We start from the raw sequence: 108,821 nt of genomic DNA, 5'->3' as shown, positions 1-108,821 counted from the left end.
CACACCGTCGCCTCAGTCGGCCCATACCCGTTGTGGACAGCATGCTCGGCCGACCACCGGCCCGTAACCGCACCCGTAACCGCCTCACCGAGAGTGAGCAGCGTGCGCAACGCGGGCAACGGCCGCACCGGCATACTCGCCAGCGCCGCCGGCGTCGTCGCCGCATGAGTAATCCGCAACTCCGCCAGCACCTCGACCAGCGCCTCCCCCGCAAGCGGACCCGCAGGCGCAACCACCAAACAACCACCGGAACCAAACGCCAACCACACCTCCAACAACGACACATCGAAACTGGGTGAGGTCAGCTGCAGCACCCGACTCTCACCCGACGGCCCCCAACGCTCGACCACATCAGCGACGAACGACGCCATACCGGTGTGCGGGACCACGACGCCCTTGGGGCGGCCGGTGGAACCCGACGTGTAGATGACATAAGCGGGGTGATCCGGCCGAAGCGGAGCACTACGGTCAGCATCCGACGGATCATCCGCCGCGCCCTGGCCGGAGCCGTCCCACGTCATCACAGGCGGACCGGCCTCCGGCAGCCGCCCGGACGTGACCTCGTCGGCCAGCACCAGCACCGGACCTGCATCCCCCACCATGTAAGCAATGCGCTCCGCGGGATAGTCCTGGTCGACGGGCAGGTAAGCAGCGCCCGTCTTCCAAGTGGCGACGATGGCAACGATCATGTCCAAAGAACGCGGCAACGCCAGAGCCACCACACGCTCGGGACCCGCACCCCGACGGATCAACTCATGCGCCAACCGGTTCGCCCGACTGTTCAGCTCCGCATACGTCAAAACCGTCCCACCCTGCTCGAGGGCCGGCGCATCCGGAGTCCGCACCACCTGCGCCTCGAACAGATCCGGCAACGTCGCCGGCGCAACCGCACACGCCGTGTCGTTCCAGCCGGTGACCAGCTGGTCCCGCTCGGCGGGAGAGAGGATGTCGAGGTCGCCGATGGGCCGGGCGGCGTCCGCGGCGACGGCGTGCAGCAGCCGCTCCAGGCGGCCGGCCAGGGCCTCGACCGTCGCCCGGTCGAAGAGGTCCGTCGCGAACTCCACCACCCCGCGCATTCCGGCCGGTTGCCCTTGCGCGCCGCGCTCCTCGGTCACCTCGAAGGACAGGTCGAACTTGGCGGACGTGATGGTCGTCGGACACCTGCGCACGGTCACACCAGGCAGGTCGGGCACGGCGTCATCGGTCTGGAACGCCAGCATCACCTGGAAGAGGGGGTGGTAGGCCAGCGAGCGGGTGGGGTTGGCGAGCTCCACGAGCCGTTCGAAGGGGAGGTCCTGGTGGGCGTAGGCCGCCAGGTCCGTCTCCCGTACGCGGTCGAGGAGCTCGGCGAAGGTGGGGTCGCCGGAGGTGTCGGTGCGCAGCACGAGGGTGTTGACGAAGAAGCCGACGAGATCGTCGAGCGCTTCGTCGGTCCGGCCCGCGGTCGGCGAACCGATCGGGATGTCCGTGCCCGCACCGAGCCGGGTCAGCAGGGAGGCGAGCGCGGCCTGGACGACCATGAACACACTCGCCCGGTGCTCCCGCGCCAGACGGGCGATACCGGCATGCAGTTCCGCGTCCCAGGACAGCTCGACCACGTCACCCTGGTGTCCTGCGACGGCGGGCCGCGGCCGGTCGGTGGGCAGCTCCAGGCGGTCCGGAAGCCCCGCCAAGGTCTTCGTCCAGTACGCGATCTGGCCGGACAGGGCGCTGTGCGGATCGTCCTCGTCGCCGAGGATCTGCCGCTGCCACAGCGTGTAGTCGGCGTACTGCACCGGCAGCGGCGTCCACGCCGGCTCCTCGCCCCGGTGCCGGGCCGTGTACGCCGTCGACAGATCACCGATCAGCGGGTCCGTCGACCAGCCGTCGCCGGCGATGTGATGCGCCAGCAACAGCAGCACCCACTCGTCGGGTGCCGTCTGGAACAGCCAGGCCCGCAGTGGCATTTCGGCCGCCAGATCGAACCGGTACCGGGCGGCCTCGGCAAGTGCCTCCGGCAGGCGCGTGGTGTCCGTCTGCACGACCTCGACGACGGGCCGGGCGGCCGCACCCTCCAGCACCCGCTGGTACGGAGTGCCGTCCTCCCGGGGGAAGACGGTCCGCAGGCTCTCGTGGCGCGCCACCATGTCAGTCAGTGCGGCCCGCAGCGCGCCGACGTCCAGGCCACCGGTCAGCCGCAGGGCCACCGGGAGGTTGTAGGCAGCCCGGGTCTCGCCCAGCTGGTCCAGGAACCACATCCGAGCCTGGGCGAACGACAGCGGCACCCGTGCGGGCCGTGCCACCGGCGCCAGCGCCGCCCGCGCACCGGCCGCGCCCGCCAGCCGGCCCGCAAGCTGGGCGACCGTCGGCGCCTCGAACAGGCCCCGGATGTCCAGTTCGACGTCGAACGTGGCCCTGATGCGGCTGGTGAGCCGTGTCGCGAGCAGTGAGTGACCGCCCAGCTCGAAGAAACTGTCGTCGATACCGACCTGCTCCACGCCCAGGATCTCGGCGAAGAGCCCGCAAAGGATCTCCTCGCGGTCGTTGCGGGGCCGGCGCCCGGCGGCCACGGGCGCGGCGTCCGGTGCCGGGAGCGCCCGGCGGTCGACCTTTCCGTTCGGATTGAGCGGGAAGGAGTCCAGCTGGACGAAGGCGGACGGCACCATGTACGGGGGCAGTGCCTGGGCCGCCCGGTCACGCAAGCCGGTCACGTCCAGCCGCTCGCCGTCGCGTACCGGCACCACATAGGCGGTGATCCGCTGGTCTCCGGGGCGGTCCTCACGCACGATGGCGACGGTCTGGGCGACACCGGGATCCCCGCCGAGCACGGACTCGATCTCACCCAGCTCGATGCGGTAGCCGCGTACCTTGACCTGGAAGTCGGTCCGGCCGAGGTACGTCAACTGCCCGTCCGGCCGCCATTTCACCAGGTCCCCGGTGCGGTACATCCGCTCGCCCGGCGCACCGTACGGGTGGGCGACGAACCGCCCCGCGGTCAGGTCCGGGCGGCCCAGGTAGCCGCGCGCCATGCCCCGCCCGGCGATGTACAGCTCCCCCGGTACGCCCACCGGGACCGGCCGCAGCGCGTCGTCCAGGACATGCATCCGCATATTGCCGATCGGCCGTCCGATGGGGGCCGCGCCCTCGCCGGTGACGTCGGCGAGGGTCGACCAGACCGTGGTCTCGGTCGGGCCGTAGAGGTTGGTGACGCTCGTGGCCAGCTCCGTCATCCGCCGGGACAGGGCAGGCGGTACCGCCTCCGCACCGACGAGGATCCGCAGCCCGTGCAGCGCCTCGGGGAACTGGGCCACCAGCCCCTGCCACAGGGAGGGGGTGGCCTGCATGAACGTCGCACCGGAGGAGGCCAGCAGCGCGGCCAGACGCGGGGTGTCGCGCACCTCCTCGGAGGTGGCGAGCTGGACGGACGCCCCGGAGAGCAGCGGAAGGTAGAGGTCCAGTCCTGCGATGTCGAACGCCACCGTGGCGACGGCGAGGAAGCGGTCCGAGGGCTCGGGCGTGAACTTCTTCTGCATCGCGGCAAGGAAGTTGACCAGGTTCGCGCCGGTGATCACCACGCCCTTGGGGCGGCCGGTGGAGCCGGAGGTGAACAGGGCGTACACAGGTGTTGCCGGGGACCAGCCGGCCGGCCGCTCGTCCGCGCCGAGGTCGCGGGCCGGCAGCTCCGCGAGAGCGGCGCCGGTGTCCGCGTCATCGATCGCAAGGAACGGGGCGTCCGTCTCCGGCAGTTGGGACGCGAGAGCCTCGGTGGTGAGCACGCACACGGGGGCGGCGTCGGCGAAGACGGAACCGATCCGGTCGGCGGGGTGCTCCGGGTCGACGGGCAGGTAGGCGGCGCCGGTCTTGACCACCGCCAGCAGGGCGGCGGGCAGGTCGACGGTGCGGGGAAGGGCGACGGCGACATAGCGTTCGGGGGCGGCGCCGTGCCGGATCAGCAGACGCGCCAACGCGTTGGCGCGGGCGTTGAGTTCGGCATAGCTGAGGAGATCGTCCCCGCACCGGACCGCGTCCGCGCCGGGCGTCAGGGCCACCTGCGCCTCGAACTGCTCCCGGAGGCTCGCCGTGGGCACATCGCAGGCGGTCGCGTTCCACTCGGCCGGCACCGGCCGGGGCGCCGCCGTGCCGGCGTCGGGAAGCCCCTCGCCCGGAAGATCCAGACCATGCATCGATGCTTCCGCCATGCCGCCGACTCCTTGCGCCGTCCGTATCGAGGCCATGGGTGTTACGGAAAGAGGGAATGGGCCCCGCGAATTCCTCGCCATTTCTTCGCCGGCAAACACGGGAAAGGAACCCGTGACGTCAGGGGTACGACGTCATGAGTTCCAGTTCACCAGCTGGTCGAAAAGGTAGGAGGCTCAGCTTTCGTCTTGTTATCGCGGCCACTTCGCATCCATGGGCCCACCTGCCAGGGTCCGCTTCCCCCGCCGTACCCCGGTCCCGCCGCCCGCGGCCGCGGGCGGAATAGGCGCCGGCGTCGATAGTCCAGCGATAAAGGCATTTCCTAGCCTCTTCCCCGCCGGGTGGGATGTGCCGGTGCGTCGCGCTCCGCACTCCACCGGCGGCGCAGCAGGTCCCACCGCGCCCACAGCCGAGAGGATCCGACACCCCATGACCGTGCTCGACGAGATCATCGACGGTGTACGCGAAGACCTCGCCACACGGCAACGTCGGGTCACCGAAAGGGAGTTACGCGACCGGGCGGCGGCGGCGCCCGCACCGCTGGACGCCGTGACGGCGCTGGGCTCCACCGGCGTGCAGATCATCGCCGAGGTCAAGCGGGCCAGTCCGTCCAAGGAACCGCTGGCTGCCGTCACCGACCCGGCCGGCCTGGCCCGCGGCCCCGAGGACGTCGCCGCCGTGGCCGCCGTGGCCGCCGTGGCCGCCTGCGGCACGGATGCCGTGCTGGTGGGAGAGGCCCTGGTCACCGCGGACGGGCCGCACGCCGTGCTGGCCGCCCTGCGGGCAGCGGTCGTGCACTGACCACTGCGCGTGGCGGCCGGACCGGGCCGGGGCGGGGCGGCGCGCCGCGGAATCACGGGCGTGCTCCGACGGCACTCGCCGACCGCGCCATCCCGGCTCACCCGGAGGCGGCCAGCTTCGTGGAGACGGTGGCCCAGCGCTCCAGCGCCTCCGCCGCCGCCCCCGAGTCGATCGTCCGGGCACCCCGCTCCATCCCGGCCCCGATCCGCTCCGCCACCGGGCCGTCCGAGGCCTCCAGCGCTGCGAACCCCGCGGCCGTCGACAGCAGCACGGCATCGCGCACCGGACCCCGCACACCCTCGAGGAGCGCCCGCGCCACCGCCGCGTTGTGCGCCGCGTCACCGCCGCGCAACGCCCCGGCCGGCGCGTGGTCGATGCCGACATCGCGCGGGTCGAACGCCTCCTCGCGCACCCGCCCCGCGCGCACCGACCAGACCCTGGAGGTCGTGGTGACCGTCAGCTCGTCCATCCCGTCATCGCCACGGAACACCAGCCCGCGCGCCCCGCGCCGGGCCAGCACCCCGGCCAGCAGCGGCGCCAGCCGGGCATCGGCCACCCCGACCGCCTGCGCTGTCGGACGGGCCGGATTGGTCAGCGGGCCCAGCGCGTTGAAGACCGTCGGAATGCCCAACTCCCGCCGGGTCGTGGCGGCATGGCGGACCGACGGGTGGAACAGCGGCGCGAAACAGAAGGTGATGCCGGCCTCTGTGGCCACCCGGGCGACCTCGTCGACCGGAAGGTCCAGGGCCACCCCGAGCTGTTCGAGGACATCGGCGGAGCCGGCGGCGGACGAGGCGGAGCGGTTGCCGTGTTTGACCACGCGGACGCCGGCCCCCGCCGCGACGATCGCCGACATCGTGGAGATGTTGACGCTGTGCGAACGGTCACCACCGGTACCGACGATGTCCAGCGTCGGTCCGGGCACCTCCAGCGGGACGGCGTGCGCGTACATCGCCCGCACCAGCCCCTCGACCTCGCCGACCGTCTCACCCTTCGCCCGCAGCGCCACCAGCAGCCCGGCCAGCCGCGCGGATGCCGCCCGGCCAAGCATGACCTCGTTCATCGCCCACGCGGTGTCCTCGACCGTCAGATGCTCGCCCGCCAGCAACGCCGTCAGCAGCATCGGCCAGGACCGCTCTTGGTCATCGCCTGTGGTCACCGCTTGTCCCCTCTCTTCAGCACCCGGCCATTTTGTGCCGCACCGTCACACCACGCCCAGACCAATTGCCATGAGTGATTCCAGTCCACTTGGGGGAGCCGGAGAAATGGCCTGGCACGCCTTGATCGATGTGTCCCGGGAATCCGAAGAACCGCTCACCGCCCAGATCGAGGGCACGTTAAGAGAAGAGATATCCACCGGAGTACTGCGTCCCGGTACCCGGCTGCCGTCCAGCAGGCAGCTCGCCGCGGATCTCGCCGTCTCCCGCAGCGTCGTCGTCGAGGCGTACGGCCGGCTCATCGCCGAGGGCTATCTGGAGGCAGTCCGGGGCTCCGGAACACGCGTCGCCGCGCATCTGACGCCCACGCCCGCCCTGCCGACCCTCCTCGACGACGGTCTGGTGCCCCCGGCCCGCTGGGATCTGCGCACCGGCACCGCGCATCTTGCCGGATTCCCGCACCGTGAATGGCTCGCCTCCTACCAGCACGCCGTCCGGTCCGCCGCCCCCGGCACCATGGACTACCCGCCGCTGTCCGGGGCGGCCGCGCTGCGGGAGGAACTGGCGCGCTACCTCGGCAGGGCGCGCGGGGTGCTCACCACCCCGGGGCAGGTCATGGCCGTCTCCGGCTTTGCGCAGGCGCTCGGCCTGCTGTGTGCCGTGCTGGCCGAGCAGGGCATCGACCGGCTCGCCATGGAGGACCCCTGCCACCACCGGCAGCGGCAGTTCGTCCGGGAAGTGGGGCTGCGGCCGGTGCCCGTCCCTGTCGACGCCGAAGGCCTCGACGTCGAGGCGCTGGCCAGGACGGGCGCACGGGCCGTGCTGCTCACCCCCGCCCACCAGTTCCCCACCGGCGCCACCCTCTCCGCGCCCCGCCGGGAGGCGCTGATCCGCTGGGCCCGCGACCAGGACGCCTGGATCATCGAGGACGACTACGACGGCGACCTGTGGCTGGAGCACGGCACCCGCCCGCCGGCGCTGCAACGCCTCGCCCCCGAACGCGTCGTCTACGGCGGCACGGCCAGCAAATCCCTCGCACCCGGCCTTCGCTTCGGCTGGCTCGCGATGCCTGCCCGGCTGCTGGCGCCCGTGGAACGGATGCGGTCCCATCGCGACCTGGGCTCGGATGTGCTCACTCAGCTCGCCTTCGCGGATTTCCTGCGCGCGGGCCACTTCGACCGCCATCTGCGCCGCCAGCGCGCCCGCTACCGCGTCCGCCGCGAAAGCCTGGAGCAGTCCGTACGCCGCTTCCTGCCCGGTGTGCGCACCCTCGGCTCGGCCGTCGGGCTGCACGCCTATCTGCGGCTGCCGCGCCGGACGGACGAGGCCGCGCTCGTCGAGCGGGCGCTGCGCCGCTCGGTGCTGGTGCGCGGCGGCCGGCGCTACCACGCCCGGCCCGAACAGGCCGCCCCGGCCCTGGTGGTGGGCTACACCGCGGTGCCCCGTACCGGCATCGCGGAGGCCCTTCAGGAACTGGGGACGGCCTATGCGGAGCTGTTCGCAGCCGGCCGGGCCGACGGCTGTGCCTGACCTGCCGACGGCTGTGCCTGACCTGTCGGCGGCTGTGCCTGACGTGCCGCGCCGGAACCGGCCGCGGTGATCCGCCGGTCAGCGCACCGCGGCGGCCAGGAAGTTCTCGAAGAGCTGTGGTCCGCCGTCGGTCGTGATGCTTTCCGGGTGGAACTGCACGCTCTCCACCGGCAGGCTGCGGTGCCGCAGCCCCATCACATAGCCGTCGTCCTCGGCCGTCGCGGTCTCCTCCAGCGCATCGGGCAGCGGCCGGGACACGATCAGCGAGTGATATCGGGTCGCCACCAGGCTGTTGCCCAGCCCGCGAAAGATCCCTGCGCCGTCGTGCCGCACCGGGCTGGTCCGCCCGTGCATCAGATGGCCGGCCACCTCCACCCGGCCGCCGAACGCCAACGCGATCGCCTGGTGCCCCAGACACACCCCCAGCAGCGGCACCTCACCGGCGAACCGGTGGACCAGCTCCACATGCCCGGACGCCGCGGGATGCCCGGGGCCCGGCCCCAGCACCACCATGTCCGGGTGCCCGGCTGCCAGTTCGTCCGGTGTACGGGTACCCGAGCGCACCACCTCCGTCGTCATCCCCAGCGTCCGCAGATACTGGTCGATGATGTGCACAAAGCTGTCGTAGGCGTCCACGATCAGTACCTTCATGACAGCTCCTCACCGGTCAGCGCCCAGTGGGCGGCGCCCATCTTCGCCAAGGTCTCGTCCCACTCCGCCTCGGGCACCGACTCCGCGACGATCCCCGCCGAGCTCTGTGTGGAGTACGTCTGCCCGTCGTGCACGATCGTGCGGATGCACAGCGCGAGCGAACTCCATCCGCCCACGTCGATCAGCCCGACCGCGCCCGCGTAGATGCCGCGCGGCTGCTGCTCGATCCCGTCGATGATCTCCATCGCGCGCAGCTTCGGCGCGCCGGTCATGGTTCCCGCGGGGAAGGTCGCACACAGCGAACGCCACACGTCCGCGTCCGGCTCCAGCCGCCCGGCGACCGTCGAGACCATGTGGAAGACGTGCGAATACGCCTCCACCGTCATCAGCTCGTCCGCCACCAGGGAACCCGGCCGGCAGACCCGGCCGATGTCGTTGCGGCACAGATCGACCAGCATCACATGCTCGGCCTGCTCCTTGGTGCTGGCCAGCATCTCCTTGACCCGCCGCGCGTTCTCCTCGTCCGTCGCCGCCTGCCGCGTGGTGCCGGCGATCGGCCGCATCACGATCGTGTCGCCCACGGTACGGAAGAACAGTTCGGGGCTGGCCCCGATGAGGGTGTCACCGGCGCGCGGCGCCAGATACATGTACGGCGACGGATTGCGCGAACGCAGGCGCCGGTAGACCTCCACGGGGGTGAGCGCGGTGTCGACGTCGATCCGGTGACCGATCTGGATCTGGTAGATCTCCCCGACCCGGATGTGCTCCAGACACTGCCGCGCCCAGTCCAGGAAGGTGTCCCGGGCCACGCTGTCGCGCACCGAACGGGGCGCCGGCGCCGCGGGGCACACCTTGGAGCCGTCCGCCGGCTCCCGGGCCGCCGCCGCTGCCAGCGCGGCGACGTCGGGGGCCGCTGCATACGGGTACGGGTAAGGGAAGGCGTCCGAGCGCGCCGTGCGGTGGAGCGGCCGCGCCCCGTCCCGGTCGTACCAGACCGTGTCGCGGATCAGCGTGAACGTCATGTCCGGGCCGCCACGGGAGACCTCCCGGGCCGGCAGCACGTCCATGTGCCAGGCCGCCTCGTACGCCAGCGCCGTCAGAAAGCCGAACGCATAGGCGTCGCGCGGAACCTCACCGCTGACCGCGAACCGCCGCTGGACCCGCCGCATCAGGTCCCAGACCTGCCCGGGGCGCGTGAACCGGCGGCGTGCCACCGCCCCGTCCCCGTCCGTCCCGTCCCCGTCCGCCCCGTCCCCGTCCGGCGTCATCCCCACGGCTTCGGCCGCCGCCAGGATCGCCTCGCGTAACGGGGCCGCGCCCGCACACTCGACATGGCCGGCGAACGCCCGTATCTCCGCGAGCCGGCCGTAGCCGACCACCGCCGTGCCACGGTCCACTGCCGGCCCGGCCGGGCTCTCGAAGAGGAAGACCTCCTGCTGCCCGAGTTCCCCGGCCAGAGCGGTGTACAGGGACAGCGGAGCATGCGGCTCCAGCTCCGTCTCCGTGATCCGCACCCGCACCCGCGGGCCGGGGTCCGCGCCCGCGCCCCCCGGTCCGCGGACCTCGGCGCGTGTCGTCGTTGCCATGGTCTCCGTCCTCGACATCCGGTTCCGCGCCCCGGCCATACCGGCTGCCGGGACGATGCCGCCAACCCAAACACCCGGCCGTGCAGGACGACCAGACCAATTGGCGAGGGCCGGTGCAGTCCACTCCGCCAGTTCTTGACCGCCTTCGGCGGGCGGGGTTGGAATGCACCCCGCATCCCGAACGCCGCCCGCCGCCACACCCGCAGCGGAGCTCCCCTCCCGCGTACGGACTTCCCGCACACGGACTTCCCGCACACGGACTTCCCGCACGCGGGCTTCCCGCGTACGACCATCCCGCCCACGAAGGTTGCGATGCCTCCCTCTTCCCGCGCGCAATCCCGCGCCACCGTCGCTGATTCCGCTGCCGCCCTGCATTCCGCTGCCGCCGACTCCTGGCGCCCGCTGCCCGCCGCGCAGCAGCCCGCCTGGCCCGACCCCGCGGTGCTGCGCGAGGTCACCGGCGACCTCGCCCGGCTGCCCGCTCTCGTTCTCGCCGAGGAGTGCGACCGGCTGCGCGGCCGGATGGCCGCCGTCGCCCGCGGCGAGGCGTTCCTGCTGCACGGCGGCGACTGCGCGGAGACCTTCGCCGGCGCCACCGCCGACGCCGTCAACGCCAAGCTGCGGACCCTGCTCCAGATGGCGGTGGTCCTCACCCACGGCGCCGCCGTGCCCGTCGTCAAGGTCGGCCGGATCGCCGGCCAGTACGCCAAGCCCCGCTCCCGGCCGACCGAGACCCGCGGCGGCCGCACCCTGCCCGCCTACCGCGGCGACGCCGTCAACGGCCCCGGCTTCACGGCCGCCGCACGCACCCCCGACCCGCGGCGCCTGCGCCGCATGTACGACGCCTCCGCAGCCACCTTGAACCTCATCCGGGCGTTCACCACCGGCGGCCACACCAGCCTGACCCGGGCCCACGCCTGGAACCGCGGCTTCGTCACCGACTCACCCGCCGGCCGCCGCTACGTGGCACTCGCCGACGAGATCGAGCGGTCCCTGCGCTTCATGACAGCCTGCGGGGTCAGCGCCCACGAGCTGGACACCGCCGAGTTCTACGCCGGCCACGAGGGCCTGCTGCTCGACTACGAAGCGGCCCTGACCCGCACCGCAGGGCGCGACGACCGCGCCTACGCCGGCAGCGGCCACCTGCTGTGGATCGGGGAGCGCACCCGCGCCCTGGACGGCGCGCACGTCGAGTACTTCTCCCGCATCCACAACCCCATCGCCGTCAAACTCGGCCCGGACGCCACCACGGACGACGCGCTCGGCTACGTCGACAAGCTCAACCCCCACCGCGTTCCGGGCCGGTTGACGTTCGTGGTCAGGATGGGCGCGGACGCCGTCGGCCACCGGCTGCCCGACCTCGTCGAGAAGGTCACCGCCGAGGACCCGGCCGTCGCCTGGGTCTGCGACCCCATGCACGGCAACACCTTCGTCACCCCCGGCGGCCACAAGACCCGCCGCTTCGACGACATCCTCAGTGAGACCGAGACCTTCTTCGCCGTCCATCACGCGCTCGGCACCCACGCCGGCGGGCTGCACATCGAATTCACCGGCGACGACGTGACCGAATGCCTCGGCGGCAGTGACGCCCTCCTCGCCGACGACCTCCACCGCCGCTACGAAACGGCCTGCGACCCCCGGCTCAACCACCGTCAGTCCCTGGAACTCGCCTTCCGTGTCGCCGAGATGCTACGCACCCGGTCCGCTCCGCCGACCCCTTGAAGCGGCCGGCCGCCACCCCCTCCCAGCGGTAGCCGGGAGGGAAGATTTCGCCGGCTCTAACGACGCTGATAGTCCAGCGATAAAGGCTCCTCCTAGCGTCACTTCCACCAGGTGGGATCACTCGGTGATTTCGCGATCCGACAGATGTCCGGTGTGGGGTGCAGACTCGTGAGGGACAGCGCAGGCGGTCAGGCCGGCGGCAGCAGGGCGGAGGATGAGCTTCCCCTACTGCCTCCGGACCTCGCGGCCGGAATCGACCGGCTCGCCGAGGAATCGGCCGTCGACGGTCCGACGATATGGCTCGCGGCACAGGCCAAGGTAGCCGCCGCGGTCACCGGCTTCCAGGAATGGCAGGTCGGTGAGGGCACCTGGCGCGACCTGATCGCCTGGGCCGCCACCGAGCAGGGCCGCGAACAGGCCCGCGCCGCATGGCAGGCCGCCCGCGCCCAGGAGTACGTCGGCGCCGAACGCCTCGCCGCGTACCTGGACCGTGCGCTGCGCCGGCTGACCGCGGCCCCGGACTCCGCGCACCACGTCGAGACCCTGCTCTCCCCGGCCGAACTCGCCCAGCAGCTCGAAGAGTTCGCCGGACCCGTCAGGGAGCTTCCCGGCCTCCGCTGCCACGAGCTCTTCGAGGAACGGGTGCGCCGCCACCCCGACGCGATCGCCGCCGTCCAGGGGGACCGCAGCTGGACCTACGAGGAGCTCAACCGCCGCGCCAACATCCTCGCCAGGTCCCTGCACCGGCGCGGCCTGCGCGCCGAGGACGTCGTGGCCGTGGTCTGCGAACGCAACCTGGAGTGGCTCGCCGCCGTCCTCGCCGTCTTCAAGGCGGGCGGCTGCTACCTGCCGCTGGAGCCCCGGTTCCCGGCCGGGCGGATCGCCACCGTCCTGGCCCGGAGCGAGGCGCGCTGGGTGCTCGCCGAACGCGGCATCCCCCACCTGGAGGAAGCGCTCGCCGGACGCGAGGACACCCGCGCCGCCTTCATCGACGAGGTGCTGGCACAGGGCGGACCGGACCACGACCTCGGACTGCCGGTCGCCGCCGACCAGCTCGCCTACATCTACTTCACCTCCGGCTCCACCGGCGAGCCCAAGGGCGCCATGTGCGAGCACAACGGCTTCCTCAACCACCTGCTGGCCAAGATCGAGGATCTGGGCATCGAGGAGGGACATGTTGTCGCACAGACCGCTCCCCAGTGCTTCGACATCTCCCTGTGGCAGCTGGTGTCCGCACTGCTCGTCGGCGGCCGCACCCACATCGTCGGACAAGAGGCGGTCCTCGATGTCCGCCGTTTCATCGACACCCTCGCCGCCGGCGGCGTTCAGGTGGCCCAGCTCGTCCCCTCCTACCTGGAGGTGGTGCTCTCCACCCTGGAGGAGGAGCCCCGTGCGCTGCCCCGGCTGCGCTGTGTCTCCGTCACCGGCGAGGCGCTGAAGAAGGAGCTGGTCCAGCGCTGGTTCGCGGCCTTCCCCGATGTGCTGCTGGTCAACGCCTACGGCCTCACCGAGACCTCCGACGACACCAATCACGAGGTCATGGACCGCGTGCCCGACGCCCGTTCGGTCCCGCTGGGCAAGGCCGTGCGCAATGTGCGGGTGTACGTGGTCGACGAGCGGCTGTCCCCGGTACCGCTGGGCGTACCCGGCGAGATCGTCTTCTCCGGCGTCTGCGTCGGCCGCGGCTACATCAACGACGAGGCCCGCACCAAGGCGGCCTTCGGGCACGACCCGCACCGGCCCGGGGAGCGGCTGTACCGCTCCGGTGACTTCGGCCGCTGGCTGCCCGGCGGCACCCTGGAGTTCCTCGGCCGCCGCGACGCCCAGGTCAAGATCAACGGCTTCCGTATCGAGATCGGCGAGATCGAGAACCAGCTGCTCCAGATACCCGGCGTCCGCGACGGGGCGGTCGTCGTCACCGGAAGCCCCGAACGGCGCGCCCTCGTCGGCTACTTCACCGCCACCGGACCGCTGCCCACCGAAGAGGTGCGCCGGGCGCTGGCCGCCGCGCTGCCCGGCTACATGGTCCCCCAGCACCTCCACCACCGCGCCGAACTGCCCCTCACCGACAACGGCAAGACCGACCGCAAGGCGCTGGCCCGCATGGCGGAGGACGCGGTGCAGCAGGCCGGCGCGGACGCCTCCGGCGCACCGGAGACCGCCACCGAACGCCGCGTCGCGGCACTCTGGTCCAAACTGCTCAACGTCCCGCCGGCACGCATCGGCCGCGACTCGCGCTTCGCCGAACTCGGCGGTACGTCCCTGACCGCGATCCGCCTCGCCGTCGCCCTGGACCGGGTGGTGACGGTCAAGGACCTCGCCGACACCCCGACCGTCGCCGAGGTCGCCGCCCTGGTCGACCGAAAGGCCGGCGAGGCGTCCGGTACCGAGGAGGCAGCCCCCTCGCCGGCCGCGGACCGCACCGCCGACGGCCCCCGGCCCGTCCGGTCCGACGGCGGCCTGGCGGTGCTGACGGTGTCCCCCGGCGCCGGCGCCACCTGGGCCGAGCGGCACCGGCCCGCCGTACACGCCGCCGTCGCCGAACACGGTGCCGTCCTGCTGCGCGGCCTCGGCGTCACCACACCGGCCGATGTGGCCGCCGTCGCCACGGCCCTTGGCGTCGAAGCGATGACCGAACGAGAGCGGTTCGCCCCCCGCGCGGACCACGGCGACGGCGTGTACGGATCCTCGGAGTGGCCCGCCGACGAACCGATGTGCATGCACCACGAACTGAGCTACGCCACCGAGGTCCCCGGCCTGCTCCTCTTCGGCTGCCTCACCGCACCCGAGAGCGGCGGCCGGACAGGGGTGGCCGACTCCCAGGCGGTACTGCGTGCGCTCCCCGCCGGCCTGGTCGACCGCTTCACCCGCGACGGCTGGCTGCTCACCCGTATGTACCACGACATCGGCGTCTCCTGGGCGGAGGCGTTCGGCACCGAGGACCGTGCGCAGGTCGACGCGTACTGTGCCGCCGCCGGCCTGGAACACACCTGGCTGCCGGACGGCCGGCTGCGCACCCGGCAGCGCCGCGCCGCGGTCGTCCACCACCCGCGGACCGGTGCCCCGGTGTGGTTCAACCAGGCGGCGTTCCTCAACGAGCGGACGCTCGACCCGGTCATTCGCGACTACCTCGTCGACGTGTACGGCCCGGAGGGCCTGCCGTTCAACACCGCCTATGGCGACGGCACGCCCCTCGACACCGGGACCGTCGAGACACTCAACGCGGCCTACCGCGACGCCACCGTGAGCGAACCCTGGCAGGACGGCGATGTCCTGCTGGTCGACAACCTCCGCATGGCCCACAGCCGCGACCCCTACCAGGGGGCTCGCGAGGTCGTGGTGGTCCTCGGCAACCCGGTCCGGGTCGACGGCCATGTCCTTTCCTGACCCCTCACACGTGGAGTCCTTGATGTCCCCTCCCGCCACGGCGCCAAGCTTCGCCGTGATCTCCGGCGGTCAGGTGCACCGCGCCCTCGAAGGCCGGCACCGCGAGGTCGTCGGGATCGTCGAATCCGCCTACCGCACCCACGGCGCCGGCGACACCGTCAACCCGCCCTCCTACTTCCTGCGCTTCCCCGACCGCCCCTCGTCCCGGATCATCGCGCTCCCGGCGTCGGTCGGCGGCGACGCCCGGGTCGACGGGATCAAGTGGATCTCCAGCTTCCCCGAGAACGTCGCCGCGGGCATTCCACGCGCCTCCGCCGTCCTCATCCTCAACGATCACGACACCGGCTACCCGCTGGCATGCCTGGAGAGCTCCATCATCAGCGCCACCCGCACGGCCGCCTCGGCCGCGCTGGCCGCCGACCGGCTCAGCCAGGGACGCGAACGCCCGCGGCGGATCGGCTTCTTCGGCGTCGGCCTGATCGCCCGATACATCCACGACTACCTGGTGGCCACCGGCTGGACCTTCGACGAGGCCGGGATCCACGACCTGTCCGCCGAGCACGCCGGCGGCTTCGCCGACTACCTCGAGGGCGCCACCGGCGACGGCACCACCGTCACCGTGCACGAGCGCGCCGAGGACCTGGTCCGCGGCAGTGATCTGCTGGTCTTCGCCACCACCGCGGGCACCCCCCACGTCAGCGACCCCGCCTGGTTCGCCCACCACCCGCTCGTTCTGCACGTCTCGCTGCGCGATCTGTCCCCCGAGGTGGTCCTCTCGTCGGCCAACGTCGTCGACGACGTGGAGCACTGCCTGAAGGCCAACACCTCGCTGCACCTGGCCGAACAGCAGGTGGGAAACCGGGACTTCGTCGACGGCACGCTCGACGACGTCCTCACCGGCCGCCTCACCCCGGCCACCGACCGGCCGGTGATCTTCTCCCCGTTCGGGCTCGGCGTGCTCGACCTCGCGGTCGGCAAACACGTCTACGACACCGTCCGCGCTGCCGGGGAACTACCCATCGTCGAGGACTTCTTCCATGAGTTGCGCCGCTACGGCTGACGGGCCCGCGCCCTTGGAACACGTGCCCATGCGGGAGGTGCTGTGCCGGTAATTTCGGCTCCGCAGGAATTCAACGAGGACGATCTCTACGTGGATCTGCGCTCCTCCCTCGGTCTGCCCCTCTACCTCAAATGCGAGGGGTTCAATTTCTCCGGCTCCATCAAGCAGAAGGCCGCCCTCGAAATGATCGAGGCGGCCGAGAAGGAGGGCCGGCTCACCGAGGGGTCCGTGATCGTGGAGTCGTCCTCCGGCAACCTCGGGGTCGCGCTCAGCACGATCGCGGCGAGCAAGGGCTACCGCTTCGTGTGCGTCACCGACGCCCGCTGCAACGTGGCTACCAGACAGCTGATGGAGGCGCTCGGTGCCGAGGTGCACACGGTCGGCGAACCCGATCCGGAAGGCGGCTTCCTCGCCACCCGGCTCGCCTACGTCCGCGCACTGTGCGACAGCGATGAGCACTACGTCTGGCTCAACCAGTACGTCAACGAGGACAACTGGCGGGCGCACCACCGGCTGACCGCCCCGCACATCGCCGAGCGGTTCCCCGCACTCGATGTGCTCTTCGTCGGCGCCGGTACCACCGGAACGCTGATGGGCTGCGCCCGCTGGTACCGGGAACACCGCCCCGCCGTCCGCATCGTCGCCGTCGACAGCATCGGCTCGGTCACCTTCGGTGGCCCCGCCGCGGCCCGGATGATCCCGGGCCTGGGTGCCGGTGTGCGACCGCCGTTGCTCGACGAGTCCCTCGTGGACGATGTCGTGCAGGTCTCGGAGGCCGAGACCGTCCGCGCCTGCCACCGCATGGTCGGCCAGGGGTTCCTGTTCGGCGGCTCCACCGGGACCGTCGTCGCGGGCGCCGCCCGCTGGCTGACCGAACACGCCGCCGGCCGCGACGACATCACCGCCGTCGCCATCTCACCCGATCTGGGCGAGCGCTACCTCGACACGGTCTACCGGGCCGAGTGGGTGCGTCGTGTCTACGGCCCGACGGCGCTCGACATGGATGAGGCGGCGCTCGCCGGGCCGGCCTGACCCGACCCCGTCCGCCCCACGCACCACGCACCACGCACCACCGAGAACACTGGAGAGACACACCATGACCAACCCGTTCGAGAACCCCGAGGGCCGCTACCTGGTCCTGATCAACGACGAGGACCAGTACTCCCTGTGGCCCGCATTCGCCGAGGTGCCGGCCGGCTGGAGGATCGGCCGGCAGGAGGCGAGCCACGAGGAGAGCCTCGCCTACATCGAGGAGCACTGGACCGACATGCGTCCGCGCAGTGTCGCCGAGGCGATGGGCTGATCAGGATGACGGTGACAGCAAAGACCGGCGTGCGGCCGCAGACAGTGACGGTCGACGCCGAGGACGCGCAGCTGACCGAACGCATCGCCGGGCGCCTCGTCGAGCCGGCCGGTGCCCTGATCGACAGCCCGGACTGGCTGGCGCGGGCCCGGCGGGCCTGGCCCGAACTCCCCGCCGGCCTGACCCGCGGCCTGCGCGAGTTCCGCAGGGACTCCGGCCGCACGGGCACGCTGCTGGTCCGGGGGCTTCCCCTGGGCCAGGTGCCGCCCACTCCGGCCGAGCCCGGCTCCGTACAGCGCGAGGCCACCGTCACCGCGGCGGTTCTGGCCATGATCGCCTCCGGGCTGGGCGACCCCGTCGCCTACCGCCCGGAGAAGACCGGCGCGATCGTCCAGAACGTCGTGCCCGTACCCGGACAGGAGGACTACCAGAGCAACGCGGGCTCCGTGCTGCTGACCTTCCACACCGAGAACGCCTTCCACCCCCACCGTCCCGACTTCGTGATGCTGCTCTGCCTGCGGGCCGATCACGAGCGGGTGGCGGGGCTGCGCACCGCGTGCATCCGCGAGGTGCTGCCGCTGATCACCGACGAGTCCCGGCAGGCCCTGTTCTCCCGGGAGTTCGTCACCGCACCGCCGCCGTCGTTCGGCATGTCCGGCGCCGGCACCGCACCGCACGCGGTGCTCACGGGAGCCCCGCAGGACCCGGACATCTGCGTCGACCTGGCGGCCACCGAACCGCAGACACAGCGTGCCAAGGTGGCGATGCACGAGCTGCAGGAGCTTTTCGACCGCACCGCGCAGAGTGCGTGGCTGGTCCCGGGCGAACTGGCCATCGTGGACAACCGCGTGACCGTCCATGGCCGGACACCCTTCCGGCCACGCTACGACGGCCAGGACCGCTGGCTGCAGCGGACGTTCGCCGTCACCGACCTGCGCCGCTCCCGGGGCATGCGGGACACCGACGGCTACGTGCTCGACTAGCGTCCGGCACACTTCGAAGCGGTGGGCGCGGCCGTCCGAGACGACCGCGCCCACCGCATGTGTGCCGGGGTACCGGCCCGGGACGGCGAAACGGATCAGCCGCAGCAGCTGGACTCCATCGGAGCCACCAGTAACGTGGTCAGGTCCTGGCTGAGTTCGTCCATCCCGCACAGGGCGGCCTGATCGATCACGGAGATCAGCGCGAGCCGCTCCACCGCGAACCAGTCGGCCGCCGGAGCCGTCAGTTTGTCCAGGACCGCGGGGTCCAGCGTCAGCTGCCACATCGAGCCGGTGCGCTGCCCCGTGTGGTGGCCCCGCTCCCGCCACCGGGCGTGCTCGGCGATCGTCAGCCAGCTGCGGAACGCTCTGCCGAGCGCCTCGCGTTGTTCCAAGGCGTTGCCCTCCCGCTGGGCGACCTCCCGCGCGTACAGCCGCGAGAGAGTACGAAAGCGGTAGCGCAGCTGCCCCGTGACGTCGGAGCCCATGGTGTGCAGCAGCTGGGCGTCGACCAGCTGCTCCATCAGGCTCTCCGCGGTGTCGATGTCCGCGTCCAGCAGGGCCGCGCCGACCCAGCCCGCGAAGTCCGGCGTCTCCAGCAGGGCCAGCCGCTGGTAGAGCTCCGCGGCGTTCGCGGGCAGGGCGCGGTAGCTCCGCTCGAAGCTGGAGCGGATCCGCGAGTCGCCTGTGCTGAGTTCGTCCAGCCGCTGCTGCTCGTTGGCGAGCCGGGAGACCAGATGGCCCACCGACCAGTGCGGTTTGGCCGCCAGCTTGGCCGCCGCGATCCGGACCGTCAGCGGCAGCCGGTCGCACAGCTCGACGAGCCGGTCGGCGTCCGCCTTGGCGAACCGGACCCGCTTCTCCCCGATGATCCGCTCCAGCAGACCGGTGGCCTCCTGCCGGGTCAGCTCATCGAGGTCGACGCGGAGTGCGCCGTGCCGGACCACCAGCTGCTCCAACTGGCAGCGGCTGGTGACGACTACGCAGCAGCGCGGACTGCCCGGGATCAGCGCGCGGATCTGGTCGAAGGTGAGGACGTCATCCAGCACGATCAGCACCTTCCGGTCGACCAGCAGACTGCGGTACAGCGCGATCCGTTCGTGCACGGCGACCGGGACGTCCGCCTCCGGGACACCCAGGGACCGCAGGAACCAGCCGAGCACGGCTTCGGGAGAGGTGGGCAGCCGGCTCTCGTCGTGCCCCGTCATGTCGGCGTAGAGCAGTCCGTCGGGGAAGCGGTCGGCGACGCTGTGCGACCAGTGCAGGGCCAGGCCGGTCTTGCCCACCCCCGCGCTGCCGGTGATCAGCGCCGCCGGGAGCGACCGCTCTCCACCCTCGTGATCGACGAGTCCGTCCAACAGGGCCAGTTGACCCAGACGTCCGCTGAACGCCGGGACATTTGCCGGGAGTTCGAGCGGAATCTGGCGCTCCTCCGGGGTGACCTTTACGGCCGTCACCGGCGGGGCGAGCGACGGGTCGTCCCGGAGGATCGCGTCGTGCAACTGCCGCAGTTCCGGCCCCGGTTCCAGCCCGAGGTCCTCGATGAAGCGTGCCCGGCCCTCCCGGAACGTCTCCATCGCCTCGGCCCGGCGGCCGACGCGGTACTGGGCGAGCATCAGCGCGCCGCGCGACCGCTCCCGCAGCGGATGGTCACGTACGACCGTGACCAGGTCCGGGATCAGTTCCCGGTGGTGGCCGTGGTCCAGCTTGACCGCGACATAAGCGTCGTAGGTGGCGAGCCGGAGTTCCTCCAGACGCGCCGTCTCGTCCTCGACGAGCACCCCGGCGACGCCCGCAAGGGCCGGCCCCCGCCACAGGGCCAGCGCCTGTTCGTAGGCGTGTGCCGCGTCCGCGACACGGTCTTCCTCGAGGGCTTCCTGCGCCGTGGCGGTGAGCTGGTCAAACTCCACCGAGTCCACGTAGTGGTTCTCCAGGGCGAGCAGGTAGCCGGGGTGCGCGGTGACGATGACATCGGCGTCACAGCCCTCGGCTTTGAAGCGCTTGCGTAATGCGGCGATACAGATTGCCACTTGGGTGCGTGCGGTGGCGGGCGGACGTCCGTTCCACACCGTCTCCATTAGCGTGTCAACGGACACAATTCTCCCGGGATTCAACAGGAGAAGCGCCAGGATTGTCCGCTGCCGAGCGCCACCGATGGCTATCCGGCGGCCACCCATCGTCACCGCGAGTGCACCCAGGATTTTGAACTCTAGCCGTTCCCCCATGGCTCCCCCAGAAGTTTGTCAGGCCACGCACTCACGAACGTGTGTACGCCTCGATCATGTTACTCAACTTCCTCATGTGGTGATTGTTAACCACTGAGGATGCGGAGAGTGATCGCTTCCGCTTCCTTCCCGGGAATGACATTCACTTCTTGAAGACATCGAAAAGGCGTCGGCACTACGGACCACCGGCAACACAAGTGCGCCGCATGCAGGAAGTTTTGGACGGCCGACCGGCCGCGGGAGACCTCGGCTACGCAGCCACACGACGGCGCGCATTCGCCTCGGCTTCACCCGGGAAGCGCTACAGGCCGTCAGCGCGACCGAATTCCGGGCCGTAGAGGGGGAATTCCTGTGCGCCGGCCTCAGCGAGTTCCACGAAAAGCCGGTTGCGGACATGACAAATTCACAGGAGAAGGGGTCCCTGAATCCGCTCGACCCGGCAGCGCCATCCTAGAGAAACCGCTTATCGTCTTCTTATTGGCTTTCTTGGCCGATCAGTCCCCGGCCCGCACAAGACCGGTCTCATACGCGAAGACCACCGCCTGTGTACGGTCCCGCAACCCCAGCTTCACCAGGATGCGGCTGACGTGGGTCTTGACCGTCTGCTCGGCGATGACCAGACGCTCGGCCAGCTCGGAGTTCGACAGACCCTGCGCGATCAGGCAGAGCACCTCGGTCTCTCGTCCGGTGAGCTCCGCCACCCGGCCGCGCCGCATCGTGCGCGGCGACCCTCCCCTGGCGAACTCCTCGATCAGCCGCTTGGTGACGGTGGGAGCGAGCAGCGCACCTCCCATGGCCACCGTGCGCACCGCTTCGGCGAGCTGCTGCGCCGAGGAGTCCTTCAGCAGAAATCCGCTCGCGCCGGCGCGCAACGCCTCGTACACGTACTCGTCCTCATCAAACGTCGTCAGCATGACGATCTTGACGTCCGGGGAGCTCCGCGTTATTCGATGGGTTGCCTCAAGACCGTCGAGCACCGGCATCCTTATGTCCATCAGGGCCACCTCCGGGCACAGCGCGGCGATACGGTCGATCGCCTCCTGGCCGTTCACCGCCTCGCCGATCACCTCGATGCCCGGCTGGGCGTTCAGCAGGATGGCGAAGCTCTCCCGGATCAGTTTCTGGTCATCCGCGATCAGCACCCGGATCGTCATACGCCCTCACTCCTGCTCACTGGTGGGCAGGGAAGCCATGACCTCGAACCAGCCGTCTTCACGTGGCCCGATCCGCACGGAGCCGCCGAGCATGGACGTTCTCTCCCAGATGCCCAGCACGCCGTGCCCTGTCCCCTTTTGACATATCGCCCCTGCCGCGGCCGGACTGTTGGCCACACGTATCCCGATACCGCTGGAACCGTAGGACAGCTCCAGTTCGGCCCGGCACCCCGGCGAGTGCCGCAGCGCATTGCTCAGCGCCTCCTGGCTGATCCGGAACGCCGACAGCTCCACCCGGTGCGGCACCGGCCGCGCCTCGCCGGAGATCACGGTGTCGATGCGCAGCCCCGCCGCCCGGACATTGGCCACCAGCTCATCGATGTTCTCCAGCGTCGGCTGCGGTGCGTAACGGGCCTGCGGACTCTCGTCCGGTGTCCGCAGCATCCCCAGGATGTGCCGGAGTTCGGTGAGCGCGCCCACCGCGTTCTCCCGGATGCTCGCGAAGCTGTCGGCCAGCTCCGGCGGGGCCTCGGCCACCCGGTACGGCGCCGCCTCCGCCTGCGCCGCGACGACGGACATGTGATGGGCGACGACATCATGCAGCTCACGGGCGATGCGGGTGCGCTCCTCCAGCAGCGTCCGCCGGGCCCGTTCGGACTCCGTCAGGGCCTCCTGTTTCCGCAGCTCGCGGCGCGCCTGGCTGCGCCCCCGCACGGCCGCGACGGCCGCCAGTCCGCACGCCGAGAGCAGTGCCAGCGGCACCAGATCGCCGAAGTACGACGGCGGCGACAGGACAACGGCCAGCACCCCGCCGAGCAGCATCGTCAGCAGCCACTGTGCAAGAGACACCCTGGTCCGCACCCGGCAGGCGACCAGCAGCGTGACCCCCAGGTGCGCCATCAGCCCCGGCTCCGTCCACGGCCACGGCACCTCGGCCCGCGCCGCCGAGTCCACGACGGACACGCCGATCGCGTACGGCAGCGACGCCGCAAGGGACAGCCACCAGGCAGCCACCGGTCGGAACAGCGCGACCACCAGTGGCAGCGCCTGCGCACCGGCGACGGGCGCGGCGGCCCACCACGGCAGGCCCAGCCGGTCCGCGACGATGATCGCGCCGGCCGTGGCCAGGTCCGCCGCGACAAGCGCGGTGAACACGAGCGGCAGATGCCGCAGGACCCGGTGCTTCGCGCCCTGGAAGGGGGGTGCGGTCCGGCGGGAGGCATCGCACAACTCGCGCCCCGTCGACGTGAGAACGGCCCCGAGACGCCGCCCACGCGAGTGCGCTCCCGGCGCTGTCGGTACGTTCGGGTATTCCGCTGTCACCCGCCCCATGGTACCGACGGCCACGGACACCGCGGCGGCCACCGGCGCGACCGGCCCCGGGCACTCCGCCGCGATACCCAACACGTGGTAAAGGACCCGATAGTTCCCCGATAAACCTACCTTCTAGTCTTTTCCCCGCCCTGGGTGAAGCCGTCCGTCCCTCCACGATCCAGACGGACGGCTGGGCCGTAGGAGGCACCCTGCGAAACCTGCAGGCATATGTTTTTCAATTCGTGGACCAATGCGGGAAGTTCCCCACCTCTCACGCATTGAATCCGCCGAGCACAGGTAGGTGGAGGCGCATGGCGCTTACTCAGGAAGAACCTTCCAGACCCACCCTGCACATCGAAGGGCAGCGAGATCTGCGGATCCTCACCGAGACCGCGGACTGGCTGCGCTCGTTCCTCACCCGTTCCCATCCGGAACTCGGCCGTAGAGGCGCGGTCTGTCCTTTCATGGAGCAGTCACTGAAACTGGGGCGCACCGCGCTCAGTTCGGTCGATGTGAGCAGCACCCGCAGCGAACGGCGGCTCACCAACACGGTGCGCTCCGCCCTGCGGCGCCTCGGTAACGGCGACGCCGCCGACGATGTGTACAACGCCTTCGTCATGGTGCCGGTGGGCGCGGACCCCGAAATCCGTCATGAGCTTGTCCGCGCGGTCCAGCAGGAAGTGAAGGCCGAAGCGGTCGCCGCCGGAAAGATGGTGGGGGAGTTCTTCCCCGGCCATCCGATGCCCGGAATCCACAGCGACACATTCCGCCCGCTGGTCAGCCCCCACCCGATGCTCGCCGTCCGCATGATGGTGATCACCGACATCCTCTTTCTGACCTTCCCCGAGATACCCGCGGCGGACCGGCTCTCCTACCTGAAGGTCTGGCACGGCCTGTTCGGCGAGCAGACCGTCGCGCCCTGGGCGGACCTGTACGAGAAGGCGGTAGCCGTGGCCGAGAGGGAACTCCTGTGAGCGAGGGCACCCTTGTGGACGGGGCCGGCCCGGAAGGCAGCCGGGGCGCCGAACCGGATATCGACCGGGAACGGCAGCGCCTCACCGGCCTCTTCGACATCGCACCCAGCCGGGTGCTGTACGCCGTGTGCACCCTCGGTGTGGCCGACGGCATTCCCCCTGAAGGCATCACCACCGACGAGCTCGCCGCGCGCCTGGGTACGGACCCCGACCTGTTGAGCCGCCTGATCCTGGCCGCCGAAACGCTCGGCGTGTTCCGGGTGGAGGCGACCGGGACGGTGCACCTCACCGCGGCCGGCTCCCTGCTGCGGGCCGACGCACCGAACAGCCTGCACGCCGAATTCTCCGACAACGCCCTGTTCACCGCCTGGGGCCCGTTCGCCGAGACGGTCCGCACAGGCAGGCCGAGCTACGAACTCGCCACCGGCACCCAGATCTTCGACGGCATGAGCGACGACCCCGGGGCCCTGGCGACCTTCCACGAGCACATGCGGATGCGGGCCCGCCGGCTCTACCGCCCGCTGCTGCCCTTCCTGTTGCAGCGGTGCGCCCGCCGGGTGCTGGACGTGGGCGGCGGCACCGGAGGCCTGGCCACGCTCCTGCTGGACGCCGACGACACCGTCGAGGTCGCCGTTATGGACCTCCCGGAGGTGATCGCCCTGGTGCCCCCCGAGACATCCCGCCACTACGGTGACCGCTTCTCCCTCGTGGGCGGCGACGTACGACACGGCGTCCCGGAGGGCTACCGCACCCACCTCCTGGGCAGTGTGCTGCACGACTGGCCCGACGAACGGGCGGCCGCGATCCTGAGCCGCTGCGCCGGAGCACTCGACGCCGACGGGGAAATCGTCCTTCTGGAAAGGGTGCTGGCCGACACCGGCCCGGACTCACGCCGGATGGGCGACATCTGGATGATGGCCATGGCCGGCGGCCGGGAACGCACCCGTGCGCAGTGGGCCGGGCTGGCCCACACCGCGGGTCTCGCCCTGCGTCACATTCACGACGCCGAAGGCGAGTTGTCGGCCATCGTTCTCGGGCGCGGGACCTGAGAACCACCACGGCGACCGATCGGCGAACGGGCAGGGTCATGACCGGCTCCTTCCGAAGGACGGAGCGGTATGTCACACCACGGTCCGCCCTTCGCCGCATGTCATACCTCAGAGCTACCCGCGAAGATGGCTCCTGAGCGTGACGCCCTTCCCGGCCGCGAAATCTAGGTTCGAGTCAGCCGTACTCAGCAGAGTCAGGCATGGAACGAGCAGGACTCGTGGAGAGGAACGGCACAGTGCGAGCTGCCAGGTGGAGGAGAATCGGGCTGACGGTGGCCCTCGCCGCGGCCATCGTGGGGTCGGTCACCGCCGGCACCGCATCACCCGTCCCCGGTACTCCCGCCCCGCCCCACCTGCCCCCGGTCCAGGCGCAGACACTGGACGAGCGGTACGCGGCGAACCGCGACTACATCGCGGCTGCCGAGCGCGCCGCCCACCGCCTGGGAGACTCCTACAGGGAAGGTCACCTGCATCAACTGCGCGCAGCCGGGCGTCAGTTGCTCTCCTTCGATGCCCAGGGCGACGGGCAGGCCGTCGAAGTGCTCGGCGACCTTGCCACCGCCGACCGGATCGTCGTGCTCGTCCCGGGCTCGGACACCACCCTCGACACCTTCGACCACCTCGGCTCGCGGCACGCCTCCCTCAGCGGCGGCGCCCACGCCCTCCACGACGAGATGCGGCGGCTCTCCCGCTCCTCCGTCGCCGTGGTCGCCTGGTACGGCTACCAGGCCCCCCGCACCATGAGCCGGGATGTCGCCACCACCGCCCGCGCCGAGGAGGGCGGCCGCCGCCTGATCGCCCTGCTCGGAGGGCTGCGGACCGCCAACGCCCATGCTCCCGTCACCTTCCTGTGCCACTCCTACGGCTCGGTGGTGTGCGGCAGCGCCCTCAGAGGTATGGACACCCGGACGTCCGCCGGGCTCGCCGGCGTCGCCGTCTTCGGCAGCCCCGGCACCGGCCTGCGCTCCGCCGCCGACCTGCCCGTCCGCGTCCCCGTGTGGGCGGGCCGAGGTACCCAGGACTGGATCGCGCGGGCACCGCATGTCAGCCTGAGCGTCTTCGGCACAACCCTCGGCTTCGGCACCGACCCGACCTCCCCGTCCTTCGGCGCCCGCCCCTTCGCCACCGGGAACAGCGGCCACAGCGGCTATCTGGAGCCCGGCAGCCTGCCGCTGCGCAATCTCGCCCTGATCTGCCTTGGCCGCGGCTCGGCGGTGTCCGGTGGCTGAGCTGCGACTGCGCCCCGCCGAGGAATCCCGGCAGGCCCACGTCATCGATCAGGTCGAGCCCCACCCGCGCCCGGCCGGCCGGCTGCACCGAGCCGTGCTCCGCATCGATGCGGCGACCCCGCCGGAGCGCGACCGGGCGATCGACGTCTTACGGGTCCTGTCCATCCTCGGCGTCGTCCTCGGGCACTGGCTGGTCACCGCGATCGTGCTGCACACCGACAGCCACCTGCTCGGCGCCAGCCCACTCCACGACGTGCCCGCCCTCACCCCGCTGACGTGGGTGCTGCAGTCGCTGGCGGTGTTCTTCTTCGTCGGCGGACGGGTCGCAGCCCAGGGATACGCCACCGCCCGCCTGCGCAAAATCCGTTACCGGCCCTGGCTCGCCCGGCGCATCCGCAGGCTGCTGCGCCCCACGGTGCCGCTGCTCTCCCTGTGGGCGCTGGTCCTGGCGGGCATGGCGGCCGCGGGCACCGCCCACGAGACGATCTACACCCTGCTCAACCTCGTCATCTCGCCACTGTGGTTCCTGTTGGTCTTCGGCGCGCTGACCGCCGCAACCCCGCTGGTGTACCGCCACGGCGCCAGGATCGCCGTCGGGGCCGGTGCGGTGGTGGCTCTCCTGGACATCGCGCACTTCGCGAGCGGCGGCGCGGCCTGGGCCGAGCAACTCCGCGACGTCAACACCCTCGCCGGCTGGCTGGTCCCGTACTGCCTGGGCGCCGCCTGGTCCGCCGGCGCGTTCACCCGCCGCCGGTCCGCCGTCGCACTGCTCGCCGGCGGCACCCTGGCCACCGCCGGGCTGGTCCTGTGGGCCGGCTATCCCGCCGCCATGGTCGGCGTACCGGGCTCGGAGCTGTCCAACCTCAACCCGGTCTCCCTCGCCGCCGTCACCTTCGGTCTGGCGCAGTGTGGCGGCGCCCTGCTGCTGTGCCGCCTGCTGCGACGGGCGGTGGCGGCACCGCGCCCCGCCCCCGGGGCACCGGCGGACGCTCAACTGCGGGCGCGCCCCGGCCAGTTCCTGTGGTCGGCGGTGACGTCGCTGAACTCCTCGGCGATGACGGTGTTCCTCTGGCACCAAACCGCCATGCTCGCCGTGACCACCCTCACCCTGGGGCTCGGCGAACCGCTCTTCGGTCTGCACACCAGCCCCGGCACCCCGGCGTGGGCGGCTGTCCGTTGCGCCTGGATGCTGGTCTTCGCCGTCGCACTCCTCGCGCTGTGCGCGGCCTTCCGGCAGGTGGAACGGGATGCTTCGCGCACCCGCGCACCGCAAAACGGCACGGGAGCGTGAACGGACGCCCGAGAAGTGTGATCACCTTTGTCCGTAACGAATATGACAGCCCGTCCGACAGGCCGGGCCCGCCTGCTGGAGGAATGAATGGATTCCATAACCACCGACCACATCCGCACGCTCTACCAGAAGTACGAGGACGATCTGCGGGCGGTACGCGACGCCCGGCGCCAGTTCCTCCGCGACCGCGGCAAGTCGATGAAGGCGCAGCTCGACGACTACGAGGCCGAAATCACCTACCTGCTGCTGCGTGATCTGCGTCCCGAGGTGGTGGTGGAGGTCGGCACCTTCTACGGCTGGTCCACGATGTGGATCCTCAGCGCCTTGCGGGACAACGGAACGGGCCACCTCTACTCGTTCGACATCGTCGACAACGTCGTGCGCAACGTTCCGGCCGAACTCTCCCAGGACCGCTGGACGTTCACCAAGGGCGATGTCCGCGAGCACCTCGGCAAGGTCCCCGCCGAGGTGGACTACCTCTTCATCGACGCCGACCACGGCGCCCGGTTCGCCCACTGGTACATCGACAACCTCTTCCCGGCCGTCCCCGCGGGCACGCCCACCAGCGTCCACGACGTCTTCCACGGCCGGCGCCCCAAGCCGTTCAGCGAGGGCTCGGTCATCGTCAAGTGGCTGGCCGAGAAGAACATCGAGTTCTTCACGGCATCCACCGCCAAGGCGCCCGAGGTCACGCGGCTACTCGCAGACGTCAAGAAGGAGCTGGGTCTCGACGAGCCGGTCCGAAACAGCGACCACAACCCGATGATCTACTTCACCCTGCCGTAGCAGCGGGCGGGCGGCCCCCACCGGGCCGCCCCTGCCACCCCCTTGACAGACGCCGGTCGCCGCGGCGGGACGAGACTCCCGCTGCGGCGACCGGCGTCTGTCCGCACGGGGGCTCGCACGGCGTCCGTGGTCAGGACACGATGTCTCCGCGCCGCAGACCGGAGCCGGCCGGCACCTCCGCCGGATCACCGCCCACGCTCACGGCCTTGTTCTCCCCGTCCACGAAGACGACCCGCGGCTCCAGCTTGCGGGCGGCCTCGTCCTCGACCGATGCGTAGGAAATGATGATCACGAGGTCACCGGGGCTGATCAGCCGGGCCGCGGCACCGTTGATGCCGATGATCCCGGAGCCCCGCGGCCCCTCGATGACATACGTGGACAACCGCGCGCCATTGTCGATGTCGACGATATCCACCTGCTCCCCGGGGAGCAGGTCGGCGGCCTCCATCAGATCGGCGCTCACCGTCAGCGAACCCACATAGTGCAAATCCGCCTGGGTGACGGTCGCCCGATGGATCTTCGACTTCATCATGGTCCGGTACACGTGCTTCCTCATTTCTGCGCTGGATGGTGCGAATGACGGTGCAAAGCTCCCGGTGCCGGGCACCGGGAGCTGAGAAGGAAAGGGGGAAGAGCGGCGGGGCCGTACCGGCTCACAGCATGGCGGCGAGCCGGTCGCTCATGTCCCGCACCACTTCCCGCTCATGCGGCACGAGAAAGAAATGGCCGCCCGAAAAGGAGCGCGTTTCACACCCGGCGGTGGTGAGGTTCGACCAGGCCCGCACATCGTCCGGCGACGGACCGGGGTCGTCGGTAGCGAAATAGGCGGTGACGGGAATGTCCACGGCCGGCGCCTTGGGGCCGGCCGCATACACCGCCAGCAGCTGGTAGTCCGCACGGATCGGCGGCAGGACCAGGTCCCGCAGCTCGGGCTCCTGCAGCAGCTCCGCCCCGGGGCCGCCGAGACCGGCCACCCTCGCCAGCAGTTCGTCGTCGGCCAGCTCACCGTCGCCCATCCGTCGCAGCCGGTCGGGCGCGGCCCGGCCGGAGACGAAGAGCGCCCGCGGGGTGGGGGCGCCGCGCGCGGCGAGCAGCGCGGCGACCTCATGGGCCACCGAGGCCCCCATGCTGTGCCCGAAGAACACCGTCGGCACATCCATCACCGGCACCAGCGCATCGGCCAGCTGCCCGGCGAGCTCCGCCATCGAGTCGTGGCACGGCTCGGCTATGCGCTCCTCACGGCCGGGATAGCACACCGCGCTCATCTCCCAGTCGTCCGGCGCCCACTGGTGCCAGTTGCGGAAGAAACTTGCCGTGCCCCCCGCGTGCGGAAAGCAGATCAGCCGAATCCGGGGCGCGGCCACCGGCCGGTGCGTACGCAGCCAGGGAGTGCCTGACGACAAGGCAGAGGAAAGAGCCATGCGCGCACGGTAACGACCGCCCCTATCGGCGCCCTATCGCCTACCCAACCCGCGTGACCCGGCGCCGTGACCTCCGGTGCCCGGGGCCGCGCACCCGGATACGACGCCGTCACATGCCCGGCAAGGCTCCCGGCTATCACGTCGGCAGCGGCCATGAAACATCGATAACGAAAGAAAACCCGGCCCGGCTAGCTTCCAGCGGTCCGCCGCCTGAAGGGGTGCGGTCGGCACGATCCAGCTCGCGTCTTCGACCAGCTGGTTCCGGTTCTTCGACGCAGGAGTTTTCACCGTGATCAAGTCAGTTGTCATTGTCGGCGGCGGCACCGCGGGCTGGATGAGCGCCTCCTATCTGAAGGCGGCGTTCGGGGACCGTCTGGACGTAACCCTGGTGGAATCCGACCGGGTTGCCACGATCGGCGTCGGAGAGGCGACGTTCAGCACCGTCAGGCATTTCTTCGACTACCTCGGCCTGGACGAGTCGGAATGGCTCCCGGAGTGCTCGGGTTCCTACAAACTGGGAATTCGGTTCGAGAATTGGCGCAAGCCCGGCCACCACTTCTACCACCCGTTCGAGCGGCTGCGGACCGCCGACGGCTTCACCCTCGCCGACTGGTGGCTGCGCGAGGGCGACCGCAGCGAGCCCTTCGACCGCTCCTGCTTCGTCACCCCCGCGCTGTGCGAGGCCCAGCGCTCCCCACGGATGCTCGACGGCTCGCTCTTCGCCGGTGAACTCGACGGCTCGCTGGGCCGCTCGACGCTGGAGGAGCAGCGCGACCAGTTCCCCTACGCCTACCACTTCGACGCCGCGCTGCTGGCGAAGTTCCTGACCAAGTACGGGACCGACCGCGGTATCCGGCATGTCGTCGACGATGTGCTCGACGTCTCGCGCGACCAGCGCGGCTGGATCAGCCATGTCACCACCCGCGAGCACGGGGACCTGTCCGGCGACCTCTTCATCGACTGCACCGGCTTCCGCGGCTTGCTGATCAACCAGACCCTGGAAGAGCCCTTCGAGTCCTTCCAGGACGTCCTGCCCAACAACCGCGCGGTCGCCCTGCGCGTCCCGAAGCCCGACCAGGCCACGACCGGTATGCGGCCCTACACCACCGCCACCGCGATGGACGCCGGCTGGATCTGGACCATTCCGCTGTTCGGCCGCAACGGCAACGGCTACGTGTACTCCGACGAGCACTGCACGCCCGAGGAGGCCGAGCGCACCCTCCGTGCGTTCGCCGCCCCCGGCCAGGACGACCTGGAAGCCAATCACATCCGCATGCGCATCGGCCGCAACCGCCGTTCCTGGGTCAACAACTGTGTTGCCATCGGCCTGTCCAGTGCCTTCGTCGAGCCGCTGGAGTCCACCGGGATCTTCTTCATCCAGCACGGCATCGAGCAGCTGGTGAAGAACTTCCCGGACGCGCACTGGGACCAGTCCCTGATCGACGACTACAACAACCGGGTCGCCCACGTCCTGGACGGCGTCAAGGAGTTCCTGGTCCTGCACTACCGGGGGGCGCAGCGCGACGACACCCCGTACTGGAAGGAGGCCAAGGTCCGCGCCATCCCGGACGGCCTCGCCGAGCGCCTGGAGCTCGCCTCCTCCCGCCTGCTCGACGAGCACACCATCTACCCCGCCTACCACGGCTTCGAGCAGTACTCGTGGATCACGATGCTGCTGGGCCTGGGCCATGAGCCGGCCCGGCCGCGCCCCGCGCTCGCGCACATCGACCCGGCCGGCGCACGCGCCGAGTTCGCGACCCTCAAGGCCGACACCCAGCGCCTGATCGACAACCTCCCCAGCTGCTACGAGTACCTCGCGTCTCTCAACGCGCGCCGTTGACCCAGCAGTTCACCCTCCGCCGACGCCTGTCACCGCCGTACCGGTCACAGGCGTCGGCGCACTCCCCCGCTCCACCGCACACCCCACGTCAACGGCGCGGGGTCACCCCGCCGCACCCCTCCTGAAGGGCGACCGAGCATGGCCAGCCGCCTGTCCGCATCCTGCGCCGCAGTACCCACCGCTTCGCACCCCCTCCCGTGGCAGACCCGGGACACCGCCGGGACACCGGTGCCGCCCGACGGCTTCCGCTCGCTGATGAGCGCCTTCCCGGCGGGCGTCGCGGTGGTCACCACCTATGGTTCCGACGGCGAGCCGCGCGGCCTGACCTGCACCTCCCTGGCCAGTGTCACGGCCGAGCCACCGATCCTCTCGGTCTGCCTGACCACCCGCGGCGAGACCCTCCAAGCCCTGTGCGACCGCGGCGCGTTCGCGGTGAACCTGCTGCACGACCGCGCACGGCACACCGCCGAAGTGTTCGCGAAACCGGTCGCCGACCGGTTCGCCCACACGGAGTGGCAGCCCTCGTCCGAGGCCGGTATGCCGTGGCTGACCGACGACGCCTTCGCGACGGCCGAGTGCGAGGTGACACACCTGACGGAGGTCGGCGACCACACGCTGGTCCTGGGCCTGGTGACCGGCGTCGTCCGCAGGGCGGGGACACCGCTGCTGTACGGGGCGCACCGGTTCGCCGCCTGGCCCGGCGGCGAGCTGCCCGGACCGCACCACAGCACCGCGCTGTCCACCGTCGCCGCGGGCGCCCCGGACACATCGCGCTGACCACGGTGGTTCACCACGGCGCAGGGCGGTTCAACTATTTCCTCGGCAATGTGCGCGCCTTCGTACGATCCGGGTTCTTTCCCCCTCCACCGCACGGGCGGCAGGGGCCGGCGGCCGCACCGGACCGGGCCGATCAGCAGGGAGCTGCCTGATGACTTCACTGACCATGGCAACCGGAGTCCTCGAGCCGCTGCCGCCGCACTCGTTACTGGTGTTCCTGCTTCAGGTAGGCGCTCTGCTCGGCCTGGCGCTGGCGCTGGGCCGGCTGGCCCAGCGCCTCGGCCTGCCGACCGTCGTGGGGGAGCTGGCCTCGGGTGTCCTGCTCGGCCCCTCCTTCCTGGCCCACGCCGCGCCGGGCCTGGCCGGATGGCTCTTTCCGCCGGATGCACTGCAGATGCATCTGCTGGACGCCGTGGGACAGCTCGGCGTCCTGTTGCTGGTCGGCTTCACGGGTATGCACCTGGACCTGAAACTGGCCCGAAGGCACGGCGGCACGGCCGCGGCTGTCGGCGCCGCCGCCCTCCTGCTGCCGCTGACGCTCGGCGTGTGGCTGGGCCATGCGATGTCCGGCCGGCTCAAGCCCCCGACCGTCGACACCACGGTCTTCGCCTGGTTCATAGGTGTCGCCATGTGCGTCAGCTCGATCCCGATCATCGGCCGGGTGCTCGTCGACATGAAGCTGATGCACCGTACCGTCGGCCAGATGATCCTGGTCGTCGCCACCATCGACGACGCGGTCGGGTGGCTCCTGGTGTCTGTCGTGACGGCCATGGCCACCACCGGCGTCGGATCCCATGAAATCGCCACCCTCCTGTGGCATCTGGCCGTCCTCCTCCTCGTCCTGTGTACCGTCGGTCGCTGGACGGTGCGGCGGGTGATGCACTGGGCCGGCCGCTCCGGATCCCGCGGGGCCACCATCGCCGTGACCGTCATCCTGCTCGTGCTGTCCGCCGCGGGCGCCCAGGCCCTGGGCTTCGAGGCGTTGTTCGGCGCCTTCCTGTGCGGCATCCTCATCGGCGTCTGCGGCTCGGAGGACCAGACACGGCAGCTGGAGCCGCTCAACGCCACGGTGCTGTCCTTCTTGTCACCACTGTTCTTCGCCCTCGCCGGACTCCGGATCGACCTGACGTCACTGGCCGACACCACGATCGCGCTGTGGGGTCTGGCCGCACTCGGCATCGCCGTGGCCGGGAAATTCCTCGGCGCCTTCGTCGGCAGCACCGTCGGACGGCTCAGCCGCTGGGAGGCCCTGGCGCTCGGTGCCGGCATCAACGCACGGGGGGTCGTCCAGATTGTGATCGCGGTCATCGGGCTCCGCCTCGGACTGCTCACCCCGGCGATGTACAGCATCATCGTGCTGATCGCCATCCTCACCCCGCTCATGGCACCGCCCATCCTCCGGTTTGCCATGAAGCGGGTCGAGCAGACGGCCGAGGAGAAGCTGCGCGCAACTCCTGCCCTCCACAGCCTCAGCGAGACCGAGGTACCCGCCAACGTGCCCGAGCACGCGGTCGCCGACGGCGCCGGCGGAACCAGAAGCCACCGTCCGGCCGAACGGTCCTGAGCCGCGAAATACGGCATCCCTGCCCGGTGAGCCTTGTCCGACTCGAATGTGGACAAGGCTCCTGGTCATGCCAGAGGGCAAGGCCCCACGCACCGAGGTGCGCGACTTCACCGCACGGACCGGCGCCACCGCGCGCACCGGCTTCGCCGACGACTGCACCCGATCAAGCCGTCAGGCCGTATTCCTGCCGGCCGGGTGTGGAGTGGAGCCGCTCTTCCCGGGTTCCGGCACGTACTGTTGATCTTCGTTCCGAGGCGGTAGCCGCTGGGGCGATGTAGGCCTGGGGCACAGCCCGTCCACCTCGCGGCGCGGGAATGTTTCCGTCTACGTCAATGACTGAAGACCCTCCCGCGCCCGGGGCCTCACGGTCTCGTGCAACCGCCGCTCGGTTGCCGCGTAGCGCTCCGCCGCACCGAGTGGAAGCACGGCGAGCCCGTTGCCCCGTTAGACCCGGCATACGGTGAAGGCCCCACTGGTGTGGATCAGTGGGGCCTTCACCGTGCGGGCCGGTCAGCCGGGGAACGCGCGTCTGCAGCAGGCGAGTACGGGAGCTGAGGGATACCGGGCTGGTAACCCGTCAGTTCGAGACCTGGATCGCGGCACCGAGTCACAGGGTCCGGTTTCCCCGCCGACGCCCCGAGCTCCCCGGCGTCGCCGTGGCGGCAGAGGTCAGCCCGGCGTGACCGGCAGGACGTCAGGCGACAGTGCCGCCGCTCGCGCCGTTTCGCTCGTCATACGCTTGCGATGGTGGCGGCGGCACAAGACCTCATAGCCGACGATCTCCGCGGTCACGCCCACGTCCCCCACCACGACCTGCTCGCCATCGACAACCATCTCGCCATCCACCGTGCGGGCGTTGTGGGTGGCCCGGGCACCGCACCAGCACATCGCCTCGACCTGCAGCGTCTCCACCCGGTCCGCCAATTCGATCAGCCGCTGGGAGCCAGGGAAGAGCTTGGTGCGGAAGTCGGTGGTGATACCGAAGGCGAACACGTCGAGGTCCAGGTCGTCCACGATCCGGGCCAGCTGGTCGATCTGCTCCGGAAGGAGGAACTGGGCCTCGTCCACGACGACGTAGTCGACCTTGCCACCCCGCGATATGCACTCCACCACGAACGCGTAGAGATCCAGTGCCGGCGTCGCCTCCACCGCCTCGGTGACCAGGCCCAGACGCGAGGACAGCTTGCCCTCGCCGGCCCGGTCGTCCCGCGTGAAAATCACGCTCTGCAGACCACGAGCCGACCGGTTGTGGACAATTTGGAGCGCCAGAGTGCTCTTTCCGCAGTCCATCGTTCCGGAGAAGAACGCCAGCTCGGGCATGGGAAGTCGCGGGCCTTTCGGGCTCGTTGGGAGGGGACGGACAGGCCGTGCGGCCAGGGACCGGACGGGTCAGGTACGGACTTCCAGGAGCGGCACCAACTGCTCCATCGGGGTCATCGAGCCGTGCAGCCCGACCATCGCCGACTCACCCCGCTCGCGTTCGGACGCGATGACCGCCATGTCGGCGTGCGCGACCGCCAGCACATCGCCGATCCGGCCGCGCACCCGGTCATCGACCCGCGGGCCGAACCACCCGGCGGCGATGGCCTCTTCACGGCTCGCGACCCACATCTGCTCGCCGACCACCTCGCGCCAGATGGCGAGCACATCGCCGGCCGCGCCCGGATGCGCGTACACATGCCGGGCCCGGCCCTCTCCGCCCAGCAGGCGTACGCCGGCGCTCAATTCCCAGTCCTCGTCGAAGTCGATCCGGGACTCGGGGCCGAAGGGGATGTCGATCATGCCGTGGTCGGCGGTGATGTAGAGCGCGGAGCGCGGCGGGAGCTGCTCGGCCAGCCGCTGCGCAAGCCGGTCGACGTACATCAACTGGCCGCGCCAGGCGTCGGAGTCGACGCCGTAGCGGTGCCCCTTGCCGTCGACCTCGGAGTAATACGTGTAGACCAGCGAGCGGTCGCCGGCCGCGAGCTGCTCGGCGGCGAGGTCCATCCGCTCCTCGCCGGAGAGCCGGCCGTGGAAGGTGCCGCCGCTGAGCGCCACCTTGGTGAGCGGGGTGTGCTCGAAGTCCGGCGCGGAGACCTGGCAGGTGTGGATGCCCGCGGCGTCGGCCAGCTGGAAGACGGTCGGGTGGGGCTGCCAGACGTACGGGTCGGTCCACGGCTGCCAGCGCAGCTGGTTCATCAGCGCGCCGGTGGCCGGGTCCTCGCAGGTGTATCCGGCGAGGCCGTGCGCGCCCGGTGGCAGGCCGGTGCCGACCGAGGCGAGGGACGTGGCGGTGGTGGCGGGGAAGCCGGCGGTGAGCGGGCGGCCGGTGCCGTTGAACGAGGTGTCCAGGAGGGAGGCGAGGAACGGTGCCTCCTCCGGGTGGGCGCGCAGCAGTTCCCAGCCGAGGCCGTCGATGAGGAAGACGCAGGCCCGGTCGGCGGGGGCCAGTTCCATCGAGGTGGCGAGCTCCCCCATCCCCTGTCCGGCGACGATGGTGGGCAGCAGGTCGGCGAGCGAGCCGCTGCCGTACTGCGGTACCGGGGCGGTGAGCGGGTCGAGGGGGGCCGGCTCGGGCCAGGCGGGGGCGGTGTACACCATCAGCGGGAACTGGTGGTGGCCGCGGTGGCCTCGGAGAGCGCCTGGGCGAAGGTGAGCGTCTCGCGGACCGAGTCCGGCCCGTCGCCCGCCTCGCTGACCCGCAGCGACAGGTCGTCGGCGGTGGAGGAACCCGTATAGCCGTGGTCCGCCTCGCAGTTGGGGTCGCCGCAGGCGGCGGGCTCCAGGTCCAGGCGGGCGACGGCGCCCCAGCCGATGGTGAGGACGACCTCGCGGGGCAGCTGGCCGGGGGTGTACGACTCGGGGTTGGCGACCACACGGCTGAGAACCACCGACGAGATCCGGCCGAGCTTGACGGACTCGGTGGAGGTGGTGGCGTACGGCGACGGACTGGTGGCGTCGGCGGCCTGCTCGTCGGTGTGGCTGACGATGAAGCGGGTGCCGGTCAGGACCAGGACCGTGACATGGCGGCGGACCTCGTTGGCGTCGAAGGTCGTCTCCTGATGGACGAGGTACGACACGACCGGTTCGCCGCCCACCGCGGCCTGCACCGCCTCGGCAACGAGGGTCGGGTAATAGCCACTGCGCTCGATCGCCGCGCGCAGCCCCTGGGTCGTCGTACCGGTCTTAGCCATGGGGTCCATCTTACGGGGCGTACCGCGCCGCGAGAGCCTCAGTAGACAGGCAGGCGGCGGGGGCCCAGGTCGGTGGTGGCGGGGGGACGGGCCAGGCGGACGGCGGCTCCCAGGACGGAGAGGCCGTGCGGTGCGACGACGGCCGGTTCGAGGTCGACGCCGACGACCTCCGGGTGATCGTCGACCAGCCGGGAGACGCGCAGCAGCAGCTCGGCGAGCGCGGTGGTGTCCACCGGCTGTGAGCCGCGCCAGCCGAACAGGAGCGGGGCGGCGCGGATCGACCGGATCTGGTCGGCGACATCGCGGTCGGTGGCCGGAATCAGTCGGTGGGCGATGTCGCCGAGCAGCTGGGAGGGGGCGCCGGCCAGCCCGAAGGAGAGCACGGCGCCGGCTGCCGGGTCGATGGCGGCGCGGATGACGGTGTCGACGCCGCGCGGCACCATCGCCTGGACGACCGGGCGCAGCTCTTCGGGTGAGCCGAGGAATTCGGTCAATTCGGCATAGGTACGGCGCAGTTCGCGCTCGCCGGCGATGTCCAGGCGGACTCCGCCGAGGTCGGCGCGGTGCCGCAGGTGGGGGGCGGTGGTCTTGAGGGCGACCGGGTAGCCGAGCCGGGCGGCGGCGCGGACCGCGGTGTCGGGGTCGGGGGCCGGCAGGGCGGGGCGGGTGTGGATGCCGTAGCGGGCGAGGAGGGCTTCGGCGTCGGCGTCGGGCAGCCGCACGGAGCGGCCCGCGGTGACACCGGAGGTGTGGCGGTCGAGCAGTCGCTCGATGTCGGCTCCGGCGGTCGTCTCCTGGATGTCGTCGTACTCCGGCACCCGGCCCGGCTCGGCGGCATCCCGGCGCCAGGCGGCGTAGCGGACCGCTTCGGCGAGCGAGCGGACGGCCCGCTCGGCGGCCGGATAGGCGGGGATACGGATGGGCGCGGGGCGCGGGCGGGCTGGGGCGGCGGGCACCCGGGGGGTCTGCGGGGCGGAGGAGGGTGGGGCCGGGGGGCGCGGGGGGCGGGGCGGGTACGGGGGAAGCGGGGGGTGGGGCGGGGCCTGGGTGGGGGCGCCGTCGGGGGCGCCGGGGGCGGCCGGCGCCGGGGCGGTGTGCGGGGTTTCGTCCCGGGGCGGGGCCGGCGGCTCGGGTGACTCCCCCGGTGCGGCCAGCGTCTCGGCCAGGTCGTCCATCGCCAGGTGGACGACCGTCACCGGCTTGGCCGGGTGCGCCGCGGCCGCGGCGCGCAGGGCGGTGGCGAGCGCGGTGCCCTCGCTCGCGCCCGGAACGGCGCCTGCCGCTTCGCCCACCCAGGGGATGGCCGTGACGACGACGGCGTCGCAGCCGTCGGCCGCGAGCGACTCGGCGAGCGCCGCCCGGAAGTCGTCCGGTGTCGCCGTGGGCGCCAGCACATGAGGGCGCAGCGGCCGCAGCCCCTCGGTCAGGCAGGCGTCGTATGCCAGCAGGGCGAGCGACTCGGAGTTGCCCAGGATGGCGATGCGCGGGCCGGCCGGCAGCGGCTGGGAGGCGAGCAGCAGCCCGGCGTCGATCAGCTCGGTGACCGTATCGACGCGGATGACGCCGGCCTGCCTCATCAGGGCGGCGACGGTGCTGTCGGGGATACGGACCGTGGGCACGGCGTGGCCCAGCGGGGAGGTGCCGTTGTGGCGGGCGCCCTTGGCGACCACGACCGGTTTGACGGCGGCTGTGCGGCGGGCGAGCCGGGCGAACTTGCGGGGATTGCCGATGGACTCCAGATAGAGGATCACGACGTCGGTGTCCGGGTCCTCGTACCAGTACTGGAGGAGGTCGTTGCCGGAGACATCGGCGCGGTTGCCGGCCGAGACGAAGGCGGAGATGCCCGCGATGCCGCCGTCACCGGGGCCGCGCGCATGCAGGCCGCTGAGCAGGGCGATGCCGATCGCGCCGGACTGGGTGAACAGGCCGATGTGGCCCGCGCCGGGCATCCGGGGCGCCAGTGAGGCGTTCAGCCGCACGTCGGGGGCGGTGTTGATCATGCCGAAGGCATTGGGGCCGATGAGCCGCATGCCGTACGAGCGGGCCTGGCGGAGCAGGGCGCGCTGCCGCTCGCGGCCTTGGGGGCCCGCTTCGGCGTATCCGGAGGAGAGGATCAGCACGCCCTGAACGCCGTGCTCGCCGCAGTCGCGGACCACGGCGGGGACGCCGGCCGCGGGGACGGCGATGACCGCCAGATCGACCGGGTCGGGAATCTCCCGCAGCGAGCGGACGGCGGGCACGCCTTCGGGGTCGAGGCGGTCCATGCCCTCGGGGAAGGAGTGGTTGACGGCGTGGACGCGGCCGGTGAAGCCGGAGTCGAGGAGATTGCGCAGGGCCGAACGGCCGACGCCTCCGGGAGCGCGGCCCGCCCCGATGACGGCGACCGACCCCGGGGCGAGCAGCCGCTGGACGGAACGGGCCTCGGCGCGCTGCTCACGCCCGCGCATCACGGCCATGGACTGCTCGGTCGGCTCGAGGTCGAATTCCAGCCGGACCACACCGTCTTCGAAGGTGCGCTTCTGGGTGTAGCCGGCGTCCGTGAAAACCTTGATCATCTTGATGTTCGCGGGCAGCACCTCGGCGGCGAACCGGCGGATGCCGCGCTCGCGCGCCACCGCGGCGATGTGCTCCAGCAGGGCGGAGGCGACGCCGCGGCCCTGGTGGGCGTCCTGGACCAGGAAGGCGACCTCGGCCTGGTCGTCCTCGGGGTCCTTGGCGGGCAGGCCCTGGTCGTTGATCCGGTCATAACGGACGGTAGCGATGAACTCGCCGCCCACGGTGGCGGCGAGGCCGACCCGGTCGACGTAGTCGTGGTGGGTGAAACGGTGGACGTCGCGGTCGGACAGCCGCGGGTAGGGCGCGAAGAAGCGGTAGTACTTCGACTCGTCCGAGACCTGTTCATAGAAGGAGACCAGCCGCTCGGCGTCATCGGCGGTGATGGGACGGATCCGCGCCGTGCCGCCGTCGCGCAGCACCACGTCGGCTTCCCAGTGGGTGGGGTACGCGTGATCCGGCTGCGTCTGCATGCGGATAAGCGTACGGCGGGGTACTGACAACCGGCTCGGCATGCGTACGCTCGGTCACAAACCAGGGCTGCCGAGCACCCTTGGCAGCGTGAGAGACTGGTCTAGACAACAGTCACGCGACTTGAAGGGCACCACCATGGCTGAGCGCCGCGTCAATGTCGGCTGGGCCGAGGGCCTGCACGCCCGCCCCGCCTCGATCTTCGTCCGTGCGGCCACCGCGGCCGGCGTCCCGATGACGATCGCCAAGGCCGACGGCAACCCCGTCAACGCGGCCTCCATGCTCGCGGTCCTGGGTCTGGGCGCCCAGGGTGGCGAGGAAATCGTGCTGGCCTCCGACGCCGAGGGCGCCGAGGCCGCGCTCGACCGCCTGGCGAAGCTCGTCGCCGAGGGCCTGGACGAGCTCCCCGAGACCGTCTGAGGCCGTCTGAGCCCTTCCGGGTCCTTCTGACTCGTTCTGAGCCCGTCAGGATTTCCCTGGCCCCTCTGGCCGCGGCCCCGCGGCAGTGACCGGAAACGGTCGCTGCCGCGGGGCCGTTTGCTGTGGGGGGTGTTGCGGGGGTTGCTGCGGGGGGGGGCTTTGCTGCGGTCCCGTTCCGCTCCCTGAGCATTCGCCGTGGGGCGATTCCTCGTAGGGCGATTCCTTCTGGAACGGTTCGTTGCGGGGACGATTCGCAGTACCAGACCGCTCGGACGGAAATTCACCGCGCGACATACCGAAATCCAGGGTCGCGAATTACCCGGACATGGAAACGCGGAAAGAAATATGGGACCCCGAACACCGGGCAGAATTCCCCGCTCCCACCCCGCAATTATTCCGCACCTCTTTGTATACAGACCCCATGTTAATTACGGGCGCGCGCCGTGTTGACGGGCCGTTTCGGATCGCTCACCACGGCCGCGGCGGGGCGGCGCAGTCGGTATACCGGGAGGGAGCGCTCGATATGAGCCGCCATCAGGGCGCGGGCCCGTTCCGCGTCGCCCCGGGCCACCGCGTCCAGCACCGCGCCGTGTTCGTCCCACGACTCGGTGGCCCGCGCGGGCAGTTCCACGGTGTACATCCACTCGACCTTGCGCCGTAGCTGGGTGAGCAACGACGTCAGGCTGGGGCTGCCGGCCGCCTGGGCGAGCGTCTCGTGGAACCAGCCGTCCAGTTGGCGCACGTCCGCAGGGTGACCGTGCCGGGCACGGTCACGGCCGAGCCGTACCAGACCGCGCAGCACCTTGAGGTGGGCGGGACTGCGGCGGGCGGCGGCGCGGGCGGCACCCAGGGGCTCCAACAGGGCGCGGATGTCCAGGAGATCGGCCGCTTCCTGCTCGGTGGGCTCGGCGACACAGGCGCCCGCATGGTGGCGGGTGGTGACGAAGCCCTCGGACTGCAGGGTGCGCAGCGCCTCCCGGACCGGGACTCTGGAGACGCCGTAGCGGGCGGCGAGAATTTCCTCGATCAGCCGGCTGCCCGGCACCAGCGCACCGGAAATGATGTCGTCGCGAATCGCCGTGCACACCGCATGCGCGGAAAGATGGCCTCGCATCGTCTGCGCCTCCGCCGTAATCCCCGGGAAACGCCGCCGATCGGCGGGTTTTCCGTGACTCTATTCGACCGGGACAGCTTTTCCGACGGCCTCCGGAAATTCATGGATATTTTTTGGCCATGCGCCGGGCGGACCGGCGCATGGCGCGCTCCGGAAACACGGAAGCCCCGGCCGATGACCGGGGCTCCACCAGTGCGTGCGGACGTCAGACGTTCACGCCGTGCGCGCGCAGATACGCGATGGGGTCGATGTCCGAGCCGTAGTCGGGGCCGGTGCGGGCCTCGAAGTGCAGATGCGGGCCGGTGGCGTTGCCGGTGGCGCCGGAGAGGGCTATCTGCTGGCCGGGGGTGACGCTCTGGCCGACGGAGACACCGATGGACGACAGGTGGCCGTACTGGGTGTACGTACCGTCGTGCATCTTGATCACGATGTTGTTGCCGTACGAGCCGCCCCAGCCGGCCTCGACGACGGTGCCCGCGCCCACGGCGTGGACGGAGGTGCCGGTGGCGGCGTGGAAGTCGATGCCGGTGTGGCTGCCGGAGGACCACAGGCTGCTGGAGGCCTTGTACCCGGTGGAGACGTAGGAGTCGGCGACGGGGGCGACAAAGGCGTTCAGGCGCTTGCGCTCCGCGTCGCGGGCCGCGCGCTCCTTCGCCTCCCGTTCCGCCTTGGCCTTCTTCTTGGCTGCCTCGGCGAGCCGCTTGGCCTCTTCGGCGGCCTTCTTGGCCACGGCCTCGGCCTTGGCCTGCGCGGCGGCGGCATCGGCGGCCGCCTGCTGCGCATCGGCCTGGGCCTCGACGCGGCTGGCGAGCTCGTCGCCCATCACGACGGCCTGCCGCAGACCGGTGTCCTCGGCGTGTGCCTCGCTGGTGGCGGCCAGCGCCGGCGAGGCCACGGAGGCGACGACACCGGTGGCCGCGAGGGTGGCCACGCCTGCGAACTTGCGGGTCCTGCGAGCCGTGCGGCTCGCACCACGATGCTTCCCGGTAGCACGGGTGAACGCCATGTGGTGGCTTGTCCTTTCCTTCCTTCTCGCCTACCGGGTTAGCTGACGGGTTCGGAGCAGGAAGGTCTCCTACGGGCTCCTCCGGAGAGGGGTCCGATTCACCCCAGGGGACGTGTGGGTCCCCGGCTCCCCTGGCTCGCGCCGTACGGGGACTCGGCGATGACTGTCCGGTGCCACTGTTGTGGCGGAGTTGTGACGAACAGCCGCACCGACGCTAATCGGGACATCTTTCAATCGGCAAACAGAACCGGCTCTTTGTGCCGTACGCCACAGGGGCATCGGGCAACCAGCCACACCATTCCGGACATACGGCGGCTCCCGTGGTGGACCTGCACCACGGGAGCCGCTTTATCGATATATGACCGGCAGTCAGCCGGCGGGGCTTCAGCCGCTGACGATCGTCACCGTGCCGATGCCGAGCCCCTTGACGGGTTCGGCGATCTGGGCGGCGTCACCCACCAGCACCGTCACCAGACGGTCCACGGGGAAGGCATTGACGGCGGCCGCGGTCGCCTCGACCGTCCCGGTCTCCACGAGGCGGGCGTACAACTGGGCCTGGAAATCGTCCGGGAGGTGCTGCTCCACCTGGTCGGCCAGCGTGCCCGCGACGGCCGCCGCGGTCTCGTACTTCAGCGGCGCGACGCCGACGAGGTTCTGCACGGCGACGTCCCGCTCGGCGTCCGTCAGCCCCTCTGCCGCAAGGGTCCGCAGCACCTTCCAGAGGTCCTGCAGCGCCGGCTCGGTGGAGGCGGTGTCCACCGAGCCGCTGATGGCGAGCATCGCGGCGCCGCTCCCGTCGGCGGACGAGCGCAGCACCTGGCCGAAGGCCCGCACCCCGTAGGTGTAGCCCTTCTCCTCACGCAGGACCCGGTCCAGCCGGGAGGTGAGGGTGCCGCCCAGGCAGTACGTGCCGAGCACCTGGGCGGGCCAGACCCGGTCGTGCCGGTCGGCGCCGATACGGCCGATCAGCAGCTGCGTCTGGACGGCTCCGGGGCGGTCCACGATCACCACGCGGCCGGTGTCGTCGGCGGTGATCGGCGAGGCCTTCAGCGGCTCGGCGGTCGAACCGCGCCAGGCACCGAGGGTGTCGGAGAGCACCGCCTCCAGGCCGACGCCGGTGAGGTCGCCGACGATCACGGCGGTGCCCGTGGCGGGCCGTACATGGGCGTCGTAGAAGGCGCGTACCGCCGCGGCGTCGATGCGCTCGACGGTCTCCTCGGTGCCCTGGCGCGGCCGCGACATCCGGGAAGTGGCCGGGAACAGCTCCTTGGACAGCGCCATCGCGGCCCGCCGCGCCGGATTGGCGAGCTCGTGCGGGATCTCGTCGAGGCGGTTGCGCACCAGCCGCTCGATCTCGCTGTCGGGGAAGGCGGGGGCGCGCAGCGCGTCGGCGAGCAGGCCGAGCGCACGGGGCAGCCGGGAAACCGGCACCTCGAGGGAGACCCGCAGGCCGGGGTGGTCGGCGTGCGCGTCCAGGGTGGCGCCGCAGCGTTCCAGCTCAGCGGCGAACTCCTCGGCGTCATGCTTGTCGGTGCCCTCGGACAGAGCGCGCGCCATGATCGTGGCGACACCGTCCAGGCCCTCGGGCTCGGCCTCCAGAGGCGCGACGAGGTTGATCTCGACGGCGACGACCTGCTGGCCGGGGCGGTGGCTGGTCAGGAGGGTGAGCCCATTGGCCAGTTGAGAGCGCTCGGGGGCCGGGAATGCCCAGGGCTTGGGTGCGCCGCCCTTGGGCTGGGGGTGGAAGTCCATGGTGGTCACGGCGGAATCTGCGCGGGTGGTGGAGTCGCTCACCGCTCCCCCTCCTCGTCCTCGGTGTCGGCGGCCGCATCGGCCGGAGCGGTCGGCTCGGTGGGTTCGTACACAAGCACCGCGCGGTTGTCGGGGCGCAGCCGGGCCTTGGCGACCTCCTGCACCTCCTCGGCGGTGATGTCCAGGACGCGCTGGACGGCGGTCAGCGCGAGCTGCGGGTCGCCGAACAGGACGGCGAAGCGGCACAGTTCGTCGGCGCGGCCGCTGACCGTGGCCAGGCGGTCCAGCCATTCGCGCTCCAACTGGGCCTGCGCGCGCTCCATCTCCTCGGGGGTCGGCCCCTCGGCGGCGAAGCGGGCCAGCTCCTCGTCGACGGCGCTCTCGATGGCGGGGACCTCCACACCACCGGAGGTCTTCACGTCCAGCCACCCCAGCGAGGGCGCCCCGGCCAGCCGCAGCAGGCCGAAGCCGGCGGCAACGGCACTGCGGTCGCGGCGCACCAGGCGGTTGTAGAGCCGGGAGGACTCGCCGCCGCCCAGGACGGTCAGTGCGAGATCCGCGGCGTCCGCCTCACGGGTGCCGTCGTGCGGCAGCCGGTAGGCGGCCATCAGGGCGCGGGAGGGCACCTCCTCCTCCACGACCTCACGCAGCTCGGTGCCGATGATGCCGGGCAGCGAGCCGTCGCGCGGCGGCTGCTTGCCGTCGTGCGAGGGGATGGAGCCGAAGTACTTCTCCACCCAGGCCAGCGTCTGCTCGGCGTCGATGTCCCCGACGATCGACAGGACGGCGTTGCCGGGCGCGTAGTAGGTACGGAAGAACGCCCGCGCGTCCTCCAGAGAGGCCGCGTCCAGATCGGCCATCGACCCGATGGGCGTGTGGTGGTACGGGTGCCCCTCCGGGTACGCCATGGCCGTCAGCTTCTCGAAGGCCGTGCCGTAGGGGACGTTGTCGTAGCGCTGGCGGCGCTCGTTCTTGACGACGTCGCGCTGGTTCTCCATGGACTCGTCGTCGAGCGCGGTCAGCAGCGAGCCCATCCGGTCCGCCTCCAGCCAGAGCGCGAGCTCCAGCTCATGGGCGGGCATGGTCTCGAAGTAGTTGGTGCGCTCGAAGCTCGTGGTGCCGTTCAGCGATCCGCCGGCGCCCTGTACGAGCTCGAAGTGGCCATTGCCCTTCACCTGCCCGGAACCCTGGAACATGAGGTGCTCGAAGAGGTGAGCCAGGCCCGTACGGCCCTTGACCTCGTGGCGGGAGCCGACGTCGTACCACAGGCATACCGCTGCGACCGGGGTCAGGTGGTCTTCGGAGAGCACCACGCGCAGGCCGTTGGCCAGCCGGTGCTCGGTCGCTGTCAGGCCGCCGGAGCCGGCTCGTTCTGTGGCCGTGTGACCCATGGGCATGTACGTCCCTTCGATCCGCTTGCGAGGAAGTTCTGTCACTGTATGCAAGCGCGCCGACATCTGGCGAAGTTCCCGGACGAGCGGACCCGTACGGAGGGCCTGCCCGGCGGCCTGGGGAGCCGAAAGGGGAGTCGCGGTCGGCGTTGTCAGTGGGGCGGTCCACAATGGTGCGCGTCAGACTCAGGCAGACTCACGGGTCGATCCGCAGGCTGACCGATTCGCCGGCCGGCCGATCCGACATCCGGTCGACCGGCAATTCCGGTTGACCCGGCAGTGTTGACCGACCCGGCATTGTTGACCGACCCGACATTGTTGATCCCGCATCGGCAGTAGACGCAGCAGAAGGAGCCGCAGCCGCGATGGCCCGCCGCAGCACGAAGACCCCGCCGCCGGACGACTTCGAGGAGAGGATCCTCGACATCGACGTCGTCGACGAGATGCAGGGTTCCTTCCTCGAGTACGCGTATTCGGTCATCTACTCCCGCGCCCTGCCGGACGCCCGCGACGGTCTCAAGCCCGTGCACCGCCGCATTCTGTACCAGATGAACGAGATGGGCCTGCGTCCCGAGCGCTCGTACGTCAAGTGCGCCCGGGTCATCGGCGAGGTGATGGGCAAGCTCCACCCGCACGGCGACGCGTCCATCTACGACGCGCTGGTGCGTATGGCGCAGCCGTTCTCGATGCGGCTGCCGCTGGTGGACGGCCACGGCAACTTCGGCTCGCTGGGCAATGACGACCCGCCCGCCGCGATGCGGTACACCGAGTGCCGGATGGCTTCGGCGACGTCCCTGATGACGGAGTCCATCGACGAGGACACCGTCGATTTCGCGCCGAACTACGACGGCCAGGAACAGGAGCCGGTGGTCCTCCCCGCCGCGTACCCCAATCTCCTGGTGAACGGCGCATCCGGCATCGCGGTCGGTATGGCGACAAACATGCCGCCGCACAACCTCGGCGAGGTGATCGCCGCGGCCCGCCATCTGATCAAGCATCCCAACGCCGACCTCGACACCTTGATGCGCTTCGTGCCGGGTCCCGATCTGCCGACCGGCGGCCGGATCGTGGGCCTGAGCGGCGTACGGGACGCGTACGAGAAGGGCCGCGGCACCTTCAAGATCCGCGCCACGGTCACCGTGGAGACCGTATCGGCCCGCCGCAAGGGCCTGGTCGTCACCGAACTCCCCTTCACCGTCGGCCCCGAGAAGGTCATCTCCAAGATCAAGGACCTGGTCGGCTCGAAGAAGCTGCAGGGCATCGCGGACGTCAAGGACCTCACCGACCGCGAGCACGGCCTGCGGCTGGTCATCGAGGTCAAGAACGGCTTCAACCCCGAGGCCGTCCTGGAGCAGCTCTACAAGCTCACGCCGATGGAGGAGTCCTTCGGCATCAACAACGTCGCGCTGGTCGACGGCCAGCCGCTGACGCTGGGCCTGAAGGAACTGCTGGAGGTCTATGTCGACCACCGCTTCAACGTGGTGCGCCGGCGCAGCGAATTCCGGCGCGGCAAGCGGCGCGACCGCCTCCACCTGGTCGAGGGCCTGCTGACGGCGCTGGTGGACATCGACGAGGTCATCCGCCTCATCCGCTCCAGCGACAACAGCGCCCAGGCCAAGGAGCGGCTGATCGAGCACTTCTCCCTGAGCGACATCCAGACGCAGTACATCCTCGACACCCCGCTGCGCCGGCTGACCAAGTTCGACCGCATCGAGCTGGAGTCGGAGCGCGACCGGCTGCAGGAGGAGATCGAGGAGCTGACGCGGATCCTGGACTCGGACGCCGAGCTGCGCAAGCTGGTGTCCGGCGAGCTGGCCGCGGTCGCCAAGAAGTACGGCACGGACCGGCGCACGGTGCTGCTGGAGTCGGCGGGCCCCGCGGTCGGCGCGGTGCCGCTGCAGGTCTCCGACGACCCGTGCCGGGTGCTGCTGTCCTCGACGGGCCTGCTGGCACGTACGGTCACCGGTGAGGTGCCGTTCGACGCCGAGGCCAAGCGGGTCAAGCACGACACAATCGTCTCGGCGGTGCCGGCCACGACCCGGGGCGAGATCGGCACGGTGACATCCACCGGGCGGCTGCTGCGCATCTCGGTGATCGACCTGCCGCAGCTCCCGGACACCGCGGCGGCGCCCAGCCTCTCCGGTGGCGCGCAGATCTCGGAGTTCCTGACCCTCCAGGACGGCGAGGAGGTCATCTGCCTCACCACCCTGGACGAGTCCTCGCCCGGCCTGGCGCTCGGCACCGAACAGGGCGTTGTCAAGCGCGTGGTGCCCGACTATCCGTCCAACAAGGAGGAGTTGGAGGTCATCACCCTCAAGGACGGCGACCGCATCGTGGGCGCGGTGGAGCTGCGCACCGGTGACGAAGACCTGGTCTTCATCACCAGCGAGGCACAGCTGCTGCGCTATCAGGCGTCGCAGGTTCGGCCGCAGGGCCGGCCCGCGGGCGGCATGACGGGCATCAAGCTGGGCGAGGGCGCGAAGGTGATCGCGTTCGCCGCGGTCGATCCCGCCGTCGACGCCATGGTGTTCACGGTCGCCAGCTCGCACGGCACCCTGGACGACTCGGTGGCCACGGCCAAGCTCACCCCGTTCGATCAGTACCCGCGCAAGGGCCGGGCGACCGGTGGGGTGCGCTGCCAGCGGTTCCTGAAGGGCGAGGACTGCCTGACCATGGCGTGGGCCGGAGCCGCACCGGTGCGGGCGGCGGACGCCAAGGGCGCGCCGGTGGAGCTGCCGGAGGTGGATCCGCGCCGTGACGGTTCGGGTGTGCCGCTGGTCAAGCCGCTGGCGGCACTGGCGGGGCCGGTGTAGACGCGCTGGTTGTCGCACGGCCGGCCGGTCCTTCGGGGCCGGCCGGTTTTGCTTGGTGGGGCGGTGGCAGGTGAGTGGGGCGGGGTCGGGTGGGGGGTCTGCCGGGTGCGGGCCGGCGACTGTGTGGGGCTTGCGCCGGTGTGTGGGTGTGCGTGCGCGTGTGGGTGTGCGTGTGGGGAGGCTGGGGCCGTGGTCCTGGCCCGTAGCCAGTGGTCACTCCTCGCGGGAGGCCACGTAGCGCAGGACGCCCCACATGCTGTGCTCGGAGGCCTCCTGCGGAGAGGTGTCACGGCACGTCGTCAGCTCCTTCCGCAGAGCCGCCGCGTCGATCCCGCTGCCGATCAGGACGAGTTGAGTGCTGCGCTCCTCGTCACGGCCCCAGGGCGTGGGGTAGAAGCGCAGGAAGTCCCCGACGGCATGCACGGTGAACTTCTGCCGGCTGCCGGGGACATCGAAGTGGACAAAGCCCTTGATGCGGTAGAGGCCCGTCGGGCGGCTGTCGAGGAACTCCATGAGCCGCCGCGGATTCATCGGCTCCGATGAGGTGAACTCCACGCTCTGGTAGGCGGCATGGAGGTGACCGCAGGGCTCGCCGGGGCCGTGGTCGTGGCCGTGGTGCTCGTCTCGCGGGTGATCGTGGCCTGCGGCAGCGTCCGCGCCGCTCTCCCGGAGCAGATCCTCGAACGACAGCTGCCGGACCGCCGCGTCGAGGTCCTCGCCCGCGCCGCGGTCGAAGAACAGCTCCGGATCGATCTGCCCGTACGCCGTGCAGACCACGGGCCTGCCCGGTGCAAGATCCGCGAGCGTGTCCATGAGCTCCTGGCGCGCCGCGTCCCCGATCCGGTCGGCCTTGTTGAGGACCACGAGATCGGCGATGGCCACATGCCGGTCGAGTTCGGGATGCCGGGTACGCGTGTCCGTGAACTCGGCGGCGTCGATGACCTCGATCAGCCCGCCGTAGACGATCCGGTCGTTCTCGCTGGCGAGGATCATCCGGATGATCTCCTCGGGCTCGGCCAGCCCGCTGGCCTCGATGACGATCACGTCGATACGGGCGGCGGGGCGGGCCAGCCGCTCCAGATAGGTGTCGAGTTCGCTGGTGTCGACCGCGCAGCACAGGCAGCCGTTGCCGAGCGAGACCATCGAGTCCACCTGCCCGGCGACGGTCATCGCGTCGATCTCGATGCTGCCGAAGTCATTGACGATGGCGCCGATCCGGGTTTTGGCGCCGGCACCGAGCAGGTGGTTGAGGAGGGTGGTCTTGCCCGACCCGAGGAAGCCCGCGAGCACGACGACCGGGATCTGTTGCGTGGCCAAGGGGGCGCCTCCATGGTGCGGGTGGCGAGCCGCACGGACCGGCGGCGGACGAGCTGTCGATCGTAACGGACCCCCGCCGACACGGCCCCGACTCGTCGCTGCACCATCACCGCCGGCCGTCCGGTCGCCGTCGCGCCCGGCCGGCTGGTCGCCCGCCCGGTGTCTGCCACTCCCCCCTCATCGCCCGGGGCGGCCCCTCACCATCCCGGGCGGCGTACGGCCGGCATCAGAGCGCGACAGCGGGCAGCGGCTGCGGCGGGGGCGGGCCGACGTACCGGGCCGCCGGCCGGATGATCTTCGAGTCCTCGGCCTGCTCCAGGATGTTGGCACTCCAGCCGACGACGCGTGCCGCGCAGAAGGTGGGTGTGAACATCTCGCGCGGCAGCCCGCACAGCTCCATGACGACGCCGGCGTAGAACTCCACATTGGTGTGCAGCTCACGGCCTGGCTTGAGCTCGGCGAGCAGTGCCTCGATCCTCTCCTCCACCTGGACGGCGAATTCCACCCGCGGCCCACCGAACTGCTCGGCGATGCCGCGCAGCATCCTGGAACGCGGGTCCTCGGTGCGGTAGACCGCGTGGCCGAATCCCATGATCCGATCGCCCCGCAGGACCCGGTCCCGGATCCAGGAGTCGATGCGGTCCGGCGTGCCGATGGCGTCAAGCGTGTCGAGCGCACGGCTGGGAGCGCCGCCGTGCAACGGGCCGGAGAGCGCACCGACCGCGCCGACGAGGCAGGCCGCGAGGTCGGCTCCGGTGGAAGCGATCACGCGGGCGGTGAAGGTCGAAGGGTTGAAGCCGTGGTCAATGGTGGAGATCAGATACGCCTCGATGGCCCGGACCCGCCGGGGCTCCGGCTCCTGGCCGGTGAGCATGTAGAGGTAGTTGGCGGCGTACGTGAGGTCCGCGCGCGGCTCCACGGGCTGCTGGCCCTGGCCCAGCCGGTGGAGCGCGGTGAGCAAGGTCGGTACGGCGGCACAGGCGGCGAGCGCATCGGCGCGGCGGTGGTCGGTGCCGATGTCGTACAGCGGCCGGAAGCCTGCCGTCGCGCCCAGCAGCGAAAGCGCCGTACGCAGCCCGGCGAGCGGTCCGGACACGGCGCCGGCCTGGGCGATGCCCGGCAGAGCGTCGCGTACTGCGGCGGGCAACGTACGCAGGGCGGCCGTCTCAGCCGTAAAGGCCGCCAGCTGTCCGGCATCCGGCAGCTCGCCATGGAACATCAAGTACCAGACGTCCTCGACGGTACGGGCCGTGGCCAGCTCGACGGCGGAGTACTGGCGGTAGTGGTAAAAGCCCTCCCGGCCACGGACGTCACCCAGTTCCGTCTCGGTGACGATGACGCCCGCAAGCCCGCGGGGCACATCGACCGGTGCGCTCTTCTCAGTGATCGGCATCGCGGATCTCCTCGCTTCCCCTCCAGAATATTGATCTGACTGTCTATGCTTGCCTCAATCATTGTCAATATTGATTGAATCAATATGGGCATCGGGTGGATACGGTGACCCCATGGCGGATCAAGACAGGTCTCATGACACGACCGGGCAGCGGCTGAGCACCCGTGAGGCGGCCGAGCGGCTCGGCGTGAAGCCCGAGACGGTGTACGCCTACGTGAGCCGCGGCCAGCTGACAAGCCACCGCAAACCGGGTGGCCGCGGCAGCACCTTCGACGCGAAGGAGGTCGACGCGCTCGCCCGACGCGGAAGTCGCCGCGAACCGTCCGGCACCGCAGGCGAGTTGGCTGTACGTACCGGCATCACGCTGGTCGATCGCGACCACTGTTACTTCCGTGGCGTTGATACCGCGGAACTCGCCGCTCACTACCGCTACGAGGAAGTCGCCGAGTGGCTGTGGACCGGTGAGCTCCGCCGAGGCACGCGCTTCACCGCACCGCACGACGCGTTGTCCGCCGCCCGCCGCGCCGTGCAGTCACTGCCGGAGCACAGCGGCCCCATGGACCGGCTGCACGTCGCCGTGATCGCTGCGGCGGCCGCCGACCCGTTGCGCTTCGACCTGTCCGAGGACGCCGTTCTCGACACCGCCCGCGCCCTCATCCCCACCCTTGTCGACTCCCTTCCGCCACAGTCCCCCACACCGCCCGATGCGGAGTCGCTCGCACCACGGTTGTGGTCGCGGCTGGCATCTGCGCCCGCCGACGCGGCGTCACTCCGCGTCCTGGATGCCGCGCTGGTCCTGCTCATCGACCACGACCTCGCCGCCTCGACACTCGCGGTCCGGGTCGCCGCCTCGGCGCGCGCCCACCCCTACTCGATCGTCTCGGCCGGGCTCGGGGCGCTGGACGGCCCGCTGCACGGCGCGGCCAGCGGGCTCGCCCACCGGATGCTGCTGGAGGTACTGGAGCGGGGCAGCGCCGCCGCGGTCGTCGCCGACCACCTACGAGCGGGACGCCGCGTACCGGGCCTCGGCCATCGCCTCTACCCGGGCGAAGACCCACGAGCCCGCGCGCTCTTCGGGCTGCTGGAGGACGTCCCGCAGGCGCAGTCGGCACTGCAGGCCGCGCGCGGGGTGATCACCACCACTGCACGGCACACCGAGCTGCACGCCAACGTCGATCTTGCGCTGGCGGTGCTGACCGTGTCGGCCGGGATGCCCGCCGAGGCAGGCGAAACGGTTTACGCCATCGCCCGTACCGCCGGCTGGATCGCTCACGCGCTGGAAGAGTACGGGGAACGCCCGCTGCGCATGCGCCCCAGCGGGCAGTACAACGGCCCCCGTCCGCCACAGCCGCTGCCGTAACAGAGCGGCGTCCCGACACGGGAGGCCACTCCGCGGCGGCTCAGGTTAGGCTTACCTTCGTGAGCACATGCGCTACCGCTTCCCGCGAATCGGCCGAACCCGTCGCCGGGACCGCAGCCACCGCCCGCACCTGGCTGCTCATCGAGCAGACCGGCCCCTGGGGGGCCAATGCGCTGACGGACAGCCACCTCGACCCGGACATCGGCCGGGCCCTGGAGACCGCGACAGAGGGCACGGACGTACGCGTCGCCCTGATTCGCCGGCCGGGGCGGCACGCCGACTGCCACGGCGCCTCCCGTCGTCGACTGTTCGTCGCGCACACCGCGCCGGGCGGCTCCTGGATCCGCACCACCACGGTCAGCGACCCGCGGGCCGCCCTCGGCCTGGACTTCGCCGTGCTGGGCACCGGTGAACACGGCGGCCTCTGGGAGCCGTACACCGGTGACCCTCTGGTCCTCGTCTGCACCAACGGCAAGCGGGACCGCTGCTGCGCGCTCCTCGGCCGGCCTCTGGCCGCCGAGCTCGCCGCCAGCGGAGCCGAGGCCTGGGAGATCACCCACATCGGCGGCCACCGCTTCTCCCCCACGCTCTTCGTCCTCCCTTACGGCTACGCCTACGGACGAGCCTCGGCTCATCTCGTCAAGGACGCCGTGGAGGCGGCGCGCGACGGACGGATCACGTTCGGCCACTGCCGCGGCCGCTCTACGTGGGGCCGGCCCGCGCAGGCCGCCGACCTCGCGGTCCGCGAGCTGATCCGCGAGGAGCGGGCGGACGCACTCGACGTCGTACGGACCGACGCGGTGCGGCCCGAACCTGGGCGCCCCGACGACCGGTCGCTCGCGGGCAGGCCTATGGCGGGAAGCACCCCCACCTGGTCCGTTTCGGTCACGCACGCCGACGGCCGCGCCTGGAACGTCGCGGTTGAGCAGCGGGCCGACGGAGCTCCTGCGCCCGCCAGCTGTGGTGCGCCGCTCGGTCCACCGGCCCGTATGACGGTCACCTCGATTACCGCCGTCGCGGGCACCGCCGCCACGGCGCGGCCGTCCTCGCTCGTCCTGCCGGCCCCCTGACACCGGGGGCCGATCCCGCTTTCCGGCTTCCGTGTGACATCTGCAGCGGCATACCTCTGCAGCCGGGACTCCGGCTGCAGATGCCCTGTCGCGCGTCAGCACCAGCCCTAAAGCCACCCCGAGCGTCAGTGCCCGCCGCAGACAGCCCAGCATCGGCTTCACAGCGTCGAGCACGGCGACCGGGCTCCGCACCCCCTTCCCTGCCGCGCCCCGCCCCTCATCGCACCGATCCAGCATCGACCACATATCCGCTCCCCTCCGTGTATCCCGCACGGCCCTGCGCCTCGCGCTCGCTCAGATCTGCTGCAACTGCCTGACGCCGCGAGGTCCCGCACCTTCACCCTGTGACGCTAAACGCACACAATCCGCAACCGAAAGGCCTGTGGATAACCCGGCGCAGCGGCGCCACGAGCCACAAGCGAGTCGCGCCCCGACCACCCTCCGAATTCGCGCGGCCAGGGATTACCGGCCCGGTCCCCTCCGCCCTTACTGTTCGTTCATATGGGCGAGAAGGACGAACCGGCCTCGCGCCCGAGCGCCGCACGGCCCTCGGGCCACACGCCGCGCTCCGACGCCTCCAGTGGGGTGCCGGGCGAAGCCGGTCGGCGCGGCAACACCCCGTTTCCGGGCGTTCGAGACCCGTCCCCATCCGGCGCCCCGCGCCCAAGCACCAGGCTGCGCCTCGGCTGGCCACGCCGCGTCTTCTCCCAGGTGCTGATGGTGCAGCTGGCCATCGCCACGGGCGTCACCGCCCTCGCAACCGGCCTGTTCCTCGCCCCCCTCAGCTCCGAACTCGACGATCAGGCGATGCGCCGCGCGCTCTCCATCGCCCAGACCACTGCCGCCGAGCCGCGCCTCGACGACGCCCTGGAGTCCTCCCGCCCCACCCGGCACGGCCCGGTCCAGAACGAGGCCGAGCGGATCCGCGCCGCTACCGGCGCCGAGTATGTGGTGATCATGGACGAGCAGGGTGTGCGCTGGTCCCACACCGACCCCCATGAGATCGGGCACCACGTCTCCACCGACCCGAGCACCGTGCTCTCCGGCAAGGAGGTCATGCAGATCGACGACGGCACACTCGGGCGTTCCGCGCGCGGCAAGGTCCCGCTGCGCAACGAGGACGGAAAGGTTGTTGGAGCCGTTTCCGTCGGTATCTCGTACGAGAGTGTGCAGCAGCGGCTGCTCTCCACCGTGCCCGAGCTGCTCGCCTACGCGGGCGGGGCCCTCGCCGTGGGCGCCCTCGCCGCCTATCTCGTCGCCCGCCGCCTCCAGCGCCGCACCCACGACCTGGCCTTCTCCGACATCTCCGCGCTGCTCACGGAGCGCGAGGCGATGCTGCACGGCATCCGTGAGGGGTTCCTCGCGCTGGACAAGCACGGCCGGATCCGGCTCATGAACGACGAGGCGCAGCGTCTCCTCGACCTACGTGCCGAGGACACCGGCCGGCCCCTGGACGAGACCCTGCCACCGGGCCGCACGACCGACGTGCTGGCCGGCCGGGTGTCCGGCGCGGATCTGCTTGCCGTCAGCGGGCATCGTGTCCTGGTGGCGAATCGCATGCCCACAGACGACGGGGGCGCCGTGGTCACGTTGCGCGACCGCACGGAACTGGAGCGGCTGGGGCGGGAGCTGGACGGCACTCGAGGTCTGATCGATGCTCTCCGCGCGCAGGACCACGAGCACGCCAACCGGCTGCACACGCTCCTCGGTCTGCTCGAACTCGGCCTGCACGAGGAGGCTGTGGAGTTCGTGACACAGGCCGTGGGCGTGCACCGGGCAACCGCGGAACAGGTCACCGAGCGCATTCACGATCCGCTGCTGGCCGCCCTCCTGGTCGGCAAGGCCACGGTGGCCACCGAGCGCGGCGCCTCCCTGAGCCTCTCCCCCGATACGTATCTGCCCGACCGCCTGGTCGACCCGCACAGCCTGGTGACCGTTCTCGGCAACCTCGTCGACAACGCCCTGGACGCCACGGCGGGGAAGCGCGACGCGCAGCTGGAGGTTGCGGTCCGCACTGACGGCCGGACGGCCATCGTGCGGGTCTGCGACAACGGTCCCGGTGTGCCCGAGGCCCGTCGCGCGGAGATCTTCACCGAGGGCTGGACGACCAAGGAACCGCCGGCACACGGGCAGCGCGGCATCGGCCTGGCGCTCGTGCGCCGCCTCGCCGAGCGCTATGGCGGCAGCGTCACGGTCGGCGAACGTGCAGGTGGGGGCGCGATGTTCACGGTGACAGTCCCCGATGCGATGGCCGAAGAGCTTCGGGGGTCGCCACGTGAAACCCCGGATCGCGAAGGGCCCGCCGGCTGCCTCGCCGCAGGGAAGCCCGACGCCTCCGACAGCGCTCGACTCGCCGAAAGCGCCGAGGATGCCACAGGAGCCACAGGAGCCGGCCAATGATCGACGTATTGGTCGTGGATGACGATGTGCGGGTCGCGGAGATCAATGCCGCGTATGTCGCCAAGGTCGCCGGTTTTCGCGTCAGCTGCCTCGCCCACACCGCAGGCGAGGCGCTTGCCGCCCTCGACATGCATCCGGTTGATCTGATCCTCCTGGACCACTACCTCCCCGATGAGACGGGGCTCCAACTGGTGGGCGACCTACGGCGGCGCGGGCTGCTCACCGACGTGATCATGGTGACGGCGGCCCGTGACATCGCGACCGTGCAGGCCGCCATGCGCCACGGCGCGCTGCAGTACCTGGTCAAGCCTTTCACCTTCGCGGGCTTGCGCTCCAAGCTGGAGAGTTACGCGGCGCTGCACCGTACTTTCGAGACCGGCGGCCAGACGGAGCAGTCCGAGGTCGATCGGATCTTCGGTACGTTGGGGGGCGCCGCCGCGGGGCCGGCGGAGCTGCCCAAGGGGCACTCCACTGCCACCGCCGACCGTGTGCGCACGGTGCTGCGTTCCGCGGACTCGCCGCTGTCCGCGCAGGAGGTCGCCCTCCAGGCGGGGCTCAGCCGGCAGACCGCCCAGCGTTACCTCAAGCTCCTCGAACGCACCGGCCGCGTCCGCCTGACCCTCAGGTACGGCGAGACCGGCCGCCCCGAGCACCGCTACGAGTGGTGCTAGAGCGAGGCACGGCCACCGCCGCGGCCAAGCACCACCAGGGTGGCGCGAGCCCCCTAGGCAGCTCCCGCCCCCGTTAGAGAACGGACCTCGGTCTCCGCGTGTCGGGCTTCGGCGGCGGCCTCCGGGGAGAGGACGGTTCCCAGCCATCCCATGAGGAAGCCCAGAGGGATCGACACAACACCGGGGTTCTCCAGCGGGAAGTAGGCGAAATCCAGTCCGGGGAAGAGCGACTCCGGGGTGCCGGAGACCACCGGCGAGAGGACGACCAGGGCGATCGCCGGGATCAGGCCGCCGTAGACAGACCAGACCGCGCCGCGGGTCGTGAAACGGCGCCAGAAGAGGGCGTACAGCAAGACCGGCAGGTTGGCCGATGCGGCGACGGCGAATGCCAGGCCCACCAGGAAGGCGACGTTCAGGTCCTGGGCAAGCAGCGCCAGGCCGATGGCGACGGCGCCGACTCCCACCGCGGCGACACGCGCCACGGTGACCTCGCTGCGCCGGCCGCGTCGCCCGCCTTGCGCCCCGCCGCGGGAGCGCCGTAGCGAGGCGTACAGGTCGTGCGCGACGGACGCGGACGACGCGAGGGTGATACCGGCGACCACAGCCAGGATCGTGGCGAAGGCGACCGCGGCCACGACGGCGAAGAGAACCGTTCCTCCGGTCGAACCGGCACCACCGCCCAGCTCCAGGGCGAGCAGCGGAACGGCGGTGTTCCCGGCTTTGTTGGACGCGCGCACGGCGTCGCTGCCGAGCACCGCGGCGGCGCCGAAGCCCAGCACGATGGTCATCAGGTAGAAGCTGCCGATCAAGCCGATGGACCAGACGACGGAACGGCGGGCGGCCCGCGCCGTGGGGACGGTGTAGAAGCGGGCCAGGATGTGCGGCAGTCCGGCGGTGCCCAGGACGAGTGCGAGGCCGAGGCTGATGAAGTCGAGGCGCGACGTCCAGTCGCCGCCGTACTTGAGTCCCGGTGCGAGGAACTTGCGGCCGTGGCCGCTGTGTTCGGCGGCGGTGTGGAGCAGCCCGTTGATGTCACCGTGAAAGCGGACCGCCACCAGGACGGTCAGTGCAATCGCACCTCCCATGAGGAGCACCGCTTTGACGATCTGGATCCATGTCGTCGCACGCATGCCCCCGAAGGCGACGTAGACGACCATCAGTGCGCCGACCCCGATCACCATCCAGGTGCGGGCCTGCGCGCCCGCCCCGCCCAGGAGCAGCGCCACCAGGCTGCCTGCGCCGACCATCTGGGCCACCAGGTAGAGCACGGAGACGGTGACGGACGCCGTGCCGGCCGCGATACGGACGGGGCGTTCGCGCATCCGGGCGGCGACGACGTCGGCGAGGGTGAACCTGCCGCAGTTGCGGACCAGTTCGGCGACCAGGAAGAGGACGACGAGCCAGGCGACGAGGAAGCCGACGCAGTAGAGCAGGCCGTCGTAGCCGAAGAGGGCGATGAGTCCCGAGACGCCGAGGAAGGACGCGGCGGACATGTAATCGCCCGCGATGGCGAAACCATTCTCCATGGGCGAGAACAGCCTGCCGCCGGCGTAGAACTCCTCCGCGGAGCCGCGCCTGTGGCGGCTCACCCAGGTGGTGATCGCCAGCGTGACGGCGATGAACGCGCTGAACAGGACCAGAGCCAGGGTCTGGTGGTCGCCGGTCAACGGACGTGCCTTCCGGTGAGTTCCTGGGTTTCCCAGCGGATGTCGAGCGCCGCGCTGTCCCTGCGCAGCCGCGCATGCCGTGCGTAGGCCCAGGTGAGCAGGAAGGTCGTGGCGAACTGTCCGAGTCCGGCGAGCATCGCGACGTTGAGTGCGCCGGCAACCGGGCGTGCCATCAGGTCTGGTGCGGCGGTGGCCGCGATCACGTAGGCGAGGTACCAGATCAGGAATACGGCCGTGGCGGGTACGACGAATCGCCGGTAGCGGCGGCGCACTTCCTGGAAGGCGGCGCTTCGCTGCACCGCCAGATACACCTCGTCCAGGTACACGTCGTCGTGGGCCGCGGACCGCGCCTCCGGTAGCGGCGCGGGTGTCCGCGCGCAGTCCGGCCCGTCCCGTTCGTCGGCCGCGTCGTCGTCCCACTCGCCCCACCCGGGGGCGAGTGCCTCGTACCAGGGGCCGTCGTCGCGCCAGGGACCGTCGTCGAGCCCTACGTCGCCCGGCTCACCGGCCGCTCGACCGTCCTGCTTGTCCACCGAACACTCCTTGTCGCACGGGCCTGTTGGCCGTGGGCACCAAGGATGGACAGAAAGGAAGATCCGGGACTCTTCATTCCGAATGCTTCACTGAATCAGGTGGGTTATCCGGGCGGCTGTGCGATGCCGTGGCGGTAGGCGTAGTGGATCGCCTGAGCCCGGTCCCGTAGTCCCGCCTTGGCGAAGAGGTTGTTGATGTGGGTCTTCACGGTCGCGGTGGAGACGTGGAGCGTACGGGCGATTTCCGGGTTCGACTGCCCCTCGGCGACGAGGCGCAGCACCTCCGTCTCGCGTGCGGTGAGCCCGTCCGGAGGTTCGTGCGGCGGCTGTGGCCGGGGCGGTACGGGCTCCGCGAAGCGCTCCAGGAGGCGGCGCTGGATCTTCGGGGACAGCCCGGCCTCACCGGAGAGCACGTCGTCGATGGCGCGGACGATCTCGTCGCCGTCCGCGTCCTTGGTGAGGTAGCCGCGGGCGCCCGCCTGGAGGGCGGGGAAGAGCGAGTCGTCCTCAGCGTAGGTGGTGAGCACGACGACCTGGGTGCCCGGGTGGTCCGCACGGATGCGGCGGGTGGCCTCGACGCCGTCGCAGCGCGGCATGCGCAGGTCCATCAGGACGACGTCGGGGGCGAGTTCGGCGACCATGCGGATCGCGTCCTCGCCGTCTGCGGCGGATCCGACGACCTCAATGCCCGGCAGCAACCCCAGCAGCATCACGATTCCCTCGCGCACCACCGTCTGGTCGTCGGCGACCACGACGCGTGCCACCGTGCGTGCCATCATGCGGGCACCCTCAACCGCACCACGAAACCCTCCTCATCGGGACCGGACTCCAGCGTTCCGCCGAGGAGTTCGGCGCGCTCCCGCATCCCGAGCAGACCGTACCCGGAGCCGCTGTGCGCGAGCCCGTCGGGCGTGCCGCGGCCGCCCGAGTCGCGTACTTCCAGCCCTACGTCGCCGTCCGTGTACTCCAGACGCACGCTCACCCGGGCGCCCGGTGCGTGCTTGCGTGCGTTCGTCAGCGCCTCCTGGGCCACCCGCCGGACCGCGAGCCCCGCCTCGGCCGAGATGGTGCGCCGCTCACCCGTGACGTCCAGCTGCGCGCCCTCAGCGGCCGCCAGGCGGCACAGGAAGTCCTCGACGGGGATCATGTCCCCTCGCAGGGCGGAAAGAGCCTCACGCGTCCCGTCAAGCCCTTCTCGGGCCATTCCACGGCATGCGATCACCCGTTCCAGGATCTGATCGCGGTCGGCCTCTAGGTCGGCGCTGCGCTGGATCAGCTGCCGCGCCGCCTCCAGGTGCACCAGCTGGGCACTGAGGCTGTGGGCGAGGACGTCGTGGATCTCGCGGGCGATCCGGCCGCGTTCGGCGAGTGCCGCCGATTCGGCCTCCGCCGTACGGGCGGCTCGTTCCTGGGCCAGCAGCCGCTGGGCGTTGCCGCGCGCCTCGGCGTCCAGCCGTACGACGTACCCGGCCAGCGCCAGTCCCGCGGTGGTCGTGACGGTCGTCAGCCAGTTGTCGGTGTTCATCGCGGCGTACGCGCCGAGAGCGGCGGCGGAACACGGCACGGCAACGCTCAGCGGCAGCCGCTCCATCGCGGTGATGGCGCAGGCGCACCACAGCACGATCGCCGGCGTCCGCGCGCCGGCGAGCGCGAAGCCGAAGGCAGCGGCCTCCAACAGGAAGAACAGCCCGATGGAGGGCCACAGTCGACGGGCCAGTGTCATACGGAAGAAGCCGCGGAACACCAGCATGCCGGCGGCCATCCCGGCGACCGCCGCCACCAGGCCCCAGCCGCTGAAGATCCGCGCCGCCAAGGTGGTCCACAGCAGACCGGTCACCACCAGGACACGGATCGCCCGGCCGATCCACAGCCGGACTTCGCCGATGCCCTCACGAGAGAGCGACTCCCGCAGGGGCCAACTCGTCCAGGAGTTCAGCGACACGTACGGTCCTTCATCGGTGCGGAGCGGTTCGGGGCGCGCAGGGGCATCAGCCGGCGACAGGAACACGGTACGTCCGCTGCGCGGCCTGAGCCCGCCAGCCGATGACGCCGGCCCGGGACAGCAGCATCGCGGCGACGGAGAGGGTGACGGCCGGGCTGCCCTGGTGGATGCCCATGAGCGAGGCGATGCCCAGGATTCCGATGCGCACGGCCATCCCGCACAGCCATACACCGGCCGTCGTCCAGCCTCCCTTGGCCCACACCTCGCCGTCCGTGTCCGTCCAGATACGGGTGGTCCAGGCCCAGGCGGCGCCGCCGGCCAGCGCGACCAGGATCTCCACGCCGAGCAGGACGACGGAGGCCGTGTGATGGGCGGGATCCAGTAGTCCCGGCTGCCGGCATGCCACCACCACCAGGACAGCAGGGATCAGCCACCACTTCTTGCCGTCCGATGTGACGCGCTGGGCGGTGAACTGCCGGACGAATACGACCACGACAACCGCGGTGATCACAACGATGGTGAGCACGCCGCTCATGAGCCTGGGCCTCCGTGTGACGGGAATTGCGACGCTCCCGACGCTACGGAGAAGGCGTGGCCGGCCGGATCGGAGCCAGGGTGGGCAGCGGGTGGAAATCACGACGGGCGCCCGTCCACCCAGGGGTGGAGAGGCGCCCGTAGGGCCCGCGGCCGGATCAGGTGTCGATACGCGAACGGTCCAGAGTGGAGGCGGAGTTGGTGATGAACTCCTTACGGGGCGCGACTTCGTTGCCCATGAGGAGGTCGAAGGCCTTCTCCGCCGCTTCGAGATCGCTGATGTTGATCCGTCGCAGGGTGCGGTGGCGCGGGTCCATCGTGGTCTCGGCGAGCTGGTCGGCGTCCATCTCACCCAGGCCCTTGTAGCGCTGGATGCTGTCCTTGTAGCGGACGTTCTTGCGCTGGAGCTCGAGCAGCGTCTGGCGAAGCTCGTTGTCCGAGTAGGTGTAGATGTACTTGTCCTGGCCCTTCTTGGGGTTGGTCAGTTCTACGCGGTGCAGCGGCGGTACGGCGGAGAAGACCCGGCCCTGTTCGACCATCGGCCGCATATAGCGCTGGAAGAGGGTCAGCAGCAGGCAGCGGATGTGGGCGCCGTCGACGTCCGCGTCGGCGAGGAAGATGACCTTGCCGTAGCGGGCGGCGTCGATGTCGAAGGTGCGGCCGGATCCGGCTCCTATGACCTGGATGATGGCGCCGCACTCGGCGTTCTTGAGCATGTCCGAGACCGACGACTTCTGGACATTGAGGATCTTGCCGCGGATCGGCAGCAGCGCCTGGAACTCGGAGTTGCGCGCCAGCTTCGCGGTGCCCAGCGCCGAGTCGCCCTCGACGATGAACAGTTCGCTGCGGTCGACGTCGTCACTGCGGCAGTCGGCGAGCTTGGCCGGCAGGGAGGAGGACTCCAGCGCCGTCTTACGCCGCTGAGCCTCCTTGTGCTGACGGGCGGCGATGCGGGTACGGGCCGCGGCGACGATCTTCTCCATGACGGAGCGGGCCTGCTGCTTGTCGTCGCGCTTGGTGGAGGTCAGGAACACCTTGAGTTCGCGGCTCACCACCTGGGCGACGATGCGTGACGCGGCAGAGGTGCCGAGCACCTCCTTGGTCTGGCCCTCGAACTGCGGCTCGGCGAGCCGCACGGTCACCACCGCGGTGAGGCCCTCCATGGCGTCGTCCTTGACGACGTCGTCCTCGGCGACCCTCAGCAGCTTCTGCGTGCGCAGCACCTCGTTGACGGTCTTGGCGACCGCGCGCTCGAAGCCGGAGACGTGGGTGCCGCCCTTGGGCGTGGCGATGATGTTGACGAAGGACTTGAGCGTCGCGTCGTAGCCGGTGCCCCAGCGCAGCGCGATGTCGACACCCAGTTCCCGGGTGACTTCGGTGGGTGTCATGTGACCGCGGTCGTCCAGGACCGGCACGGTCTCCTTGAAGGTGCCCTGGCCGGTCAGGCGCAGGACGTCGCAGACGGCTTTGTCCTGGGCGAGGTACTCGCAGAACTCGCTGATGCCGCCGTCGTAGCGGAAGGTCTCCTCGGTCTTGCCGGCGCCGTCGATGCCGCGTTCGTCGCGGACGACGAGGGTCAGGCCGGGCACCAGGAAGGCTGTCTGGCGGGCGCGGGCGTACAGCGTCTCCAGGGAGAGCCGGGCGTCCTTGAGGAAGATCTGCCGGTCCGCCCAGTAGCGCACCCGGGTGCCGGTCTTCGCCTTGGCGACCCGCTTGCCCTTGAGCAGGCCGTTGCCGGGGTCGAAGGGGGCGTCGGGGCCGGATTCGGTGAAGACGCCGGGGACGCCGCGTCGGAAGCTGATGGAGTGCGTCTTGCTGTTGCGGTCCACCTCGACGTCGAGCCGCGCGGAGAGCGCGTTGACGACGGAGGCGCCGACGCCGTGCAGGCCGCCGGAGGCCGCGTAGGAGCCGCCGCCGAACTTTCCGCCGGCGTGCAGCTTGGTCATCACGACCTCGACGCCGCTGAGCCCGGTCTTGGGCTCGACGTCCACGGGGATGCCGCGGCCATTGTCACGGACCTCCACCGACGCGTCGTCGTGGAGGATCACCTCGATGTGGTCGCAGTAGCCGCCCAGCGCCTCGTCGACGGAGTTGTCGATGATTTCCCACAGGCAGTGCAGCAGGCCGCGACTGTCCGTCGAGCCGATGTACATGCCAGGACGCTTGCGGACGGCCTCCAGACCCTCGAGGACGAGCAGATGCCGCGCGGTGTAGTTGGATCCGTCCCGGTCTGCCCCGGTCAGCACTGCGGTGGACGGCACGGACATCTCGGCGGTCACGCGGTTCGCTCCTCGCTGAATTTCTGGCAGTCCGCATTCCGCGGACTCGGTTGTGGCGGTGTCGCCGGTGAGAGGGTACCGAGGCCTGGTAGAGCCGATGTGACGCCACCCGTAAGGACGTCCATGGTAGTAGAATTTCGCTCACACGTTCGATCTCTCGATAGTATGACGTCCGAGTGACGTGCACATCACGTTCCCTTCGAGGCATGAACCATTTAGGCTCCGGGCACGTCCTCATCAACAACCGGCAAGCCAGCCGGGAGGACAGACCCAACAACCAACGTGATTCAGACCACCACGCAATACGGCTCATTCGCCGCCACCCGGCAGCACCCGGCCACCTCGAAGAATTTTTTTCGAGGAAAAGGCACAAGCGGGAACGTTTTCGGCCTGGTTGGATGTTGACCCTGGTACGACAGCTCGTCGAGCTAGAGAAGAGGCGACGTGACTACTGTTCTGACACCCGCGAGCCCGCTGACGGCCGCTGACCGCTGCGACCGCTGCGGCGCCCAGGCATACCTGCGCGTCGTCCTGATGTCCGGCGGCGAACTGCTCTTCTGCGCCCACCACGGTCGCAAGTTCGAGCCAGAACTCAAGAAGATCGCCGCGGAAATACAGGACGAGACGGAGCGGCTGACCGCTTCTCCGACGTCCGCGTCCGCGTCCGAAGAGGAACGCTGACACTTCGCATCCACGACGAGCGAGCAGCGGCCTGAGGGTCGTGCGGCGGGCGGTCTCCCCGGCACCACCGGGAAGACCGCCCGCACTCGTACGCTCCGGCGGTGCCTCCCCGGCACTTCCCGCGACTCCCCGTAACGCTCAGCCCGACCCGTGGCCGGCCACCACGGGGAGCAGCGCCGAGGCACGCGTATAGACACCGGGACTGCCGGCCTTGCCGCAGCCGGTCCCCCACGACACGAGCCCCACCAGGCGCCCGTGCACCACCAGCGGCCCGCCACTGTCCCCCTGACAGGCGTCCCGGCCGCCCGCCGGCTCCCCCGCGCACAGCATGGAATCAGGCTTGTACGTGCCGTCGGCATTGCCGGGGTAAGCCCGCGCGCACACCGAATCATCGAGCACGTTCACCCCGGCCGACCGCAGACGCGAGGCGTAGCTGCCCTCGCCGGTCATGTCCCCCCAGCCATAGACGGTGGCCGCGTTGCCCGCCTGGTAGGCGGCGTCGTCCTGGCGCGCTATCGGGATGGGACGGTTTCTGACCGGCTTCGGCAGCGTGAGGACGGCCATGTCGCCCTCGTTCGTCCAGCTGTCATATGCCGGATTCACCCACACCTTCGCAGGCTTGAGCTCCAGGCCACCGCCGTGTGCGAGGTTGTCGCGTCCGATGACGATCCGCAGGTCGCTCACCTGCTGCCAGGGCACGCCCAGTACCTCCCGGCTCAGGCAGTGCGCGGCCGTCACCACCGTCGAGGTGCCGACGAGGACGCCCCCGCAGAACTGTCCGGAGCGGGCGGCACCGAACCGCGCGTGGGAGGCGAGGGCCACCGCCCATGGGCTCTGTGAGACGCGTACCGGGGTGCCGCCGACCACGGATGCGTCCGCGGTCGCGGCTGTCGGCACGGCGAGGACCAGTGCGAAGGCTCCGAAAACGGCGTGGGACGGACGCATACGGACTCCTGACTCTGGGGACAGTGGTCGCCCACCCAGAGTGACCCAAACGGACGCCCCCCGCACCCGGACGGCCGCGAGCCCGGCCCCTCCCACAAGGGAGGAACCGGGCTCGCGGGGCGGTCCGTGCCCGTTCGGCTAGTCGAGGTAGTCGCGCAGTACCTGGGAGCGCGACGGGTGCCTCAGCTTGGACATGGTCTTGGACTCGATCTGGCGGATCCGCTCGCGGGTGACGCCGTAGACCTTGCCGATCTCGTCCAGCGTCTTGGGCTGGCCGTCGGTGAGACCGAAGCGCATGGAGACCACGCCGGCCTCGCGCTCGGAGAGGGTGTCCAGCACCGAGTGCAGCTGCTCCTGCAGAAGCGTGAAGCTGACCGCGTCGGCGGGGACGACCGCCTCGGAGTCCTCGATGAGGTCACCGAACTCGCTGTCGCCGTCCTCGCCCAGCGGGGTGTGCAGCGAAATCGGCTCGCGGCCGTACTTCTGGACCTCGATGACCTTTTCGGGGGTCATGTCGAGTTCCTTGGCCAGCTCCTCCGGGGTGGGCTCGCGGCCCAGGTCCTGGAGCATCTGGCGCTGGACGCGCGCGAGCTTGTTGATGACCTCGACCATGTGGACGGGGATACGGATGGTGCGGGCCTGGTCGGCCATGGCGCGGGTGATGGCCTGGCGGATCCACCACGTCGCGTAGGTCGAGAACTTGTAGCCCTTGGTGTAGTCGAACTTCTCGACCGCGCGGATCAGACCGAGGTTGCCCTCCTGGATCAGGTCCAGGAAGAGCATGCCGCGGCCGGTGTACCGCTTGGCCAGGGAGACGACCAGTCGGAGGTTGGCCTCCAGGAGGTGGTTCTTCGCCCGGCGGCCGTCCTCGGCGATGATCTCCAGCTCACGCTTGAGCTTCGGCGCGAGCTTGTCGGAGTTCGCCAGCTTGTCCTCGGCGAACAGACCCGCCTCGATGCGCTTGGCGAGCTCGACCTCCTGCTCGGCATTGAGGAGCGGGACCTTGCCGATCTGCTTGAGGTAGTCCTTGACCGGGTCGGCAGTGGCGCCGGCCGCGGCGACCTGCTGCGCGGGGGCGTCGTCCTCGTCGTCGTCGGACAGGACGAAGCCGGCGCTCTCGGTGCCCTCGGGGGCATCGGCCGCCTCGCCCTTGCCGGGCGCCGGGGTCTCCTCGGTCGCCTCGTCGTCGAGCAGCTCGTCGACGTCCTTCTTGCCCGCGGTCTTCTTTGCGGCGGTCTTCTTTGCGGTCGCCTTCTTGGCAACCGTCTTCTTGGCGGCAGTCTTCTTTGCCGCTGCCTTCTTGGCAGGCGCGGGGTCGGTCTCACCGGCCGGGTCCGCCATGGAGGTGGCGGCCGCGGTGGTGGCCTTCTTCACCGTGGCGGTCTTGGCCGCGACGGTCTTGGTGGCGGTGCGCTTTACCGGACTCTCCGCTGCGACGCTCTTGCGGGTGCGCTTGGGCGCCTCTGCGGCACTGACCATCAGCGTCACACCCTCCTCGTCGAGGATCTGGTTGAGGCTGCGCAGAACGTTCTTCCACTGGGTTGGCGGAATCTGGTCAGCCTCGAAGGCCCGACGCACGTCATCGCCGGCGATCTGCCCATCAGCCTTTCCCCGCTCGATGAGCGCCATCACAGACTCGGACTCGGCGATCTCCGGCGGGAGCGTACGGGATGTGCTGGCCGACACGAACAACCTCTCGGAACGATGGAAACGGCTTCCGACTCCGTCCAGTGTGGATCGGAGCCGACGACCGCCGGTGGGGATGGACCGACGGCGCAGGGGCAACCGGGGAGTTGAACAGCGTCACGAACGCCGTCCGTATTCCCTCCTCGGCTATCACCTCTTAAGTCATCGCGCTTCCCTGAAGAGCGTTACGCCCAATCTGCGTGGCCCGAGTCACACCCCATAACGACCCATTCCCAGTCATATGACATGCAATCCTCCTAAGGTCCATCGTCGGACCCGGGCGACGCCCCCGGATCCGACGATCGTGCGTGCCTTCGACGCGTACGGCGCACGCACCCGTCCATAGGGCGGCGCGGGGCACCCTGCCGCGTGGCGCCCACGGTCCGTACGCATTCGGGTACGGGCCTTCAGTGCTCGCGGGGCGCGGGGACGACGTGGCCGTCGGGCGTCCCGGAGCCCTGGCCGCCGGCCTCGCCATGGGCGGCGAGGAGCTGGCGCATCGCGGACTCGGCCGCCGTGGCGTCGCCGGAACCGATGGCGTCGACGATCCGCATGTGCTGGCCCACGGACGTCTCGATCGGGCGCTCGCAGCCGCCGGACGGGCCGCCGGAGACGTGCAGCGCGGAGGTGACGATGCCCGAGAGGTGCTCGAGCATGCGGTTCCCGGCGAGCTGCAGCAGCAGGGTGTGGAACTCGACGTCGGCGCGGCCGAAGGTCACGGTGTCGCCCTGGGCGGCGGAGTGGCCCATGATCTCGACCATGTCGGCGAGCCGCTGCTGGATGTCCTCCCGCCCGTGGCCGGCGGCGAGGCGAGCGGCGAGCGGCTCGATGGTCCAGCGCAGCTCGCACAGCTCGCGGCGCTGGTCGTCACGCTGCGGCCCGTAGGCCCGCCACTCGATGATGTCGGGGTCGAGGAGGTTCCAGTCGCTGACCGGGCGGACTCGGGTGCCCACGTTCGGGCGGGCGCTGACCAGGCCTTTGGCCTCGAGGACGCGCAGCGATTCACGGACGACGGTCCGCGAGACCTCGAATCGCTGGCCGATCTCCTCGGGGACGAGCGGGCGGTCGGCGCCGAGATCACCGGAGACGATCATCTGACCCAGCTGTTGGACGAGTTGGCCGTGCAGGCCGCGGCCTCGGCTGCCGGCGGCGCGGCGGCCGACGCGGCCCATGTCTGTTTCGGGGCCGTCCCAAACCGGCGAGACGCGCTCGGTGCGATCCACGCCTGCCGCGTTCGCGGCATTGCCGGCGTTGGCGTAGGGGTAGCGGTCAAGCTCGCCCGGACCTGCGAGGCCGGTGTCGCCGGGGCGAGCCGCGGTCATCATGGTGTGCGCAAGGGTACTCACGCATCCTTTGTCGGCGACACCCTGAACACCCTTGAGGTCTTTGGTGAAAAGCACACGAAAGGGTGATCGCCCGTCATCTCTCAATTGACGCTTTATCGGAAAGAAATGCGCCACCTGCGGCGAGTTGTGGACAGTGGCGCAACAACAGGGCTGCGAAACGGGCGGCATACCGGATCACCGCACCCAGCCGCGAAACATCGCGAGGGCGTACGCACAGACCAGCACCGTCAGCGACAACGCCATTGCACTGCCCACGGGTTGGGTCGCAAGCCGCATGGCGACCGATACGGCCTGATCGATTCCGGAAGGCCACCGGTAGAGAGCCGACGACCCCAGTCGCCCCGGGAGTCCCGCCATTGACCGGGCTGCGGGCTCGGCGACCATGCGCTGCACAAGCGGCAGGACGACGACCGGTACGGCGAGTACGGCGGCCAATCCCGTTGCGGTGGACCGGAATACGCCGGCGGCCAGTACGCCTGCCCAGGCACAGCCGGTCAGCAGGCCCAGCCAACCGGCGGCGAAAACAGGCCACTCGGTGATGCTGGTGACGGATTCCGGTCCGAACAGGTAGCGGGTGCCTGCCTCGTCGGCGGTGAGTACACAGACGCCGAGGGCCAGGGCGGATGCGCCGCTGACAAGCAGTTTGGCGACGAGCAGTCCGAGGCGGCGAGGTACGGTGCCGCGTTCGGGAGCCAGTGCCGGGTAGCGGAACTCCTGACCGAAAGAGAGCGCTCCGAGGAGTCCGGCGCCGAGTGCGGCCGGGGGGAAGGGCAGTTGACGGGGCCAGCCGGCGAGTACGCGGGTCACCGGGGCGTCGCCGTGCCGGGCCAGCAGCAGCGCCAGGCCCAGGGACACGAGGACGGACGCGACCGTCACGAACAGGCCGGTGCGATCGCTGAGTGTGCGGCGCAGTTCGTAGCGCAGCGGCCAGGCCGGGCCGGGGCCGGGCAGGCGGGGGATGGTGAGGGTTTCGACGGCCGGTACCGAGGACCGAGCCGGCCGAGCCGCGGGGACGGTGGCTGCGACGACCGGGAGGGTGAGGGTGTCGGACACGGTGTCCGTGCCTTTGGGGGCGATGGCGGCGCGGGCGGCCTGGAGGACGCGGACCATCGGCGCCGGTGCGGGCACGGGGACCGCGTCGTCCGGCGGCGAGGGCGGGACGTCGTTGGCCGGGCCGGGTGGGCGGCCGTCTGCGCGGTGGAGCGGGGTGACGGGTCCGTTGTCGCCGACCTCGTCGGCGAGCTGGTGCACCAGGATGCCGTGGCGGAAGGCGGCCTCCCCCACGGCGGCGCAGCTGCTGCCGTAGACAGCGAGGCGGGTGCCGCTCTCGCGTACGACCTCGATGGCGCGGCCGACGGCGGGGTCCGCGGCGTGGTCGGCGCGCTGAGACTCGTCGACGAGGAGGGTGGCGAGGCGGTCGGCGTGCGGGGAGCGGACGGCCACCCGGGGGCGCAGCCGGGTACGGGCGAAGTCGGCGGCTTCCTGATCAGCGATAAGTCGACCTTGTTCGACGGCGACCACATGATCGGCGAGCCGTGCGGCCTCCTTGGCGCTGCGGGAGGTGGTGAGGACGGCGCCGCCCTGAGCTGCGTAGCCGCGCAGCAGGCCGTGCACCCAGGCCGCTTCGCGCCGGGAGACCCCTTCGGCGGGTTCATCTAGCACGAGGGTGTGCGGGTCGCCGATGAGTGCCGCGGCCAGGCCCAGCCGGCGGTCCATCCCGCGGGAGAACTCGCCCAGGCGCTGGTCGGCCAGACCGCTGAGGCCGACGAGGTCGAGTACCTCGTCGGCGCGGGTGACCGGGACGCCGGCGGCGGCGCTGAGCATGCGCAGATGCGTGCGGGCCGTACGGGAGGGGTCGGCGGGGGTGTCGCCGAGGAGGACGCCGAGTTCACGGGCCGGGTTCGGGATGCGGTGCAGGGGGCGGCCGCGGAAGAGGGCGACGCCGCGGCCGCGTTCGAGTTGCAGCACGAGGCGCAGGGCGGTGGTCTTGCCCGCGGCGCCGCCGCCGAGGAGCACGGTGATCTGACCTGGGCGTGCCTCGAAGCTCAGGTCGTCGACGGCGGGCGGGAGTTCGCCGCGGGGGGCGCTGGTCAGTCCGACGGCCTGGATCATCGCGTCCCTCGCGGGGCGTGAGACCGTTCGGCGGTTGCTGGGGGTACGAGAGGGCTCACCCGACCAAGGTAACGCGATATGTCCTATTTACCCGTAATTGCCGAGCAGTGATGTCCCGTCGTGTCCCGCCACGTCCCGCCGCGCCGCGGTGCCGCCATGCCGCTGCTCAGACCTCCGGGCGCAGCATCGGCGGGTTGAGCAGCGTCGCACCGCCGGCTCTGAACAGCTGGGCGGGGCGGCCGCCCTGACGGGTCGTCGTACCGCCGGTGGGCACCAGGAAGCCGGGGGTGCCGGTCACTTTGCGGTGGAAGTTGCGGGGGTCCAGGGCGACGCCCCAGACCGCTTCGTAGACCCGTCGCAGCTCGCCGACGGTGAACTCCTGCGGGCAGAAGGCCGTGGCGAGGGAGGAGTATTCGATCTTCGAGCGGGCGCGCTCGACGCCGTCGTCGAGGATCTGCGCGTGGTCGAAAGCCAGAGGTGCGCCCAGCTCGCCTTCGCGGGCGTGGGTACCGTCCTGGTCGAGGAGCGTCTCGACCGGTGCCCAGCGCGCGCTGTGGGCGTCGCCGCCGGCCCGCGGGGCGGGCAGGTCGGGGGCGAGGACGAGGTGCGCGACGCTGACGACCCGCATGCGGGGATCGCGCTTGGGGTCGCCGTAGGTGGCGAGTTGTTCGAGGTGCGCGCCGTATGTGGGCGGCGGACCCGATGCGGACTGGGCGTGCAGGCCGGTCTCCTCGGCGAGTTCCCGGGCGGCCGCGTCCGCAAGGTCCTCGTCGGCCCGGACGAATCCGCCGGGCAGTGCCCAGCGGCCCTGGAACGGCGGCTCACCGCGGCGCACGGCCAATGCGCACAGGGCGTGGCGGCGCACGGTGAGCACGACCAGGTCGACGGTGACGGCGAAGGGCGGATAGGCCGACGGGTCGTAGGGAGGCATGCCCGCGATCATAGTCGTCCGCTTGACGATAAACAGGTCTTGATGGCTGTCAGGACCCCAGTTGCAGACAGTCCGCCGCCGCTTCCACCATGCCCATGCCCAGTCGGCTGATCCGTATGGCAAACGGCTGTTCCGCGACGGTCAGGCCGGTGAACTGCATGGCGCCGAGGGGGGCTCCCGCGAGCGGGCGTACGGCCACCGTCCCGCCGGGCACGTCGGGACGCAGGCCGGCCAAGGCGATCAGTATCCGGGCCGCGCCGGCCGCCGCCACCGCCGCGGGGCGGCAGGCTGCCGGGTGCGGGACGGGTGCGCCGTGAGCGGTGCGCTGTTCTCCCGCGTACATCTCCGGGAGACGGTGGCCGAAGCCGTCCGCGGCATCGAGGATGCCTCGGGCCAGCGTGCCGGCCGTCTTTTCGTATCCCGCCGCGCCCAGTCCGGCGACGGCGATCACCGTCTCGTGGACGCGGACCGCGCCGCTGCGGTGGCCGAAGGGGTTGTAGCCGCTCTCCTTGGCGCCCAGCCCCCGCAGGCCCCAGCCGGTGTCCAGGGCAGGGCCGCCCAGGAGCCTGGCCAGTTGGTCGGTCTGTGCCGCGTCCAGCAGGCCGGGGGCGAGGGCGCCGCCGCCGAGCAGGCCGGTGTCGAGGAGATGGGCCGCGGTGGAGCCGAGGTGCGGCAGCGGGCGGCCGTCGCCGGTGAGCAGGGCGGCGGGGCGGCCGCCCGCCCGGTCCTCAAGCCAAAAGTCCGTACGGAACCGCGTGCGCAGATCCCCGGCCCACTCCCGCAGCGCCGTCGCGTCGGGCGATCCGGCGGCCTCGAGGAGGTCGGCACCCAGGAGGGCGGCGCGGTGCGCGTGGGCCTGGGTCTCACAGCGGTAGGGGCCGTCGGGTGGAGGGTCGGGAACGTAGCCGCCGCGCCCTTTGCCCGCCGGCTCGGTGGCGGTGCGCAGCCAGCGCAGACAGCGTTCCGCGGCGGGCAGCAGCCGCTCCGTCTCCCGGTCGGGCAGGCCCCAGCGGCGTGCCTCCGCGAGGACGGCGGGGAACAGGAGCGTGGCTTCGATGCCCGTGCAGCTCGGCGGGGCATGCGGCCCGGCGTCCCGGAGGGCTCCGGGAATTCGGCCGAAATCCTTCCCTGGCGTGGCTTGTTGCGTACGGGCAAGCGCCCGCAGCGTGCCCTCGGCGAGCCGCGTGCCCAGCGGCAGCAGCATCCGGGCGGTCCACAACGCCTCCGCCGGGGCGAGCCCGCACCTCCAGGGAAAGCCACCGGCGACGTATACGTCCCCCGGTGCGGCGGGGTCGCGCATCAGCAGGCCGTACAGGTCGTCGAGGCTGCCCGCCAGGAGGGCGTCGGCCCGGTGGTCATCGCACTCCAGCCGGGCGGGCGACCAGGGACGCGGTGGCCGGTCACCGCGCCTACGGGAGACGGGGCTCTGGGCTCGCGGGCCGGGGATCCGGGTGTCCCCGGGGCGCCACCGGCCGGCCGGCTGGTCGCCCGGGGGGCCGTCGGCGTCGTGCTCGAGCCGGATGCGCAGTTCGATGGTGTGCCGGCCGCCGGGTGGCAGGTCCACGTCCCAGCGGAGCAGGCCCGCGGACGCCAGTGCGTCCTGGGGCGAGGGCGTCGCGGAGACCACCGCATGCGCTCCGGGCGCGGACCAGCGCAGCCCGGATCCATGGACGGCGGCACGCAGTTCGGGGCCGCAGAGCCCGACGGCGACGGCGCCCAGTTCCGCGAGGTCGGTGCCGAGCCGGATTTCGACCGGGAGCCGCAGGGTCCGGGTGGCGCTGCTGAGGAAGGTGATCTGCTCGGTGCCGTCGGCGGACCGCAGCCGCTCCATCCGGATCTCCGGATCCGGGCCCCGCTCGCCGGCCTTACGGACCGTCCCGATGAACCGCGCACGCTGCGCGTCGACCAGCCGTCCCTGGACGACGAGTGGTTCACCGCCCGCGGCCCGCACCTCGCAGCGGGAGAGGATCCGCAGGCCGTCGCGGTAGTAGCCGTCGAGGCCGTGGCCGGTCAGCTGTCCCGAGGCGGACGAGACCGCGAGGCCCGGCAGGGCGACGCAGACCAGCGAGGAGTGGACGGGCTGTGGTTGGGGGATCCGGGGCGGCGCGGGGCGCCGTTCGCCGGGCGGCCGACGGGCCGGCTGGGTGGTGGGGACGATGCCTGGCACGCTCTGCGCTCCCTGGTGGTGTCGGGGCTTCGTACGGCCTGCGCCACCTTCGTGAACGGTGCGGCCGGCGCCCAGGTCACGCCGGCCGCACCGGGTCGCTACGGTCACCGCCGGCTCCGGTCACCGTCCCGGCCGGCACGCCGCCTGCCGCGCCCCTCGGCCGTACGGCTGCCCGGACGGGTACCGCCGCGTGGCCCGAGGGCGCGGTCGGCGGCTCCGGGGCGGGCCGGCCGTGGGCGTTTGCCCGGCCGCGGCACTTCCTTGCCGGGCGTGATGGGTCCGCTCCGGGGGACGGCCGTCTGCTCCTTGCGCTGCTCGCGCAGGCAGCGGCGCAGCGGCTCCGGATCGAGGCCTTCGTTGATGGCGCGGTGCAGCAGGTCGGCGAAGGCGTAGTCGGGGTCGATGCTCAGGGCGCGACCGAGCGTGATGCGGGCCGAGGGCCTGTCCTCGGTGGCCCAGCAGACCCATCCGGCGAGGGTCAGCGGTGCCACGGCGTGCTCGAGATAGCCGCCGGCGCAGCGGCGGGCGAGGGCGCGCCAGAGCCTGAGGGCCGGCGCCGCGTCGGAGCCTTCCATCCATTCCGCGGCCCGGTCGCGGGTGGTGCGGTCCTGGAGTCCGAGGATGAGGGCGGCGGCCTCGGCGTCGGTGATCAGTGCGTCGTCGCAGGCGTCCCTGGCCCGGTTGCTGCCCGCGGGGGTGTCCTGCCGGAAGCGGTGGATCATCGACTCGGCCAGGTCGAGGGTGTCCCGGCGGACCGCCGCCGCGCCGTCCGGCCGGAACATGCGTGGCACGAGCGCGGCGGCCGCTGCGTCGAGGGTCTTCTCCTGGTCGGCGCCCCGGGGCCCGGAGCGCGGGGCCAGCCGGGCCTCCATCTCCTTGAGCGAGCCGCGCACCTGCATTCCCGCGTAAGCGGCCGCCGCAGCCATCACGGAGGTGCCCGGCATGGCCAGGGGTGTGCCGTCGGCGGGGCAGCAGCGGAAGTCGGGGCAGCAGTAGGACCAGTAGCGGCCGTTGGAGAGGCACAGGGCTTCGATCACGGGGACGTCCAGTGCGCCGCAGGCGGTACGCAGCCGCTGGGCGAGGGGGCGGAGCCGGTCCTTGACGTCCTTGCCGCTCTCGCCTGCCGCGGGTTCCCGGCAGAGGAAGACGAGGATCGCTGTGGGCCGCTCGGCGCAGTCCCGCGCGGCGGAGATCAGGCAGTCGGCGAGCTGGTCGGCGATGTCCGGCCACTGGGCGGCATCCGTCGGGATCCCGAGCCGGACCCGGCCGCCGAAGCGTCCGCGTTCGCCGTGCAGGGCGACCAGAACGACGCTGTCGTCGGGGTAGAAGCCCATGAGGTACGGGAGCGCGTCGGCGAGTTCGGCGGGGCTGCGGAGGATGACCTGGGGCTCTGCGGACGGACCTTTGGCGGCGCCGGAGGAGTCAGAGGAGCCGGAGGAATCGGAGGAGCCGGAGGAGTCTGCGGGGCGGGCGGGGCCGGAGGGAGCGGGCGGACCGGCGGGGGCTGCGGGATCGGAGGGGTGTGCCGCGCGGGGCGGTTTGCCGGCGTGCGCGGAGTTGTCGGAGGTGTGGGGCTCGGGCGGTTCGCTGTGCGGAGTCATGGCTCGAAGATCCCGCGGCCTGGCGCGGCTCCGCGACCCCTGTGGACAACTCGCGGGTGATGCGGTTTTCCACAGGTTCGGGCCGAGGTTCGCGCATTGTCAGTGGCATCGGGTTGCATGGGGGTATGGGCAACGAAGACCTGCGTGCCTCTGCCGATGCCGTCCTGACCCGACTCGTCGGGGATCCCGGCGGCGAGGTCCGGCTTCGCGAAGATCGGTGGCGGGCGATCGAGGCGCTGGTCGCCGACCACCGCCGGGCCCTGGCCGTGCAGCGCACGGGCTGGGGCAAGTCCGCGGTCTGCTGCGTCGCGACGGCGCTGCTGCGGGCGCGCGGCAGCGGGCCGAGGTGATCGTCTTCCCGAGGGGTGCAAGCCGCGCTTCACCCTCGCCGACGCCCCTGTCGGCGCCTCGCCGCTCGCCGTGGCCGTCCCGGCAGGATGGCGGTCGCCTCGCCGTGCTCACCCCGGACCACGAGCACCTGGCCGCATTGCGCCTACCGCCGCGGAAGAGACGGTGGCGGCCCGCGTACGAGATCCACCTGCCCGACGGGACGGTGCTGCGTGGGCGGGAGGGGACGGTGCCGTCGCTGCTCCTGTACCCGGTGCTGCTGCCGTTCGTCCTGCTGTACGTGGTTGCCCCGGCACTCTCCGGCTCCCCCGCCGACGCCTCCACCGCCCCCCTGCGGACGGCCTGGAAGCCGCCGGGTGCCGCCGGGTGACCTCTTCGGCAGGGCAGCCCTGACCGAGTCCACGCGCGGCCGGTTCCGTGTCCGGGGTGACGGGCTCGACCAGCGGGTGGCGTACGCGCAGGCGGTAGCGAAGTACTGGGAACGGTGGCCCGGTGGCCGGCCCGTCCTGACGCGCTTGGCCACCTGCCTTGATCACCGGGCGAGGACGTGGCCCGCGACCTGCAACACGCGCCTGTTCGTCAACAGGAAGACCGCTCCGCGAACGGCGCAGGTCAGCCGCAACCTTTCACTTCCCTGGACCACGGTCCAGGGGAGGCCGCAGGTTCTGCGCGAGGACCGGATCCCGCAGGAGATCCACGCCACCGGCGGCGACGTCCGGCATATCTGTGGCCTGTTCGGACTCTCGATCACCGCCGCAAACACTCAAAGGCCGCGTCTCCCCGATTCAGCTCCGTGGCTCAGCCTGCCGCAGCGAGGACCAACGGAAGAACCCGTTCGCTGCCTGCCTGACGGAGCAGGCGGGCAGCGACTGCGAGGGTCCAGCCGGAGTCGGTGTAGTCGTCCACGAGCAGGACGGGGCCTGGAACACGCGCCAGGGCACCAGCCAGGTCCTCAGGGACGGTGAAGGTGCCGGACAGTGCCCTCAGGCGTTGAGCGGAATTGCTGCGGCGTGCCGCGTGCGCGCCGCTCGGCCCGGTGTATGTGAGGGTGCCCAGGAAGGGGAGGCGGCCGATGGTCGCAATTCCTTGGGCGAGGGAGCCGACGAGTTGCGGGCGGGTCAGGGACGGCACGGCGACGACTCCCACCGGCCGGGCGGCGGAGTCCGGGGCATTCGACGCCCAACCTCCCGGCGAGCGCGCCCAATCGGCGAGAACCGCCACCGCGGCCTGCAGGACATCGTCGGGCACCGGCCCATCGGGGGCACTCTCAGCCAGCAGTGGGCGCAGCCGGTTGCCCCAGCCGATGTCGGAGAGCCGCCCCAGGGCACGTCCGGTGGAGCACTGCTCCTTGGCCGGGATACGCCCCTTGAGGTCGATGCCCAGTGCCGGCATCCCCGTCGGCCACATGCGGCGCGGCTCAACCTCCGCCCCCGGGCGATCCAGTTCCTTCGCCGCCCCCGTCAACGTCTCCGATGAGACCGATGAATCGGCCCAAGCTCCCGAGCAGTTGTCGCAACGGCCGCACGAAGTCGCCCCCTCGTCGTCCAGCTGCTGGCGCAGGAACTCCATCCGGCACCGGGACGTGCTCACGTAATCGCGCATGGCCTGCTGTTCGGCGGCCCGCTGGCGGGCGACCCAGGCGTACCGCTCGGCGTCGTAGGTCCACTGCCGGCCGGTGGAGGTCCAGCCGCCCTTCACTCGTTTGACGGCCCCGTCCACGTCGAGCACCTTGAGCATCGTCTCCAGACGGGTGCGCCGGAGGTCCACCGCCGCCTCAAGGGCCGGGACGGACAGCGGTCGTCCCGCATCGGCGAGGGCCGAGAGGGTCTGGCGCACCTGCGCCTCCGGCGGGAAGGCGGTATCGGCGAAGTACCGCCAGATGGCCTCGTCCTCCTTGCCCGGCAGCAGCAGCACATCGGCATGCTCGACACCGCGGCCCGCACGCCCCACCTGCTGGTAGTAGGCGATCGGCGAGGACGGCGAGCCCAGGTGCACCACGAATCCCAGATCGGGCTTGTCGAAGCCCATGCCCAGCGCCGAAGTCGCGACCAGCGCCTTGACCCGGTTCTCCTGCAGGTCGATCTCGGCCTGCAACCGGTCAGCGTTCTCCGTGCGCCCCGTATAGGAGGCCACCTGGAAGCCGCGCTGCCGCAGGAAGGCGGTGGCCTCCTCGGCCGCGGCGACGGTGAGGGCGTAGATGATTCCCGAGCCCGGCAACTCGTCCAGGTGCTCGGCGAGCCAGGCAAGGCGGTGTGCGGCGTCCGGCAGCTGGACCACACCCAGCCGCAGGCTTTCCCTCTCCAGCGGGCCGCGCAGGACCAGGGCCTCGCCGGCACCGGTACCCAGCTGCTCGGCCACATCCGCAGTCACCCGGGCGTTGGCGGTCGCGGTGGTGGCCAGCACCGGCACTCCGGGGGCGAGTTCGGCGAGCATCGCCCGGAGCCGGCGGTAGTCGGGGCGGAAGTCGTGTCCCCAGTCGGAGATGCAGTGTGCCTCGTCGACCACCAGCAGACCGGTCGTGGCCGCGAGCTTGGGAAGCACCTGCTCACGGAAATCCACAGAATTGAGACGTTCCGGACTTACGAGGAGAACGTCGGTCTCGCCGCGCTCGACCTCCTCGTAGATGGTGTTCCACTCCTCCGGGTTGGCCGAGTTGATGGTGCGCGCCTGGATGCCGGCCCGCGCCGCCGAGTCGACCTGGTTGCGCATCAGCGCCAGCAGCGGCGAGATGATCACCGTCGGGCCGGAGCCACGCCGGCGCAGCAGAGCAGTGGCCACGAAGTACACCGCCGACTTCCCCCAGCCGGTGCGCTGCACCACCAGTGCACGCCGACGCTCCTCCACGAGAGCCGCCACCGCCTGCCACTGGTCCTCCCGCAGCCGCGCCGAACCCTCAGGGTCACCGACGAGCTCAGCGAGGATGGCATCGGCTTCAGCGCGGAGGTCCAGGTTGTCCATGCCTCCATGCAACCCGATGGCACTGACAATCGGCGAATCCACCCAGCACGGCAAAGGGCTCGGGAAGGGTGCGCCTGACCCGCACGGATCGAGACGCCAGGGCGGAGCGCTCGGCCACGACGATCCTCGATCGGCACGTTTGCCCAGGTCAGGGCACTGACTCCGCCTGGGATGTGAATGCCCTCCCCTTTCCGCCAACGCCCGGAACACGGCCGATGCCGCCGAGCAGCTGGGGACGGGCGAGCGCGCGACGGAACAGCAGGCGATGCGCGGCTTCGCCGCCACGACCGGGCTGCCGGACGGAGTTTCTGCGGCGGCAGCTGGACGACGAGGAGGGCCTGGCCCTGGGCAGGCCGGCCGACATGGTGGGCGAGGCACAACGGAACGAAAACTGGCGCTAAGCCCTTCGCGTGCCTGAGAGCGCTTTGACCTGGGGTTCGGCGGAGGCGGAGCCTTCGGCAGTCGTGTTGATCACTGACTGTCTGGAGGTCCGGAGTGCCGGTCGAGTTTCTGACGGATGAGCTGGCCGCAAGCTATGCGGCGTACGACGGGGCGCCGTCGCGTACGGGGTTGGAGCGGTTCTTCTTCCCGGACGATGCGGACCGGGAACTGATCGAGTCCAAACGGCGGTCCCACAACCGGCTCGGCTTCGCGGTACAGCTGACGACCGTGCGCTACCTCGGGGTGTTCCTGGACGACCCGACCGACGTGCCGGCCGAAGTCGTCGACCACCTCGCCGAGCAACTGGGCATCGCGGACGCCTCGGCGCTGAAGGCGTACGGCGAACGGCGAACGGCGAACGGCGAACGGCGAACGGGAGAAAACCCGGTTCGAGCACATGTGGGAGCTGCGGAAGCTCCTGGAGTACACGGAGTTCGCCGACGCGGAGGCGGAGCTGCGGGCATGGGTGGACGCGCGGGCCTGGACGACCGAGGAGGGCCCGAAGGCGCTGTTCGACGCGGCGACGGGGTGGCTGCGCGAGCGGCGGGTGCTGCTGCCCGGCGTGACCACGCCGGCCCGGCTGGTCGCCTCCGTGCGAGAGGCGGCGAACCAGCCGCTGTGGGACACCCTCTACGGCCTGCTGAGCACCGCTCAGCAGGCGGTGCGGGACTCCCTGCTGACGGTGCCGCCGGGCGCCCGGGTGTCGGAGCTGGACCGGCTGCGCCGGGGACCGGTGCGGATCTCCGGGCCCCAGATGAAGTGGGCGCTGGAGCGGGCGGCGGAGGTCTCCGATCTCGGGATGGGCGAGGTGGACGTGTCCGCGATACCGCCGCGGCGGCCGGCGGAGCTGTCCCTCGGCGACGCGATCGCCCACAACGGGCGGATCGTCAAGACGCTGCACATCCTGCGCCTGGCCGACGAGCCCGGCTACCGGCGGCAGATCAAGGTGCAGGCCAACCTCCAGGAGGGCCGCCACGCGCTCGCCCGGAAGATCTTCCACGGCAAGGCCGGGCAGCTCTACCAGCGCTACCAGGACGGTATGGAGGACCAGATCGGCGCCCTGGGCCTGGTCCTCAACGCGCTCGTGCTGTTCAAGCTCGTGCCGTTCAACACGCGGTACATGGACGCCGCGGTGAACCAGCTGCGCGCGGACGGCTTCGACGTCCGCGACGAGGACGTGGCCCGCCGCTCCCCGTTCGTACGGCACCACGTCAACATGCTCGGCCGGTACTCGTTCCAGCTCCCCGAACTGCCGGGCGGCCTGCGCCCGCTGCGCGACCCGGACGCGGCCGAAGAGGTGTGACCCCGGTGCGGGTGACCGTCACCGCCGGGGCTGTCCCGGCGGTGACGTTTGCACTGGTCACCGGCTCGTAGGGCGCCGGGAGCCGTAACACCGGCGGAGCGCGTGGCGGCGGGTGCGGTAGGCGGCCGGTGAGAGCTCCGGGCTGCTGCTGGGCCGGGACTGGGGTGCGGGCGGCCGCCACACCGGGTGGGTGCGGCGGCCGTGGGTGGGATCGGCTCCAGGTTCGAGTCAGTCAGCAGAGCGGCGGATCAGCCCGGCGTCGCCGCGCCCTCCCGCACTCCGAACCACTCCTCCAGCGCCTCCGCCAGCCCGGCCGTCGACGTCGGCGTCTGCGCCCCCGCGTCGGCCGCCCAGGCCGTGAAGCCGTCCGGACGGACGAGGACCGCCGCCAGTTCCGGGCGGGACGGGCAGCCGGCCGTCAGGGTGTCGACGCGGCCGGCGTACCCCGCGGCGAGGGCCCGGAGCTCCGGGTCGTCGGTGAGGTCGAGCAGGAGCGCCCGGCCGCCGTGGAGGTGGTCCGCGAGTCGGCCGCCGTCGGTGAGTTCGAGGTCCGGGGTGCTGCGGCCGGTCAGCGGGTGCTCGCCCGGCAGCTCGTACCGCACCCCGGCACCGTTGAGCTGCGCGGTGAGGTACGTGGTGCCCGTGACCGTCCCCGCCAGGTCGCTGACGATCTCGCGCAGGGCCCGGGACTGCGGGTCCGGGCGCATGGCCGCGACCTGGGACCGGGTCCAGTCCAGGACCCACGCGCCGACCGGGTGCCGCTCGGAGGTGTACGTGTCCAGCAGCCCTTCCGGCGCCCCGCCGCCGATCACCGCGGCGAGCTTCCAGCCGAGGTTCATCGCGTCCCCGATACCCAGGCTCAGCCCCTGGCTCCCGAACGCGGAGTGCACGTGCGCCGCGTCGCCCGCCAGCAGCACCCGGCCCTTGCGGTACTCGGTGACCTGGCGGGCGTGGTCGGTGAAGCGGGTCGCGGTCCGCACCCCGGTGATCGTGACGTCCACGCCGGATACGCGGCGCAGCCGCGCCTGGAGGTCCTCGGTGGTGACCGGCGCGTCCCGGTCGGCCGGCGGGCCGTCGAACTCCACGGTGACGATGCGGCCCGGCATCGGCCCGTAGGCGTACACCCCGATGTCCGTGGCGGTCCAGCCGACCGTCAGGTCCTCGGCGCCGGTCATCTCCACGACCGCCTGGTGACAGGTGACCTCCGGGTCCGTACCGGGAAAATCGAACCCCGCGAGCTTACGGACCGTGCTGCGGCCGCCGTCGCAGCCCACGAGCCAGCCGGCGCGTATCGCCCCGTCGCTCGTCCGCACGGTGACGGCCCCGTCGTCCGCGTCGAAGCCGGTCAGCTCCACTCCCCGGCGCACCTCGACGCCGAGCTCGTCCGCCCGCTCGCCGAGCAGCCGCTCGATGTCCTGCTGCGTCACGAGAGCGATCTCGGCGGCGGGTCCGGCGTCGCCGAGGCCCGGCTCCGTACGGTCGACCAGGTCGGCGTGCAGCAAGATCCCGGCGAAGTGCCCGACGACCCCGAGCCCTTGGCCCGCGGCCCCGCCTCCGTCCCCGCCGTTCCGCTCGCGCATGAACGCCTGGAAGCGGTCCATCGCCTGCCGCTGCACCTCGGCCAGCGCGGGCAGCATGCCCCGGCGGTAGAGCGCCTCGGCGCTGGGCGTGGTGATCGCTCCGCCCTTGATCGTCGGGTTCACATCGGTGAGGCGCTCCAGGACGGCCACCCGCGCGCCTCCGAGCCGGAGCTCGCAGGCCAGCATCAGTCCGACCGGGCCGCCTCCGGCCACCACTACGTCATAGTCCATGGCGCCCACTATGACCGAGGGCCAAAGAGGCCCTTTCACCGCCCTGACCAGCCACAACAGGTGCCGCGATGTCAAGGGGCCGGCCCCGCGAGGAGGGACGGGAAGCGGGGCGTCCGCGCTCCTCCTCGGCTACCTCACCCGCCGCCCGCCGGTGTCCCGGCCGGTCCTCGACCGGCTCGATCAGGTGGTCGGGCGGTCAGGCGGTCAGCGCCGCAAGCTCCGCGTTGGCGCGCTCGGTGACCAGGGCGAGGAAGCGGCCGGCGGCGGCCAGGTTCTCGGCGGGTATCCCGCCCCAGATGCGGGCGGTGACGGGGGCGGTCTCCGCGCCGGCGGCGGCGATCAGCTCGCGCCCTGCATCCGTGGGGCGAAGGTGCGCGCCGTCCGCGACGAGCAGCTGCTTGGCCAGCAGCTCGTCGAGAGTGGCGCGGATGTCGGCCGGATCGGCCTTGAGGGAGCCCCGGATCTGGGTGACGAGGTCACCGGGCGTCTGCGGGGCGTCTGCGGTGACGGCGGCGCGCAGGGCGATCTGCTGCTGGAACGTGATGCCGTGCCTGGCCAGGACGTGCTCCAGGATGCCGCGGGCGGCGTAGTGGGCCAGGCCGAGGGCGCGGGCATCGGCGACGGGCGCGGTGGCGGATGCGGTAGTGGTCATGGTGTTGTCCCCTGAGTGCTCTCGTCGTGCGGTAGAGGTGGAACGAGAGGTGCGTCGAGCAAGGTCGTCAACTCGTCGGTGAACGCGCGCGTCCGCGGGGCGTCGAGGCCGCCGAGCGGCTCCAGCAACTGCTGAAGCAGTTCCTGGACCACCGCGTTGGCCTGCCTCGTGACGGCCCGGCCCTGCTCGGTGAGAGCGAGCTGCACGGCGCGCGGGTCGCGGGGATCGCGGGTGCGCTCGATCAGGCCGGCCGACTCCAGGGCGCGCGCCAGCTTCGAGACGTACAGCGCCTCCAGACCGGTGTGGTCGGCAAGTCGGCGTTGACTGGGCCGCTCGCCGGCGCGCTGCATGCCGTGCAGCGACGCGACCAGTGAGTACTGCGCGTGGGTGAGGCCCAGCGGAGCCACCGCGCGATCGACCGCGACGCGCCATTTGTTGGCGAGCCGCCATACGAGGAAGCCGGGCCTACGCGGCCACCGGCGGTTACCGCCCGGCTGCTGCGCCGTGCGGGGCGGGCGGCGTGTTTCCGCTGGTCCTCGCCGTACAGGGAGAGCGGTATCGGGAGTGGGCGAAGGGGGCGGTCGGGCATCAGAGGACGGTGCGGCGGGCAGGAATATTGACGCGCACCGGGCGATTCCGGTGCGCGCGGAGAATTGCTCGTTGCCGCATGCGTGTACGACAGGAAGAATTGGAGTTGCTTCCCCGTACCCGGCCGTCCGCGGTCAGGCAGGGCCATGCCTTGGTGCGCTCGCGCCCGGCCACGGCCCGCTGCGTGGATGCGTAGACGAAGGGAGAGCCGTGGCCTTCGGTTTCGCCCCGCTCACGAATGCGTCCCGGCCCTCGTCGGCCGAGTCCGCCGCCCGGCTGAGCCGGATGCTGGAGCCCTCCGAGTGGGCTTCGGCCGGTATTCCGCTGCTGCGCAATCCCCGTGAGGTCGTCGCCGGCCTGCACGACCGTCATCGCCCGGGGCCGTCGACGGCCATCGTGGCGGTGCTCGATCCGCTGGAGCGGGTGGCTGCCAGCGCGTCGTTCACGGAGCCGGCGGCCCTGCCCGACGGCTGGGGGTTCCGCAATGTGCTGCTGGCGCATCTGCGCCGGGTCATCCCGCACGACCTGCGGCTGCGCGCCCCGGTCCGGACGGCCGTGCTGCTCTACTGCCGTGAGGGCGAGCCCCGTTGGACGGAGGCGGACGGGGCGTGGATGTGGGGGCTGCGCGACGCCTGCACCCTGCACGGGCTGCGGTGCGGGGCGTACATCACGCTGACCCGGGACCGCTGGCAGGTGCTGGGGGAGGATCGCGGCGGGCGGCGGCCCAGACCGTCCCGGACGCCCGAGCCGGCGTCGCCGGGCCCGCATGCCGGTCGTACGCAGCCGTCTCGTACGGAAGCGCCCCGCACCACCCCCTCGCTCCCGGCATCGCCGCAGGTGCCCTCGCCGCGTACGCCGTCACCGCATCCGTTGCCCTCGGCCGAGCCGCCGCGGAGCTGCCATATGGCGGCGCCCAGGCGCTCCGGGGGCGGCGCCATGGAGGCTCAGCGGCACACCGCGGCCCGCTGAGCGGAAGCGGACGCCGACAGCGGGCGGCCGCGGCCGGCAAGCAGGCACGCGAAGGCTTCGAGAACGCCGGCAAGCCCACCGGCCGGATGGCCGACGGGCTGCTTCGCGCGGAGAACTGTCAGGCGTTCGCGCCGAGAATGCTGTTGATCCGCTGCGGGTCACCGCAGACGACCAGCAGGGTTCCGGCACGGGCCAACGCCGAGGGCAGTGCCTGGGCGGTGACCTCGTCCGTGCCACCGTTGACGGCGACGACCACGACGGGACGCCCGGTGGCGCGCTCGGCGGCGGCGTCCGCGTAGAACACATCGTCAGCGGCGTCGTGTTGGGCCCAGTAGGACGCGTCGCCGAAGGACAGCTCATGGGCGGCCCACGGGTGGATTTCGCCCGTGGTGAGCACCAGGATCTCGGCCGGCGCGCGGCCGGAGTCCAGCAGCAGATCAACGGCTTCGTCGGCGGCGTCGATGGCGCCGTCGGCGGGTGCCGGGATCAGCTGGAGCTGGGCTCCTGCGGCGGTGCCGGGGTGGGCGGCTGCGGGCTGTGGGGGGCCGGTGCGCTGCGCCGGCGGTGCGGCGACAGGCCCACGCGGCGGGGCAGCGGGTCCGGGCTTGCCCGGACGGGCACTGGACGCGGGTGCGCCACGCGGAGGCGCGGGGCGGGGACCGGGGCCAGGGACGGGACGGGGGGTCGGCGCGGTGCGGCCGGCGGCCGGAGTTGCGCGGGGACCCGGGACACTCTCGTGAATCTGAGGCTCCTCGGGGATGAGAGGCATAAAGGGATGTCTATCAAACGTAAGTGCGGGACACGTCATCGGGTACCGAATTGATGCCCGCACCGCTCAGAAGTCGAAGCCGAGTTGGCCACCGGCCTCCAGAGCGGCTGCTTCGGGGGTGACACGCACCTTCTTCAGGTGCCGCCACCGGGGCAGTGCGTCCATGTAGGACCACGACACTCGGTGGTGCGGCGTAGGACCGTACTCCTCCAGGGCAATGCGATGGGTCGGGGAGGGGTAGCCGGCGTTGGCCGCGAAGTCGAAGGTGGCGTATTCCAGGCCCAGTTCGGCCATCATCGCGTCGCGTCGCACCTTTGCGATCACGGACGCGGCGGCGACCGCGATACAGGACTGGTCCCCCTTGATGACCGTGCGGACCTGCCACGGCGCACCCAGGTAGTCGTGCTTGCCGTCGAGGATGACCGCGTCCGGACGGACCGGCAGCGCCTCAAGGGCGCGTACGGCGGCGAGCCGCAGCGCCGCGGTCATACCCAGTTCGTCGATCTCCTGCGGTGAGGAGTGCCCGAGGGCGTACGACGTGACCCAGTCGCCGAGTACATCGCAGATTTCGGTGCGGCGCTTGGGGGTCAGCAGCTTGGAATCGGTGAGTCCGGCGGGCGGCCGGCGCAGGCCGGTGATGGCTGCGCAGACGCTGACCGGACCGGCCCAGGCTCCGCGCCCGACCTCGTCGACACCTGCAACGATCTTGGCGCCCGTCTTGGCGCGGAGTGATCGCTCGACGGTATGGGTGGGGGGCTCGTACGGCATGGCGCCAGCCAGGTTACGCCTATTCGGCGCAGCCGTCCGCATCGGATACGGATTCCGCGCCGACCAGGCACGGAACGGCTTCGCCGGCGGTGCGGTCGGGGTGGCCGGACGGGGATTTCGTGAGGGGTCCGGGCGGGCCGGCGCGCAGGGCGGATGCGGGGCGGCCCGACGCGCAGGCGGGGGCCGTACGGGGGTGAACCTGCCCGCCGGCGCCGCCTGTTGAGGGCGGCGAGCGGCGGGCGGCGTTCAGCGGGCCGGGACGGACGCCCAGGCCGGGAAGGGCTCGGTGCCGTCCAGCCAGACCTGGGGCGGGGTGCCGCCGGGGCTCGATGCGACGATGCCGCCGACGATGGCGCAGGTGGTGTCCACATCGCCGCCCGCCTGGGCGGTGGCCCAGAAAGCCTTCTCGTAGTCGCCGAGGTGGCGGGCCGCGGCCCAGAGGGTGAAGGGAACGGTGTCGTGGGCACTGGTGCGCCGTCCGCAGCCCAGGACGGCGGCGACGGTGCCGGAGTCGGCGTAGTCGAGCATGTCGCGGGCCCGGCGCAGTCCGGCCTGTACGGCGCTGCGCGGGATCAGTGCCAGCACGCCGTCGAGCAGTTCCTCGGGGCCCAGGGCGCGCGAGGGGTCGGCCACCAGGGCGGCCGCGGCGGCCACTGCCATGGCGCCGACGACGGCCTCGCGGTGCTGGTGGGTCGTGTAGGCGGAGATCTCCGCCTGGTGGGTGGCCTGCTCGGGGTCGTCGGCGTACCAGGCGCCGAGGGGGGCGATGCGCATGGCGGCGCCGTTGCCCCAGGAGCCCTGGCCGTTGAAGAGCGCGGAGGACAGTTCGCGCCAGTCGCCGCCCTCGCGGATCAGCCGGAGGAGGCGGTTGACGGCCGGACCGTAGCCGCGGTCGAAGTCATGGTGGTCGGCGAAGGAGCGGGCGAGCGCGTCCTGGTCGATCCGGCCGTGGGCGGTGAGCACGGCCAGGACGGAGCAGGCCATCTCGGTGTCGTCGGTCCACTGCCAGGGGGACGGGGGCAGCTCACGGCGCTTGAGGGAGGGGTAATGGGCGGGGACGAAGAACTGGGATCCGAGGGCATCCCCCACGGCCAGCCCGCGCAGGCTGGCCAGCGCCCGCTCACAGCGGTCTGCGTCACGGTGGTCGGCGGTCATCGGTGTGCACTCTAACCGGTGGCGCCATAAGGCTCGGGTACACACCAGCGCTCAAACGGCCGATCGAGCGAGTAGCGTCCGTCCGGGCCGAGGAGCAGGGTGCGCCACTCCGCGTTGCCGGGGTTGGACAGCGACTCGAAGTCCGCCACCGACCAGTGGAACCAGCGCATACAGAACAGTCGCATGGTGAGGCCGTGCGTGACGATCAGGACGTTCGGCGGGTGGTGCGGGTCCTCGAAGCTGCGCCACAGACTTTCCAGGAAGGCCCCGACCCGGTCGTAGACGTCCGCGCCGGACTCGCCCTGGGCGAAGCGGTAGAAGAAGTGGCCGTAGGCGTCGCGGTAGGCCTTCTGGCGCCGTACGTCGTCCCGGTCCTGCCAGTTGCCCCAGTCCTGCTCGCGCAGCCGCGGCTCCTCCCGGATCCGGACCCGGGCCGGGTCCAGGCCCAGTTCGTGGAAGGTCTGGTGGGTACGGCGGTAGGGCGAGACATAGGCGGAGATCCGTTCGTCGCCGAACATCTCGCGCAGCGGTCCGCCCGCCGCCTCGGCCTGCCGCCGGCCCGCTTTGGTGAGGTGGAGCGCATGGTCGGGCTCCCGTTCGTACACGGTGTCGTCGATATTCCCCTCCGACTCTCCGTGGCGGATGAGGACGATGCGTCGGGGCCGAGCCATGCCGCCAGCCTAAAACGCCTGCCCTGTACATGCCGCACGCTGCTACGGTCACGGCCGCGCCCGCCCTCCGCACGCCTCCCTTTTCCGCACGGTTTCAGTCCGCACGGGGGGTGCTCGTCGCCGGGGCGGGCAGCGGTTACGGCGTCCGTGCCGGTCTTGCCGCTCGCGCTGTCCCTGATGGGCCAGGGCAAGGATGTCCATCTCGCCGGCCCCTCTTTCCGTCATCTCCATGGGCTGGATCCGGGTGTCCGGGTGGCCGAGAACGTCGCCGCGGTCACGCCCGGGACGGTCGTGCGCGATCCGTACGCTCCGGAGCCGGCGCCGGCCCGACGACCCGCCGGCCCGACGACCCGCCGGCCCGACGGAATGGGTCCGCCCTCGTCGGTGTACGCGTTCCCGCTGACCGGGGTGCAGCCGCTGCGTGGCGCGTACCTCGCCCTGACCAGGCACTTCCGCGCAGTGGATGCGAGGTGCCCCATGGCGGCGACGCCGACGCGGCGCGGCATCGTCGATGGTTCCCTCGCCGCCGCCGTGCGCGGGGAGTTCGGCGATGTCCGTTCGATCCCGCACTGAGCGACGCGGTCACCGCGTCCGGCACGGGCCGGGACGGTCAGTGGTCGGCGAGGACCGGGCGGCCGTCGCGTATCTCGTAGGGGCGGCCGCCGAACCGTTGGCGCAGCAGCCGGTCGTGGGAGACGACGACCAGGGCGCCGGGCCACAGCGTCAGGGCTTCCTCCAGTTCTTCGATCAGGCCGAGGGCCAGGTGGTTGGTCGGCTCGTCGAGCAGCAGCAGGTCCGCCGGGCGGGCCAGCAGCCGGGCCAGGGCCAGCCGGCGGCGCTGGCCGGCCGAGAGCGCCCCGACGGGCACCCGCAGATCGCGCTCGCGGAAGAGCCCGAAGGACAGCAGAAGGGCGGACAGCTCTTCGTCATCCCCGGTCAGACCCCGGCCGAAAGCGGTCAGCAGGGGCTCGGCGGGGCGGGAGACCGGTATTTCCTGGGCCAGGAAGCCGATCCGTCCTCGGCGGTCGACCGTGCCGCAGTCCGGCTGGGTGACTCCTGCCAGGACCCGCAGCAGGGTGGTCTTGCCGGCGCCGTTGGCACCATGGACCAGCAGGCGTTCACCGGCGGATACGGCGAATGAGTCCACTTCCAGCCGGGACCCGACCCGCACCCCGTCGAGTGCGACGAGGGTGCCCTCCGCCCCGCCCACGCCGGGTGCCGCGCGGAACCGGAGCGGATCCGGCGGCCTGGGGACCGGCGCCTCGCGCAGTCTGCGCAGTCGCTCCTGGGCGTTGCGCACCCTGCTGGACACGGATGACTGGACGCGGCCCTTGTCCCGGTCGTAGGCCATCTTGTTGCCGTCCTTGATGGCACGGCCCTGGGCGACGCTGTGGGCCGTGCCCGCCGCGAAGTCGGTGAGCTGTGCGATCTGCTCGCACCAGCGGGCGTGGTCCTGCTCCCAGCGGCGGCGGGCGGCGGCCTTGGTGGCGACGAAGGTGCCGTAGCCGTCGCCGTAGCGGATGAGGGTCTGGCGGTCGGCGTCCACCTCGATGATCGCGGTGGCGATCCGCTGGAGGAAGAGACGGTCGTGGGAGACGGCGAGGACCGTGCCGCGATGGGCGAGCAGGGCGTCCTCCAGCCAGTCGAGGGCGTCCGCGTCGAGGTGGTTGGTGGGCTCGTCGAGGAGCATGACCTCGGGTGACGCGGCGATCAGGCAGGCGAGCCCCAGCCGGGCCTGTTCGCCTCCGGAGAGGCTGCCGAGCAGCCGGTCGTGGTCCACCCGCTGCAGGCCCAGGCCATGCAGCGCCTTCTCGACGCGGGCATCGGCTTCGTAGCCACCGCGCAGTTCGAAGAGCGTGAGCAGATCGCCGTACTCCACCAGCCGGTCGGCCGCGGCGCCCCCCAGCGTCTGCTCCAGTGACCGCAGTCGGCCTTCCATCTCCCTGAGGTTCGCCAGGGCGGCGTCGATCGCGTCCTGGACGGTGTGGTGCGGCGGGAGCTCGGGTGTCTGGCCGAGATAGCCGATACCGCCGTCGGCACTGCGCACGACGTGGCCGTCGTCGGGCTGCTCGGCGCCCGCGATGATGCGCAGCAGCGTCGACTTTCCGGCACCGTTCTCACCCACGATGCCGATGCGTTCGCCAGGACGTATCGACAGCGACACGGCGTCGAGCAGCGGTCGGTCGACGTAGGCCTTGGTGACATCGTGGAGCGCGATCTGAGTGGGCAAGCAATCCTCCGGGCGGTCGGCAGTGAACAGGCGGCAGGCAGCGGTCGATGTCAGTGGCCGGTGCCAGTGGCGAGTGGTCGGCACGAGCGAGGTGCTGAGGCATCGAGGCGATACAAATGCAACGGACGTTGCATTACGATGAATGATGACACACGCCCAGCGCTAACACAACTGGAGTTGCAATTGGCTGACGACGGCGAGGACAACGAGAAAAGTGACGACAACGAGAAGACGGGCGCCCGGCAGCCCGGAACCCAGCGCCCCGGCGGTCGCACCGCCCGCACCCGGGCCGCCGTGCGCGACGCCGTACTGGCCGGCCTCACCGAGCACGGCTATCCCGGCCTGACCGTCGAATACGTCGCCGAGCACTCCGGCGTGCACAAGACGACGCTCTACCGCCGCTGGGGGGACGTCGAGGGCCTGGTCGCCGACGCCCTGGATCTCGCGGGCGAGGACAGCTGGGTGCCGCCGGACACCGGATCCCTGGAGGGTGATCTGCGCGCCCTCGCCCGCCAGGTCGTCGATTCCTTCACCAACCCGCCGGTGGCCGCGTCCAGCTCCGCGATGATCGCGGCCGGATTCCGGTCGGAGCGGGCCGCGGGGGCGCTGCGCGCCTATTACGCCGAGCGGTTCCGGCGCTGCGAGGCGGTCGTGGAACGCGCCGTCGGGCGCGGGGAGTTGCCCGCCCCCACGGCAGGGGCCGCATCGCAAGGGGCGGCGCCCCAGGCCGCGGTCGACGCAGGGGCGCTCGTCCGGGCCGTATCGGCGCCGGTCTTCTTCCGGCTGTTCATCACCCGTGAGCCGGTCGACGAGGCGGTCGCCGATCAGGCCGCGGCGGCGGCGATGGCGGCCGCCCGAGCCGGGGTGTTCACCACAGGCGGCGAGGGCGCCACGGCCGGCACACCCGCGCCCGCAGCCACACCCGGCACCGGCCCCTGACCGCGCCTCACACCGTCCACGACGGCTCGAGCTGCACCACATCTCCCGCGATGGCCCGGACATCCGCCGCTATCTGGGCACGCAGGGCGAGCCGCTCGATCCGCTCCGGCCGGTATTTCCCGCGCTCGGCCGCCGACTGCCACAGCGACACCACCAAGAACTCCTCCCCCGGAGCCCTCCCCAGCATCCCCCGCAGCATGCCCGGCGACCCCGCCATCGCCGGGTTCCAGACCTTCTCCTGCATCAGCATGAAGTGATCGACCCGGTCCTGGCGCACCTGGCAGTGCGCCAGCCGGAGCACATCCGCGTCACCGAACGCAGGCCGGAATCCCACCTTCACGTCGAATTCGTGCTCGAACAGGCGCACTTGACTGTCCTTGAAGGTGCCCACCTGGGCGGCCGCCAGCCGGTCGTGCGAGCGGGCCATGAAGGAGTCGTAGAACGCCCTGCTCTCCCAGAAGGCCACCAGGTGCGCGACGCCCGGCCGGCCGCGGCTCCACCCCCCGGCCTGCCCCCGAAACCCCGGCTCACCCAGCAGCCCCGCCCATTTCCGCTGCCCCCGCTCGAAACCTCGACGGTCCACAACGGTGAGGCGAATCCACTTGACCAGCACCGCGCCATCGTACGGCCCCGGACGTGCCCGGCATCACTGCGCGTCACCTGCCGGGCGCCATGAACTCGCCTACGGGCGCGGGTCGATGGGCGTGAGCACCCCCAGCCGCCGCTCCACCGCCTCGGCCGCCTCCAGACACAGGTCTTCCCGGTAGGCGCGCCCGATCAGCTGCACGCCGTACGGGAGCCCGTCCACCACCCCGGTGGGCACCGCCACCGCGGGCACGCCGACGAAGCTGGTCGCGGTGCACAGCCGCATCGCGGTCTGCACCCGCTGATGACCGGCGGCGTCGCGCACCTCCTCCCCCGGGGCGAACGGCGGGTCGGTGAACACCGGGCCCAGGACCAGCGGATAGGTGTCCAGGAACGCCGCCCAGTCTCGGCGGATGCCGAGCCGTACGCCGGTCAGCCGCAGATACTCCGTCAGTTCCACCGGGGCACGTCTGGCCATCGCCATCTCGATATAACGATGGCCGCCCTCCCCCAACAGGGTCTTCACCAGCGGCCAGGAGGGCGCGAATTCGGTGAGCGTCATCCGGCCGTAGACCTCCAGGGCGTCGTCCAGCCGCGGTACGTCCGCCACTTCACACACCTCGTACCCGGCGTCCCGCAGCGCGTCCGCCGCGCTCTCCAGGGACTTGCGCACCGTGGGGTGTACGCCGTGCCCGCCGGGGTCCGTCACCAGTGCCACCTTGAGGGGGCGCGGCAGCGGCTCGCCGTAAACGGGCACCGGCACGGCCCTCGGGTCACGCGGATCGGCCCCGGCCAGCACCTCGTAGGCGAGCCGGAGATCGTCGACCGTACGCGCCAGGGGCCCGTCGACGACCAGCACCTGGCCGGCAAGAGCGGGGTCGTCCGGTCCGAGTCGGTGATCCGCGGCGAACCGTCCGTAGGTCGGCTTGAGCCCGGCGACTCCGCAGAAGGACGCGGGAATACGCACCGACCCCCCGGAGTCGTTGCCCAGTCCCAGTGGGGCCATCCCGCTCGCCACGGCCGCGCCGTCCCCGCCACTGGTGCCGCCGGGCGTGACGGCACGGGTCCAGGGATTCGCCGTATCGCCGAACAGCTCGCTGCGGGTGTGGACACCCGCGAGGATCATGGTTGGCATATTGCTGTGCCCGATCGGGATGGCGCCGGCCGCGCGGAGGCGGGCCACCGGGGGCGCATCGGAGTGCGCGACCGCATCCCGGAAGCGCCGCACGCCGTATGTCGTCGGCACGCCCTCGACGGCGGTGGTCTCCTTGACGGTGAACGGCACCCCGGCCAGCGGCCCCAGCTCCGCGCCCGCGGCCCGCCGGCGGTCGACCGCCGCCGCCTCGGCACGCGCTTGCTCCGCGAGCAGCTGGGTGACGGCATTGACGGCCGGATTGACCTCGGCGATCCGCTCCAGATGGCCGTCGATCAGCTCGGCCGCCGTCACCTCGCCGCGGCGTACGGCCGCGGCCTGGGCACGGGCCGCCATCTTCCACAGCACGTTCTGCATGGAACTCCCTCTCGTGACCGGCCGGATGACACCGCGCCGGTTTCGATGCACCTGCATCGCTAAAGCATCGTAACCTTGTCAGCGATACGCCCGCATCGAATAAACTCGAAGAGACCGGAGAGCACGGCATGCCCAAGCAGGTGGACCACGAGAGCCGACGCCGGCAGATCGCCGAGGCCGTCTGCCGGCTCGCCGACGAGAGCGGCCTGGAAGGCGTCACACTCCGCGATGTGGCGGCCCGCGCGCAGGTTTCCATGGGGGCCGTCCAGCGCTGCTTCGGCACCAAGGAGGAGATGCTGGTCTTCGCCCTCACCCACGTCGGCGAGCGGGTCTCGGCGCGGGTGTCGGCCCGGATCGTCGGCTCACCGGCCCAGTCGGCCCGTACGGCACTGGGGCACGCCGCCACCGAGGTCTCGTTGCTCCAGGAGGAGCATCGCGCCGAGGCCCGGGTCTGGCTGGCCTTCGTGGCCCAGGCCGCGGTCAGCCCGCCGCTGGCCGAAATCCTGCGCGCCAACTATGCAGGACTGCAGACACTGTTCACCCGGCTCATCGCCGAGGCCACCGAAACCGCCGGCCCGGAGCTCGCGGCCCGCACCCTCCTCGCCCTCACCGACGGGCTGACCGCACACGTGTTGATCGGGCACCTCACCCCCACCGCCGCCCTGGACGTGCTCGACAGCCATCTCGGCAGCCTCTGGGACCCGGCCGGCGCCTGACCGGCCGGACGGCACGATCAAGCCATCCGCCCGCCCCAACCCGGGGCTTCCCAGCTGCACTTACCCCCGCCCGAGGAACCACCGGCGTGGCACGATGGTCAACCAAGGGGAAGCCCGGGTGAGTTGTCCGCATGACCACGTGGGCGCGCCACGGGTTCGACGCATGCGAAGAAGGGGAGCCCGGTGAGCAATCTCAACAAAGGGGTAGAGAAGGCCGAGGTCACGCTCAAGTGGGACCCCAGCCCCATCGGCGCTCCGGACAATGACCTCGACATCATTGCGGCGACGTACACCGGGGACGCGCCGCACGGCGAACCGGCCTATCTGGTGCACTTCGACAGCAGGTCGCCCGATGGCACCATCAACCTCAACCGGGACAGCCGTACCGGCAAGGGATTCGGTGCCGACGAGGTCATGACGCTGGAGCTGAACCGCTTGTCCGAGACCTACACACGCGTCGTGGTAGGGGTCGCCATCCAACAGGGTGAGGGCCGCAAGGTGTTCGGCGATATCGCGAACACCGCCGTTCTGGTCCGCGAGGGCCACACCAACCTGACGGAGAACGACTTCGCCGAAGTCGCGCAGGCCACCGCCGCCACCGTCGCCGAGTTCTCCCGGGACGAGACGGGCGAGTGGCGGTTCCGGGCCGTACTCCGCGGATTCGACACGGACCCGAACGCGTTCGCCGGGCTGATGGGCACCTGACGGCCGGCCTTCGTAACGGGGAGACGGCGCGCGCCGTCTCCCCTTTCCCGTCGTCCCGGGGCCGCGCGCCGGCCTCCTCCTGGATACGACCCTTCACCGCCGGCCGGCGGCGGTAACCGCCGAATCGCCGCGCATAAGACGAAGGCGGTGGCCGGAGAATTCTCCGGCCACCGCCTCATCCGCTATTCATGTCCCGGTCTGCCCGGAATCAGAATCCCGGATCAGCTGTCAGCTGCAACCGCTGGTCGACCCGCAGCCCTCGCACAGGTAGCAGCTGCCGGCCCGCTGCATCTTCGTGCCGCAGGAGAAGCAGAGCGGCGCGTCGGCGTTGATCCCCAGCTGCATCTCGACCAGTTCCGCGTTGGTGTGCGCCTGCTTCGGCGCCGGGGCGGCGGTCTCCTCGACGACCTTGGCCACCGGGGCGGACTTCGGGGTCTCGAGCTGGAGCGGTGCGGACTGGGCCAGGCCCTCGACGTCGACGTCGTCGGCCGGCTCGTACGAACCGGTGTCCAGGTGGCGCTGACGCTCCTCGACGGAGTGGATGCCGAGCGCCGAGCGGGTCTCGAAGGGCAGGAAGTCCAGCGCCAGGCGGCGGAAGATGTAGTCGACGATCGACTGCGCCATCCGCACGTCCGGGTCGTCCGTCATGCCGGCCGGCTCGAAGCGCATGTTGGTGAACTTCGAGACGTAGGTCTCCAGCGGCACGCCGTACTGGAGGCCGACCGAGACCGCGATGGAGAAGGCGTCCATCATGCCCGCGAGGGTCGAGCCCTGCTTGGACATCTTCAGGAAGACCTCGCCGAGACCGTCATCCGGGTAGGAGTTGGCGGTCATGTAACCCTCGGCGCCGCCGACGGTGAAGGAGGTGGTGATGCCGGGACGTCCCTTGGGGAGGCGCTTGCGGACCGGGCGGTACTCGACGACCTTCTTCTCGGCGACCGGCTCGGCCTTCTTCTCCTCCTTCTTCTTGGCGGAGAGGGGCTGGCCGACCTTGCAGTTGTCGCGGTAGATCGCCAGCGCCTTCAGGCCGAGCTTCCAGCCCTCGAAGTAGACCTCCTCGATCTCCTCGACGGTGGCCGTCTCGGGGACGTTGACGGTCTTGGAGATCGCACCGGAGAGGAAGGGCTGCGCGGCGGCCATCATGCGCACATGGCCCATGGCGGAGATCGACCGGACGCCCATGGCGCAGTCGAAGACCTCGTAGTGCTCCGGCTTGAGGCCGGGGGCGTCGACGACATTGCCGTGGTCGGCGATGTGGGCGACGATCGCCTCGACCTGCTCGGGCTGGTAGCCGAGCCGCTTGAGCGCCTTGGGGACCGTGTTGTTCACGATCTGCATGGAGCCGCCGCCGACCAGCTTCTTGAACTTGACCAGCGCCAGGTCGGGCTCGACGCCGGTGGTGTCGCAGTCCATCATCAGGCCGATGGTGCCGGTGGGGGCGAGCACCGAGGCCTGGGCGTTGCGGAATCCGTTCTTCTCGCCGAGGCGGAGAACGTCCTGCCATGCCTCGGTGGCCGCGGCCCACACCGGGGTGTCCAGGTCGTCCATGCGCACCGCGATGCCGTTGGCGTCGGAGTGCTGCTTCATGACGCGCTTGTGGGCATCCGCGTTACGGGCGTAGCCGTCGTACGGGCCGACGACCGCGGCCAGTTCGGCGGAGCGCTTGTAGGACGTGCCGGTCATCAGGGAGGTGATGGCACCGGCGAGCGCGCGGCCGCCGTCGGAGTCGTAGGCGTGGCCCGTGGCCATCAGCAGGGCGCCGAGGTTGGCGTAGCCGATGCCCAGCTGGCGGAAGGCGCGGGTGGTCTCGCCGATCTTCTCGGTGGGGAAGTCGGCGAAGCAGATGGAGATGTCCATCGCGGTGATGACCAGCTCGACGACCTTGGCGAAGCGCTCGGCGTCGAAGGACTGGTTGCCCTGGTCGTCGGCGCGCAGGAACTTCAGGAGGTTGAGCGAGGCGAGGTTGCACGAGGAGTTGTCCAGGTGCATGTACTCGCTGCAGGGGTTGGACGCGGTGATGCGGCCCGACTCCGGCGAGGTGTGCCAGTGGTTGATGGTGTCGTCGTACTGGATACCGGGGTCGGCGCACGCCCAGGCGGCCTCCGCCATCTTGCGGAAGAGACCCTTGGCGTCGACCTCCTCGATGACCTCACCCGTCATCCGGCCGCGCAGCCCGAACTTCGAGCCGGTCTCGACGGCCTTCATGAACTCGTCGTTCACGCGGACGGAGTTGTTGGCGTTCTGGTACTGGACGGACGTGATGTCGTCGCCGCCCAGGTCCATGTCGAAGCCCGCGTCGCGCAGCGCGCGGATCTTCTCCTCCTCCTTCACCTTGGTCTCGATGAAGGCCTCGACGTCCGGGTGGTCGACGTCCAGCACGACCATCTTGGCCGCGCGGCGGGTGGCGCCGCCCGACTTGATCGTTCCGGCGGACGCGTCGGCGCCGCGCATGAAGGAGACCGGACCGGAGGCGTTGCCGCCGGAGGAGAGCAGCTCCTTGGAGGAGCGGATACGGGAGAGGTTCAGGCCGGCACCGGAGCCGCCCTTGAAGATCATCCCCTCTTCCTTGTACCAGTCCAGGATCGACTCCATGGAGTCGTCCACGGAGAGGATGAAGCAGGCGCTGACCTGCTGCGGCTGCTTCGTACCGACGTTGAACCACACCGGCGAGTTGAAGCTGAAGACCTGGTGCAGCAAGGCGTAGGCCAGCTCGTGCTCGAAGATCTCGGCGTCCGCCGGGGAGGCGAAGTAACCGTTCTCCTCGCCGCTCTTGCGGTACGTCTTGACCACGCGGTCGATGAGCTGCTTGAGGCTCGATTCCCGGGTCGGGGAGCCCACCGCGCCCCGGAAGTACTTGCTGGTGACGATGTTGACCGCGTTCACCGACCAGGAGTCGGGGAACTCGACGCCACGCTGCTCGAAGTTGACCGAGCCGTCGCGCCAGTTGGTCATGACGACGTCACGACGCGCCCACTCCACCTCGTCGTACGGATGCACGCCGGGGGTGGTGTGGATGCGCTCGATGCGCAGACCCTTGCTCGCCTTGCTGCCCTTGGCGCGGGAGCCTCGTGCCGGGCCGCTCGTCGTCTCTGTCATTCCGCCTCCCTATACGGGCAAACGCCCATATGTGCACACTCATTCCGTGGCACGGTGTATGTCTTTCTGATGCCGGGGCCGCCTGCTCTGGCCCCGACCAGGTCCTGGATGTGCGCCGAGCTCAGTCGGCGGTGGAGGCAGGGCCCACCGGAACGGCAAGGGCCGGGCCGCCGGCCTCCCCGTCGGTCCCGTGGTCCTGCACGGGCGGTCCCTGCTCGCGCTGCTCCCGCAGCTCGGCGATGGCCGCCTCGAAGTCTTCAAGCGAATCGAAGGCCCGGTACACGGACGCGAAGCGCAGGTATGCGACGAGGTCCAGCTCCCGCAGCGGGCCCAGTATGGCGAGCCCGACGTCATGGGTGGACAGCTCGGCGCTGCCGGTGGCCCGTACCGCCTCCTCGACCCGCTGGCCGAGCTTGGCGAGGGCGTCCTCGGTGACCGGCCGGCCCTGGCACGCCTTGCGCACTCCCGCGATGACCTTGTTGCGGCTGAAGGGCTCGGTGACCCCGCTCCGCTTGATCACCATCAGGGATGCCGTCTCGATGGTCGTGAAGCGGCGGGCGCAGTCGGGGCACTGTCGGCGGCGGCGGATCGAAGTGCCGTCGTCGGTGGTGCGGCTGTCGACGACCCGGCTGTCGGGGTGCCTGCAGAAGGGGCAGTGCATGGCTCCACCCTCCTCACCCTCGTATACGGGCATACGCCATCGAACCCGGCGTACGACTGAATGGCCCCACGGGGTCCGTTCGGGCCCTTCGGAGCAGCCACCAGCATAGGCGATCCTTGGGGCCTTGAAGGACCAGGCACCACAACTTGTAGGCAGCGAGACGCATCTAAGCACTAGATGTGGTGTCGCGGCGCTTATAACCGCCTACCGCGTGTCGCGGTGGCGGCGGGCCGGGGCGGTCGCCCACGAGGGTACGGGAAGCCACCCGGGCGGCGGGTCGCAGGGGCGGGGATGACAGAATCCGGTGCAGTATCAAGGACTCGGTAATCGTCGCGAAAGCGTGTGCCAAAAGCCCGAATTGCCTTTCCGCCATACACCCAGCTACTTGATCGGGTCAGCCAATCAGCGACTTTTTCACTCGAACGTGTGTTTGGCGCAACCTTTCGAAAGCAACTACCGTTGGCTAACTAGGGAGAACATTTCGAGAGGGGCCGACGTGACCACCACCGCAGACAGCGCGACCATCACCGCACAAAGCCACTCCCAGAGCCGGTTCGAGCACCCGCAATCGGCACGCAATACGCCGATGGACGACGCCACGTTGGACTCCGAAGAGCCAAAGCCCACGCGCTCGCTGCCGGGCCGACCGCCAGGGATCCGGGCCGACAGTTCGGGGCTCACCGACCGCCAGCGCAGGGTGATCGAGGTGATCCGGGATTCGGTGCAGCGGCGCGGCTATCCGCCGTCGATGCGGGAGATCGGCCAGGCGGTCGGGCTGTCCAGCACCTCGTCCGTCGCCCACCAGCTGATGGCTCTGGAGCGCAAGGGATTCCTGCGGCGCGACCCGCACCGCCCTCGCGCGTACGAGGTCCGCGGCTCGGACCAGACCACCAGCGCGGCGACGGAGACGGCGGGCAAGCCCGCGGCGTCCTACGTCCCGTTGGTGGGGCGGATCGCCGCCGGTGGGCCGATTCTCGCCGAGGAGTCGGTGGAGGATGTCTTTCCGCTCCCCCGCCAGCTGGTCGGCGACGGTGAGCTGTTCGTGCTGAAGGTCGTCGGCGACTCCATGATCGAGGCCGCGATCTGCGACGGCGACTGGGTCACCGTCCGCCGCCAGCCGGTCGCCGAGAACGGCGACATCGTCGCCGCGATGCTGGACGGCGAGGCCACCGTCAAGCGCTTCAAGCGCGAGGACGGCCATGTGTGGCTGCTGCCGCACAACGCCGCGTACCAGCCCATTCCCGGCGATGAGGCAACGATCCTCGGCAAGGTGGTGGCGGTACTGCGCCGCGTCTGACACCCCGCCCACAGGACAGCCCCGGGACCACTGCGCCGGTTCCGGGGCTCTGTGCTGCCTGTGCCGCTCAACCGCGGCCGCTCTCGCGGAGGCGGTTGATCTCCGGTGGGGGCTGCTCAACTGATGGTTGCGGTTGAAGCCCCCACGGGGCTCAGCCCTCTGCCTGCTTTGCCGCCGCGTCGATCGCCGCCAGTGACCGCCGCACCTGATTGCGGTCCGTCGTGTACCAGAAGTCCGGCATGGACTTGCGCAGGAAGGAACCGTAGCGGGCCCGCTCCACGCGGGGGTCCAGGACGGCCACCACACCGCGGTCCCCGGTGGCGCGGACCAGGCGGCCCGCCCCCTGGGCCATCAGCAGGGCCGCATGGGTCGCGGCGACCGCCATGAAGCCATTGCCGCCGGCCTCCTCGACGGCCTTCTGGCGGGCGCTCATCAGCGGGTCGTCCGGACGCGGGAAGGGCACCCGGTCCATCACCACCAGCTGGCAGCTCGACCCCGGGACGTCGACGCCCTGCCACAGGGACAGCGTGCCGAACAGACACGTACGGGGATCCTCGGCGAAGGCCCGGATCAGCTCGCCGAGCGTTTCCTCGCCCTGGAGGAGCACCGGCGCGTCGAGGCGGCCGCGCAGCGCCTCGGCGGCTGCCCGTGCGCCGCGCATCGAGGAGAAGAGCCCGAGCGTCCGCCCTCCCGCGGCCTCCACCAGCTCCGCGAGCTCATCGAGCATGTCCTGGCGGTCGCCCTCACGGCCGGGCTGGGACAGATGCTTGGCGACATAGAGGATGCCCTGCTTCGCATAGTCGAACGGGGAGCCGACATCCAGGCCCTTCCAGGACGGAATGTCCTCGCCCTCGGTGCCCTCGGGGGCAAGGCCCAGCGAGGCGCCGACGCCGTTGAAGTCGCCGCCCAGCTTGAGGGTGGCGGAAGTCAGAACGACGGAGCGGTCCGCGAAGAGCTTCTCCCGCAGGAGCCCGGAGACCGACAGCGGAGCCACCCGCAGCGACGCACCGAAGCGGTCATGGCGTTCGTACCAGACCACGTCGTACTCGGAGCCGTTCGCGATGCGCTCGGCCACCGCGTGGACACTCTCCAGCGAGGCGAGCGCCTGCTTGCGGACGGCGTCCTCGTCCTGGACGGATTTGTCGCGGGTCGAGCCGAGCGCGGAGATGACCGTACGGGCCGCATCGCGCAGCGCCATCAGGCAGTAGCCGAGGTCCTCGGGGATCTCTTCCAGGCGGCCGGGCAGCGCCAGCTCCATCAGGCGCTCGAAGGTCTCGGAGGCGGTCTGAAGCTGGTCGGCGGCCTTTTCGTTGACGAGCTTGGCGGACCGGCGCACGGCGCGGTTCACCTGGCCGGGGGTGAGCTCGCCGGTGGCGACGCCGGTGACCCGGGAGACCAGCTCATGGGCTTCGTCGACGATCAGGACCTCGTGCTGCGGAAGGATCGGCGCGCCCTCGATGGCGTCGATGGCGAGCAGTGCGTGGTTGGTGACCACCACGTCCGCCAGCTTGGCGCGCTCCCGGGCGGCCTCGGCGAAGCACTCCGCGCCGTACGCGCACTTCGATGCGCCCAGGCACTCCCGCGAGGAGACCGAGACCTGGCCCCAGGCGCGGTCGGAGACACCGGGGCTGAGCGCGTCGCGGTCGCCGGTCTCGGTCTCGTCCGCCCAGTCGCGCAGCCGCAGCAGGTCCTTGCCCAGCTTGCTGGTGGGCGTCGCCTGCTCGAACACGTCGAAGAGGCCGTCCTCCTCTTCCTGCGGGACGCCTTCGTGCAGGCGGTGCAGGCAGAGGTAATTGGAGCGGCCCTTGAGCATGGCGAACTCCGGGCGGCGGCGCAGCTGCGGATGGAGCGCCTCGACCGTACGCGGCAGATCGCGCTCGACCAGCTGGCGCTGGAGGGCGAGGGTGGCCGTGGCGACCACGACTCTCTCGCCGTGCGCGAGGGCCGGGACCAGATAGCCGAGCGACTTTCCGGTGCCCGTGCCGGCCTGTACGAGCAGATGGGACTGTTCGTCCACGGCCTCGGCGACGGCCTCGGCCATCGCCACCTGGCCGGGGCGCTCGGTGCCGCCGACGGCGGTGACGGCGGCGTGGAGCAGATCGGGGAGGGAGGGCTTCGTCATAGCGTCTGCAAGCCTACGCGGGACCACTGACAGCCGGACCGGTCACAGGGCAGGTACCGGTCACCCGACATGTACCGGTCACGGGGCGTGCAGGGGGTTGGGGACGGTGCCGTGCACCGCGGCATGCGGACGGCCCGGCCGGTCGCGGTAGCCGTCGACGTGGAGCCGGTTGCGGTTCAGGCACAGCCGCGCGATCCGCGGGGTGAGCAGGTCGAACGTCTCGTACCGCTCCTTCAGACTCGGGAAGCGTTCGTGGTGGCGCAGGATCTCCGCCCGCACGAGTGACCAGAACTCGTCCTCGGGAACGCCCAGTTGCTCCTCACACAGCGGCGCCAGATAGCGGAAGACGCCGACGAAGAGACCGGAGTGGATGAACTGGATGAGGAAGGACGGCGGTTCGGTCAGCAGCACCGCCCGTACCTCCTCCGACATGGAGTCGTGTTCCGGCAGCGGCCGGGAGCTGGTGTTGACGTCGTCGACGAAGTCCTTGACCGCGAGGCGGGTGGGGATGTCGTGCTCGTCGAAGACCACGATGGCGTTCTCGCCGTGCGGGGAGAAGACCGTGCCGTACTGGTAGAGGAAGTGCAGCAGGGGCGGCAGCAGGGCGGCGAACAGCCGGCGCAGCCAGACGCGCGGGGCCAGGCCCGAGCGGTGCACCAGCTCCGCGGTCAGCGCCCGCCCGCGGGGGTCGGTCTGCAGCAGCGAGGCGAGGGTGCGGGCGCGTTCGCCGGGGTCGAGGTGGGGGGTGACCGGCTCGCGCCAGATACAGCCGAGGAGCTCCTTGAACTGGTACGGGACGCCGGGCAGCCGGTCGTAGAGGGGGTGCTCGACGGTGACGGAGGCGATCTCGCCGAGCAGGATCACCCGGGTCTCGTCACGCAGATACGGGTCCTCGTCGCGCAGGCCGTGGACCCAGCGGGTGACGGCGGGGGCGGCGAGGGTGCGCTCGGTGGGCAGGCCGCGCCAGACGAGGGTGTTGAGGATGGACAGCGGCAGCTTGACCGTGCGGGCCTGCGGGCGGCTGATGTTGGTGAAGGTGCGGATCGACTGCTGTGGGAGGCGGAGGTCGTTGTCAGTGGGCAGCGCGATGATGGATCCGTCGGCGAGCTGCGGCGCGAAGAGCGGGGCGATGGTCTCGTCCCACTGCCAGGGGTGCACGGGGAGGTAGAGGTAGTCGGCGGGGTCGCGGCCCTGGTCGGTGACGGTGCGGGCGAAGGTGTCGAGGACGGCGGGGGCGAGTTCCTCGCGGTAGAGACGATCGGGGGTGGCGAGGGTGGGGATACCTCGGTAGTGGGCGAGGCTGTGGTGCGCGGCGATCCAGGGCAGCCGCTCGGGGGTACGGGCTTCCGGGGCCCAGCGTGCCGCGTCGGCAGCCGAGAAGCCGAGCCGGCCCTTGTTGGCGACGAGCCAGGGGTGGCCGGTCTGGCGGCCTTCGAGGGCGGCGTAGTCCAGGTCGGCGAGGTCGGCGGCGCTCACGGAGGCGGCGTCGAGGCGGGTGTCGGCGGCGAGGGTGGCGGTCAGCTCACGGATGAGATGGCCGGTGGTGTCGCCGGACAGGCCCAGCACGGCGTCATGGGCGTGGGTGAGGAAGCGCAGCGGGTCGGCGTCGGGGGTGATCGAGTCGGGGTCGACGCGCCAGTGTCCGTAGGCGCCGCGGCGGGCGGCGAAGCGATAGACCACGTCGTCGGTGACCGGCAGGCGGTATCGCGGGGTGCCGTCGGGGGTCGTGCCGTCGGGCTCGGGGGTGAGGATTTCCTCGTACGCGAACTCCGCCAGGGTCTTGGCGAACAGTCGGCGTGCGGCGTGCTGCCAGGCGCTGTGCGGGGGCTGGGGCGCGGGAGACAAGGCGGGACTCCTCGAAGCGGGACGGGCCCGGCACGTACGGGGGACAACCGGGGCGGAGATGGACGGGGGCGGGTGGTGCGGCGGGCTCCGGGACGGGGCCGGGGGCGTCGAGGGACGGCCCCGGGGTCAGAGCAGGTGGCGATGGTCGCGGTCGCGGATCATCAACGCCGCGTGTTTGCCGGGCAGTTCGATCTCCTCGGAGTAGTGGAACCCGGCGCTCAGGAACGCCGCCACGGAGGCGGTGTTGCGCAGGTCGGGCTCGGCGATGACGCGCCGGCACAGCGGCCGGTGGTCCAGTACGAGATCGGCGACGGCGCGCAGCAGCGTGCCGCCCAGGCCGCGGGCGCGGTCGCCGACGCCGCCGATGAGGAGGTGCAGGCCGGTGTCCTGGGGCCGGGCCGGGTAGCAGCGGGCGACGAGGTCCAGGTCGGCGCGGTAGATCTCCCAGTAGCTCATCGGGACGCCGGCCAGCACCCCGAGGCAGGGCACGCTGCGGCCGTCGCCGTCCAGCTGGGTGCGCAGATGGGCGGCGGTGATCTCCGGGTCGCCGGCCAGCTCCCAGAAGGCCGCGACGGCCGGGTCGTTCATCCAGCCGGCGATCCGGTCGAGATCGCGGTCCGGCTGGACGGGTACGAGCGCGAAGGGCCCGGCGGGGGTGTCGGCGGTGGCCCAGTGGGCCGGGCTGTCGAGCGGGTCGCCGGCGGCCGGGGTGCCGGCCGGGGTCGGCTGTCGGTGCTCCTCGGCGGGCAACGTGCCCCATTCGGGCGGGAGTTGCAGCTCGAGGGTGTCTTCGGGGCTGGAGCCGGAGCTGAGGCCGGGGTCGGTGGTGGGCACGGCGACACTCTCCTCTCGTGGCCGCCTGCCGCGGGGCCTTGTGGGTCGCGGGCGGCGCCTGGGGCCGGTGGGCGGGACGGGGGGCTAGGTGGCGAGGGGGTTGGGCACGGTGACGTAGACGGACTGGGTGTCGACCGGGCCGACGAGCTCGTCCAGGCCGTGCAGCCGGGTGGCGAGGTTGGCCTTGCAGCGCAGTGTGCGGGCGGTGAGCAGGTGCTCGGGCAGGGTCGAGCGGTGTGCGCGGGGCGTCGCGGCGGCGTCGGCGAGGAAGCGGCGGAAGGCGGCGAGCAGGATCTCCTCCCGGATCAGGCGTTGTGCGCCGAAGGCTCCGATGAGGCCGAGGACGTTGTTGATGCCGAGGTAGTAGGCGAAGCGTTCGTCGGTGACGTCGTCGGCGACGAAGGTGTCGCTGGTCGCGCCGATTCCGGGCAGCCGCCGCTGGAGGTCGGCGCGCCGGGAGGCACGGAAGTAGTAGCCCTGGTTGTCGCGGTAGCGGCCGCCGACCGGCCAGCCGTCGGGGTCCAGCAGCACGAGGGTGTTCTGCTGGTGGGCTTCCAGGGCGATGCCCGCGGTGCCGTCGAGCCACAGGACGGGCCGTACGACCGCCTCGAGATAGCGCAGGAACCATTCGGTGGCGACGGCGCCCTGGGGACGGCCGGTGCGGGCGCTGAGCGTACCGACGAGATCTTCGAGCCGGGAGCGCACACCGGGGTGTCCTGGCCAGGGCCGGGGCGAGGTGAGCCCGGCGATGCAGACGGCGTCGTCGGTGGTGGTGAAGGGGTTGTGGCGGATGACGACGTCCAGGCCCTGGACGGGGCGGCCGTCGAGGCCGTCGACGGCGAGATAGGCCGGGTCGCGGATGATGTCGAAGCCCGGGTGGACGGCCTGCCACTGCTCGGCGAGGCCGGTGCGCAGCAGCCGGTGGACCTCGACGCCGCGCTCCAGTTCCTTGCGGAGGTTCTCCCGGCGGGAGTTCGTGATGCGCAGGCCCAGGGAGAGCTTGAGCATGGCGTCCGCGTCGGGCCGGTAGACGGTGCGGACGGAGGAGGTGGGGTGCCAGCGGGGGCCGGCGGGGCCCAGGTCGTGCAGCAGGCCGGCGTCGCGGAGGGCGGCGATGTCGGGGCGGCCGGCGAGTTCGCGGGCCTGCCAGGGGTGCAGCGGCAGCGGAACGGTGTCGTCCGGGAGGTGGAGGTCGGCTTCGGCGAGTTCGGTGGCGAGCCGTTCGGCCGGGACGGGCTTGCCGCGTTCGGTCCAGGCGGAGTCGGTGGCGAGGACGGAGCGGTGGACGGCCATCCAGTGCAGCGGGAAGGCCCCGCGCAGTTCGGGTGAGTAGGCGCGGGTCTCGGCGTCGGTGAGGCCCTCGCGGCTCTTGGGGGTGGGGTGCAGCGGGTGGCCCAGGAGGAGGGACTGCTCGGCTTCGAGGAAGAGGGAGGCATGGGAGTCGGCCGGGCGGGTGCGGCGGTCGGCGAGGAAGACGGCGGTGCTGCGGACGGAGCCCGCGACCCGGCCGACGAGTTCGGCGCCGTCGCCGTCGGGTGCCTGCGGCCGCTCGCCCTCCGGCGCGTGGTGCCGCTCGCCGGGTTTCTGGGGCGCCCGAGCGTCGGGCGCCCGCCCGTCGCCGTCCGGTGCCCGGCGCTCGCCGCCGTACGCGGCCTCGCGGCGCAGCAGGGCGGCGACGGTGACGGCGTCCAGGGGCGCGGCGAGGGTGGGGGCGCCTTCGAGGTCCGGGGCGTCGAGGCGGTGCCAGCCGGTGGGTGACCAGTAGCGGACGGGGATGTGCAGGGCGGTGCCGCTGGCGTAGAGCGGGATGCGCAGCCGGCCGCCGGCCGGGCGGCGGGCGCCGCTCTCACGGATCCAGCAGCGCAGCAGGCTCTCGATCCCGGCGGCGTCGGCGGCGGCTGCCGGGTCCGGGTGGTCGAGGGGGTCGGCGTCGGCGGGCAGAGCCCGGTCGCAGGGGCGCGGGGTGCCGTGGCCGGCCGCCGCGGGCCGGGTCTGGCGGTCCTCGAGCGGCTGGTGGCAGGCGTCGTCGTCCGCGGTGTGCCGCTGCTGGCGGGGCACGGTCTCGCTGGTGACGGCGCCTTGGGGGGCGGGCAGGAGCTCGGCGGCCGGGGGCCCGTCGGAACCGGGGCGTTCGTTCATGGGGATGTGCCTCGCATTGTCGTGGGGGACGAGCCCGTCGGCCCGGGGGTGGTGCGGACCGCCGCCGCGATGGCGTCGGCGAGGCGGTCGAGGATCGCGTCCGCCTGTTCGTCGGTGATGGTCAGGGGCGGCAGCAGGCGGACCACGGCGGAGTGCCGGCCGCCCAGTTCGACGATCAGGCCGCGGTCCAGGCAGGCGCGCTGGACGGCGGCGGCGAGTGCGGGGTCGGCGGGGCGGGCGCCGCCGGCATCCGCGTCGGCGTCGCGGTCGACGAGCTCGACGCCGAGCATCAGACCGCGGCCGCGGGTGTCGCCGACACAGTCGTGGAGGGCCGCCAGCGAGCCGAGCCGGGCGAGCATCCGGGCGCCCAGTTCCTGGGCGCGCCGGGCGAGTTGGTTCTTGCGTACGTAGGCGAGGGTGGCGCTGCCCGCGGCCATCGCGAGCTGGTTGCCGCGGAAGGTGCCGGCGTGCGCGCCGGGCTGCCAGGCGTCGAGTTCCCCGCGGTAGACGATCACGGCGAGCGGCAGGCTGCCGCCGATCGCCTTGGACAGGACCAGGACGTCGGGCACGATCCCGCTGTGTTCGATGGCCCAGAAGGTGCCGGTGCGGCCGACGCCGGTCTGCACCTCGTCCACGATCAGCGGGATCTGCCGGTCGGTGGTGATCTCCCGCATCCGCCGCAGCCAGGCGTCCGGTGCGGGGATCACGCCGCCTTCGCCCTGGACGGGTTCCAGGATCATCCCGGCGGGCCGGGGCACTCCGCTCTTGTCGTCGTCGAGCAGGCTCTGGGTCCAGCGGGCGGAGAGTTCGGCGCCGCGCTCGCCGCCGGTGCCGAACGGGCAGCGGTAGTCGTAGGGATAGGGCAGGCGGGTCACGGTGGTGTGGCGCGCTCCCCCGGACGCCGCCAGCGCCTCGGCGGTCATGCCGTGGTAGGCGCCGGAGAAGGCCATCAGGCCGTCCCTGCCGGTTGCCGTCCGGACGAGTTTGAAGGCGGCCTCCACGGCGTCCGTGCCGGCCGGGCCGCAGAACTGGATGCGTGCCGTTTCGGCCAATTCGCGTGGCAGCGTGGCGAACAGCTCGGTGATGAACGCGTCCTTGACGGGGGTTGCCAGGTCGAGGATGTGCAGCGGCGCGCCGGAATCGAGGACCGCGTGGATGGCTTCGAGCACCACGGGGTGGTTGTGCCCGAGCGCCAGGGTGCCGGCGCCGGAGAGGCAGTCGAGGTAGCGGCGGCCGTCGGCGCCCTCGATGGTCAGCCCGCGGGCGCGCACCGGGACGATGGGAAGCGAACGCGCGTAGGTGCGGGCAGCGGACTCACGCAGGGACTGGCGGCGCAGAATCCCTTCGTGGGCCGACGGCGCTGCCGCCGGCACGGTTTCGGTCAACGCCACGGCAGTTGTGTCCTCCTGCTGGTGTGCTGTTGGATGCCGCGCGGGCCGTGTGGGCAGCCCGGCGCTCCCCCTTACGTACCAACGACGGTGCCGACGGCGGATCACGGCCACCGTCAAGATCCTTGCGGTGGCGGAACCGGGGACCCGACTACCGCCGTCTTGCTCGGCACCGGCATAGTGGGGGGTCGCGCCGGGATCATGAGGTTCATGACAAGTCCGCCTACGGCGCGACCGCACACCGGCCACACCGGCCCAGTCCTTATCCACACAGGGGGAACTCACCCATGCGATCCATACGTCGGCCAGTCCTGGCCGCCGCGGCCCTCACCGCCGTAGTGGCGCTGACCGCCACCGGCTGCGGGCCGGAGGGCGACAACGCAGACGCCAAGCCGACCCAGTCGGCCCAGGGCAGCTCGGGCGGGGGTGAGATCAAGATCCCCCAGGACTTCCAGGACAAGCTCAAGGAACACGGCATCGACCTGGACAAGTGGAAGAACGGGGAGTGGAAGAACTGGGACAAGGACAAGTGGCTTCGCGAAGCCGGCCAGTTCATCAACCCGATCATCAAGGACTTCTGGAATCCGGACAAGATCGGTAAGGCCAAGCCTCCGCAGGACGACACGAAGCCCGGGGATGTCTCCGAGGACCAGGGCAAGACCGACCCCGAGCCTGCCGCCGTCGCGGCTCAGGCCGTGAAGACTCCGTACACCACCACCGCTCCCGGTATCGGACTGCTGGTGTTCAGCACCCCGGAGGGCGACGCGCGTTGCTCCGCCACGGTCGTCAAGGACCCGGCGCACCCCGGTAAGTCCAACCTCGTGTGGACCGCGGCGCACTGTGTGCACGCCGGCAAGAACGGCGGCTGGTACCGCAACCTCGTGTTCGTGCCGAGCTTCAACAAGAACGGCGGGTCCGCCGACAAGCTGAAGACCACGCCGTTCGAGGACCGCGTGCCGGAAGGCAAGTGGTGGGCGGACGACCTGGCGACCTCCAAGGAGTGGATCAGCGACGGC

At 71.2% G+C, this 108,821-nt stretch carries 82 protein-coding genes, 3 pseudogenes and 1 riboswitch (1 of these 86 only partly in view); of the genes and pseudogenes, 35 read left to right on the top strand and 50 right to left on the bottom strand.

Annotated features, from left to right (window positions below):
- On the bottom strand, positions 1-4,178 hold a 4,178-nt coding region (locus ACZ4S3_RS34075), incomplete at its 3' end, for an amino acid adenylation domain-containing protein (RefSeq protein WP_467941551.1).
- Between the two features lie 427 nt (positions 4,179-4,605).
- Here ACZ4S3_RS34075 and ACZ4S3_RS34070 point away from each other — a divergent pair.
- Positions 4,606-4,875 (top strand): annotated as a pseudogene (locus tag ACZ4S3_RS34070) (indole-3-glycerol-phosphate synthase TrpC); the annotation flags it as partial.
- 199 nt (positions 4,876-5,074) lie between these two features.
- On the opposite strand, the gene trpD reads toward ACZ4S3_RS34070, so the two are convergent.
- Complete coding sequence (gene trpD / locus ACZ4S3_RS34065; RefSeq protein WP_467941568.1) at positions 5,075-6,100, bottom strand: anthranilate phosphoribosyltransferase; 1,026 nt, start codon at positions 6,098-6,100, stop codon at positions 5,075-5,077.
- A gap of 142 nt (positions 6,101-6,242) precedes the next feature.
- On the opposite strand from trpD, the gene pdxR reads away from it, so the two are divergent.
- Positions 6,243-7,664, top strand: coding sequence for a MocR-like pyridoxine biosynthesis transcription factor PdxR (pdxR, locus tag ACZ4S3_RS34060; RefSeq protein WP_467941548.1), 1,422 nt, complete (start codon positions 6,243-6,245; stop codon positions 7,662-7,664).
- Between the two features lie 78 nt (positions 7,665-7,742).
- Here pdxR and ACZ4S3_RS34055 read toward each other — a convergent pair whose 3' ends face one another.
- Complete coding sequence (locus tag ACZ4S3_RS34055; protein WP_467941546.1) at positions 7,743-8,315, bottom strand: anthranilate synthase component II; 573 nt, start codon at positions 8,313-8,315, stop codon at positions 7,743-7,745.
- A complete protein-coding gene (locus ACZ4S3_RS34050) occupies positions 8,312-9,901 on the bottom strand; it encodes an anthranilate synthase component I family protein (protein ID WP_467941544.1) in 1,590 nt (529 codons plus the stop codon). The genes ACZ4S3_RS34055 and ACZ4S3_RS34050 overlap by 4 nt, the downstream gene beginning before the upstream one ends.
- A 312-nt stretch (positions 9,902-10,213) precedes the next feature.
- Here ACZ4S3_RS34050 and ACZ4S3_RS34045 point away from each other — a divergent pair, with 312 nt between their 5' ends.
- The 6 genes from ACZ4S3_RS34045 (at position 10,214) to ACZ4S3_RS34020 (ending at position 18,356) form a co-directional block, all read left to right on the top strand.
- Complete coding sequence (locus ACZ4S3_RS34045; RefSeq protein ID WP_467941540.1) at positions 10,214-11,623, top strand: class II 3-deoxy-7-phosphoheptulonate synthase; 1,410 nt, start codon at positions 10,214-10,216, stop codon at positions 11,621-11,623.
- A gap of 144 nt (positions 11,624-11,767) precedes the next feature.
- The gene (locus ACZ4S3_RS34040) at positions 11,768-15,010 is read left to right on the top strand and encodes a non-ribosomal peptide synthetase (RefSeq protein WP_467941537.1); all 3,243 of its coding nucleotides are present in this window, start codon (positions 11,768-11,770) and stop codon (positions 15,008-15,010) included.
- 22 nt (positions 15,011-15,032) lie between these two features.
- Positions 15,033-16,070: a 2,3-diaminopropionate biosynthesis protein SbnB gene (gene sbnB / locus ACZ4S3_RS34035; RefSeq protein WP_467941535.1), complete on the top strand. Its 1,038-nt coding sequence runs from the start codon at positions 15,033-15,035 to the stop codon at positions 16,068-16,070.
- A gap of 42 nt (positions 16,071-16,112) precedes the next feature.
- Complete coding sequence (gene sbnA / locus ACZ4S3_RS34030) at positions 16,113-17,102, top strand: 2,3-diaminopropionate biosynthesis protein SbnA (protein ID WP_467941533.1); 990 nt, start codon at positions 16,113-16,115, stop codon at positions 17,100-17,102.
- Positions 17,103-17,166: 64 nt separating this feature from the next.
- Positions 17,167-17,373 carry an MbtH family protein gene (locus ACZ4S3_RS34025; RefSeq protein ID WP_467941529.1) on the top strand — a complete coding sequence of 69 codons (207 nt, stop codon included), beginning with the start codon at positions 17,167-17,169 and terminating at the stop codon, positions 17,371-17,373.
- Between the two features lie 5 nt (positions 17,374-17,378).
- Entirely contained in the window at positions 17,379-18,356 is a 978-nt protein-coding gene (locus tag ACZ4S3_RS34020) for a TauD/TfdA family dioxygenase (RefSeq protein ID WP_467941527.1), read from the top strand.
- A gap of 95 nt (positions 18,357-18,451) precedes the next feature.
- Here ACZ4S3_RS34020 and ACZ4S3_RS34015 read toward each other — a convergent pair whose 3' ends face one another.
- The 3 genes from ACZ4S3_RS34015 to ACZ4S3_RS34005 form a co-directional block, all read right to left on the bottom strand.
- On the bottom strand, positions 18,452-20,530 hold the full coding sequence (locus ACZ4S3_RS34015; RefSeq protein ID WP_467941566.1) for an AfsR/SARP family transcriptional regulator: 2,079 nt from the start codon (positions 20,528-20,530) through the stop codon (positions 18,452-18,454).
- A gap of 542 nt (positions 20,531-21,072) precedes the next feature.
- Complete coding sequence (locus tag ACZ4S3_RS34010) at positions 21,073-21,732, bottom strand: response regulator transcription factor (RefSeq protein ID WP_467941524.1); 660 nt, start codon at positions 21,730-21,732, stop codon at positions 21,073-21,075.
- A 6-nt stretch (positions 21,733-21,738) separates the two neighbouring features.
- Entirely contained in the window at positions 21,739-22,962 is a 1,224-nt protein-coding gene (locus ACZ4S3_RS34005; RefSeq protein WP_467941522.1) for a sensor histidine kinase, read from the bottom strand.
- 395 nt (positions 22,963-23,357) lie between these two features.
- Between ACZ4S3_RS34005 and ACZ4S3_RS34000 the strand changes: the two genes are divergently transcribed.
- The 5 genes from ACZ4S3_RS34000 (at position 23,358) to ACZ4S3_RS33980 (ending at position 28,375) form a co-directional block, all read left to right on the top strand.
- Positions 23,358-24,020, top strand: coding sequence for a DUF6875 domain-containing protein (locus ACZ4S3_RS34000; protein ID WP_467941520.1), 663 nt, complete (start codon positions 23,358-23,360; stop codon positions 24,018-24,020).
- Positions 24,017-25,069 carry a methyltransferase gene (locus tag ACZ4S3_RS33995; protein WP_467941517.1) on the top strand — a complete coding sequence of 351 codons (1,053 nt, stop codon included), beginning with the start codon at positions 24,017-24,019 and terminating at the stop codon, positions 25,067-25,069. The genes ACZ4S3_RS34000 and ACZ4S3_RS33995 overlap by 4 nt, the downstream gene beginning before the upstream one ends.
- Before the next feature lie 272 nt (positions 25,070-25,341).
- Positions 25,342-26,298, top strand: a complete 957-nt coding sequence (locus tag ACZ4S3_RS33990) for an alpha/beta hydrolase (protein WP_467941514.1) — start codon at positions 25,342-25,344, stop codon at positions 26,296-26,298.
- Positions 26,291-27,589, top strand: a complete 1,299-nt coding sequence (locus tag ACZ4S3_RS33985; protein WP_467941510.1) for an acyltransferase family protein — start codon at positions 26,291-26,293, stop codon at positions 27,587-27,589. Before ACZ4S3_RS33990 ends, ACZ4S3_RS33985 begins: the two co-directional genes overlap by 8 nt.
- A gap of 87 nt (positions 27,590-27,676) precedes the next feature.
- Positions 27,677-28,375, top strand: a complete 699-nt coding sequence (locus tag ACZ4S3_RS33980) for a class I SAM-dependent methyltransferase (RefSeq protein ID WP_467941508.1) — start codon at positions 27,677-27,679, stop codon at positions 28,373-28,375.
- 130 nt (positions 28,376-28,505) lie between these two features.
- On the opposite strand, the gene panD is transcribed toward ACZ4S3_RS33980, so the two are convergent.
- Both panD and ACZ4S3_RS33970 read right to left on the bottom strand, forming a co-directional pair.
- Positions 28,506-28,919, bottom strand: coding sequence for an aspartate 1-decarboxylase (gene panD, locus ACZ4S3_RS33975; protein WP_467941564.1), 414 nt, complete (start codon positions 28,917-28,919; stop codon positions 28,506-28,508).
- A gap of 109 nt (positions 28,920-29,028) precedes the next feature.
- Positions 29,029-29,796 carry a thioesterase II family protein gene (locus ACZ4S3_RS33970; RefSeq protein ID WP_467941505.1) on the bottom strand — a complete coding sequence of 256 codons (768 nt, stop codon included), beginning with the start codon at positions 29,794-29,796 and terminating at the stop codon, positions 29,029-29,031.
- Between the two features lie 289 nt (positions 29,797-30,085).
- Between ACZ4S3_RS33970 and ACZ4S3_RS33965 the strand changes: the two genes are divergently transcribed.
- The 4 genes from ACZ4S3_RS33965 (at position 30,086) to ACZ4S3_RS33950 (ending at position 34,218) form a co-directional block, all read left to right on the top strand.
- Entirely contained in the window at positions 30,086-31,636 is a 1,551-nt protein-coding gene (locus ACZ4S3_RS33965) for a tryptophan halogenase family protein (RefSeq protein ID WP_467941503.1), read from the top strand.
- A 138-nt stretch (positions 31,637-31,774) separates the two neighbouring features.
- Complete coding sequence (locus ACZ4S3_RS33960) at positions 31,775-32,413, top strand: flavin reductase family protein (RefSeq protein ID WP_467941500.1); 639 nt, start codon at positions 31,775-31,777, stop codon at positions 32,411-32,413.
- Positions 32,414-32,564: 151 nt separating this feature from the next.
- Complete coding sequence (locus ACZ4S3_RS33955) at positions 32,565-33,977, top strand: cation:proton antiporter (RefSeq protein WP_467941496.1); 1,413 nt, start codon at positions 32,565-32,567, stop codon at positions 33,975-33,977.
- Between the two features lie 67 nt (positions 33,978-34,044).
- Positions 34,045-34,218 carry a hypothetical protein gene (locus tag ACZ4S3_RS33950; protein WP_467941494.1) on the top strand — a complete coding sequence of 58 codons (174 nt, stop codon included), beginning with the start codon at positions 34,045-34,047 and terminating at the stop codon, positions 34,216-34,218.
- A gap of 428 nt (positions 34,219-34,646) precedes the next feature.
- On the opposite strand, the gene ACZ4S3_RS33945 is transcribed toward ACZ4S3_RS33950, so the two are convergent.
- The 4 genes from ACZ4S3_RS33945 to ACZ4S3_RS33930 form a co-directional block, all read right to left on the bottom strand.
- Positions 34,647-35,297 (bottom strand): thymidine kinase, encoded by a 651-nt coding sequence (locus tag ACZ4S3_RS33945; RefSeq protein WP_467941490.1) that lies wholly within the window; start codon positions 35,295-35,297, stop codon positions 34,647-34,649.
- Positions 35,298-35,366: 69 nt separating this feature from the next.
- The gene (locus ACZ4S3_RS33940; RefSeq protein WP_467941487.1) at positions 35,367-36,557 is read right to left on the bottom strand and encodes an alkaline phosphatase family protein; all 1,191 of its coding nucleotides are present in this window, start codon (positions 36,555-36,557) and stop codon (positions 35,367-35,369) included.
- Positions 36,557-37,150: a DUF5998 family protein gene (locus ACZ4S3_RS33935; protein WP_467941483.1), complete on the bottom strand. Its 594-nt coding sequence runs from the start codon at positions 37,148-37,150 to the stop codon at positions 36,557-36,559. The genes ACZ4S3_RS33940 and ACZ4S3_RS33935 overlap by 1 nt, the downstream gene beginning before the upstream one ends.
- Positions 37,151-37,188: 38 nt before the next feature.
- Complete coding sequence (locus tag ACZ4S3_RS33930) at positions 37,189-40,176, bottom strand: bifunctional acetate--CoA ligase family protein/GNAT family N-acetyltransferase (protein WP_467941479.1); 2,988 nt, start codon at positions 40,174-40,176, stop codon at positions 37,189-37,191.
- A gap of 136 nt (positions 40,177-40,312) precedes the next feature.
- Between ACZ4S3_RS33930 and ACZ4S3_RS33925 the strand changes: the two genes are divergently transcribed.
- Positions 40,313-40,594 (top strand): HPr family phosphocarrier protein, encoded by a 282-nt coding sequence (locus ACZ4S3_RS33925; protein ID WP_467941477.1) that lies wholly within the window; start codon positions 40,313-40,315, stop codon positions 40,592-40,594.
- A 424-nt stretch (positions 40,595-41,018) separates the two neighbouring features.
- Here ACZ4S3_RS33925 and ACZ4S3_RS33920 read toward each other — a convergent pair whose 3' ends face one another.
- From ACZ4S3_RS33920 to ACZ4S3_RS33905, 4 genes are all read right to left on the bottom strand, one after another.
- Complete coding sequence (locus ACZ4S3_RS33920) at positions 41,019-41,708, bottom strand: GntR family transcriptional regulator (RefSeq protein WP_467941473.1); 690 nt, start codon at positions 41,706-41,708, stop codon at positions 41,019-41,021.
- 205 nt (positions 41,709-41,913) lie between these two features.
- Positions 41,914-42,714, bottom strand: a complete 801-nt coding sequence (locus ACZ4S3_RS33915) for a M23 family metallopeptidase (protein ID WP_467941469.1) — start codon at positions 42,712-42,714, stop codon at positions 41,914-41,916.
- A gap of 13 nt (positions 42,715-42,727) precedes the next feature.
- Positions 42,728-42,883: riboswitch (cyclic di-AMP (ydaO/yuaA leader) on the bottom strand.
- A 215-nt stretch (positions 42,884-43,098) separates the two neighbouring features.
- Positions 43,099-44,466: a M16 family metallopeptidase gene (locus ACZ4S3_RS33910; protein ID WP_467941562.1), complete on the bottom strand. Its 1,368-nt coding sequence runs from the start codon at positions 44,464-44,466 to the stop codon at positions 43,099-43,101.
- Between the two features lie 38 nt (positions 44,467-44,504).
- The gene (locus tag ACZ4S3_RS33905; protein WP_467941560.1) at positions 44,505-45,857 is read right to left on the bottom strand and encodes a M16 family metallopeptidase; all 1,353 of its coding nucleotides are present in this window, start codon (positions 45,855-45,857) and stop codon (positions 44,505-44,507) included.
- 365 nt (positions 45,858-46,222) lie between these two features.
- Here ACZ4S3_RS33905 and ACZ4S3_RS33900 point away from each other — a divergent pair, with 365 nt between their 5' ends.
- A complete protein-coding gene (locus ACZ4S3_RS33900; RefSeq protein ID WP_467941467.1) occupies positions 46,223-48,670 on the top strand; it encodes a DNA gyrase/topoisomerase IV subunit A in 2,448 nt (815 codons plus the stop codon).
- A gap of 213 nt (positions 48,671-48,883) precedes the next feature.
- On the opposite strand, the gene ACZ4S3_RS33895 is transcribed toward ACZ4S3_RS33900, so the two are convergent.
- Entirely contained in the window at positions 48,884-49,987 is a 1,104-nt protein-coding gene (locus ACZ4S3_RS33895; RefSeq protein WP_467941463.1) for a CobW family GTP-binding protein, read from the bottom strand.
- Between the two features lie 226 nt (positions 49,988-50,213).
- Positions 50,214-51,380 carry a citrate synthase/methylcitrate synthase gene (locus ACZ4S3_RS33890; RefSeq protein ID WP_467941460.1) on the bottom strand — a complete coding sequence of 389 codons (1,167 nt, stop codon included), beginning with the start codon at positions 51,378-51,380 and terminating at the stop codon, positions 50,214-50,216.
- Positions 51,381-51,492: 112 nt separating this feature from the next.
- On the opposite strand from ACZ4S3_RS33890, the gene ACZ4S3_RS33885 reads away from it, so the two are divergent.
- From ACZ4S3_RS33885 to ACZ4S3_RS33870, 4 genes are all read left to right on the top strand, one after another.
- Complete coding sequence (locus tag ACZ4S3_RS33885; protein ID WP_467941456.1) at positions 51,493-52,740, top strand: citrate/2-methylcitrate synthase; 1,248 nt, start codon at positions 51,493-51,495, stop codon at positions 52,738-52,740.
- Positions 52,741-52,799: 59 nt separating this feature from the next.
- Positions 52,800-53,810, top strand: a complete 1,011-nt coding sequence (locus ACZ4S3_RS33880; protein WP_467941452.1) for a sucrase ferredoxin — start codon at positions 52,800-52,802, stop codon at positions 53,808-53,810.
- A 717-nt stretch (positions 53,811-54,527) separates the two neighbouring features.
- Positions 54,528-56,210, top strand: coding sequence for an ATP-binding protein (locus ACZ4S3_RS33875; protein WP_467941450.1), 1,683 nt, complete (start codon positions 54,528-54,530; stop codon positions 56,208-56,210).
- On the top strand, positions 56,207-56,881 hold the full coding sequence (locus tag ACZ4S3_RS33870) for a DUF7342 family protein (RefSeq protein WP_467941446.1): 675 nt from the start codon (positions 56,207-56,209) through the stop codon (positions 56,879-56,881). Before ACZ4S3_RS33875 ends, ACZ4S3_RS33870 begins: the two co-directional genes overlap by 4 nt.
- A gap of 53 nt (positions 56,882-56,934) precedes the next feature.
- Here the strand turns inward: ACZ4S3_RS33870 and ACZ4S3_RS33865 are convergent, their stop codons facing one another.
- From ACZ4S3_RS33865 to ACZ4S3_RS33840, 6 genes are all read right to left on the bottom strand, one after another.
- Positions 56,935-58,548: a solute symporter family protein gene (locus ACZ4S3_RS33865; RefSeq protein ID WP_467941443.1), complete on the bottom strand. Its 1,614-nt coding sequence runs from the start codon at positions 58,546-58,548 to the stop codon at positions 56,935-56,937.
- Positions 58,545-59,081 carry a DUF485 domain-containing protein gene (locus ACZ4S3_RS33860; protein WP_467941440.1) on the bottom strand — a complete coding sequence of 179 codons (537 nt, stop codon included), beginning with the start codon at positions 59,079-59,081 and terminating at the stop codon, positions 58,545-58,547. Before ACZ4S3_RS33860 ends, ACZ4S3_RS33865 begins: the two co-directional genes overlap by 4 nt.
- Before the next feature lie 104 nt (positions 59,082-59,185).
- Entirely contained in the window at positions 59,186-59,860 is a 675-nt protein-coding gene (locus ACZ4S3_RS33855; protein WP_467941436.1) for a response regulator transcription factor, read from the bottom strand.
- Entirely contained in the window at positions 59,857-61,023 is a 1,167-nt protein-coding gene (locus ACZ4S3_RS33850; RefSeq protein ID WP_467941432.1) for a sensor histidine kinase, read from the bottom strand. The genes ACZ4S3_RS33855 and ACZ4S3_RS33850 overlap by 4 nt, the downstream gene beginning before the upstream one ends.
- Before the next feature lie 46 nt (positions 61,024-61,069).
- Positions 61,070-61,558 carry a DUF1453 domain-containing protein gene (locus tag ACZ4S3_RS33845; protein ID WP_467941428.1) on the bottom strand — a complete coding sequence of 163 codons (489 nt, stop codon included), beginning with the start codon at positions 61,556-61,558 and terminating at the stop codon, positions 61,070-61,072.
- A gap of 157 nt (positions 61,559-61,715) precedes the next feature.
- Positions 61,716-63,836: a DNA gyrase/topoisomerase IV subunit B gene (locus ACZ4S3_RS33840; protein ID WP_467941424.1), complete on the bottom strand. Its 2,121-nt coding sequence runs from the start codon at positions 63,834-63,836 to the stop codon at positions 61,716-61,718.
- Between the two features lie 444 nt (positions 63,837-64,280).
- On the opposite strand from ACZ4S3_RS33840, the gene ACZ4S3_RS33835 reads away from it, so the two are divergent.
- A complete protein-coding gene (locus ACZ4S3_RS33835) occupies positions 64,281-64,517 on the top strand; it encodes a DUF7455 domain-containing protein (RefSeq protein WP_467941421.1) in 237 nt (78 codons plus the stop codon).
- A 138-nt stretch (positions 64,518-64,655) separates the two neighbouring features.
- Here the strand turns inward: ACZ4S3_RS33835 and ACZ4S3_RS33830 are convergent, their stop codons facing one another.
- The 7 genes from ACZ4S3_RS33830 to ACZ4S3_RS33800 all read right to left on the bottom strand — a co-directional run bounded on the left by ACZ4S3_RS33830 (position 64,656) and on the right by ACZ4S3_RS33800 (position 75,305).
- Complete coding sequence (locus ACZ4S3_RS33830; RefSeq protein ID WP_467941417.1) at positions 64,656-65,462, bottom strand: S1 family peptidase; 807 nt, start codon at positions 65,460-65,462, stop codon at positions 64,656-64,658.
- A gap of 138 nt (positions 65,463-65,600) precedes the next feature.
- Positions 65,601-67,148 (bottom strand): RNA polymerase sigma factor, encoded by a 1,548-nt coding sequence (locus tag ACZ4S3_RS33825; protein WP_467941413.1) that lies wholly within the window; start codon positions 67,146-67,148, stop codon positions 65,601-65,603.
- 407 nt (positions 67,149-67,555) lie between these two features.
- Positions 67,556-68,548: a FadR/GntR family transcriptional regulator gene (locus tag ACZ4S3_RS33820; RefSeq protein WP_467941411.1), complete on the bottom strand. Its 993-nt coding sequence runs from the start codon at positions 68,546-68,548 to the stop codon at positions 67,556-67,558.
- Positions 68,549-68,668: 120 nt separating this feature from the next.
- The gene (locus ACZ4S3_RS33815; protein ID WP_467941406.1) at positions 68,669-70,606 is read right to left on the bottom strand and encodes an ABC transporter ATP-binding protein; all 1,938 of its coding nucleotides are present in this window, start codon (positions 70,604-70,606) and stop codon (positions 68,669-68,671) included.
- 166 nt (positions 70,607-70,772) lie between these two features.
- Complete coding sequence (locus ACZ4S3_RS33810) at positions 70,773-71,537, bottom strand: NUDIX hydrolase (protein WP_467941402.1); 765 nt, start codon at positions 71,535-71,537, stop codon at positions 70,773-70,775.
- 49 nt (positions 71,538-71,586) lie between these two features.
- Complete coding sequence (locus ACZ4S3_RS33805) at positions 71,587-73,704, bottom strand: glycogen debranching N-terminal domain-containing protein (RefSeq protein ID WP_467941400.1); 2,118 nt, start codon at positions 73,702-73,704, stop codon at positions 71,587-71,589.
- A gap of 104 nt (positions 73,705-73,808) precedes the next feature.
- Positions 73,809-75,305 (bottom strand): DUF4192 domain-containing protein, encoded by a 1,497-nt coding sequence (locus ACZ4S3_RS33800; protein ID WP_467941398.1) that lies wholly within the window; start codon positions 75,303-75,305, stop codon positions 73,809-73,811.
- A gap of 125 nt (positions 75,306-75,430) precedes the next feature.
- Between ACZ4S3_RS33800 and ACZ4S3_RS33795 the strand changes: the two are divergent.
- Positions 75,431-75,649: pseudogene (locus ACZ4S3_RS33795) on the top strand (recombinase RecQ); the annotation flags it as partial.
- 110 nt (positions 75,650-75,759) lie between these two features.
- A complete protein-coding gene (locus ACZ4S3_RS33790; protein WP_467941396.1) occupies positions 75,760-76,023 on the top strand; it encodes a hypothetical protein in 264 nt (87 codons plus the stop codon).
- A 428-nt stretch (positions 76,024-76,451) separates the two neighbouring features.
- Here the strand turns inward: ACZ4S3_RS33790 and ACZ4S3_RS33785 are convergent, their stop codons facing one another.
- Positions 76,452-78,611 (bottom strand): RecQ family ATP-dependent DNA helicase, encoded by a 2,160-nt coding sequence (locus tag ACZ4S3_RS33785; protein ID WP_467941392.1) that lies wholly within the window; start codon positions 78,609-78,611, stop codon positions 76,452-76,454.
- Between the two features lie 495 nt (positions 78,612-79,106).
- On the opposite strand from ACZ4S3_RS33785, the pseudogene ACZ4S3_RS33780 reads away from it, so the two are divergent.
- Both ACZ4S3_RS33780 and ACZ4S3_RS33775 read left to right on the top strand, forming a co-directional pair.
- A pseudogene (locus tag ACZ4S3_RS33780) lies at positions 79,107-79,905 on the top strand (DUF4158 domain-containing protein); the annotation flags it as partial.
- Entirely contained in the window at positions 79,900-80,355 is a 456-nt protein-coding gene (locus ACZ4S3_RS33775; protein ID WP_467941558.1) for a Tn3 family transposase, read from the top strand. The pseudogene ACZ4S3_RS33780 and the gene ACZ4S3_RS33775, both read left to right, overlap by 6 nt.
- A gap of 248 nt (positions 80,356-80,603) precedes the next feature.
- Here ACZ4S3_RS33775 and ACZ4S3_RS33770 read toward each other — a convergent pair whose 3' ends face one another.
- The 3 genes from ACZ4S3_RS33770 to ACZ4S3_RS33760 form a co-directional block, all read right to left on the bottom strand.
- Positions 80,604-82,166, bottom strand: a complete 1,563-nt coding sequence (locus tag ACZ4S3_RS33770) for an FAD-dependent oxidoreductase (protein ID WP_467941387.1) — start codon at positions 82,164-82,166, stop codon at positions 80,604-80,606.
- Positions 82,167-82,362: 196 nt separating this feature from the next.
- Entirely contained in the window at positions 82,363-82,818 is a 456-nt protein-coding gene (locus ACZ4S3_RS33765) for a MarR family transcriptional regulator (protein WP_467941384.1), read from the bottom strand.
- The gene (locus ACZ4S3_RS33760) at positions 82,815-83,225 is read right to left on the bottom strand and encodes a MarR family winged helix-turn-helix transcriptional regulator (RefSeq protein WP_467941382.1); all 411 of its coding nucleotides are present in this window, start codon (positions 83,223-83,225) and stop codon (positions 82,815-82,817) included. Before ACZ4S3_RS33760 ends, ACZ4S3_RS33765 begins: the two co-directional genes overlap by 4 nt.
- Positions 83,226-83,616: 391 nt before the next feature.
- On the opposite strand from ACZ4S3_RS33760, the gene ACZ4S3_RS33755 reads away from it, so the two are divergent.
- On the top strand, positions 83,617-84,375 hold the full coding sequence (locus ACZ4S3_RS33755) for a hypothetical protein (RefSeq protein WP_467941378.1): 759 nt from the start codon (positions 83,617-83,619) through the stop codon (positions 84,373-84,375).
- Between the two features lie 118 nt (positions 84,376-84,493).
- On the opposite strand, the gene ACZ4S3_RS33750 is transcribed toward ACZ4S3_RS33755, so the two are convergent.
- The 4 genes from ACZ4S3_RS33750 to ACZ4S3_RS33735 all read right to left on the bottom strand — a co-directional run bounded on the left by ACZ4S3_RS33750 (position 84,494) and on the right by ACZ4S3_RS33735 (position 87,738).
- Positions 84,494-85,144, bottom strand: coding sequence for a hypothetical protein (locus ACZ4S3_RS33750; RefSeq protein WP_467941376.1), 651 nt, complete (start codon positions 85,142-85,144; stop codon positions 84,494-84,496).
- Between the two features lie 66 nt (positions 85,145-85,210).
- Positions 85,211-85,912, bottom strand: a complete 702-nt coding sequence (locus ACZ4S3_RS33745) for a ribonuclease HII (protein WP_467941375.1) — start codon at positions 85,910-85,912, stop codon at positions 85,211-85,213.
- 246 nt (positions 85,913-86,158) lie between these two features.
- Complete coding sequence (locus ACZ4S3_RS33740) at positions 86,159-87,067, bottom strand: ADP-ribosylglycohydrolase family protein (protein ID WP_467941370.1); 909 nt, start codon at positions 87,065-87,067, stop codon at positions 86,159-86,161.
- Between the two features lie 11 nt (positions 87,068-87,078).
- Positions 87,079-87,738: a histidine phosphatase family protein gene (locus ACZ4S3_RS33735; RefSeq protein WP_467941366.1), complete on the bottom strand. Its 660-nt coding sequence runs from the start codon at positions 87,736-87,738 to the stop codon at positions 87,079-87,081.
- 147 nt (positions 87,739-87,885) lie between these two features.
- Between ACZ4S3_RS33735 and ACZ4S3_RS33730 the strand changes: the two genes are divergently transcribed.
- Positions 87,886-88,311, top strand: a complete 426-nt coding sequence (locus tag ACZ4S3_RS33730; RefSeq protein WP_467941364.1) for a hypothetical protein — start codon at positions 87,886-87,888, stop codon at positions 88,309-88,311.
- A 37-nt stretch (positions 88,312-88,348) separates the two neighbouring features.
- Here the strand turns inward: ACZ4S3_RS33730 and ACZ4S3_RS33725 are convergent, their stop codons facing one another.
- The gene (locus ACZ4S3_RS33725) at positions 88,349-89,968 is read right to left on the bottom strand and encodes an ABC-F family ATP-binding cassette domain-containing protein (RefSeq protein WP_467941361.1); all 1,620 of its coding nucleotides are present in this window, start codon (positions 89,966-89,968) and stop codon (positions 88,349-88,351) included.
- Between the two features lie 183 nt (positions 89,969-90,151).
- Between ACZ4S3_RS33725 and ACZ4S3_RS33720 the strand changes: the two genes are divergently transcribed.
- Positions 90,152-90,907: a TetR/AcrR family transcriptional regulator gene (locus ACZ4S3_RS33720; RefSeq protein WP_467941358.1), complete on the top strand. Its 756-nt coding sequence runs from the start codon at positions 90,152-90,154 to the stop codon at positions 90,905-90,907.
- 7 nt (positions 90,908-90,914) lie between these two features.
- Here the strand turns inward: ACZ4S3_RS33720 and ACZ4S3_RS33715 are convergent, their stop codons facing one another.
- On the bottom strand, positions 90,915-91,520 hold the full coding sequence (locus tag ACZ4S3_RS33715) for a YdbC family protein (protein ID WP_467941355.1): 606 nt from the start codon (positions 91,518-91,520) through the stop codon (positions 90,915-90,917).
- Between the two features lie 69 nt (positions 91,521-91,589).
- Positions 91,590-93,002 (bottom strand): amidase, encoded by a 1,413-nt coding sequence (locus tag ACZ4S3_RS33710; protein ID WP_467941352.1) that lies wholly within the window; start codon positions 93,000-93,002, stop codon positions 91,590-91,592.
- Positions 93,003-93,130: 128 nt separating this feature from the next.
- On the opposite strand from ACZ4S3_RS33710, the gene ACZ4S3_RS33705 reads away from it, so the two are divergent.
- Together ACZ4S3_RS33705 and ACZ4S3_RS33700 are read left to right on the top strand one after the other, a co-directional pair.
- Positions 93,131-93,718, top strand: coding sequence for a TetR/AcrR family transcriptional regulator (locus ACZ4S3_RS33705; protein WP_467941349.1), 588 nt, complete (start codon positions 93,131-93,133; stop codon positions 93,716-93,718).
- Between the two features lie 183 nt (positions 93,719-93,901).
- The gene (locus tag ACZ4S3_RS33700; RefSeq protein ID WP_467941346.1) at positions 93,902-94,423 is read left to right on the top strand and encodes a TerD family protein; all 522 of its coding nucleotides are present in this window, start codon (positions 93,902-93,904) and stop codon (positions 94,421-94,423) included.
- A gap of 228 nt (positions 94,424-94,651) precedes the next feature.
- Here ACZ4S3_RS33700 and ACZ4S3_RS33695 read toward each other — a convergent pair whose 3' ends face one another.
- Both ACZ4S3_RS33695 and nrdR read right to left on the bottom strand, forming a co-directional pair.
- The gene (locus ACZ4S3_RS33695) at positions 94,652-97,519 is read right to left on the bottom strand and encodes a vitamin B12-dependent ribonucleotide reductase (protein WP_467941342.1); all 2,868 of its coding nucleotides are present in this window, start codon (positions 97,517-97,519) and stop codon (positions 94,652-94,654) included.
- A 121-nt stretch (positions 97,520-97,640) separates the two neighbouring features.
- Positions 97,641-98,180 (bottom strand): transcriptional regulator NrdR, encoded by a 540-nt coding sequence (gene nrdR / locus ACZ4S3_RS33690; RefSeq protein WP_467941339.1) that lies wholly within the window; start codon positions 98,178-98,180, stop codon positions 97,641-97,643.
- 496 nt (positions 98,181-98,676) lie between these two features.
- On the opposite strand from nrdR, the gene lexA reads away from it, so the two are divergent.
- A complete protein-coding gene (lexA, locus tag ACZ4S3_RS33685; RefSeq protein WP_467941336.1) occupies positions 98,677-99,477 on the top strand; it encodes a transcriptional repressor LexA in 801 nt (266 codons plus the stop codon).
- A gap of 151 nt (positions 99,478-99,628) precedes the next feature.
- Here lexA and ACZ4S3_RS33680 read toward each other — a convergent pair whose 3' ends face one another.
- From ACZ4S3_RS33680 to ACZ4S3_RS33660, 5 genes are all read right to left on the bottom strand, one after another.
- A complete protein-coding gene (locus ACZ4S3_RS33680) occupies positions 99,629-101,599 on the bottom strand; it encodes an ATP-dependent DNA helicase (protein WP_467941332.1) in 1,971 nt (656 codons plus the stop codon).
- A gap of 78 nt (positions 101,600-101,677) precedes the next feature.
- On the bottom strand, positions 101,678-103,444 hold the full coding sequence (locus ACZ4S3_RS33675; protein ID WP_467941330.1) for an IucA/IucC family protein: 1,767 nt from the start codon (positions 103,442-103,444) through the stop codon (positions 101,678-101,680).
- A 126-nt stretch (positions 103,445-103,570) separates the two neighbouring features.
- Positions 103,571-104,278: a GNAT family N-acetyltransferase gene (locus ACZ4S3_RS33670; protein WP_467941327.1), complete on the bottom strand. Its 708-nt coding sequence runs from the start codon at positions 104,276-104,278 to the stop codon at positions 103,571-103,573.
- 84 nt (positions 104,279-104,362) lie between these two features.
- Positions 104,363-106,417 (bottom strand): IucA/IucC family protein, encoded by a 2,055-nt coding sequence (locus ACZ4S3_RS33665; protein WP_467941323.1) that lies wholly within the window; start codon positions 106,415-106,417, stop codon positions 104,363-104,365.
- Positions 106,414-107,808 carry a diaminobutyrate--2-oxoglutarate transaminase family protein gene (locus ACZ4S3_RS33660; protein WP_467941322.1) on the bottom strand — a complete coding sequence of 465 codons (1,395 nt, stop codon included), beginning with the start codon at positions 107,806-107,808 and terminating at the stop codon, positions 106,414-106,416. Before ACZ4S3_RS33660 ends, ACZ4S3_RS33665 begins: the two co-directional genes overlap by 4 nt.
- Before the next feature lie 284 nt (positions 107,809-108,092).
- Between ACZ4S3_RS33660 and ACZ4S3_RS33655 the strand changes: the two genes are divergently transcribed.
- Positions 108,093-108,821, top strand: the 5' portion of a protein-coding gene (locus ACZ4S3_RS33655; protein WP_467941317.1) for a trypsin-like serine peptidase. The gene runs 459 nt beyond the window's last position; only the first 729 of its 1,188 coding nucleotides appear in the window; it begins with the start codon at positions 108,093-108,095; its stop codon lies off the right edge, out of view.

Source organism: Streptomyces sp. NPDC028368, from assembly GCF_055565615.1.
Note: the sequence above shows the minus strand (reverse complement) of the source record. Positions and strands in the feature narration are given on the sequence as shown.

What these genes read in the sequence shown, in the direction of transcription:
- trpD (WP_467941568.1), bottom strand. Translation starts at nt 6,100, where the DNA reads ATGCTGCTGACGGCGTTGCTGGCGGGCGAGCATCTGACGGTCGAGGAC.
- pdxR (WP_467941548.1), top strand. Translation starts at nt 6,243, where the DNA reads ATGGCCTGGCACGCCTTGATCGATGTGTCCCGGGAATCCGAAGAACCG.
- ACZ4S3_RS34055 (WP_467941546.1), bottom strand. Translation starts at nt 8,315, where the DNA reads ATGAAGGTACTGATCGTGGACGCCTACGACAGCTTTGTGCACATCATC.
- ACZ4S3_RS34050 (WP_467941544.1), bottom strand. Translation starts at nt 9,901, where the DNA reads ATGGCAACGACGACACGCGCCGAGGTCCGCGGACCGGGGGGCGCGGGC.
- ACZ4S3_RS34045 (WP_467941540.1), top strand. Translation starts at nt 10,214, where the DNA reads ATGCCTCCCTCTTCCCGCGCGCAATCCCGCGCCACCGTCGCTGATTCC.
- ACZ4S3_RS34040 (WP_467941537.1), top strand. Translation starts at nt 11,768, where the DNA reads ATGTCCGGTGTGGGGTGCAGACTCGTGAGGGACAGCGCAGGCGGTCAG.
- sbnB (WP_467941535.1), top strand. Translation starts at nt 15,033, where the DNA reads ATGTCCCCTCCCGCCACGGCGCCAAGCTTCGCCGTGATCTCCGGCGGT.
- ACZ4S3_RS34025 (WP_467941529.1), top strand. Translation starts at nt 17,167, where the DNA reads ATGACCAACCCGTTCGAGAACCCCGAGGGCCGCTACCTGGTCCTGATC.
- ACZ4S3_RS34020 (WP_467941527.1), top strand. Translation starts at nt 17,379, where the DNA reads ATGACGGTGACAGCAAAGACCGGCGTGCGGCCGCAGACAGTGACGGTC.
- ACZ4S3_RS34015 (WP_467941566.1), bottom strand. Translation starts at nt 20,530, where the DNA reads ATGGGTGGCCGCCGGATAGCCATCGGTGGCGCTCGGCAGCGGACAATC.
- ACZ4S3_RS34010 (WP_467941524.1), bottom strand. Translation starts at nt 21,732, where the DNA reads ATGACGATCCGGGTGCTGATCGCGGATGACCAGAAACTGATCCGGGAG.
- ACZ4S3_RS34000 (WP_467941520.1), top strand. Translation starts at nt 23,358, where the DNA reads ATGGCGCTTACTCAGGAAGAACCTTCCAGACCCACCCTGCACATCGAA.
- ACZ4S3_RS33980 (WP_467941508.1), top strand. Translation starts at nt 27,677, where the DNA reads ATGGATTCCATAACCACCGACCACATCCGCACGCTCTACCAGAAGTAC.
- ACZ4S3_RS33970 (WP_467941505.1), bottom strand. Translation starts at nt 29,796, where the DNA reads ATGGCTCTTTCCTCTGCCTTGTCGTCAGGCACTCCCTGGCTGCGTACG.
- ACZ4S3_RS33960 (WP_467941500.1), top strand. Translation starts at nt 31,775, where the DNA reads ATGGCCAGCCGCCTGTCCGCATCCTGCGCCGCAGTACCCACCGCTTCG.
- ACZ4S3_RS33955 (WP_467941496.1), top strand. Translation starts at nt 32,565, where the DNA reads ATGACTTCACTGACCATGGCAACCGGAGTCCTCGAGCCGCTGCCGCCG.
- ACZ4S3_RS33950 (WP_467941494.1), top strand. Translation starts at nt 34,045, where the DNA reads ATGCCAGAGGGCAAGGCCCCACGCACCGAGGTGCGCGACTTCACCGCA.
- ACZ4S3_RS33945 (WP_467941490.1), bottom strand. Translation starts at nt 35,297, where the DNA reads ATGCCCGAGCTGGCGTTCTTCTCCGGAACGATGGACTGCGGAAAGAGC.
- ACZ4S3_RS33940 (WP_467941487.1), bottom strand. Translation starts at nt 36,557, where the DNA reads ATGGTGTACACCGCCCCCGCCTGGCCCGAGCCGGCCCCCCTCGACCCG.
- ACZ4S3_RS33935 (WP_467941483.1), bottom strand. Translation starts at nt 37,150, where the DNA reads ATGGCTAAGACCGGTACGACGACCCAGGGGCTGCGCGCGGCGATCGAG.
- ACZ4S3_RS33930 (WP_467941479.1), bottom strand. Translation starts at nt 40,176, where the DNA reads ATGCAGACGCAGCCGGATCACGCGTACCCCACCCACTGGGAAGCCGAC.
- ACZ4S3_RS33925 (WP_467941477.1), top strand. Translation starts at nt 40,313, where the DNA reads ATGGCTGAGCGCCGCGTCAATGTCGGCTGGGCCGAGGGCCTGCACGCC.
- ACZ4S3_RS33920 (WP_467941473.1), bottom strand. Translation starts at nt 41,708, where the DNA reads ATGCGAGGCCATCTTTCCGCGCATGCGGTGTGCACGGCGATTCGCGAC.
- ACZ4S3_RS33915 (WP_467941469.1), bottom strand. Translation starts at nt 42,714, where the DNA reads ATGGCGTTCACCCGTGCTACCGGGAAGCATCGTGGTGCGAGCCGCACG.
- ACZ4S3_RS33910 (WP_467941562.1), bottom strand. Translation starts at nt 44,466, where the DNA reads ATGGACTTCCACCCCCAGCCCAAGGGCGGCGCACCCAAGCCCTGGGCA.
- ACZ4S3_RS33905 (WP_467941560.1), bottom strand. Translation starts at nt 45,857, where the DNA reads ATGGGTCACACGGCCACAGAACGAGCCGGCTCCGGCGGCCTGACAGCG.
- ACZ4S3_RS33900 (WP_467941467.1), top strand. Translation starts at nt 46,223, where the DNA reads ATGGCCCGCCGCAGCACGAAGACCCCGCCGCCGGACGACTTCGAGGAG.
- ACZ4S3_RS33890 (WP_467941460.1), bottom strand. Translation starts at nt 51,380, where the DNA reads ATGCCGATCACTGAGAAGAGCGCACCGGTCGATGTGCCCCGCGGGCTT.
- ACZ4S3_RS33885 (WP_467941456.1), top strand. Translation starts at nt 51,493, where the DNA reads ATGGCGGATCAAGACAGGTCTCATGACACGACCGGGCAGCGGCTGAGC.
- ACZ4S3_RS33875 (WP_467941450.1), top strand. Translation starts at nt 54,528, where the DNA reads ATGGTGCAGCTGGCCATCGCCACGGGCGTCACCGCCCTCGCAACCGGC.
- ACZ4S3_RS33870 (WP_467941446.1), top strand. Translation starts at nt 56,207, where the DNA reads ATGATCGACGTATTGGTCGTGGATGACGATGTGCGGGTCGCGGAGATC.
- ACZ4S3_RS33855 (WP_467941436.1), bottom strand. Translation starts at nt 59,860, where the DNA reads ATGATGGCACGCACGGTGGCACGCGTCGTGGTCGCCGACGACCAGACG.
- ACZ4S3_RS33845 (WP_467941428.1), bottom strand. Translation starts at nt 61,558, where the DNA reads ATGAGCGGCGTGCTCACCATCGTTGTGATCACCGCGGTTGTCGTGGTC.
- ACZ4S3_RS33830 (WP_467941417.1), bottom strand. Translation starts at nt 65,462, where the DNA reads ATGCGTCCGTCCCACGCCGTTTTCGGAGCCTTCGCACTGGTCCTCGCC.
- ACZ4S3_RS33815 (WP_467941406.1), bottom strand. Translation starts at nt 70,606, where the DNA reads ATGATCCAGGCCGTCGGACTGACCAGCGCCCCCCGCGGCGAACTCCCG.
- ACZ4S3_RS33810 (WP_467941402.1), bottom strand. Translation starts at nt 71,537, where the DNA reads ATGCCTCCCTACGACCCGTCGGCCTATCCGCCCTTCGCCGTCACCGTC.
- ACZ4S3_RS33800 (WP_467941398.1), bottom strand. Translation starts at nt 75,305, where the DNA reads ATGACTCCGCACAGCGAACCGCCCGAGCCCCACACCTCCGACAACTCC.
- ACZ4S3_RS33785 (WP_467941392.1), bottom strand. Translation starts at nt 78,611, where the DNA reads ATGGACAACCTGGACCTCCGCGCTGAAGCCGATGCCATCCTCGCTGAG.
- ACZ4S3_RS33770 (WP_467941387.1), bottom strand. Translation starts at nt 82,166, where the DNA reads ATGGACTATGACGTAGTGGTGGCCGGAGGCGGCCCGGTCGGACTGATG.
- ACZ4S3_RS33765 (WP_467941384.1), bottom strand. Translation starts at nt 82,818, where the DNA reads ATGACCACTACCGCATCCGCCACCGCGCCCGTCGCCGATGCCCGCGCC.
- ACZ4S3_RS33750 (WP_467941376.1), bottom strand. Translation starts at nt 85,144, where the DNA reads ATGCCTCTCATCCCCGAGGAGCCTCAGATTCACGAGAGTGTCCCGGGT.
- ACZ4S3_RS33745 (WP_467941375.1), bottom strand. Translation starts at nt 85,912, where the DNA reads ATGCCGTACGAGCCCCCCACCCATACCGTCGAGCGATCACTCCGCGCC.
- ACZ4S3_RS33740 (WP_467941370.1), bottom strand. Translation starts at nt 87,067, where the DNA reads ATGACCGCCGACCACCGTGACGCAGACCGCTGTGAGCGGGCGCTGGCC.
- ACZ4S3_RS33735 (WP_467941366.1), bottom strand. Translation starts at nt 87,738, where the DNA reads ATGGCTCGGCCCCGACGCATCGTCCTCATCCGCCACGGAGAGTCGGAG.
- ACZ4S3_RS33710 (WP_467941352.1), bottom strand. Translation starts at nt 93,002, where the DNA reads ATGCAGAACGTGCTGTGGAAGATGGCGGCCCGTGCCCAGGCCGCGGCC.
- ACZ4S3_RS33705 (WP_467941349.1), top strand. Translation starts at nt 93,131, where the DNA reads ATGCCCAAGCAGGTGGACCACGAGAGCCGACGCCGGCAGATCGCCGAG.
- ACZ4S3_RS33695 (WP_467941342.1), bottom strand. Translation starts at nt 97,519, where the DNA reads ATGACAGAGACGACGAGCGGCCCGGCACGAGGCTCCCGCGCCAAGGGC.
- nrdR (WP_467941339.1), bottom strand. Translation starts at nt 98,180, where the DNA reads ATGCACTGCCCCTTCTGCAGGCACCCCGACAGCCGGGTCGTCGACAGC.
- ACZ4S3_RS33680 (WP_467941332.1), bottom strand. Translation starts at nt 101,599, where the DNA reads ATGACGAAGCCCTCCCTCCCCGATCTGCTCCACGCCGCCGTCACCGCC.
- ACZ4S3_RS33665 (WP_467941323.1), bottom strand. Translation starts at nt 106,417, where the DNA reads ATGAACGAACGCCCCGGTTCCGACGGGCCCCCGGCCGCCGAGCTCCTG.